The 114111-nt window shown below is 61.0% G+C and carries 104 protein-coding genes (1 of these 104 only partly in view); 53 read left to right on the forward strand and 51 right to left on the reverse strand.

Going from position 1 to position 114111, the window contains the following annotated elements:
- The first annotated feature begins 93 nt into the window (after positions 1-93).
- Positions 94-471, forward strand: a complete 378-nt coding sequence (locus ACKJSM_RS18410) for a hypothetical protein (RefSeq protein WP_410238504.1) — start codon at positions 94-96, stop codon at positions 469-471.
- An 81-nt stretch (positions 472-552) separates the two neighbouring features.
- Here the strand turns inward: ACKJSM_RS18410 and ACKJSM_RS18415 are convergent, their stop codons facing one another.
- The 13 genes from ACKJSM_RS18415 to yaaA all read right to left on the reverse strand — a co-directional run bounded on the left by ACKJSM_RS18415 (position 553) and on the right by yaaA (position 18503).
- On the reverse strand, positions 553-2004 hold the full coding sequence (locus ACKJSM_RS18415; RefSeq protein ID WP_011332549.1) for a mannose-1-phosphate guanylyltransferase/mannose-6-phosphate isomerase: 1452 nt from the start codon (positions 2002-2004) through the stop codon (positions 553-555).
- A gap of 105 nt (positions 2005-2109) precedes the next feature.
- Positions 2110-2766: an alginate O-acetyltransferase AlgF gene (locus ACKJSM_RS18420; RefSeq protein ID WP_236178217.1), complete on the reverse strand. Its 657-nt coding sequence runs from the start codon at positions 2764-2766 to the stop codon at positions 2110-2112.
- Positions 2767-2781: 15 nt separating this feature from the next.
- Positions 2782-3954, reverse strand: coding sequence for an alginate O-acetyltransferase (locus ACKJSM_RS18425; protein WP_410238505.1), 1173 nt, complete (start codon positions 3952-3954; stop codon positions 2782-2784).
- Positions 3955-3964: 10 nt separating this feature from the next.
- Entirely contained in the window at positions 3965-5530 is a 1566-nt protein-coding gene (locus tag ACKJSM_RS18430; protein WP_064593528.1) for an MBOAT family O-acyltransferase, read from the reverse strand.
- A gap of 204 nt (positions 5531-5734) precedes the next feature.
- Positions 5735-6859 (reverse strand): mannuronate-specific alginate lyase, encoded by a 1125-nt coding sequence (locus ACKJSM_RS18435; protein ID WP_339485799.1) that lies wholly within the window; start codon positions 6857-6859, stop codon positions 5735-5737.
- 8 nt (positions 6860-6867) lie between these two features.
- A complete protein-coding gene (locus tag ACKJSM_RS18440; RefSeq protein ID WP_236178220.1) occupies positions 6868-8319 on the reverse strand; it encodes an alginate O-acetyltransferase in 1452 nt (483 codons plus the stop codon).
- A 10-nt stretch (positions 8320-8329) separates the two neighbouring features.
- A complete protein-coding gene (gene algG / locus ACKJSM_RS18445) occupies positions 8330-9901 on the reverse strand; it encodes a mannuronan 5-epimerase AlgG (RefSeq protein ID WP_410238506.1) in 1572 nt (523 codons plus the stop codon).
- Positions 9902-9927: 26 nt separating this feature from the next.
- Complete coding sequence (locus tag ACKJSM_RS18450; RefSeq protein WP_339485796.1) at positions 9928-11415, reverse strand: alginate export family protein; 1488 nt, start codon at positions 11413-11415, stop codon at positions 9928-9930.
- Positions 11412-12818: an alginate biosynthesis TPR repeat lipoprotein AlgK gene (algK, locus tag ACKJSM_RS18455; RefSeq protein WP_410238507.1), complete on the reverse strand. Its 1407-nt coding sequence runs from the start codon at positions 12816-12818 to the stop codon at positions 11412-11414. Before algK ends, ACKJSM_RS18450 begins: the two co-directional genes overlap by 4 nt.
- A gap of 9 nt (positions 12819-12827) precedes the next feature.
- Positions 12828-13997, reverse strand: a complete 1170-nt coding sequence (locus ACKJSM_RS18460) for an alginate biosynthesis protein Alg44 (protein WP_236178224.1) — start codon at positions 13995-13997, stop codon at positions 12828-12830.
- A 35-nt stretch (positions 13998-14032) separates the two neighbouring features.
- Positions 14033-15514, reverse strand: coding sequence for a mannuronan synthase (gene alg8, locus ACKJSM_RS18465; protein ID WP_236178225.1), 1482 nt, complete (start codon positions 15512-15514; stop codon positions 14033-14035).
- A gap of 83 nt (positions 15515-15597) precedes the next feature.
- Positions 15598-16914: a nucleotide sugar dehydrogenase gene (locus ACKJSM_RS18470; protein WP_230735577.1), complete on the reverse strand. Its 1317-nt coding sequence runs from the start codon at positions 16912-16914 to the stop codon at positions 15598-15600.
- Between the two features lie 809 nt (positions 16915-17723).
- Positions 17724-18503, reverse strand: coding sequence for a peroxide stress protein YaaA (gene yaaA / locus ACKJSM_RS18475; RefSeq protein WP_410238508.1), 780 nt, complete (start codon positions 18501-18503; stop codon positions 17724-17726).
- 138 nt (positions 18504-18641) lie between these two features.
- Here yaaA and ACKJSM_RS18480 point away from each other — a divergent pair, with 138 nt between their 5' ends.
- The 6 genes from ACKJSM_RS18480 to ACKJSM_RS18505 all read left to right on the forward strand — a co-directional run bounded on the left by ACKJSM_RS18480 (position 18642) and on the right by ACKJSM_RS18505 (position 23791).
- Positions 18642-19766 carry a polysaccharide deacetylase family protein gene (locus ACKJSM_RS18480; protein WP_410238509.1) on the forward strand — a complete coding sequence of 375 codons (1125 nt, stop codon included), beginning with the start codon at positions 18642-18644 and terminating at the stop codon, positions 19764-19766.
- Positions 19767-20115: 349 nt separating this feature from the next.
- On the forward strand, positions 20116-21510 hold the full coding sequence (locus ACKJSM_RS18485) for a PhoH family protein (protein WP_011332563.1): 1395 nt from the start codon (positions 20116-20118) through the stop codon (positions 21508-21510).
- Positions 21511-21611: 101 nt separating this feature from the next.
- Positions 21612-22085, forward strand: coding sequence for a cyclic pyranopterin monophosphate synthase MoaC (gene moaC, locus ACKJSM_RS18490; RefSeq protein WP_339485778.1), 474 nt, complete (start codon positions 21612-21614; stop codon positions 22083-22085).
- Positions 22082-22324: a MoaD/ThiS family protein gene (locus tag ACKJSM_RS18495; RefSeq protein WP_085608143.1), complete on the forward strand. Its 243-nt coding sequence runs from the start codon at positions 22082-22084 to the stop codon at positions 22322-22324. Before moaC ends, ACKJSM_RS18495 begins: the two co-directional genes overlap by 4 nt.
- Before the next feature lie 3 nt (positions 22325-22327).
- On the forward strand, positions 22328-22780 hold the full coding sequence (gene moaE / locus ACKJSM_RS18500; protein ID WP_410238510.1) for a molybdopterin synthase catalytic subunit MoaE: 453 nt from the start codon (positions 22328-22330) through the stop codon (positions 22778-22780).
- Between the two features lie 234 nt (positions 22781-23014).
- Positions 23015-23791 (forward strand): ABC transporter substrate-binding protein, encoded by a 777-nt coding sequence (locus tag ACKJSM_RS18505; protein WP_236178230.1) that lies wholly within the window; start codon positions 23015-23017, stop codon positions 23789-23791.
- Between the two features lie 37 nt (positions 23792-23828).
- On the opposite strand, the gene ACKJSM_RS18510 is transcribed toward ACKJSM_RS18505, so the two are convergent.
- The 5 genes from ACKJSM_RS18510 to ACKJSM_RS18530 all read right to left on the reverse strand — a co-directional run bounded on the left by ACKJSM_RS18510 (position 23829) and on the right by ACKJSM_RS18530 (position 28993).
- On the reverse strand, positions 23829-24470 hold the full coding sequence (locus ACKJSM_RS18510) for a transcriptional regulator (protein WP_236178231.1): 642 nt from the start codon (positions 24468-24470) through the stop codon (positions 23829-23831).
- 93 nt (positions 24471-24563) lie between these two features.
- On the reverse strand, positions 24564-25691 hold the full coding sequence (locus ACKJSM_RS18515; protein ID WP_410238511.1) for an NAD(P)/FAD-dependent oxidoreductase: 1128 nt from the start codon (positions 25689-25691) through the stop codon (positions 24564-24566).
- Positions 25692-25705: 14 nt separating this feature from the next.
- On the reverse strand, positions 25706-26650 hold the full coding sequence (locus ACKJSM_RS18520; protein ID WP_410238512.1) for an ornithine cyclodeaminase family protein: 945 nt from the start codon (positions 26648-26650) through the stop codon (positions 25706-25708).
- A 123-nt stretch (positions 26651-26773) separates the two neighbouring features.
- Positions 26774-28240, reverse strand: coding sequence for an ATP-dependent RNA helicase RhlB (gene rhlB, locus ACKJSM_RS18525; protein ID WP_410238513.1), 1467 nt, complete (start codon positions 28238-28240; stop codon positions 26774-26776).
- A gap of 96 nt (positions 28241-28336) precedes the next feature.
- Positions 28337-28993, reverse strand: coding sequence for an alpha/beta hydrolase (locus ACKJSM_RS18530; protein ID WP_410238514.1), 657 nt, complete (start codon positions 28991-28993; stop codon positions 28337-28339).
- Positions 28994-29460: 467 nt separating this feature from the next.
- On the opposite strand from ACKJSM_RS18530, the gene ACKJSM_RS18535 reads away from it, so the two are divergent.
- The 9 genes from ACKJSM_RS18535 (at position 29461) to ACKJSM_RS18575 (ending at position 37844) form a co-directional block, all read left to right on the forward strand.
- Positions 29461-30492 (forward strand): amino acid ABC transporter substrate-binding protein, encoded by a 1032-nt coding sequence (locus ACKJSM_RS18535; RefSeq protein ID WP_236178236.1) that lies wholly within the window; start codon positions 29461-29463, stop codon positions 30490-30492.
- Between the two features lie 65 nt (positions 30493-30557).
- A complete protein-coding gene (locus ACKJSM_RS18540) occupies positions 30558-31739 on the forward strand; it encodes an amino acid ABC transporter permease (RefSeq protein ID WP_236178237.1) in 1182 nt (393 codons plus the stop codon).
- Positions 31740-31749: 10 nt separating this feature from the next.
- A complete protein-coding gene (locus ACKJSM_RS18545; RefSeq protein ID WP_236178238.1) occupies positions 31750-32847 on the forward strand; it encodes an amino acid ABC transporter permease in 1098 nt (365 codons plus the stop codon).
- 11 nt (positions 32848-32858) lie between these two features.
- Positions 32859-33623 carry an amino acid ABC transporter ATP-binding protein gene (locus ACKJSM_RS18550; protein WP_007957337.1) on the forward strand — a complete coding sequence of 255 codons (765 nt, stop codon included), beginning with the start codon at positions 32859-32861 and terminating at the stop codon, positions 33621-33623.
- 137 nt (positions 33624-33760) lie between these two features.
- Positions 33761-34420, forward strand: coding sequence for a FadR/GntR family transcriptional regulator (locus ACKJSM_RS18555; protein WP_236178239.1), 660 nt, complete (start codon positions 33761-33763; stop codon positions 34418-34420).
- Entirely contained in the window at positions 34410-35714 is a 1305-nt protein-coding gene (locus tag ACKJSM_RS18560) for a CynX/NimT family MFS transporter (RefSeq protein WP_410238515.1), read from the forward strand. The genes ACKJSM_RS18555 and ACKJSM_RS18560 overlap by 11 nt, the downstream gene beginning before the upstream one ends.
- Before the next feature lie 100 nt (positions 35715-35814).
- Positions 35815-36288, forward strand: coding sequence for a nuclear transport factor 2 family protein (locus tag ACKJSM_RS18565; protein ID WP_236178241.1), 474 nt, complete (start codon positions 35815-35817; stop codon positions 36286-36288).
- Between the two features lie 40 nt (positions 36289-36328).
- Positions 36329-36631, forward strand: a complete 303-nt coding sequence (locus ACKJSM_RS18570) for a GIY-YIG nuclease family protein (protein WP_064593561.1) — start codon at positions 36329-36331, stop codon at positions 36629-36631.
- Between the two features lie 277 nt (positions 36632-36908).
- Positions 36909-37844, forward strand: a complete 936-nt coding sequence (locus tag ACKJSM_RS18575; protein ID WP_410238516.1) for a glutathione S-transferase family protein — start codon at positions 36909-36911, stop codon at positions 37842-37844.
- A gap of 31 nt (positions 37845-37875) precedes the next feature.
- Here ACKJSM_RS18575 and ACKJSM_RS18580 read toward each other — a convergent pair whose 3' ends face one another.
- Both ACKJSM_RS18580 and yejK read right to left on the reverse strand, forming a co-directional pair.
- Complete coding sequence (locus ACKJSM_RS18580) at positions 37876-38226, reverse strand: glutaredoxin family protein (protein ID WP_410238517.1); 351 nt, start codon at positions 38224-38226, stop codon at positions 37876-37878.
- A complete protein-coding gene (gene yejK, locus ACKJSM_RS18585; RefSeq protein ID WP_236178243.1) occupies positions 38226-39230 on the reverse strand; it encodes a nucleoid-associated protein YejK in 1005 nt (334 codons plus the stop codon). The genes ACKJSM_RS18580 and yejK overlap by 1 nt, the downstream gene beginning before the upstream one ends.
- Positions 39231-39626: 396 nt before the next feature.
- Between yejK and ACKJSM_RS18590 the strand changes: the two genes are divergently transcribed.
- The gene (locus tag ACKJSM_RS18590; RefSeq protein ID WP_410238518.1) at positions 39627-39908 is read left to right on the forward strand and encodes an HU family DNA-binding protein; all 282 of its coding nucleotides are present in this window, start codon (positions 39627-39629) and stop codon (positions 39906-39908) included.
- A 92-nt stretch (positions 39909-40000) separates the two neighbouring features.
- Here the strand turns inward: ACKJSM_RS18590 and rlmF are convergent, their stop codons facing one another.
- The 5 genes from rlmF to ACKJSM_RS18615 form a co-directional block, all read right to left on the reverse strand.
- Positions 40001-41026 carry a 23S rRNA (adenine(1618)-N(6))-methyltransferase RlmF gene (gene rlmF / locus ACKJSM_RS18595; protein WP_410238519.1) on the reverse strand — a complete coding sequence of 342 codons (1026 nt, stop codon included), beginning with the start codon at positions 41024-41026 and terminating at the stop codon, positions 40001-40003.
- Between the two features lie 133 nt (positions 41027-41159).
- Positions 41160-44006: a valine--tRNA ligase gene (locus ACKJSM_RS18600; protein WP_236178245.1), complete on the reverse strand. Its 2847-nt coding sequence runs from the start codon at positions 44004-44006 to the stop codon at positions 41160-41162.
- Positions 44007-44205: 199 nt separating this feature from the next.
- Positions 44206-44592, reverse strand: coding sequence for a DNA polymerase III subunit chi (locus ACKJSM_RS18605; protein ID WP_236178246.1), 387 nt, complete (start codon positions 44590-44592; stop codon positions 44206-44208).
- An 8-nt stretch (positions 44593-44600) separates the two neighbouring features.
- Positions 44601-45029, reverse strand: a complete 429-nt coding sequence (locus ACKJSM_RS18610) for a DNA polymerase III subunit chi (protein ID WP_236178247.1) — start codon at positions 45027-45029, stop codon at positions 44601-44603.
- 60 nt (positions 45030-45089) lie between these two features.
- On the reverse strand, positions 45090-46580 hold the full coding sequence (locus ACKJSM_RS18615; RefSeq protein ID WP_410238520.1) for a leucyl aminopeptidase: 1491 nt from the start codon (positions 46578-46580) through the stop codon (positions 45090-45092).
- Between the two features lie 307 nt (positions 46581-46887).
- On the opposite strand from ACKJSM_RS18615, the gene lptF reads away from it, so the two are divergent.
- The 8 genes from lptF (at position 46888) to pdxJ (ending at position 55287) form a co-directional block, all read left to right on the forward strand.
- Entirely contained in the window at positions 46888-48009 is a 1122-nt protein-coding gene (lptF, locus tag ACKJSM_RS18620) for an LPS export ABC transporter permease LptF (RefSeq protein ID WP_236178249.1), read from the forward strand.
- Positions 48002-49063, forward strand: coding sequence for an LPS export ABC transporter permease LptG (lptG, locus tag ACKJSM_RS18625; protein ID WP_236178250.1), 1062 nt, complete (start codon positions 48002-48004; stop codon positions 49061-49063). The genes lptF and lptG overlap by 8 nt, the downstream gene beginning before the upstream one ends.
- A gap of 172 nt (positions 49064-49235) precedes the next feature.
- Positions 49236-51032, forward strand: coding sequence for a translation elongation factor 4 (lepA, locus tag ACKJSM_RS18630; protein ID WP_039769508.1), 1797 nt, complete (start codon positions 49236-49238; stop codon positions 51030-51032).
- Between the two features lie 9 nt (positions 51033-51041).
- Positions 51042-51896 (forward strand): signal peptidase I, encoded by an 855-nt coding sequence (gene lepB / locus ACKJSM_RS18635; RefSeq protein WP_064382430.1) that lies wholly within the window; start codon positions 51042-51044, stop codon positions 51894-51896.
- A 182-nt stretch (positions 51897-52078) separates the two neighbouring features.
- The gene (gene rnc, locus ACKJSM_RS18640) at positions 52079-52768 is read left to right on the forward strand and encodes a ribonuclease III (protein WP_011332589.1); all 690 of its coding nucleotides are present in this window, start codon (positions 52079-52081) and stop codon (positions 52766-52768) included.
- Positions 52761-53663 (forward strand): GTPase Era, encoded by a 903-nt coding sequence (gene era / locus ACKJSM_RS18645; protein ID WP_011332590.1) that lies wholly within the window; start codon positions 52761-52763, stop codon positions 53661-53663. The genes rnc and era overlap by 8 nt, the downstream gene beginning before the upstream one ends.
- A gap of 154 nt (positions 53664-53817) precedes the next feature.
- Entirely contained in the window at positions 53818-54504 is a 687-nt protein-coding gene (recO, locus tag ACKJSM_RS18650; protein ID WP_410238521.1) for a DNA repair protein RecO, read from the forward strand.
- A gap of 39 nt (positions 54505-54543) precedes the next feature.
- The gene (pdxJ, locus tag ACKJSM_RS18655; protein ID WP_064593587.1) at positions 54544-55287 is read left to right on the forward strand and encodes a pyridoxine 5'-phosphate synthase; all 744 of its coding nucleotides are present in this window, start codon (positions 54544-54546) and stop codon (positions 55285-55287) included.
- A 53-nt stretch (positions 55288-55340) separates the two neighbouring features.
- On the opposite strand, the gene mltF is transcribed toward pdxJ, so the two are convergent.
- On the reverse strand, positions 55341-56801 hold the full coding sequence (gene mltF, locus ACKJSM_RS18660) for a membrane-bound lytic murein transglycosylase MltF (protein ID WP_410238522.1): 1461 nt from the start codon (positions 56799-56801) through the stop codon (positions 55341-55343).
- Between the two features lie 285 nt (positions 56802-57086).
- On the opposite strand from mltF, the gene purL reads away from it, so the two are divergent.
- Both purL and ACKJSM_RS18670 read left to right on the forward strand, forming a co-directional pair.
- Positions 57087-60983 carry a phosphoribosylformylglycinamidine synthase gene (gene purL / locus ACKJSM_RS18665; protein ID WP_339485701.1) on the forward strand — a complete coding sequence of 1299 codons (3897 nt, stop codon included), beginning with the start codon at positions 57087-57089 and terminating at the stop codon, positions 60981-60983.
- Positions 60984-60988: 5 nt separating this feature from the next.
- Complete coding sequence (locus ACKJSM_RS18670; protein ID WP_236178254.1) at positions 60989-61300, forward strand: YqfO family protein; 312 nt, start codon at positions 60989-60991, stop codon at positions 61298-61300.
- A 658-nt stretch (positions 61301-61958) separates the two neighbouring features.
- On the opposite strand, the gene nagE is transcribed toward ACKJSM_RS18670, so the two are convergent.
- The 7 genes from nagE to ACKJSM_RS18705 all read right to left on the reverse strand — a co-directional run bounded on the left by nagE (position 61959) and on the right by ACKJSM_RS18705 (position 70617).
- Positions 61959-63674, reverse strand: coding sequence for an N-acetylglucosamine-specific PTS transporter subunit IIBC (gene nagE / locus ACKJSM_RS18675; protein ID WP_410238523.1), 1716 nt, complete (start codon positions 63672-63674; stop codon positions 61959-61961).
- A gap of 23 nt (positions 63675-63697) precedes the next feature.
- Positions 63698-66211 (reverse strand): phosphoenolpyruvate--protein phosphotransferase, encoded by a 2514-nt coding sequence (gene ptsP, locus ACKJSM_RS18680; RefSeq protein WP_410238524.1) that lies wholly within the window; start codon positions 66209-66211, stop codon positions 63698-63700.
- A gap of 35 nt (positions 66212-66246) precedes the next feature.
- Positions 66247-67269 carry an SIS domain-containing protein gene (locus ACKJSM_RS18685; protein ID WP_236178257.1) on the reverse strand — a complete coding sequence of 341 codons (1023 nt, stop codon included), beginning with the start codon at positions 67267-67269 and terminating at the stop codon, positions 66247-66249.
- Positions 67250-68356, reverse strand: coding sequence for an N-acetylglucosamine-6-phosphate deacetylase (gene nagA / locus ACKJSM_RS18690; protein WP_236178258.1), 1107 nt, complete (start codon positions 68354-68356; stop codon positions 67250-67252). The genes ACKJSM_RS18685 and nagA overlap by 20 nt, the downstream gene beginning before the upstream one ends.
- 30 nt (positions 68357-68386) lie before the next feature.
- Positions 68387-69118 carry a GntR family transcriptional regulator gene (locus tag ACKJSM_RS18695; protein WP_039769530.1) on the reverse strand — a complete coding sequence of 244 codons (732 nt, stop codon included), beginning with the start codon at positions 69116-69118 and terminating at the stop codon, positions 68387-68389.
- Between the two features lie 330 nt (positions 69119-69448).
- Positions 69449-69964: a murein L,D-transpeptidase family protein gene (locus ACKJSM_RS18700; protein ID WP_339485690.1), complete on the reverse strand. Its 516-nt coding sequence runs from the start codon at positions 69962-69964 to the stop codon at positions 69449-69451.
- 101 nt (positions 69965-70065) lie between these two features.
- On the reverse strand, positions 70066-70617 hold the full coding sequence (locus ACKJSM_RS18705) for an NUDIX hydrolase (RefSeq protein ID WP_410238525.1): 552 nt from the start codon (positions 70615-70617) through the stop codon (positions 70066-70068).
- A gap of 148 nt (positions 70618-70765) precedes the next feature.
- Between ACKJSM_RS18705 and ACKJSM_RS18710 the strand changes: the two genes are divergently transcribed.
- The 5 genes from ACKJSM_RS18710 (at position 70766) to purT (ending at position 73963) form a co-directional block, all read left to right on the forward strand.
- The gene (locus ACKJSM_RS18710; protein ID WP_236178261.1) at positions 70766-71365 is read left to right on the forward strand and encodes a CoA pyrophosphatase; all 600 of its coding nucleotides are present in this window, start codon (positions 70766-70768) and stop codon (positions 71363-71365) included.
- A gap of 47 nt (positions 71366-71412) precedes the next feature.
- On the forward strand, positions 71413-71937 hold the full coding sequence (locus ACKJSM_RS18715) for a gamma carbonic anhydrase family protein (RefSeq protein WP_236178262.1): 525 nt from the start codon (positions 71413-71415) through the stop codon (positions 71935-71937).
- Entirely contained in the window at positions 71934-72149 is a 216-nt protein-coding gene (locus tag ACKJSM_RS18720; protein ID WP_236178263.1) for a DUF1289 domain-containing protein, read from the forward strand. The genes ACKJSM_RS18715 and ACKJSM_RS18720 overlap by 4 nt, the downstream gene beginning before the upstream one ends.
- Positions 72150-72213: 64 nt before the next feature.
- Positions 72214-72681 (forward strand): preQ0 transporter, encoded by a 468-nt coding sequence (locus ACKJSM_RS18725; RefSeq protein WP_410238526.1) that lies wholly within the window; start codon positions 72214-72216, stop codon positions 72679-72681.
- A gap of 100 nt (positions 72682-72781) precedes the next feature.
- A complete protein-coding gene (gene purT / locus ACKJSM_RS18730; RefSeq protein ID WP_039769540.1) occupies positions 72782-73963 on the forward strand; it encodes a formate-dependent phosphoribosylglycinamide formyltransferase in 1182 nt (393 codons plus the stop codon).
- Between the two features lie 46 nt (positions 73964-74009).
- Here the strand turns inward: purT and ACKJSM_RS18735 are convergent, their stop codons facing one another.
- The 3 genes from ACKJSM_RS18735 to ACKJSM_RS18745 form a co-directional block, all read right to left on the reverse strand.
- A complete protein-coding gene (locus ACKJSM_RS18735) occupies positions 74010-75326 on the reverse strand; it encodes an MFS transporter (RefSeq protein ID WP_339485682.1) in 1317 nt (438 codons plus the stop codon).
- A 235-nt stretch (positions 75327-75561) separates the two neighbouring features.
- Complete coding sequence (locus ACKJSM_RS18740; RefSeq protein ID WP_410238527.1) at positions 75562-76803, reverse strand: transporter associated domain-containing protein; 1242 nt, start codon at positions 76801-76803, stop codon at positions 75562-75564.
- Positions 76804-76815: 12 nt separating this feature from the next.
- Positions 76816-77628 (reverse strand): inner membrane protein YpjD, encoded by an 813-nt coding sequence (locus ACKJSM_RS18745; protein ID WP_007954625.1) that lies wholly within the window; start codon positions 77626-77628, stop codon positions 76816-76818.
- A 209-nt stretch (positions 77629-77837) separates the two neighbouring features.
- Here ACKJSM_RS18745 and ffh point away from each other — a divergent pair, with 209 nt between their 5' ends.
- The 6 genes from ffh to ACKJSM_RS18775 all read left to right on the forward strand — a co-directional run bounded on the left by ffh (position 77838) and on the right by ACKJSM_RS18775 (position 81914).
- Complete coding sequence (gene ffh / locus ACKJSM_RS18750) at positions 77838-79214, forward strand: signal recognition particle protein (protein ID WP_236178268.1); 1377 nt, start codon at positions 77838-77840, stop codon at positions 79212-79214.
- Positions 79215-79464: 250 nt separating this feature from the next.
- Entirely contained in the window at positions 79465-79716 is a 252-nt protein-coding gene (gene rpsP, locus ACKJSM_RS18755) for a 30S ribosomal protein S16 (RefSeq protein WP_003185073.1), read from the forward strand.
- Positions 79717-79721: 5 nt separating this feature from the next.
- A complete protein-coding gene (rimM, locus tag ACKJSM_RS18760; protein WP_011332613.1) occupies positions 79722-80258 on the forward strand; it encodes a ribosome maturation factor RimM in 537 nt (178 codons plus the stop codon).
- A gap of 3 nt (positions 80259-80261) precedes the next feature.
- Positions 80262-81014, forward strand: coding sequence for a tRNA (guanosine(37)-N1)-methyltransferase TrmD (trmD, locus tag ACKJSM_RS18765; protein ID WP_003221981.1), 753 nt, complete (start codon positions 80262-80264; stop codon positions 81012-81014).
- A 45-nt stretch (positions 81015-81059) separates the two neighbouring features.
- Positions 81060-81410, forward strand: a complete 351-nt coding sequence (gene rplS, locus ACKJSM_RS18770; protein ID WP_003175895.1) for a 50S ribosomal protein L19 — start codon at positions 81060-81062, stop codon at positions 81408-81410.
- A 90-nt stretch (positions 81411-81500) separates the two neighbouring features.
- The gene (locus ACKJSM_RS18775) at positions 81501-81914 is read left to right on the forward strand and encodes an acyl-CoA thioesterase (RefSeq protein WP_011332614.1); all 414 of its coding nucleotides are present in this window, start codon (positions 81501-81503) and stop codon (positions 81912-81914) included.
- Positions 81915-82023: 109 nt separating this feature from the next.
- On the opposite strand, the gene ACKJSM_RS18780 is transcribed toward ACKJSM_RS18775, so the two are convergent.
- A complete protein-coding gene (locus ACKJSM_RS18780) occupies positions 82024-83835 on the reverse strand; it encodes a cation:proton antiporter (protein WP_410238528.1) in 1812 nt (603 codons plus the stop codon).
- Positions 83836-83942: 107 nt separating this feature from the next.
- Between ACKJSM_RS18780 and xerD the strand changes: the two genes are divergently transcribed.
- The 7 genes from xerD (at position 83943) to ACKJSM_RS18815 (ending at position 91089) form a co-directional block, all read left to right on the forward strand.
- Positions 83943-84839, forward strand: coding sequence for a site-specific tyrosine recombinase XerD (xerD, locus tag ACKJSM_RS18785; RefSeq protein ID WP_339485673.1), 897 nt, complete (start codon positions 83943-83945; stop codon positions 84837-84839).
- Between the two features lie 143 nt (positions 84840-84982).
- Entirely contained in the window at positions 84983-85714 is a 732-nt protein-coding gene (gene dsbC / locus ACKJSM_RS18790) for a bifunctional protein-disulfide isomerase/oxidoreductase DsbC (RefSeq protein ID WP_236178272.1), read from the forward strand.
- Positions 85715-85846: 132 nt separating this feature from the next.
- Positions 85847-87151: a homoserine dehydrogenase gene (locus ACKJSM_RS18795; protein ID WP_236178273.1), complete on the forward strand. Its 1305-nt coding sequence runs from the start codon at positions 85847-85849 to the stop codon at positions 87149-87151.
- Between the two features lie 66 nt (positions 87152-87217).
- Complete coding sequence (gene thrC / locus ACKJSM_RS18800; protein WP_410238529.1) at positions 87218-88627, forward strand: threonine synthase; 1410 nt, start codon at positions 87218-87220, stop codon at positions 88625-88627.
- Positions 88628-88746: 119 nt separating this feature from the next.
- Positions 88747-90117, forward strand: a complete 1371-nt coding sequence (locus ACKJSM_RS18805) for a transporter substrate-binding domain-containing protein (protein WP_236178420.1) — start codon at positions 88747-88749, stop codon at positions 90115-90117.
- A 118-nt stretch (positions 90118-90235) separates the two neighbouring features.
- The gene (locus tag ACKJSM_RS18810; protein ID WP_339485668.1) at positions 90236-90643 is read left to right on the forward strand and encodes a DNA-binding protein; all 408 of its coding nucleotides are present in this window, start codon (positions 90236-90238) and stop codon (positions 90641-90643) included.
- A 164-nt stretch (positions 90644-90807) separates the two neighbouring features.
- Positions 90808-91089 (forward strand): DUF3509 domain-containing protein, encoded by a 282-nt coding sequence (locus ACKJSM_RS18815; RefSeq protein ID WP_410238530.1) that lies wholly within the window; start codon positions 90808-90810, stop codon positions 91087-91089.
- A 174-nt stretch (positions 91090-91263) separates the two neighbouring features.
- On the opposite strand, the gene ACKJSM_RS18820 is transcribed toward ACKJSM_RS18815, so the two are convergent.
- Together ACKJSM_RS18820 and ACKJSM_RS18825 are read right to left on the reverse strand one after the other, a co-directional pair.
- Positions 91264-92244, reverse strand: coding sequence for a TIGR02285 family protein (locus ACKJSM_RS18820; protein WP_236178276.1), 981 nt, complete (start codon positions 92242-92244; stop codon positions 91264-91266).
- A complete protein-coding gene (locus tag ACKJSM_RS18825) occupies positions 92171-93370 on the reverse strand; it encodes a CaiB/BaiF CoA transferase family protein (RefSeq protein ID WP_236178277.1) in 1200 nt (399 codons plus the stop codon). The genes ACKJSM_RS18820 and ACKJSM_RS18825 overlap by 74 nt, the downstream gene beginning before the upstream one ends.
- Before the next feature lie 146 nt (positions 93371-93516).
- Here ACKJSM_RS18825 and ACKJSM_RS18830 point away from each other — a divergent pair, with 146 nt between their 5' ends.
- The 4 genes from ACKJSM_RS18830 to ACKJSM_RS18845 all read left to right on the forward strand — a co-directional run bounded on the left by ACKJSM_RS18830 (position 93517) and on the right by ACKJSM_RS18845 (position 97778).
- Positions 93517-94059 carry a YaeQ family protein gene (locus tag ACKJSM_RS18830; protein ID WP_064593644.1) on the forward strand — a complete coding sequence of 181 codons (543 nt, stop codon included), beginning with the start codon at positions 93517-93519 and terminating at the stop codon, positions 94057-94059.
- Between the two features lie 54 nt (positions 94060-94113).
- Entirely contained in the window at positions 94114-95823 is a 1710-nt protein-coding gene (gene recJ / locus ACKJSM_RS18835; protein ID WP_339485661.1) for a single-stranded-DNA-specific exonuclease RecJ, read from the forward strand.
- A gap of 224 nt (positions 95824-96047) precedes the next feature.
- Positions 96048-97154 (forward strand): NADH:flavin oxidoreductase/NADH oxidase, encoded by a 1107-nt coding sequence (locus ACKJSM_RS18840; protein WP_236178279.1) that lies wholly within the window; start codon positions 96048-96050, stop codon positions 97152-97154.
- Between the two features lie 90 nt (positions 97155-97244).
- The gene (locus tag ACKJSM_RS18845) at positions 97245-97778 is read left to right on the forward strand and encodes a GNAT family N-acetyltransferase (RefSeq protein ID WP_410238531.1); all 534 of its coding nucleotides are present in this window, start codon (positions 97245-97247) and stop codon (positions 97776-97778) included.
- Positions 97779-97790: 12 nt separating this feature from the next.
- Here ACKJSM_RS18845 and ACKJSM_RS18850 read toward each other — a convergent pair whose 3' ends face one another.
- A complete protein-coding gene (locus tag ACKJSM_RS18850; RefSeq protein WP_410238532.1) occupies positions 97791-99419 on the reverse strand; it encodes a glucan biosynthesis protein D in 1629 nt (542 codons plus the stop codon).
- Between the two features lie 404 nt (positions 99420-99823).
- On the opposite strand from ACKJSM_RS18850, the gene ACKJSM_RS18855 reads away from it, so the two are divergent.
- Positions 99824-100009, forward strand: coding sequence for a hypothetical protein (locus ACKJSM_RS18855; protein ID WP_007954656.1), 186 nt, complete (start codon positions 99824-99826; stop codon positions 100007-100009).
- 36 nt (positions 100010-100045) lie between these two features.
- Here ACKJSM_RS18855 and ACKJSM_RS18860 read toward each other — a convergent pair whose 3' ends face one another.
- The 3 genes from ACKJSM_RS18860 to ACKJSM_RS18870 all read right to left on the reverse strand — a co-directional run bounded on the left by ACKJSM_RS18860 (position 100046) and on the right by ACKJSM_RS18870 (position 101273).
- Complete coding sequence (locus tag ACKJSM_RS18860; RefSeq protein ID WP_236178282.1) at positions 100046-100336, reverse strand: type II toxin-antitoxin system RelE/ParE family toxin; 291 nt, start codon at positions 100334-100336, stop codon at positions 100046-100048.
- Entirely contained in the window at positions 100314-100562 is a 249-nt protein-coding gene (locus ACKJSM_RS18865; RefSeq protein WP_236178283.1) for a CopG family ribbon-helix-helix protein, read from the reverse strand. Before ACKJSM_RS18865 ends, ACKJSM_RS18860 begins: the two co-directional genes overlap by 23 nt.
- A gap of 204 nt (positions 100563-100766) precedes the next feature.
- The gene (locus tag ACKJSM_RS18870) at positions 100767-101273 is read right to left on the reverse strand and encodes a Bro-N domain-containing protein (protein ID WP_410238533.1); all 507 of its coding nucleotides are present in this window, start codon (positions 101271-101273) and stop codon (positions 100767-100769) included.
- A 500-nt stretch (positions 101274-101773) separates the two neighbouring features.
- On the opposite strand from ACKJSM_RS18870, the gene ACKJSM_RS18875 reads away from it, so the two are divergent.
- Positions 101774-102331, forward strand: coding sequence for a hypothetical protein (locus tag ACKJSM_RS18875; protein ID WP_085609157.1), 558 nt, complete (start codon positions 101774-101776; stop codon positions 102329-102331).
- Positions 102332-102389: 58 nt separating this feature from the next.
- Here the strand turns inward: ACKJSM_RS18875 and ACKJSM_RS18880 are convergent, their stop codons facing one another.
- The 8 genes from ACKJSM_RS18880 to ACKJSM_RS18915 all read right to left on the reverse strand — a co-directional run bounded on the left by ACKJSM_RS18880 (position 102390) and on the right by ACKJSM_RS18915 (position 112233).
- A complete protein-coding gene (locus ACKJSM_RS18880; protein ID WP_410238534.1) occupies positions 102390-103874 on the reverse strand; it encodes an APC family permease in 1485 nt (494 codons plus the stop codon).
- Between the two features lie 168 nt (positions 103875-104042).
- Positions 104043-105467, reverse strand: coding sequence for a gamma-aminobutyraldehyde dehydrogenase (locus ACKJSM_RS18885; protein ID WP_236178286.1), 1425 nt, complete (start codon positions 105465-105467; stop codon positions 104043-104045).
- Positions 105468-105517: 50 nt separating this feature from the next.
- Entirely contained in the window at positions 105518-106327 is an 810-nt protein-coding gene (locus ACKJSM_RS18890) for an ABC transporter permease (protein ID WP_236178287.1), read from the reverse strand.
- Positions 106317-107252 (reverse strand): ABC transporter permease, encoded by a 936-nt coding sequence (locus ACKJSM_RS18895; RefSeq protein WP_236178288.1) that lies wholly within the window; start codon positions 107250-107252, stop codon positions 106317-106319. The genes ACKJSM_RS18890 and ACKJSM_RS18895 overlap by 11 nt, the downstream gene beginning before the upstream one ends.
- Position 107253: 1 nt before the next feature.
- Positions 107254-108291, reverse strand: coding sequence for an ABC transporter ATP-binding protein (locus ACKJSM_RS18900; protein ID WP_236178289.1), 1038 nt, complete (start codon positions 108289-108291; stop codon positions 107254-107256).
- Between the two features lie 206 nt (positions 108292-108497).
- Positions 108498-109649, reverse strand: coding sequence for a putative ABC transporter substrate-binding protein YdcS (gene ydcS, locus ACKJSM_RS18905; protein WP_410238535.1), 1152 nt, complete (start codon positions 109647-109649; stop codon positions 108498-108500).
- A gap of 82 nt (positions 109650-109731) precedes the next feature.
- Complete coding sequence (locus tag ACKJSM_RS18910; protein ID WP_410238536.1) at positions 109732-111219, reverse strand: gamma-aminobutyraldehyde dehydrogenase; 1488 nt, start codon at positions 111217-111219, stop codon at positions 109732-109734.
- Between the two features lie 99 nt (positions 111220-111318).
- Positions 111319-112233 (reverse strand): LysR family transcriptional regulator, encoded by a 915-nt coding sequence (locus tag ACKJSM_RS18915; protein WP_007954670.1) that lies wholly within the window; start codon positions 112231-112233, stop codon positions 111319-111321.
- A gap of 176 nt (positions 112234-112409) precedes the next feature.
- Here ACKJSM_RS18915 and ACKJSM_RS18920 point away from each other — a divergent pair, with 176 nt between their 5' ends.
- Both ACKJSM_RS18920 and ACKJSM_RS18925 read left to right on the forward strand, forming a co-directional pair.
- A complete protein-coding gene (locus tag ACKJSM_RS18920) occupies positions 112410-113132 on the forward strand; it encodes a tellurite resistance TerB family protein (RefSeq protein WP_410238537.1) in 723 nt (240 codons plus the stop codon).
- Positions 113133-113438: 306 nt separating this feature from the next.
- Positions 113439-114111, forward strand: partial view of a methyl-accepting chemotaxis protein gene (locus ACKJSM_RS18925; protein WP_410238538.1) — the beginning only. 950 nt of this gene lie beyond the right edge of the window; the window shows 673 of its 1623 coding nt (coding positions 1-673); its start codon is at positions 113439-113441; its stop codon lies off the right edge, out of view.

Raw genomic sequence — 114111 nt, forward strand, 5'->3', positions numbered from 1 at the left:
GTTGAAATACAAAACGCCCGATGCGATGCATCGGGCGTTGGGGTGAAACAGGTGTAAACCTATTTCAGGACTAGACAATCCATAAACGGAGAAGTGAACGAGCGCAGATTTCTAGCGGGCATGACGCATTTTGCAGAGTATGACCTTGAGGACGACAATGCACTCAGGAGCGCCTTAGGTGACAGCTACGACAGCCTGGAGTTTTTTGCTTCTCCGGATGTACTAGATCCGAAGCACTCATCCGACTTGAGCGCAGTTCCGATGATCAGAGGCCGATTGAAAGAGTTGAAGGCATTGCTGATAGGCAATTCGGGAATCAGTCCGGTGCAGGTGGGAAGAATGAATGCACGGACAATGTTGGACAGTCTCGACAAGTCATTCCACGGAACGCTTGAAATCAAAATTCCCGGATCGGTAAAAGTCAGTACCTGGCATAAAAAAGTACAGGCCGGGGCTTCCCGGGCTGCATGAGCGTCAGCAAAAAGCCCCCGCCCAACCCGCTGCGGATAGGGGACGCAGCGGGTTGCACGGGGGCTTCTTGTTACGAAACGCTTACTGCGCGATGGTTTTCACCGAGACGCCGCGTTCGATCGGGGTGGAGCGACCGTAGATATCTTCGAAGCGCTCGATATCGTCTTCGCCCAGGTACGAGCCCGACTGCACTTCGATGATCTCCAGCGGAATCTTGCCCGGGTTGCGCAGGCGATGGACCGAGGCGATCGGGATGTAGGTCGACTGGTTTTCAGTGAGCAGAAACACGTTCTCGTCGCAGGTCACTTCGGCGGTGCCGCTGACCACGATCCAGTGCTCGGCGCGGTGGTGGTGCATCTGCAGCGACAGGCACGCGCCCGGCTTGACCGAGATGTGCTTGACCTGGAAGCGCCCGCCCATGTCCACCGAGTCGTAGGAGCCCCACGGACGGTAGACCTCGCAGTGGTTCTGGGTTTCGCTGCGGCCCTGAGCGTTGAGGGTGTTGACCATCTGCTTGACGCCTTGGACCTTGTCCTTGTGGGCGATCATCATGGCGTCCTTGGTTTCGACCACGACGATGTTTTCCAGGCCGATCACCGACACCAGTTTGCCGTTGCCGTGGATCATGCAGTTCTTGCTGTCCTGGATCACCACGTCGCCCTTGCTGACGTTGCCGTTGGCGTCCTTCTCGTTGACCTCCCACAGTGACGACCAGCAACCGACATCGCTCCAGCCGGCGGTCAGCGGCACCACGCAGGCGCGCTGGGTCTTTTCCATCACGGAGTAGTCGATGGAGTTATCCGGGCAGCAGGCGAAGGTGGCTTCGTCCAGGGTGACGGTGTCGGCATCCTGCTGGCTGCGCTCGAGGGTCAGCAGGCAGGTGTCGTAGATGTCCGGATCATGCTTTTTCAGCTCTTCGAGGAAACGGCTGGCGCGGAACAGGAACATGCCGCTGTTCCAGTAGTAACCGCCGGACTCGACGTACTCGGTGGCGCGTTTGACGTCGGGTTTTTCCACGAAGTGCGAGACGCGGCTGACGCCTTCCGGCAGCAGCGAATCACCGGTGGACTTGATGTAGCCGTAACCGGTTTCCGGTTTGGTGGCCGGCACGCCGAACAGCACCATCTCGCCGTTTTCAGCAGCGACGGTGGCCAGGGCCAGCGCACGTTGCAGGGCTTTCTGGTCTTCGAGAACGTGGTCGGCCGGGAGCACCAGCATCAGTTCGTCGCGACCCTCATTGACCAGCATCATCGCGGTCAGGGCCACGGCCGGCGCGGTGTTGCGACCGAAGGGTTCCATCAGGATCCGCTGGCATTCCAGATTGCGGCTGGCCAACTGCTCGTTGACGATGAAGCGGTGATCCTTGTTGCAGACCACGATCGGGGTGTCCATGCCTTCGAACACCAGGCGCTCGAGGGTTTGCTGGAACAATGTGTGTTCGCCGGTCAGGGCGAGGAATTGCTTGGGAAACTGCTTGCGCGAAAGCGGCCAAAGACGTGAGCCGCTACCACCTGACAAGATCACCGGAATCATATTGTTTACTCCATAAAATCGATTGGTTAGAGGCACGAACGCTGTGTCGTTTCACTCTTGTTGTTATTCCGTACCGGGCAGCGACGGCTGCCCGGTTTCATGTGCTTAGCGGGTCGACACCGGGCGTTTCACCCAGACTGGCGACAGGTTGCTGCCATTGCCGGTGACGTACAGCACGGCTGCCTCACCACGCTCCAGGGCCACCGGTTTCACGTCGCCGACTTTCTTGTCGCCTTCGTACAGGGCCAGGCTGACTTTCACCGGGTTGATTTCACGCTCGCCACGGCCCTTGGCGGCCACGTTCGGCACCACGTCGGTCTTGCCGTCGGCGGTCTTCAGGGTCAGCGACTTGTCGCTGAGGTTCTGCACGCGCACCAGGGATTTCTGCTTGTTCTTGAACGGCGGTTCTTCGATCAGTTGCGGCGCGCCGGAAGCGTTGTTGACCAGGGTGTAGTAGTGATCGCCGGCGAGTTTCACCGGCAGGGTCTGGCTGCCGACCTTGGCGCTGTAGTCGCCGCCCGGCATGAAGCTGAAGTCGCTGCTGGCCAGCGGCGCGACGTCGCTCAGATGGGTGCTGCCGACGGTGGCGCTGACTTCAGCGTTACTGGCGTTGTAGACGCGCACGAAGGTCGAGCCTTTCGGTGCGGTCGGGCCGTACAGCGCAGCGTCGCCACCGGCGAACGCCTGGACCGACAGCACGCTCAGACCCGCAACCAGAGCAATGCGTTTGGCGAGACGACGAGGAGTTGTAGTGAAAGTCATGGTGTTACCTCTCTTTCAGTTTTGCGCCCGATCGGGCGTCTCGGATTTAGTGTTGATGGCTACGTTTTGTTGGCGAGCACCGGCTTGTTTGAGCTCTGCGACCCACTGTGGGTCGGCGTCGCCGATTTCGTTGTTCACAGGCAGATATCGTTCAGGAAACTCCCAGATCAGCACCTGTGGCGGGCTGTTCTTGAAGTCATCGCTTTTCAGGTAGCTGAGCATCGGCAGGATCGGGCCGTGGCCATCTTCGGCGTAATTGACCACGTCGCTGTGCAGCGCTTGCTTGAGCGCCCCGACGAAGTTCCAGTTCGGGTTGGCGCTGTAGCTGGTGCCGATCAGGGCCACCGGCACTTCGCTGTTGGCGAACAGGGCGTCGTCCCCGGCAGGCTGCTCGACGGCTACGGTGTTGCGCTTTTGCAGCGGTTCCTTGGCCGGCATCAGGTTTTCGAACAGCGGATCCAGCGGCAGGAACAGACGCAGGTCGCCCTTGTGCGTGACTTTCTCCGCCGGTGTGGTGACGAAGTTTTGCGGCTCGCCGCTGAGCGGGAACTTGTCGGCGATGGTCCTGGCCAGGGTGTTGGCGGCGATTTCCGCGCCTTCAGGCGTCCAGTGGGTGTCGGTGCGCAGGAACACTTGCTGACCGTTCTGCTTGGCCTTTTGCAGCGGGCCGAGCAGGTCGGGGGCGAGGATCTTGTCCGCCGCGACACGGGCGTGGAAGTCCTGATAGAGGTTGGCGTGGATGCTCGCCGGTTTCACTTCACCCAGGTGTTCCGGGTACAGGCGGGCCTTGGCCGGTACGATCGCCATCACCAGTTTCACGCCTTTCTCTTTCAGGGTCTGGCGCACGCCTTCGACCAGCGCGTAGTTGCCTTGCAGGTTCAGCTCTTCGTTGACGATCGGGTTGAATTCCTCATCGCTATACAGCCACTGATCGCGACCGAGCACCACGCCCGGACGACCTTCGTTGAACAGTTTAAAATCCAGCGCGGCCCAGAGGTTGGTGCCCAGACGCTTGATCGGGAATTCATCGTCGTAGTGGGTTTCCACGGCTTTGGTCCAGCGGCCGTTGAGCACCGTCGCATCGGCGTTGGTGCTGAAGCCGAAGAAGCTGCGCACCGACCACAGACCGAGCACCAGCAGGGTCACCAGAAACAGTGCGATGTAGAAGATGCGTAATGAGCGGGTCATGTCAGATCCCTCAGAACTGGAAGTAAAGGAACGGCGAGAAGCTTTGCGCCGAGAGTTTGAGAATCGAGGCGATGAACAGCAGCAGGATCAGCCCGCGCATTACGTAGCGCGACCAGTCCGCGGTCCAGTAGGCCGGTTGCACCTGGGCTTCGACGCCGACGGTGTAGCCAGGCTCGTGGATGCTCGCCGGGTTTTCGCCCGGGGCTGCCTTGATCATTCCCGGCGTCGCTGTGGCCGGGCCATTGGCCTCGACGTTGACCTCAGGTTTGGTCTTGGCTGGCGGCTGGTTGGTGTACAGATCACGCAGGCCGAAGAACGCCAGGGTCACGTAAGCCACCACCAGGGTCGCCACTTGCAGGCCGGTGAGGCTGGCCTGATTGAGTTCCGACAGCGACCAGTCGCCGAAGCTGAACATCGCGCCGTACATGCGGCCGGCAACGTGCAGGTTCTCGGCGCGGAAGATCACCCAGCCCATGACCACCAGCAGGAACGTCAGCGCCCAGCGGATCGGATTGAGGCTGCGCGGCGCGGTGTTGAGGCCGAGCATTTTTTCGATCGCCAGCCACATGCCGTGCCACGCACCCCAGACGATGTAGGTGATGTTCGCGCCGTGCCACAGACCACCGAGCAGCATGGTCAGAAACAGGTTGCGATAGGTCATCAGCGTGCCTTTGCGGTTGCCGCCAAGCGTGATGTACAGGTAGTCACGCAGCCAGGTCGACAGGCTGATGTGCCAGCGGCGCCAGAACTCGGTGATCGACTGGCTGATGTACGGCTGCTTGAAGTTTTCCATGAAGCGGAAACCCATCATCAGGCCCAGGCCGATGGCCATGTCGCTGTAACCGGAGAAGTCGAAATACAGCTGCGCGGTGTAGGCCAGCGCGCCGAGCCAGGCATCGCCGGTGGTCGGGTTTTGCAGGGCGAAGCAATGGTCGGCCACCACGGCGAGGGTGTCGGCGATGAAGACCTTCTTGATGAAACCCTGCATGAACCGCGTGCAGCCCTCGGAGAACTTGTCGAGGGTGTGGGTGCGGTTGTTGAACTGGTCGGCCAGGTCACGGAAGCGCAGCACCGGGCCGGCAATCAGGTGCGGGAAGATCGCCACGAACGCCGCGAAGTCGATCAGGTTGCGGGTGGCCGGGGTGTCGCCGCGATAGACGTCAATGATGTAGCTGATCGACTCGAAGATGTAGAACGAGATACCGATCGGCAGCAGTACGTGGGTCAGGATGAACGGCTCAAGTCCCATGGAGGTCATGATCGCGTTGATGCTGTCGACCCCGAAGTTGGCGTACTTGAAGTAGCCGAGGATGCACAGGTCCACCGCCACGCCGAGCAGCAGCCAGCGCTGGGCCGGTTTGGTGCGCACGCCGGCGGCGCCGACTTTCAGGCCGATCCAGTAGTTCCACAGGGTGACGCCGGCGAACAGCGCCAGGAAGTCCACCCGCCACCACGCGTAGAACACGTAGCTGGCGATCAGCAGCAGCAGGTTGCGATAGCGTTGCCCGCTCAGGTAGTACAAGCCGAGAAAGATCGGCAAGAACAGAAACAGGAACACGTTGGATGAAAATACCATCCCGATCTCTCCATGTTTGAACCAACAGTCAAGGGCCAAAGCCCCCCCAAACCCCCCACTGAAAACTGGAGAGCTACGATCGTTCCCACGTCGAACCGTCTGCGTGGGAATGCCTCTTGTGACGCTCTGCGTCACGCTTTGGGACGCGGAGCGTCCCGGGCTGCATTCCCACGCGGAGCGTGGGAACGATCAGCCGATCAGCGACTAACTGCCTTTGTTGCCCTTTTCATGGGACGGGTCGTAGACCTTGGTCAGGTCGCCGCCGAGGCGGAAAGTCTTGAACGGCTGCATGCCGTGCTTCTTCTCCAGCACATCCGGCGGGCAGGTGTAGAGGGTGCAGAACGGTTCGAGCCAGGCGAATTTCATGTCCTCTTTCAGGTCGGTCATGTCCTGCTCTTTGCCGTTCTTCTTCTCGAACTGATCCGGATCCTTCACCCCGGCCAGTACCCGGTCCCCCAGGCGTTTGAGCGCGCCATTGTTTTCCTGGCGCAGATCGACACCGTTGACCTGGGCGAAACTGGCGATCATCGCCAGCGGTGGCAGGGCGTAGTTGTGATAGGCGAGGGCGCGTTGCTGGCGCTTGAGTTCGTTCGGCAGGAAGCCGTCGGCATCGACTTGATTGGCGCCGACCTTGTATTCCTTGACCGCCCAATCGAACAGATCGCGGCGGTTGGTCGCAACCGACGTCGCCATCACCGACCACGCGGCCCAGTACGAGTGGTTGTTGGTTTTTTCCAGCGGCAGGTTGTCCCAGTCGCTGACCACCTGATCGGCCATCTTGCTGAACCAGGCTTCGATCACCTGCGCTTCCTGCTGATGCTGGGCCAGCGGATGGGAGTCGGAGAACTTCAGGCGAATGTACGAAGAGGCCATGCTGCCCAGCGCCCATTTGCGCATCGACTTACCGGTGTGGTTGAAGTCTTTCGACATCAATGCGTCGGCCTTGGCCCACGCCGTCAACCAGTTCAGCGTGCATTCCAGCTGTTCCGGGCGTCCGTCGCGCATGAACTGCATCACTCGCTTGGCGGTGCCGCGCTCCAGGGTGGTGATGTCTTTGGTGGTGTCGCGAAAAGCTTTTTCCGATTGCACGTTCAGCGTCGCGCGGGCCTTGTCCGAGCCTTCGTACTTGCTGCGAAATTGCAGCGGGCCGGTGTAGGGCGTCGGCATCGCATCACAGCCTTCGCTCTTGTCGCCGGTCTTGAATTTATCCACAGGTGCAAAGTAGCCCTGAGGAGGACGCAGCGGCGCGGCGGCCTGCGCAGTGCCGGCGAAGATCGCCAGCCCCAGCAGTGTCGGCGCCAGAAGAGTGTTCAGTTTCGGATTTCGCATAGCAGACCTCATTGCCCGACCTGAGCGGTTTGTTGCCCAGCGCCCGGGAATACGTTGCGTTTGCAGATTTTCGCTTCGACTTTCTGTGGCGCGGTGCCCGCTTCCGGGCCCTGGACTTCGACCGCCAGCAGGTTTTGCGAGGCCCAGTCTTCGTCCGTGCGCAGCTCAAAGGCGAAACGACCGTCGGTTTCGGAGGTTTCCGGTTTCTCGATCTTGATGTCCTCGTGGCGACCGTTCATGTACCAGAGGGTGGCTTGCAGGGTTTTCACCGAGGTGTCGGCGAAGCGGATGTCGACCTGATGGTTGCTGTTCTGCAGGTTCAGGTTCTTGCTGTTGACCAGCAGTTCTTGTTTGCCGCCCGGCTTGAGCGTGGTGCTGGCGGACATTTGCGCCTCTTTGCCTTCGCAGCCGTTGTCGAGCAGCGCCATCATCTGGCGATAGATGGTTTCCTGGTCGAGGCGGTACAGCGGCGAGAATTCCCAGATAAGGATTTTCGGCGGAGTCTTCTGGAATTCGTCGCTGCCCAGGTACTGCAGCATCGAACCTTCCAGACCGCCGCCGGGGAAGGCGACGTTGAGGATGTCGGCACCGATGGCTTCTTGGAGGAAGCCGGCGAAGTTGTAGTTCTTGCCGCTGTGCGAAGTGCCGACCAGGGTGATTTGCGGATTGCCGGAGTCACCGAACAGGTCGCCGTCACCGGCTTCGCCTTTCGGCTCGGTGGTGAATTGGTCCATGTACTGGATCGCGTAACTGGTGCCGCACAATTGCCCGGCCATGTTGTGCAGGGTGCCGGTCTTGCCCATGCGTCCGGAGCGTTTGGTTTCGAACTCACGCTTGGGAATGTCGGCGAAGGCCGGGATCTGCTTGACCTTCTCAGCGACGATTTTTGCCGTGCGCTGGGCGCCGTATGGGGTCCAGTGCTGGTCGCCGCGGAAGTAGAAGTCGTGGGCGGGCAGGGTCTCCGGCAGCGATTCGTTGGTCAGCGGCGACAGGTCCGGCACTACATAGCCCATCTTGGCGAAACGGCCGAGCATGGTTTTGTAGTTGCCCAGCGCTTTCTCGTAATCGAACGCGGCTTTTTCCGCCGGGTTGAGCTTGTTGCGGTTCACCAGGCCTCGGGTCGGCTGGTAGACGATCACCAGTTCGACGCCTTTGGCCTTGAACGCATCGTGCAGCTGTTGCAGGCGTTTGTAGCCGGACGGGGTGGTATTGAACTCGGTGCGCAGGTCTTCCTGGGTCCGGAACAGCCAGTCGCCCTGGGCCTGCACCAGGGTGGTGAAGTTCTGCTGATAACGCGTGGTGTAGTTCTTCGCGTCATGGGCGGCCGGGCACAGGTTGCAGCACGGTTCAGCGGTGAACGTTGGCGCTTTCACTTCGTCCGCGCGGGCGCCGTTGCTGGCCGCCAGGATGCCCACGGTCAGGGCCGACAGGCTGAGTAATTTGATCAAGTGTGGGTGCATAAAAGTATCCTCAGTCCTGCAATTCGGTCTGGCGTTCGACAGGGTCGATCAGCACGGCTTTCTGCTGGCGCACCAGCAGGTCGAGAATTTCATCCTGGCGTTCGCCGAGGATGCCGTTGAAGCTGATGCCGCTGGATTTGGTCGGCGCCAGCATCGACACGCGATACAGCTCGACACTCAAGGGCGAATCGATCGACAGCGGACCGCTGCCGTTGGCCGCCAGTTCACCGCCGACCACGATCAGCGAAACCTGGGCGTCGAACGGGTCGAGCTTGATGTCACGGTCGGTGTCGGTCAGGTCCTTGATGTGCCCGTAGACGCCGGTCAGGCCGTTGGCCATGGCGACGTTTTCGTAGAGGCGGATGTTCACGCTGTTACGAATGCGGATGCCGTGGCGCTTGTTGCTGATGACCTTGTTGCCCCACAGTAGGTTGTCGGCGGACTCGTAGAGGGTGATGCCGTCGGTGTGGTTCTTGTAGATCTCGTTGTAGGCGATCAGGTTGTTCACGCTGTTACGGTCGATCACCAGCCCCGAGAGGTGGTTGTCGTAGCTTTTGTTGTTGAAGATGAAGCTGTCGTTCACCTCACGGGAAATGATGATCCCGTGCTTCTTCTTCGTGCCGTACACCGTGTTCTCGGCAATGATCAGACCGTGGGAGCGGTCATGCGGGTCGATGCCGTAGACGATGTTGTCCTTGTAGGTGTTGCCCTTGACCACGAAGTCGCGGGTCTCGTAGCAGTAGAAGCCGTACCACATGTCCGAGAACTCGGAGCCGACGATCCAGCCGGTCGGCTCGGGACGCTTGAGCACCTTGGCCATGTTTGGCGTGTACTGGGAAATACTCACGCCGTAGGACTTACTGTTGGCGTAGCCGAAGCTGGCCATCTTGCTGTTGACGATGTAGGTCTCGGTGCCACCCCAGGCCAGCAGGAACGGACGGAATTCCTTCGGCGAACGGAAGGTCGCCGGGCCGTTTTCCTTCTCGCGCCAGCCGGTGACCTTGGTGTCACGCACGAACAACTGACCGTCGTTGACCAGGAACGAACCGGCCTCCTGGGACAGGCGCAACTCCTGGGTCTGGCCGTCGATTTCGAGGATGCCTTTACGGCCGACCACGATCGGCAACTTGGCCAAGTAGACACCCGGCGAGGTTTCGCTGAAGTACTGCTTGGGCAGTTTCTGCGCCAGCTCTTTCAGGTTCATGTAGCCGTCGTCGACGAAGATCGCCTGCGGGATACCGTGCTGACGCACCACCCATTCGGCCATCTTGTTGTCGCCGCCGATGAAGTCCTTCAGGGCGTCTTCCTGCATCATCCGGCGCACGCTGATCTTGCCCGGTTTGCTGCGCACGATTTTCGCGGCGGCGGCTTCGGCGGTGTAGCCGGAGAGGTCGGGCAATGTCGGCTTGGCCAGTTCCAGCGCTTCGGTCGGCGCGCTGCTGACGGTGTAGGTCTTGGCCTGTTGCAGCTCTTTGGCAGTGGTCACCGGCTTGGTGGGTTCCACACTGGCGAAGGCGCCGGCCGAGGCCAGCAGCATCGCGCCGGCCAGCAGGCAGAGTGAGCCTTTGCGGGCACTGTTCATGTCGGGCACTCCCTTGGCGGTCAGCATCAGAAGCGCCAGATCACGTCGATGAACGCGCGGTGCATGTACGAATCGACCTGGCTGCCATAGGCGTCACCCGGCTTGAACACACCGCCACGAAAACGCACCAGCGCCGACGGCTCGTCGATCGACTGGCTCAGCGCTGCCGGCAGCAAGCCTTGCTTGAAGTACTTGGTGACCACCAGATCCATTTCCTGGCCCAGATCCTTGTTGCCGTCCTGCAGTGGCAGCGAGGTGCTGGAAAGGATCGCGCCGGTGACGTCGTCGGTGTTGTTTTCCACGGCGTTGATGCCATTGCTGCCCACCGGCTTGTTGCCGTCCACGCGCCAGAACTTGTGGTAGATCAGGCTGGCGTCGTACTGGTCGTTGAGCATCCAGGAACCGAACAGAGTGGCGGTTTGCATGTTGTTCATTTCGCCACGGAAGGCCTCGCCGAAACGGTGTACGCGCGAACGTGTACCGGTGTAGTTCGAGCGGTTGCTTTCCAGGCCGTTCTGTTCGTAATCGGCGCTGGCACGGGCATACGCCGCACCGACCTGCCATTGCGGATCGAGGCGCAGGCGCACACCGATGTCGGTGGCCCAGCCGTCGACGTTGTCGCTGCGCTTGGCCTGGGCCGGGCGGGTGCCATCGGCGTTGAGGGCGTTGACCGTGTCGCGGTCGCCGCTCATGCCGGTGATGCTGCCCCAGTAGTTGACGGTGTTGGTGTTGCGCCAGTTGTAGGCGTCGCTGTCGGCGGTCAGGCCGAGCCAGCTGAGGTCGCCGTTCTGGGTTTTATCCAGCGAGTCGCGCGGTACGCCTGGTTCGGCGTAATCGAGTTTGCCGTCGTCGTGGGTGTGGTGACCACGAATCCCGACCCATTGCCCCGGCGTCCACTGGTAAGCGGCATCGGCATAGGCATGCAGGCGATCCTTGTCTTTCGGTGCCAGCTCTTTCAAGTCGGTGCGGTATTCGCTGAAGCGTTCGGCGACACCGGCGTTGGCGCGCAGCAGGGTGGTGTCGAAGGTCCAGTTCAGGGCTTCGATGTTGGTGTCGCGCCACTGGCCGTCGTCATTGCGCAGACGCTGGCGACCGAACTTGAGGATCTCGCCGGGGTAGGGCGTCAGGCCGCTGTAGCCGACCCAGAACTCGCGCATCGCCAGGTAGTTTTTCTTGGTCTTGCGGTCGCCGTTGTCGGTGGTCTGGGTGCCTTCGCTGTCGGACTGCTGCAGGGTGTCGGTCTCGATGATGTCGGTCGAGGTCACGGCCTGGCCCATGGCGTAGGCGCTCCACGCGCCGCTTTCGCCGTAGACCCACGGGCGCAGGTCGAGGCCGAGGCCGTTGACGTCGCCGCCGCTGGCGGTGCCGAGGTCGCGGTCGTCTTCGGATTGGCCGGTGATTTTCACTTCGAGGCCGAAGTTCTTCGATTCCGTCATCGCGGCCAGGGTCGGGCAAGACCAGATCAGCGCGAACGTGAGGCCAATACCGGCCTTCACAAAGGGATTCAATTTCATAGTTTTTCCTCGCCGTCTTCTTCTTGCAGGGCGTGCAGTTGCAGCGTGTTCTGGTTCAGGGCGCCACGGGCCGCCTGCTCCTGTTGCAGCAGGCGCCGGGCTTCGGCCAGACGCTCGGGCGGCAGTTGCGCGGCGAGGGTGGTCGCCAGCTCATCGGCTTGCGGGGTGTTTTGCGCCTTGGCCAACTGGCTGAACACGTAGGCGTTGACTGGGTCGGGCTTGGTGCCCTTGCCTTGGGAAAACAGCTGGGCGATGGCGAAGTCGGCGCTGTTCTGGCCGTTGCGCGCAGCGGTCAGCAGATGGTCGAGGGCCTTCTGCGGATAGACCTTGCCCAGGTAGCCACGGCGGTAGATCTGGCCGAGGTAGTAATCGGCGGCGACTTCACGGCCGAGGGCTTTCTGGAAATGTTCCTCGGCGACTTTGGCGTCGGCCGGGACCAGTTTGCCTTCGTAGTAGAGCTTGCCCAGCAACAGTTCGGCGCGCGGCTGGTCGGCGGCGCGGCCGTTGTCCAGGTACTTCATCATCTGGTCGACGTCGCCCAGTTCCGGGAAGTCGTAGAGCAGTTGCGCAAGGGTGACCCACGACGCCGGGTAGCCCGGAGCGATGGGCTCGAGCAGCGACTGCGCGGTTTTTTCGTCGGTCTTGCCCAGGGTCGAATCGGCCAGCACACGGGCCACCGAATCCATCCGTTGAGCGCTGACGGTGCCGCGGCTGTAACCGGCCTGCAGTTGTTTGATCAGCTCGGCCTGTTGCTCCGGCGCGCCACGTTTCTGATAGACCGTGGCCAGCTCGACGTAGCAGATGTCGGTGGTGTTGAGCGCGGCCTTGCAGATCTTTTCCACGTCATCCAGGTGCTGGTCGTAAGTGCCCTGGGTGCGATACAGCAACACTTGGGCCAGACCCGCTTCCGGGTAACCGGATTTGCGCCACTGATCGATCTGTTGCTGCGCGTTGATGTTCGGGAAGCTGTGCGGGTATTGCAGGTACAGCATCGCGAGCGGGATCAGCGTGTTGCCTTCGCCACTGGCGGCGGCCTTTTTCAGCAGGCTTTCGGCTTCCTGATGCTCGGCTTCGGTGGAGCCGGGCTTGGCCACCAGCAAACGGCCGAGTCGGGCCTGGGCACGCGGCGAAACACTGGCGGCGGCGCGGTAGGTGGCTTCGGCCTGTTTCATTTGTTCCGGGTCGCGGCTGTCGACCTGGATATCGGCAAGGCCCACCTGGGCTTCGCTGTAACCCAGGTCGGCCAGCGCACGGTAGTTCTGCGCGGCGGTCGCGGTGTCACCGCGCTTGAGCGCTTCGTTGGCCAGACGCTGGTCGGGCAGGCCGGCGCAACCGGCCAGGGCGATTGCCATGGCCAGCGTCAGCGGGACCGGCAGGATTCTGATAGGGCTCGTCACGGGCATGTCCTCGACTTAAAGACCGGCAGCCATGGCTTTGTCGATCAGCCAGTTCAGGTTCGGACCACGGTCGCTGTTGACTTCCACCGGGCGGCCGGCAAAGCGGCTGTCCAGCGGCTCGTCCGGCTGGATCTGCACGCGGATGTCGGAGGACAGGTCGGCGCTTTTCAGGCTGGTGCTGCTGACGATCTTGCCGGTGCGGGTCTTGTCTTCGCCGGCGATCTGGAAGCTCACCGGGGTGCCCGGACGCACGTCGCCGAACTGGCGATAGGAGAAGCGCGCATCGACGGTGGCCTGGGTGTTGCGCGGCACCAGTTGGAAGATCACGTCGCCCTTGCTGGCGTACTGACCGTCAGCCACCAGTTGCTGGGCCACGGTGCAATCGCAAGGGGAGGTCAGGGTGCCGGTCATCTGTTTGCCGAACAGTTCTTCAACCTTGGCCGGGGACAGTTGATCTTCTTCCAGGTGACCTTTGAGTACGTCGAGCATGCTGGTGCTGAAAGTCGCCAGTGGGGCGCCCTTGGCGGCAATGCCGTCGGATTTGACCAGGCTCTGTACGGTGCCGTCGCGCGGCATGGTGATGTTCATCCCCGGCACGCTGACCAGACCGGCCTGCGCATGGCTGACGAAGTACATGCTGTACACCGATTTGAAAATGAACCCCGCCGCCACCAGGCCGACCGCGAAGATACCGGCGCTGAACGTCACCGCTTTCAGACGCCCGAACGGGGTCATGCCGGAGTCGCCGTCCTTGACCTTGCGGGCCTTGGTGAAGTTGTCGCGCTGCAGGGTTGCCAACACTTCGCCGATGCTGACGATGTCGCCGGCCAGGTGCGAAGTGATCAGGTGGCGCAGGGTGGAAATGTCCTGCGGCTCGAGGTTCTGGAACTGGCAGCCAGCACGACCCGTCTGGCGGTCGTAGGAACGCACTTGCAGTTCAACGTCCATGGCCAGGCCGAGGTTGTCGATGACGAATTGCAGACGCGCCTTGTACACCTCGCCGACGGTCAGCGGCAGTTGTCCGGCGTTGAACGCCAGACCACCGGCGGACAGGTCAAGGACCCGCGCTTCAACCGGAGTCCGGTCGGGGCCGAAGAAACGCAGCTTGGCCGGGATTTTCACCCGGGCGTGCTGGCGCTGGGCTTCGGATTCATGCACTACGTTGGCGTTGACGGCGGTATTCATGGGGGCGATTTCCTTGTTAATTCAATAGGGGCAGGTCAGACCATCAGCAGCAGCACGGCGACGAAAATGCTGCCGGCGGAGAAGGTCATGGTCCGAGACGACCAGGTGTTGAACCAACGTTGAAAGCTGGCGAGATCACGGGTCAGGGAAGTGGGTTGGCGAGTCCAGGATTGTTGGTCGAGGCGGAAGAACACGTAGATCTTCACCAGCGCACCGACGATCTGGTTGTAATAGAGAATCGCCGGGTAGGCCGGACCGATCCGGTGACCTGAGCACGACAACAGCAACGTCAGGATCAGACGGGTGATGCCGATCCACAGCAGGTAAACCAGGATGAACGCGGTGCCGTACTTGAAGCTGGCGATGATCGCCACGGTCAGGCCGAGCAAGGATGTCCACATCGATACGCGCTGGTCGAACAGCACCACCGAGGTGAAGGCGCCGAGGCGTTTCACGCCCAGGCCCAGCGCTCGGGAGTTCTGGCGCAGGTTGTTGCCGTACCAGCGGAACATCAGTTTGCGGCTGGCCTTGATGAAGCTCTTTTCCGGCGGGTGTTCAACGGTGTTGATCGCGGCGTCCGGCACGTAGAAGGTGTCGTAGCCCAGACGCATCAGGCTGAACCAGCTCGACTTGTCGTCGCCGGTCAAAAACTTGAAACGGCCCAGGCGCCAGTGTTGCAGCGAGTCGCTTTCGACGTCGGCGATGAATTCCGGGTTGGTGACCACGGTGGCGCGAAACACCGACATGCGCCCGGTCATGGTCAGCACGCGTTTGGACAGGGCCATCGAGCACATGTTGATGTGGCGCTGGGCGAAACGCAGCTTGTGCCATTCGCTCATGATGTAGCCGCCGCGCACTTCGCAGAACTCGTTGGTGGTCAGGCCGCCGACGTTGCCGAACATCTGGAACCACGGCACGGTTTTGCGCACCACGCCTTCGCCGAGCACGGTGTCGCCGTCGATCACGGCCACCACGGCGCGGTCGTCCGGCAGGTGACGGGAGATTGCGCGGAAACCATAAGCCAGGCCATCACGTTTGCCGGTGCCGGGGATGCGCACGAAGTCGAGTTTCACGCGGTCTGGCGGATTCATCCGCGCCCACAGCGCCTTGACCAGCAGCTCATCGGACATTTCGACGATGGAGCAGACCACGGTGGTCGGCAGTTCGCAGTCGATGGCTTCGCGGATCACCGAGCTGTAAACCTGCGCGGTGGTCAACGCGTCGATGCGAAAACTGGTGACCATCAGAAACACATGGGACGGGTCCGCCGCCTTACCCAGCTTGCGAACCTTGCGGCGCAGATGCGGGTAGACGATGTAGAGAAAAATCATGCCGCGCACAAAGTGCGTGGCACCCATCGAGTAGCGCCAGATACCCACGGCGCCAATCAGGAAAATGAAGTCCTTCGACTCGGAGTCGAACGTGGACGTGGGCAGCATCAGGGCCAGGCCCATCAGCAGGCTCAGAAACAAAAGCCAGCCGGCGGATTGCAGAAAAAAATGTTTGAGCTTGGACATGACCGTCATCCGAAGGTGATGGGGGCTTCAGGCCGCCCGCCGATTCACGGCGTGCGGCTTGAAGCTCGAGGCTTGCTGCTGTGTTACCAGCAGATCCCTTCGGTACGGCTACCGGCGCTGGTGGCCTTGGACATGAAGCCCACCAGGTCGATCACCTGCTTGCCCTGCGGCGCTTCTTCGGCCAGGGCGCGGAACTTCTCGTCGCGGTTGCCGAGGATGATCACGTCGGAGTTGTCGATCACCGAATCGAAGTCCGCGTTGAGCAGGGACGATACGTGCGGGATCTTCGACTCGATGTAGTCCTTGTTCGCGCCGTGGACACGGGCGTACTGGACGTTGCTGTCGTAGATGCTCAGGTCGTAACCCTTGCCGATCAGCATCTCGGCCAGTTCCACCAGCGGACTTTCGCGCAGGTCGTCGGTGCCGGCCTTGAAGCTCAGGCCCAGCAGGGCGACTTTGCGTTTGTCGTGGCTTTCAACGATGTCGAAGGCGTTCTGCACTTGCGATTCGTTGCTGCGCATCAGCGAGTTGAGCAGCGGCGCTTCGACGTCCAGGGAGCCGGCGCGGTAGGTCAGGGCGCGCACGTCTTTGGGCAGGCACGAACCGCCGAAGGCGAAGCCCGGGCGCATGTAGTACTGGGACAGGTTGAGGGTCTTGTCCTGGCAGACCACGTCCATCACTTCGCGGCCATCGACGCCCACCGCTTTGGCGATGTTGCCGATCTCGTTGGCGAAGGTCACTTTGGTGGCGTGCCAGACGTTGCAGGTGTACTTGATCATCTCGGCGACGGCGATGTCCTTGCGGATGATCGGTGCGTCGAGTTCTTCGTACAGCGATTGCAGAACGTCACCCGAAGCCTTGTCGAACTCGCCGATGACGGTCATCGGTGGCAGGTCGTAGTCGGCGATCGCGGTGGACTCACGCAGGAACTCAGGGTTGACTGCCACGCCGAAATCGACGCCGGCCTTCTTGCCGGAGCAGTCTTCGAGGATCGGGATGACAACGTTTGCCACGGTGCCCGGCAATACGGTGCTGCGCACCACGATGGTGTGGCGGGTGGACTTTTCACGCAGGACAAAACCGATCTCGCGGCATACCGCTTCGATGTAATTCAGTTCCAGGTCACCGTTCTTCTTGCTCGGCGTACCGACGCAGATCATCGACAGGTCGGTGTCGCGAATCGCCTCGGCGAAGTTGGTCGTACCGCGCAGACGACCGGTCTGGATACCTTGCGCCAGCAACTCACCCAGCCCCGGTTCGACAATGGGAGATTTGCCAGCGTTGATCATGTCGATCTTGTCTTTGGCAACATCGACGCCCACCACGTCGTGGCCCCGAGCAGACAGGCAACCGGCACATACTGCGCCAACGTAACCCAAACCAAATATGCTGATGCGCATCGCAATTACCTCTGTATATATCAGGCCTTAGAGGGCCGGAGTTAATGGTGTTCAGCGTTTTTAGTGCACTCGAAAGTGTGACTTACAGGCGTCACAATGCCGTGTGCAGGCATACTTAAGTTCCGAGTGTCTAAATAAGTGCACTCAAGATGTGCGCAACCAGGCCTTGTTGTTATGACGTGCCCTGTTATGCAGCCGATCTTCTTTGGAGAAGACGCTTGTGCAATCGTCTTGCGCGCTCGATGTCAGGACGAAAGTCCAGTAAATCAAGCGGTTGGGTGCTCATGCGAGCACGTTTATAAGGGCGCGGCCATGGCCTTTGTAGGGGATATTAATGGTGCGTATCTCCTGTCCATCGTCTGTTTTGAGACTAGTTAGTCATCTAGGCAAGTTGCTGTGACAACTTGGTTACATGGCCATCTGCTCCGCGTAAGTTATCTCGTACAAACTCGGCGAGAATCGTTACCGGTGGTATGAGCTATGCATTCTGACGAAGTTCCTGTCCGCTCATCGCGAAATCTGAAATTTCTTGAAATATTGTCAGAGATGGCACCAGTATCAATTTGATAGCAGTTTCGTTTTCGACCTTTAATAACAGGCGGAAAATCACGTTAGATAGTTTTATGCCACTACGGTGAAAAAATTTAGGTGCCACTACTGAAAAAAATGATCAGTGTCGAGTGAAACTAATCTTAGAAAAGACAGGGAGGTTTTTCTGGCGCCAGTAAAATGGCGAATGGGGCGAGGGTTTTTTGACATCGTGCGAGCTGCACGACTCTTCATATAAAGAGTCGTGCATTAGGCATGCTTTATTCGGGGGCGTGATCGCGTAGAAACACCAGATTATCCGGTTTCGATTGCTCGGCGCTGTAGCGATAACCCTGCACATCGAACTGTTTGAGCAGGGTCGGATCGTTGATTTTTTCCTGGATCACGAAGCGGCTCATCAGGCCCCGCGCCTTCTTGGCGTAGAAGCTGATGATCTTGTACTGGCCGTTCTTCAGGTCCTTGAACTCGGTGTTGATGATCCGCGCGTTCAACGCCGTGCGTTTGACTGCCGAGAAATATTCGTTGGACGCCAGGTTCAGCAGCAGGTCATCGCCTTGATCGGCCAGCGCTTGGTTCAGCCATTCGCTGATGCGCGTGCCCCAGAATGCGTACAGGTCCTTGCCGCGGGCATTGGCCAGTTTGGTGCCCATTTCCAGACGATACGGTTGCATCAGGTCGAGTGGACGCAGCAAACCATAGAGACCGGAGAGCATGCGCAGGTGCTGTTGCGCGTAGTCGAAATCGGCTTCGCTGAAGCTCTGGGCGTCGAGTCCGGTGTAGACGTCGCCCTTGAAGGCCAGCAGCGCCTGCTTGGCGTTTTCCGGGGTGAAAGCCGGTGTCCAGTTGCCGAAACGCGCGGCGTTGAGGCCGCCGATCTTGTCGGACACGTGCATCAGTTCGCTGATCTGCGCCGGGCTCAGCTCGCGCAGTTGCTGGATCAGTTCCTGAGAGTGGTCGAGGTATTGCGGCTGAGTGAAGCGCTGGGTCGCCGGCGGTGTTTCGTAATCGAGGGTCTTGGCGGGGGAAATCACCATCAGCATGAAGTCGTCTCCTTTAATCGTGGGGGCGATTCTAGGGGGTTGGGGCGGATGACTCCAGCTATCGCGTCCATAGGTGATCGGCGGTTTGCCAGCCGGATCGGCTATAGTGCGGCGCGGGTTTTGTAACGGAGACACCCTTTGCGCATTGTTCTTTTTTTCACCGCGTGGCTGTTGAGCGTCGGTGCCGTTGCGGCGCCGGGCGACATCACGACGCTGGATCGCAGTACCTGGCCGGAAAAACTCGACAATCCGACCCTGTTCGACGTCGCCTCGCGGGCGGAAATCCTGATGTTCGCCCGAGGCCTGCTCGGTACCGAAGCGCTGGATGAGGCGGCGCTGGCCCAGCGCCTGGGGCTGCGCACGGTCAATCTGGACGCCATCAACAGCCTGCGCGAGCGCCTGTGGCAGCGCCTGCTCGCCAATTACAACTTCGCCCAGCAAAGCTGCGATCAGGACGCTTCGTTCTGCTTCCTCGTCGAAGACTTGCCGACCCTGCGCGAGCAGGCCGCCAAATTCGTGGTCAGCGACGAAAGTTATTACACCAGGTGGGCCGAACCGAGCCGGGTCTTCCACCTGCAATACCTCGATGAGCTGATGCGCAAGGCTGCGCTGTCGCCGCAGACCAGCAGCGAACTCGATCATTTCGGAGACTACGAGCGCAACGGCGACGACATGCACGATCGCCTGTTTCTGCTGAGTTTCGACAGCGCCGCCAACCTGCAACCGGACAACACCGACTGGCTCACCGAGTACCTGCGCAAGTCGAACCTCAGTGGCACGTTCTTCATGTTGGGCAAGGATGTTCAGGCGCGGCTGGCTGACCGCTCCGTCAGCAGCCTGCAAGCGGCGTTTTCGCAGCAGTGCGTCGGCGTGCAAGGCTGGGAGTTCCGCTCGCACAGCCACTGGCAGGACTGGCAGGATTCGGTGCGGCGCAGTGCCGATCTGGTCAGGAACAAGCTGCCGGAAAACTACGTGCCGCTGTTCCGTCCACCGGAAGGCCAACGTCGCAGCGATGCCCGCAGCTTCTTCAACAGTCAGGGCCTGCAAGTGGCGCTGTGGGACATCGATGCCCAGGACGGTGCCGGCAAGCTCAAGGGCAGCCAGAGTGCGCAGCGGGTGCTGACCCTGATGCTGCTGTGGCGGCATGGGGTGATCAATTTCAACATGAAGCAGGATGCGGTGAAGACCGCGTTGCCGTGGCTGATCACGCAAACCGCGCAAAGCGGCATCGGCTGGGAAGACTGTCAGGACGCGTTTCGCTGAAAAACGGCAAGAGCCCGGAAACATTGGGCTTGGGATGAATTTTTTGAGGAATTCGATGCAGGCGGACTTCCGACTCTAACGGGGGCAGGGCGGTCCGCCAAGGGCTTTTCGTCACTTTGCAAAATAAACTTCAAAAAAGCGTCAAAGTGCTTTTTTCTGTCACGGGTTTTGGAGTATTACGAAGTCAGACCGCCGAAACCTGCAACACAGGTGGCGTCTTCCAAGACCCAGTTTGTGTGCGGTTCACCTGCTATCCCGACAAAAGCTGTGCAGGTGGATTCGGCAGTCACTTCGAGGCGCAGCACCGCCGAGGTATTGCGTCGAATGGCTCCCACAAAGGTGACCGAGTATGGATGATCACGGACGTAGCCCTTCCTCCAACCAGCCAATCCTTTATGTACTCGATACCAACGTACTGATTCACGATCCGAATGCCCTGCTGAATTTCGAAGAACACCACGTCGCGATCCCGATGACCGTGCTTGAAGAGCTGGACAAGCTCAAGAGCGGGCATCACAGCGTGGCCGCCGAATGCCGTCAGGCGATCCGGCTGATCGACAAGACCCTGGGCGATGCCTCACCCGATGACGTCGAACAGGGCGTGCCGATCCAGCGCGGCAAGGGCGGCCCGAAGGGCTTGCTGTCGATTCTGATGAGCAAGCAGGCCGAATCGAACCTGATTCTGCCCGAGCATCTGAACGACAACAAAATCATCAACCAACTGATCGACCTGCACACCCGCGAACCGAGCAAACCGGTGGTGCTGGTCACCAAAGACATCAACATGCGCCTCAAGGCGCGCGCCTGCGGGATCGACGCCGAGGACTACAGCACCGACCAACTGGTCGACGACGTGTCCCTGCTGCCCAACGGCTATCACAACATGACCGGCTCCTTCTGGGACCGCGTGAGCAAGGTCGAAACCCGTCAGGACCACGGCCGCACCTGGCATCAGGTGCAATTGATCGACAACCTGCCAGCCGTGCACATCAACGAGTTCATCATTGATGAGCAAGGCTTCGTCGGCTGGATCAAGGAGATCGAAGAGGACAAGCTGCTGATCCTCGACCTGCACCAGGAACCGCTGCTGCACCAGGAAGCCTGGGGCCTCAAGCCGCGGGACATCTATCAGAGCCTGGCGTTGTATGCGCTGCTGGATCCGGACATTCACCTGGTCAACCTGTCCGGCGCCGCCGGCTCGGGTAAAACCATTCTGGCGCTGGCCGCGGCGATCGAGCAGACCATGGTCAGCAAGCGCTATCGGCGCATCATCGCCACCCGCAGCGTGCAGGGCCTGGACCAGGAAATCGGCTTCCTGCCCGGCACCGAGGCGGAAAAGATGGAGCCTTGGCTGGGCGCGATCACCGACAACCTCGAAGCCTTGCACATGGATGACGAAAACACCCATGGCAGCGTCGACTACATCCTCAGCAAAGTGCCGTTGCAGTTCAAATCGCTCAACTACATTCGCGGTCGCAGCTTCCAGCAGAGCCTGATCCTGATCGACGAATGCCAGAACCTCACGCCGCACCAGATGAAAACCATCATCACCCGGGCCGGCGCCGGTTCCAAAGTGGTGTGCCTGGGCAACCTGGCACAGATCGACACCCCTTACCTGTCCGCGACCAGCTCCGGGCTGACCTACCTGACCGAACGTTTCAAGGATTTCCCCAACGGTGTGCACATCACCCTGCAAGGGGTGCCTCGCTCGATTCTGGCCGAATACGCCGAATCGCATCTGTAACCGCCAAACCGAACCGGGCGACTGCAACGTCGCCCGGTTTTTTATGTGCGCAATTCTGACCCTCGGGTTTACAATCGGCGCTCCTGATCAGGAGTAATCCCGTGCTGACCCATCTCGATTCCCAAGGTCGCGCCCACATGGTCGACGTCACCGAAAAAGCCGTGACGTTCCGTGAAGCGACGGCCCAAGCGCTGGTGCGCATGCTGCCCGACACCCTGCAGATGATCGTCAGCGGCGGCCATCCCAAGGGCGACGTGTTCGCCGTGGCGCGCATTGCCGGCATTCAGGCGGCGAAGAAAACCAGTGATCTGATTCCCCTGTGCCATCCGCTGATGCTGACCGGCGTCAAGGTTGAACTCAGTGCCGAAGGCGACGACGCGGTACGCATCGTGGCGCGCTGCAAATTGTCCGGGCAGACCGGCGTCGAAATGGAAGCGCTGACCGCCGCCAGTGTCGCGGCCCTGACCATCTACGACATGTGCAAGGCCGTGGACCGTGGCATGACCATCGAAAGCGTGCGTCTGCTGGAAAAGGTCGGCGGCAAGAGCGGGCATTTCCAGGCGGAGCAGCCATGAACCTGACCGTGAAGTTTTTTGCCCGTTACCGCGAGGCGCTGGGCGTGGATTCGGTGAAGGTCGAGGGTGACTTTGCCACCGTCGATGACGTTCGTGCGCTGTTGGCGCAACGTGAGGGCGCCGAGGTATTGAGCGAACAGAACCTGATGTGCGCGCGCAACGAAGACCTTTGCCAGCTCGACGAGCCGGTGGTCGATGGCGACGAAGTGGCGTTTTTCCCTACTGTGACCGGAGGCTGAGCCATGCGCATTCGGGTGCAGTCCGAACCGTTCGATCCGGGCGCCGAAGTCAACGCGATGCACGCGGCCAATGTCGGCGTCGGCGCGGTGGTGAGTTTTGTCGGCTACGTGCGCGACTTCAACGATGGCCTCGATGTCGCCGGGATGTTCCTCGAACACTATCCGGGCATGACCGAAAAAGCCCTCGGCAAGATCGCCATCGAGGCGGAGCAGCGCTGGCCGCTGTTGAAGCTGGAAGTGCTGCACCGCATCGGCGCGCTGGAACCGGGCGAGCCGATCGTGTTTGTCGCCGCCGCCAGCGCCCACCGCCAGGCGGCGTTCGACGCCTGCGCGTTCGTCATGGATTACCTGAAAACCCGCGCACCGTTCTGGAAGAAAGAGCACACCAGCGACGGCCCGCGCTGGGTTGAGGGTCGTGACAGCGATCATGCGGCGGCGGATCGCTGGAAGCAGTAATTGCTCTGTCGACCCAGAGCCAGTCTTCGCGAGCTGGCTCGCGAAGAGGCCAGCCGAATCACCAACTCCCTCAAGTTCACTTCCCCGACCATCGGCCGGAAATGACCGGTCTCGCCCAATTGACGATTTGTACGTAAAAGTCCAGTATGGATTTACAAGTACAAAAAAAGGTCTTTCCCCGTTTCTGCTTTTTTCTTTCTTGCCAAACCAACAACAACCCGCGAGAGAACGAACATGAAGAAATTCCCCCTCATCACCGGTCTGGCACTGAGCCTGTTGGCGTGCAGCAGCGCGTTCGCCGCCGAGAAAACCCTGCGCATCGGTATCGAAGCGGCGTATCCGCCCTTCGCCTCGAAAACCGACAAGGGTGAAATCGTCGGTTTCGACTACGACATCGGCAATGCCCTGTGCGCGCAGATGCAGGTCAAGTGCGTGTGGGTCGAGGGCGAGTTCGACGGTCTGATCCCTTCCCTGAAAGTGAAGAAAATCGACATGGCGCTGTCGTCCATGACCATCAACGAAGACCGCAAGAAATCGGTGGACTTCACCCACAAGTACTATTTCACCTCGTCGCGGCTGGTGATGAAGGAAGGCGCCACGGTTGACGACCAGTACGCCAGCCTCAAGGGCAAGACCGTCGGCGTGCAGCGTGCAACCACCACCGACCGTTACGCCACCGAGGTGTTCGAGCCCAAGGGCATCAACGTCAAGCGCTACGGCAACAACGAAGAAATCTACATGGACCTGGCGGCCGGGCGTCTCGACGCGATCTTCGCCGACACCATCCCGCTGAACGACTTTCTGTCGATGCCGCGCGGCAAGGGTTACGCCTTTGTCGGGCCTGAGTTGAAGGATCCTAAGTACGTGGGCGAGGGCGCGGGGATTGCGGTACGCAAGGGCAACACCGAACTGGTCAGCCAGTTGAATACCGCCATCGACGGCATTCGTGCCAGTGGCGAATACCAGAAGATTTCCGAGAAGTACTTCAAGTCGGACATCTACGGCGACTGAATCTGAAAACCGTGCAGCCTTCGCAGGCTGCACGGTTTCAGCCCTTCAATTCCTTCAAATGCTTGTACACCGTCGCCCGCCCCATGTTCAGCACATTGGCCACATAGTTCGAGGCGCTCTTGCCCTTGAACGCCCCCTCGGCGTGCAGCGCCAGCACCAGTTCGCGTTTGTGATCGCGGGTCAGCAGGTTCAGGCTCAGTTGCCGTTCCCGCAGCCAGGCGTGCAGGAAGGTGTTGATCCGCTCCTGCCAGTCATCGCGAAACAGCGAGTCCGGTTGCGGGATCAGTTTGCTCGGCGAGAGGAACAGGTCCAGCGCAGCCTTGGCATTCTCGAACAGTGAAATATTCAGGTTGATGCACAACACTGCCAGCGGATGACCTTCGCTGTCGCGCAGCACGGTGCTCACGCTGCGAATCTTCTGGCCGTCCCAGTTGAGCTTTTCGTACGGACCGATGTTCCGTTCGTTGACGTCGTCGCTGAGCATGTCTTCCAGCGACGATTCATCGCCGATCACCCGTTTTGACAGGTTGTTGGCGATGTAGTCGACCTTCTGCGTGCGCAGGTCATGCAACACCACTTCGGCATGGGGAAAGAACAGCGTGGCAATGGCGTCGGCGATGGCGTGGTAGTTATCCAGCGCGGCGTCATGCAGCTCGGGCGTGTGTTCGGGGGCGGTCATAACTGTGGAGCTCCAGGCAACGTCAACGCCCCCGTGATCCGGGGGCGTTGCGAGTGTGCCGCAATCCGTCGGGCGAGTCATCCGGGCGGACGGTCAGGCCAGGCGGGCAGGGGCGAGCATGGCGGCGGTCAGGCCGAATTGCTGAAGGTGTTCGGGTAACGATTCGCCACGCACCAGCGCCGCGCTGGCCTGGCCCATGGCCGGGGAGGTCTGGATGCCATAACCGCCCTGGGCCGCGACCCAGAACAGCCCCGGCACTTGCGGATCGAACCCGGACAGCAAATCGCCGTCAGCCACGAAACTGCGCAGGCCGGCCCAGGTGCGGGTCGGGCGGCGGATGGTCAGGGTCGTCGCTTCTTCGATCTGGTAGATACCCATGGCAATGTCCAGCTCGTCGGGCTGAACGTCGTGGGGTTCGACCGGGTCGGCGTTGGCCGGCGAGCCGAGGAACATGCCGGCGTCGGGCTTCATATAGAAGGATTCGTCGAGGCTGACCAGCATCGGCCAATGGTGGATGTCGACGCCTTCGGGGCCGGCGAAAATGAACGCGGCGCGGCGTTTCGGTTGCAGGCCCAGCGGCCGGGCGCCGGCCAGGGCACCGATCTTGTCGGCCCAGGCGCCCGCGGCATTGATGACAACGCGGGCGCTGAAGGTCTGACCGTTGGTCTGCACTTGCCAGACGCCGTCGGTGTCGCGGCTCAGGCCGAGCACTTCGCAATCGGTCTGCACCTGGCCGTTGTTGCGACGGATACCGCGCAGATAGCCCTGATGCAGGGCGTCGGTGTCGATGTCGCTGGCGGTCGGGTCGTAGATTGCACCATGGACTTTCTCCCGGCGCAGGATCGGCAGCCGCGCGCAGGCTTCATCTGCGCTGAGCAACTGCATCTGCGGCACCGTGGCCTTGGCGCTCAGGTATTGATTGTTCAGCTCGGCGGCGTCGCCGGTGAAGTCCACGGTCATTTCCCCGCGTGGGGTCAGCAGCGGATGCTCGCAGAAGCCGCTGGGCGGATGGTCGAAGAATTCGCGGCTGGCCTGGGTCAACGCCCGGACCTGCGGTGTGCCGTAAGCCGCAGTGAACAGCGCAGCCGAGCGCCCGGTGGAGTGATAGGCCGGGTGCGACTCACGCTCCAGCACCACAACCTTGCCGTGCTGCGACAGCCAGAAACCGGTGGAAGCGCCGGCGATACCGCCGCCGATGATGATGAAATCTGCATGACTCATGAGAATCTCCGGTGTCAGCGCTGCAATTGATAGACGGCGTTGGCCAGGGCGATGTCCTCCAGGCCCAGACCGATGGAGCGGAAAAACACGTGACGGTGGTAATCGGGGCGCTGCACGTTTTCGCTGAGCAGATCCGCGAGGTCACCGAGGATCGCGCTGTGGTCCCAGCCATGCTGTTCGCTGGCGATCAGCATCTCGCCGGCCGAGCCCGGGGTGGTCAGACGATAGTCGCAGAACACCTGCATGTCGTTGAGGCTTTGCGGCGGCACTTCGTGGGCGCGTGGTGCGTTGGTGCTGATCGAGGTGATCAGCGCCGGTTTGCTCAGGGTGGCCGGGTCGATCACCGGGCCTGCGGACGAGGTGCAGAGCATGATCACGTCGGCCTCGGCGATGGCGGTTTCGCGGCTGGCGGCGATGTTCACCCGTGAATCGAGGGTTTGCAGTTGGCGGATGGTTGTCGGGTCTTCGCTCAAGGTGGGCGAGAACACGCTGATGCTCTGCCAGTCGCGCAACGTCTTGACGTAATGCAGGTGCGCCTGGGCAACCTTGCCGCTGCCGATGATGGCCAGACGTGCGGCTTTCAAGGGGGCGAGGGCATCGACGGCGACGGCGGTGGTCGCCGCGGTGCGGGCAGTGGTCAGTTCGCCGGCATCGCAGAGCAGCAGCGGCAGGCCGGTCTGCATCGACATCAGCAGCGTCCACGCCGTCACCAGCGGGCCTTGTTCGCGAACGATGTACGGCGAGGTCTTGACCCCGTACACGCCGTCTTCGGCCAATACGCCCAGATAGTTGATGAAGTCCCCGGCGCCCCGGGGGAATTCCACCAGTTGCTGCGCCGGTTGCACCGCATGCCCGGCCGCGAGATCGCGGAACAGCTTGCGCAGGATCTGCGGCACATCGATCCGGGCCAACAGCTCACGGGCCTGGGTTTGGTCGATCACGTAAGGTGTACTGGACATGTCGGACTCCGGAGACTTTTATAAACTAATTTGTCCATTATGGACTTTTAGTTTTATTGAACAATATCCGGGCGAAAAAAAAGCGCAGTCCGTTGCCGGCTGCGCTTCTCTTTATAACGTCGCTTACTGTGGACGCTTGCGCTCAACTGCGCGCAACAGATGGGTCGGCGGCGTTTCGCAGCTGATCTTGCGACCGAGTTTTTCTTCGATGGACGGCAACTGATAGGAGTCGTCTTCACCGGCAAAGCTGATCGACACGCCGTCGGCGCCAGCGCGACCGGTACGGCCGATGCGGTGCACGTAGTCGTCCGGGACTTCCGGCAGGGTGAAGTTGATCACGTGGCTGATGCCGTCGATGTGGATGCCGCGCCCGGCCACGTCAGTGGCGACCAGCACCCGGATCTTGCCTTCGCGAAAGCCTTCCAGCGTTTTGATTCGCTTGTGCTGCGGCACGTCGCCGGACAGTTGCGCGGCGTTGATGCCGTCACGCACCAGACGTTCTTCGATGCGTCGCACTTCGTCCTTGCGGTTGGCGAACACGATGACCCGCTCCCAGCCGTTGTCGTTGACCAGGTTGAAGAGCAGTTTGTATTTGTCGGCACCGGCCACCGCGTAGATGTGCTGCTCGACGTTTTCGTTGGCCACGTTGGTGACCTCGATTTCGACGATTGCAGGATCGGTGGTCCACTGCTTGGCGAGGTTCATCACGTCATCGGTGAAGGTCGCAGAGAACAGCAGGGTCTGGCGTTCGCTTTTGGGTGGGGTCTGGCGAATGATCTGCCGGACCTGCGGGATGAAGCCCATGTCGAGCATGCGGTCGGCTTCGTCCAGCACCATGACTTCGACCATGTCCAGATGCACGTCGCCGCGCTGGTTGAAGTCGAGCAGACGGCCCGGGGTCGCGACGAGGATGTCGCAATGGCGCGCTTCGAGGTGCTTGAGCTGCTTGTCGAAGTCCATCCCGCCGACGAACGTCATGACGTTGAGGCCGGTGTACTTGGTCAGGTCGGCGGCGTCCTTGGCGATCTGCACCACCAGCTCGCGGGTCGGCGCGATGATCAGCGCCCGTGGCTCGCCCATGTAGCGCTCTTTCGGCGGCGGGGTCTGCAATAGCTGGGTGATGATCGAGATCAGGAACGCGGCGGTCTTGCCGGTGCCGGTCTGGGCGCGGCCGATGGCGTCTTTGCCGGCGAGGGTGTAACCCAGCACCTGAGCCTGGATCGGCGTGCAATACGGAAACCCCAGGTCGTGGATGGCGTGCATCAGTTCCGGGGCGAGTTTGAAATCGTGGAAGCGGGTCTTGCCTTCCTGCGGCTCGACGACGAAGTCTTCGAGTTTCCAGGGAATCACCGGTGCCTTGGGCTTGGGTTCGCGGCGTGGTTTGGAAGGTTTCGGTGCTTCGCTGCGGGCCGGCTTGGTGGCGGGCGCGGCAGCTGGAGCGGGTTTCGGTTCGCGTTGGGGCGTCTGGCGGTCGGCCTGGCTGGCATCGTTGCGATGACCGGTGGCGTGCGACGGCGCAGTGGGGACTGGCGCGAGCTGCTCAGCCTCGCTTTTACCGAACATTTTCTTGAGTGCTTTGAGCACGGTCATCTCATCAATTGGTTAAGGAATGTACGCCGGCCAGTGTAATGCAAGAAACGGGCGCGGCGTAGTGGGATGATCAAAGGGCGACCTTCGTCGCAATTGTCAGCGCAGGCGTTCGCTCAACCACACCGCGATGTCGCGAATTTCTTCGGGTAACACTTCGTGCTCCATTGGGTATTCCTGCCATGTCACGGTGACACCATGGACCTTGAGATACTCATAAGCCGTGCGTCCCATCGAGTTCTGCACCACGTTGTCGAACTGGCCGTGCAGCGCCAGCACCGGAACCCGCTGCTGGCTGGCGGACAACGCCAGTTCATCGCTGAAGGTCGGTGCGTATGTCGATAGTGCCAGCACCCCGCCCAACGGCCCCTGCCATTTCAGAAACGCGGTGTGATAGACCACGGCGCCACCCTGGGAAAAACCGGCGAGGAAAATCCGCGAAGCGTCTATTCCGCTGCTTCGCTGTTCTTCGATCAATTCGATGATGCGGTCGGCGGAGGCTTCCAGCTCGTCGCGGTCGATCGCCCTGGCCGGGCTCATGGCTTTGATGTCGTACCAGCTCGGCATGGCATAACCGCCATTTATCGTCACCGGACGGGTCGGCGCCTGGGGCAGGACGAAACGTGTGCTCAGCAGGCTTTCCTGAAGCGCTTCGGCCACCGGCAGAAAGTCGTAGCGGTCGGCGCCGAGGCCGTGCAGCCAGATCACGCAGGCGTCTGCGGGCTTAACAGGCTGAAGAATCAAGGGCTCGGTCATGGCTGCTCCAATTGTGTGCGGGCGCTCTCATTGAGTGCGTGATTCGAGTGCGCGCCTGGTTGATCCGTTAAGAAGATGTCGCAAGGGTGCAAGTTTTGCTATTGACCTGTCACTCAGTCGCTTCAGCAGCCGGTGTGGTACGGGCTTTGCTATGAGGTAGTCGTGCAATCGATCTCGCGCCTGGCGGTAACACTATCAGTGAACGCCCGGCGACGGGATAGCAAAGAATCCGGTGATGGATGTTCGCCAATGGCCGCAACGGGCTTAGCGAACGTGAAAGGGCTACCGCCCGTTCGGCCGACTGGTGAGAAGTGAGTTGTCCATGATGTGGATTGTCTCCTACTAGACTCATAGCGAAGGTCCTGCGTCGGTTGACCCCCAAAAAAGCCAACACGGGTCAACAACGCCTCAAAAGGGTGCGACTGGACTCAAGCTCCGACACAACAAGAGCAAAACTGGAGGTTTGAATGAAGATGTTGAAATCCACTCTGGCGATCGTGACTGCTGCTGCAGTACTGGGTGTCAGCGGGTTCGCTCAGGCGGGTGCAACCCTGGATGCAGTACAGAAGAAAGGTTTTGTGCAGTGTGGTGTAAGCGATGGTCTGCCGGGATTCTCGGTTCCAGACTCCACAGGCAAAATCATTGGTATCGATGCTGATGTCTGCCGCGCCGTGGCCGCTGCCGTGTTCGGCGACGCGACCAAGGTCAAGTTCAGTCAGTTGAACGCAAAAGAGCGCTTCACCGCGCTGCAGTCGGGCGAGATCGACATCCTGTCGCGTAACACCACCATGACCAGCTCCCGTGACGCGGGCATGGGCCTGAAATTCCCGGGCTTCATTACCTACTACGACGGCATCGGCTTCCTGGTAAACAACAAGCTGGGCGTGAAGAGTGCCAAAGAGCTGGACGGTGCAACCATCTGCATCCAGGCCGGTACCACCACCGAGCTGAACGTTTCCGACTACTTCCGCGGCAACGGCCTGAAATACACCCCAATCACTTTCGACACCTCCGATGAAAGCGCCAAATCGCTGGAATCCGGTCGTTGCGACGTGCTGACCTCCGACAAGTCCCAGCTGTTCGCCCAGCGCAGCAAGCTGGCTTCGCCGAAGGACTATGTAGTTCTGCCGGAAACCATTTCCAAGGAACCTCTGGGCCCGGTCGTGCGTAACGGCGACGACGAGTGGCTGGCCATCGTGCGTTGGGTTGGCTACGCGCTGCTGAACACCGAAGAAGCCGGCATCACTTCGAAGAACGTCGAAGCTGAAGCCAAGGCGACCAAGAACCCGGATGTCGCTCGTATGCTCGGCGCAGACGGCGAATACGGCAAAGACCTGAAACTGCCGAAGGACTGGGTCGTACAGATCGTCAAGCAAGTCGGCAACTACGGCGAAATCTTCGAGAAAAACCTCGGCAAGAGCACTCCGCTGGAAATCGACCGCGGCCTGAACGCGCTGTGGACCAACGGCGGCATTCAATACGCACCACCAGTGCGCTGATGGTTCTGTCACCCGGCAGGCCAACTGCCGGGTGATGTTCTGTTCCATTATTTCCGGGGCACTTCATGCAAAATTCAATCGGCGCACCAAAGCAGAGGCTCAGCCTCAGCGATCCACGAGTGCGTGCGTGGGTATTTCAGATCATCACCATCGTGGCGGTGGTCTCCCTGGGCTGGTATCTGTTCGATAACACCCAGACCAACCTGCAACACCGGGGTATCACTTCGGGGTTCGACTTTCTCGAGCGCAGTGCCGGGTTCGGCATCGCTCAACACCTGATCTCCTACACCGAAGCGGACAGCTATGCCCGGGTGTTTGTCATCGGCCTGCTCAACACGCTGCTGGTGACCATCATCGGCGTGATCCTGGCCACGATCCTCGGCTTCATCGTCGGTGTGGCGCGCCTGTCGAAGAACTGGATCATCGCCAAACTGGCAACCGTGTACGTGGAGGTTTTCCGTAACATCCCGCCACTGCTGCAGATCCTGTTCTGGTACTTCGCGGTGTTCCTGACCATGCCGGGGCCGCGCAACGCCCACAACTTCGGCGATACCTTCTTCGTCAGCAGCCGTGGCCTGAACATGCCGGCTGCGTTGATGGCCGACGGTTTCTGGGCATTCGTGGTCAGTATCGTGGTGGCCATCGTCGCGATCGTGCTGATGAGCCGCTGGGCCAATAAACGCTTTGAGGCCACCGGCGAGCCGTTTCACAAGTTCTGGGTCGGCCTCGCGCTGTTCCTGGTGATCCCGGCGCTCTGCATGCTGATCTTCGGCGCACCTGTGCACTGGGAAATGCCGAAGCTGCAGGGCTTCAACTTCGTCGACGGCTGGGTGCTGATTCCGGAACTGCTGGCCTTGACCCTGGCGCTGACGGTGTACACCGCAGCGTTCATCGCCGAGATCGTGCGTTCGGGCATCAAGTCGGTCAGTCACGGCCAGACCGAGGCGGCGCATTCGCTCGGTCTGCGTAACGGCCCGACCCTGCGCAAGGTGATCATTCCGCAAGCGCTGCGGGTCATCATCCCGCCGCTGACCAGCCAATACCTGAACCTGGCGAAGAACTCCTCGCTGGCGGCCGGTATCGGTTATCCGGAGATGGTTTCGCTGTTCGCCGGCACTGTGCTGAACCAGACCGGTCAGGCGATCGAAGTCATTGCCATCACCATGAGCGTGTACCTGGCGATCAGTATCAGCATTTCCCTGCTGATGAACTGGTACAACAAGCGCATCGCGCTGATCGAGCGGTAAGGAATAGCGCATGAGTACTCATACTTTCAAACCCGACATGCCACCGCCGGCCAAGGTCTTCGGCCCGATGGCGTGGATCCGCGCGAACATGTTCTCCAGCTGGCTCAACACCCTGCTGACTCTGTTCGCGTTCTACCTGATCTACCTGGTGGTACCACCGATCCTCAGCTGGGCGATCCTCGATGCCAACTGGGTCGGCACCACCCGCGCCGACTGCACCAAGGACGGCGCCTGCTGGGTGTTCATCCAGCAGCGTTTCGGCCAGTTCATGTACGGCTACTACCCGGCGGAACTGCGCTGGCGCGTGGACCTGACCGTGTGGCTGGCAGTCATCGGCGTGGCGCCACTGTTCATCAAGCGCGTGGCGCACAAGGCGGTGTACGGCCTGAGCTTCCTGGTGGTCTACCCGATCGTTGCCTGGTGCCTGCTGCATGGCGGCGTCTTCGGCCTCGACGCCGTGCCGACCAGCCGGTGGGGCGGTCTGATGCTGACCCTGGTGATCGCCACTGTCGGCATCGCCGGTGCGTTGCCGCTGGGGATTGTCCTGGCGCTGGGCCGGCGCTCGAACATGCCGGCGATCCGTGTGGTCTGCGTGACCTTCATCGAGTTCTGGCGCGGCGTGCCATTGATCACGGTGCTGTTCATGTCCTCGGTGATGCTGCCGCTGTTCCTGCCCGAAGGCATGAACTTCGACAAGCTGCTGCGGGCGCTGATCGGCGTGATCCTGTTCCAGTCGGCGTACGTCGCCGAAGTGGTGCGCGGCGGTCTGCAAGCGATCCCCAAAGGCCAGTACGAAGCCGCGGCCGCGATGGGCCTCGGTTACTGGCGCGCCATGGGCCTGGTGATTCTGCCGCAAGCCCTGAAACTGGTGATTCCCGGCATCGTCAACACCTTCATCGCGCTGTTCAAGGACACCAGCCTTGTGATCATCATCGGCCTCTTTGACCTGCTCAACAGCGTCAAGCAAGCCGCTGCCGATCCGAAATGGCTGGGCATGGCCACCGAAGGCTACGTGTTCGCCGCCCTGGTGTTCTGGATTTTCTGTTTTGGCATGTCGCGCTATTCCATGCACCTGGAACGCAAGCTCGACACTGGCCACAAGCGTTAGGAGTTTTTTCGATGAGCGAAGCAATCAAAAAGCCAGTGGGCCCTGAAGGCATCATTCAGATGCAGGGCGTGAACAAGTGGTACGGCCAGTTCCACGTGCTGAAAGACATCAACCTCAATGTGCGTCAGGGCGAGCGTATCGTGCTGTGCGGCCCGTCGGGTTCCGGCAAGTCCACCACCATCCGCTGTCTCAACCGTCTGGAAGAGCACCAGCAGGGCCGCATCGTGGTCGATGGCGTGGAACTGACCAACGACCTCAAGCAGATCGAAGCGATCCGTCGTGAAGTCGGCATGGTGTTCCAGCATTTCAACCTGTTCCCGCACCTGACCATCCTGCAGAACTGCACCCTGGCGCCGATGTGGGTGCGCAAGATGCCCAAGCGCAAGGCCGAGGAAATCGCCATGCATTACCTGGAGCGCGTACGCATTCCGGAGCAGGCGCACAAGTACCCGGGGCAACTGTCCGGCGGTCAGCAGCAACGTGTGGCGATCGCCCGCGCGCTGTGCATGAAACCGAAAATCATGCTGTTCGACGAACCGACCTCGGCGCTCGACCCGGAGATGGTGAAAGAAGTACTCGACACCATGATCGGCCTGGCTGAAGACGGCATGACCATGCTTTGCGTAACCCACGAAATGGGCTTCGCCCGCACCGTGGCCAACCGCGTGATCTTCATGGACAAGGGCGAAATCGTTGAGCAGGCGGCACCGAACGACTTCTTCGACAATCCGCAGAATGATCGGACGAAGCTGTTCCTGAGTCAGATCCTGCATTGATCCTGATTGGGCGTTGAAATAAACCCGGACTGCGTTCCGGGTTTATTTTTGCCCGGATTTTGTCGGTTGCCCCGGCTGAAAAATCTGACTACCCTGTCAACAAATTCATCCCATGATTGGATGACAGGGCGAATTCCATGTCAGAAAACTCATTATTGATCAAACGATCCTTGGTCGATCAGGCCCTGGATCAATTGCGCCAGCGCATCACCGATGGCACCTGGCAGGTCGGTCAGCGTCTGCCGACCGAGCCCGAGCTGTGCGCAGAACTCGGTATCAGCCGTAACACCGTGCGCGAGGCGATGCGGGTACTGGCGTTCTCTGGGTTGATCGAGATCCGTCAGGGCGACGGCAGTTACCTGCGGGCGGTGGTCGATCCGATGGACACGCTCAAGGCGCTGTCCAGATGCTCGCTGGATCAGGCCCGGGAAACCCGGCACATCCTAGAAGTCGAGGCCATCGGCCTGGCCGCATTGCGTCGGACCGACGACGACCTCGTGGCTCTGCGCGAGGCACTGGGGCACGCCGGCAGTCACTACCACGGCGACCTCGACAGCTACATCGCCTGCGATCTGGTGTTTCACCGCCGTCTGGTGGACGCCGCGCACAATCCGACCCTCAGCGAGCTGTATCGCTATTTTTCCAGCATCGTCGGCGCGCAATTGCGCCAGACCCTGAACATCGTCCCCCGTCGACAGGAAGTCTTCGATTTGCACGTCGCCTTGCTGGAGGCCGTCGAGCAACGCGACCCGGAGCGGGCCAAAGCCCTGTCGAGGCAGTTGATCAATGAACCTTGAAACCGAGAAAACCATGTCCCGCCCAGAAGCCTCCCCGGCTGCCGTTCGCAAGGCCGAGCTCGAAGAATTACTGATCGACGCAGAAGCCGATGACGATCAGGTGCAGCAAAGCCATCCGCTGGTGCGACGTCCGTGGCTGTTGCTGCTGGGGCTGATTCTGGTGGCTCTGAACTTGCGTCCGGCGCTGTCGAGCCTGGCGCCGCTGCTCAGTGAGGTTTCCAAAAGACTTGGCTTGTCCGCCGCTCAGGCGGGGTTGCTGACGACGTTGCCGGTGCTGTGCCTCGGTCTGTTTGCCCCGCTGGCCCCGGTACTCGCGCGACGTTTCGGCGCCGAGCGGGTGGTGCTGGGGATTCTTCTGACACTGGCCGGCGGCATCATCCTGCGCAGCAACTTCGGCGAAACCGGTCTGTTCGCCGGCAGCGTACTGGGTGGCGCGAGCATCGGCATCATCGGCGTGTTGCTGCCGGGCATCGTCAAACGCGACTTCGCCAAACACGCCGGCACCATGACCGGTGTCTACACCATGGCCCTGTGCCTGGGCGCGGCGATGGCGGCGGGTTCCACCGTGCCATTGAGCGAACACTTCGACCACAGCTGGGCCATGGGCCTGGGCTTCTGGGTGATTCCGGCACTGCTCGCGGCAGTGTTCTGGCTGCCGCAAGTCGGCCAAAAGCACGGCGCGCACAACGTTGCCTACCGGGTGCGCGGCCTGCTGCGGGATCCGCTGGCCTGGCAGGTGACCTTGTACATGGGCCTGCAATCGTCGCTGGCCTACATCGTGTTCGGCTGGTTGCCGTCGATCCTCATTGGTCGCGGGCTGACGCCGACCCAGGCTGGCCTTGTGCTGTCCGGTTCGGTGATCATCCAGCTCGCCAGCTCCCTGGCGGCACCGTGGCTGGCCACGCGCGGCAAGGATCAGCGGCTGGCGATCGTGGTGGTCATGGCGCTGACCCTCGGCGGCCTGTTCGGTTGCCTCTACGCGCCGATCGAAGGGCTGTGGGGCTGGGCGATCCTGCTGGGCCTGGGGCAGGGCGGTACGTTCAGCCTGGCGCTGACCCTGATCGTGTTGCGCTCGCGCGATTCCCATGTCGCGGCCAACCTGTCGAGCATGTCCCAGGGTTTCGGCTACACCCTCGCGTCCATGGGGCCGTTCGCAGTCGGCGTGGTGCACGACTGGACCGGCGGCTGGAACGCCGTGGGCTGGATCTTCGGCATCATCGGTGCGGGTGCGATCCTCGCCGGCCTCGGTGCCGGTCGCGCGCTGTACGTGCAGGTGACAAGCGAAAAGGTCTGACACGCACACACTGTCGGTATTCGGAATGCGAATGCCGATAGTGTTTCGGGCGTTTGCGGATTATCGTGCTGGCAATCTGTACATTTCCTGGAGATTGCCCATGAGTGAAGAAGCCCACAGCGCCCTGATCACCCGTTTCTACCAGGCTTTCCAGCGCCTCGACGCCGAGGCCATGGCCGCCTGCTACACCGACGACGTAGTGTTCAGCGATCCGGCCTTCGGTGAGTTGCGCGGGCCCGATGCCGGCGACATGTGGCGCATGCTCACCACCCGCGCCAAGGACTTTTCCCTGACCTTCGACAACGTCCGTGCCGACGAACGCAGTGGCGGTGCCCATTGGGTGGCGACCTACCTGTTCAGCCAGACCGGGAACATCGTGATCAACGATATCCAGGCGCGTTTCGTCTTTCGCGACGGCAAGATCTGCGAACATCACGACCACTTCGACCTGTGGCGCTGGTCCCGTCAGGCGCTGGGCTTCAAAGGCCTGCTGCTGGGCTGGACGCCGCTGGTGCGCAACGCCGTCCGCGCCCAAGCGCTGAAAGGGCTGAAGGCATTTCAGGCGAGTCGCTGATAAGATCGCGACCTGTTTTCCTTAACGCCTGAATTGCCCCGTGACCAGCCTCAGCGAAAATCCTCTCGATGCCGACGTTCCAGTGAGCAAATCCTGGTTCGTCTACCTCGTACGCGCCGCCAACGGTTCGCTGTACTGCGGGATCAGCGATGATCCGGTGCGCCGTTTTGCCAAGCACCAGAGCGGCAAGGGCGCGCGGTTCTTTCTCTCAAGCCCGGCGATGGCGCTGGTCTACACCGAGCGTTGCCGCGACAAGGGCGATGCGTTGCGTCAGGAGCGGTTGATCAAGAAGCTCAGGAAGAGTGCGAAGGAGTGTCTGGTGGCGTCTTATCGGCCTGATTGATCAGGTATTGGCAAACGGTAGAAATCCCCGCGTCGACGCGGTGCCCTCCGGCAAACGACAGGCGAAAAAAAACCGCCTTTGCGGGGCGGTTTCTTCTGTAAACGCCGGTTTGCGGCCGGGTTTACTGATCTCACAGGAGACATTGACGTAGGCGGAGAGTATTCCTCTTTGCATGCCTTATAAACCTGACTGATCAGTTCCCATCAGCCGGATCCGTAGGCTGCGAACGAATTGCGCGCTAAGCTGCTGGCTCACTTTCTGTGCGGCGGAGCCGAGCATGCCCGAGTTGATTCTGCATCATTACCCGACCTCTCCATTCGCCGAAAAAGCCCGGCTGCTGCTGGGGTTCAAGGGCTTGTCCTGGCGTTCGGTGCACATTTCGCCGGTAATGCCCAAGCCTGACCTGACCGCCCTGACCGGTGGCTACCGCAAGACCCCGGTGCTGCAGATCGGTGCCGATATCTATTGCGACACCGCGTTGATCGCCCGCCGCCTCGAACAGGAAAAGGCCCAGCCTTCGTTCTTCCCGGACGGTCAGGAAATGATCGCCGCCAGTTTCGCCGCCTGGGCCGATTCGGTGGTGTTCCAGCATGCGGTGAGCCTGGTGTTCCAGCCGGAATCGGTGGCGGTGCGTTTCGGCAAGCTGCCGCCGGAGGCGATCAAGGCGTTTCTCGCCGATCGTGCCGGGCTGTTCAGCGGTGGCAGCGCGACCAGACTGTCGGCCGAGCAGGCCAGGCACAATTGGCCGACCCTCATGGCGCGTCTGGAGCAGCAGTTGCAGCGTGAAGACGGTGACTACCTGTTCGGTGAGCCGTCGATTGCCGACTTCGCCATGGCCCATCCACTGTGGTTCCTAAAGGCCACGCACGTGACGGCGCCCTTGGTGGATGTTTATCCGGCGGTGTCGGCGTGGCTGGGGCGTGTGCTCGGTTTTGGCCATGGCGCTGCCAGCGAGATGAGTTCGGAGGAAGCACTGGAGATCGCGCGCGGTTCGAAGCCAGCGGCGTTGCCGGACGAAGAGTTCACTGATCCAAACGGGTTCGTGGCCGGTCAGCAGGTGCTGATCGCAGCGACAGACTACGGCGTTGATCCGGTGGCCGGTGAGCTGGTGTTTGCCGGTCGCGAAGAGTTGATCCTGCGCCGTGAAGACGAGCGTGGCGGGTTGGTGCATGTGCACTTCCCGCGTTTCGGTTTCCGAATCGAGAAACGCTGAAACAACTGAGGGAGCCGATTGGCTCCCTCGTTCATTTCAGTGCCGCGAGAATCTCGTCCGGATCAAACCCGCGAATCAACGTGCCATTGATGTCGATCAGCGGAATCCCGCGTCCGCCCAGCGCTTCGTACGCCTTGCGTGCCTCGGCATCCTTCTCGATATCGAATTCCTTGAAGGGAATGCCTTTCTGATCGAGAAAACGCTTGGTCTGCTTGCAGTACCCGCACCAATCCGTGGCGTACAGCACGACATTGGCGTTGGCCCGGACCTGCTCCGACGCCATCTGCGACGGGTTGAACACCCGCTCGATCTTGCCCCAGTTCTGATAGACCACAACCACCAGCAGAACCAGTGCAACCTTTTTCAGCACATTGCCGAGCATCAGGTGCGACGCTTCAACTGATCGGTGAGTGAGGTCGGCAGGCCTTTGATGACCAGGGTCCCGGCTTCTTCGTCGTATTCGATCTTGGAGCCCAGCAGGTGCGCTTCGAAGCTGATCGACAGGCCTTCGGCGCGGCCGGTGAAGCGACGGAACTGGTTGAGCGTGCGCTTATCCGCCGGGATCTCCGGCGACAGGCCGTAATCCTTGTTGCGGATGTGATCGTAGAAGGCTTTCGGGCGCTCTTCGTCAATCAGCTCCGACAGTTCTTCCAGACCCATCGGTTCACCGAGCTTGGCCTGGCTGCTGGCGTAGTCGACCAGGGTCTTGGTCTTCTCGCGGGCGGAATCTTCTGGCAGGTCTTCGCTTTCGACGAAGTCGCTGAAGGCCTTGAGCAGGGTGCGGGTCTCGCCCGGGCCATCGACGCCTTCCTGGCAACCGATGAAGTCGCGGAAGTACTCCGAAACCTTCTTGCCATTCTTGCCCTTGATGAACGAGATGTACTGCTTGGACTGCTTGTTGTTCTGCCACTCGGAAACGTTGATCCGCGCCGCCAGGTGCAGTTGGCCGAGGTCGAGGTGGCGCGACGGGGTCACGTCCAGTTCATCGGTCACAGCCACGCCTTCGCTGTGGTGCAGCAGAGCGATGGCCAGGTAGTCCGTCATGCCTTGCTGATAGTGGGCGAACAGCACGTGGCCGCCGACCGACAGGTTCGATTCTTCCATCAGCTTTTGCAGGTGCTCGACCGCGACTTTGCTGAACGCAGTGAAGTCCTTGCCGCCCTCCATGTATTCCTTCAGCCAGCCGCTGAACGGGAACGCACCGGACTCCGGATGAAACAACCCCCAGGCTTTGCCCTGTTTGGCGTTATAGCTCTCGTTGAGATCGGCGAGCATGTTCTCGATGGCTGCGGACTCAGCCAGTTCGGAGTCACGGGCGTGCAGAACTGCGGGTGTGCCGTCGGGTTTTTTGTCGATCAAATGGACGATGCAATGACGGATCGGCATAGGCTTCTCGGCTGGTGGAAGGGAGGAGGGCGAGCTCCCCCGAAAAAGCGCTCAGTGTACCGCAACCACTGGATTTGGCGCGGGGTGAAGGGCAAATCCGGGTCACCCGACGGGCCTTATGCATTTATTTACCGATTTAGCGCAATAAACCTGACCATTTGGCTAGCTAGAGGCGGATATTTCCTTGTCTCTGTGCTAGTTTTGCCCGGTCTTGTGCGAAGTCACCGCGACAAGCATGCATTCAGCTTTTGTCAGGTCGAACCAAACCTTGATTTCGGCATCTATAACCCCGACTCGTCGTGGTTATCGCCGAGGGTGCCAGATCCAGAAGATCGGGCTCGATGGCTGACACTGCACTCTGCAATCCATATGAATTTGATAGGGAAGGAACACTACATGGCTCTTACTAAAGACCAACTGATCGCCGACATCGCCGAAGCTATCGACGCGCCGAAAACCACCGCGCGTGCCGCTCTGGACCAACTGGGCCAAATCGTTGCCGATCAGCTGGAAAACGGTGCCGAAATCACTTTGCCAGGTATCGGCAAGCTGAAAGTGACCGAGCGTCCTGCCCGCACTGGCCGTAACCCATCGACTGGCGCTGCCATCGAAATCCCTGCCAAGAAAGTGATCAAGCTGGTTGTGGCCAAAAGCCTGAACGACGCTGTGAACAAGTAAGACGCAGCAATATAAAAAGCCGTGCACCGGAGCGATCCGGGCACGGTTTTTTTTGTCTGCGATTCAGTGATTACTGAATCACGCGTACGAATTCAGCTCTTGCGAACCCAGCGTTCACGACGCCAGATCTGCTGCTCGGACTTGGTCTGGAACGTCCAGGCGACGAAGCGGCTCTGCTTCTGCCCCTGGGACATCTCCACCACCTGGCTTTCCAGCGCCCCCGCCTTTTTCAGCGCGGTTTCGATGGCCGGCAGGTTCGAGGCTTTCGAGACCAGGGTACTGAACCACAGCACCTTGTGTGCAAAGTTCGCGCTTTCGGCAATCAGTTGCGTCACGAAACGCGCTTCGCCGCCTTCACACCACAGTTCGGCCGACTGACCGCCGAAGTTCAGTACCGGCAATTTGCGCTTCGGATCGGCCTTGCCCAAGGCTCGCCATTTACGCTCACTGCCCTTGGTGGCCTCTTCCATCGAGGCATGGAATGGCGGGTTGCACATGGTCAGGTCGAAGCGTTCGCCAGGCTCCAGCAGGCCGATCAGGATGTGCTTGCGGTTCTCCTGCTGGCGCAGCTGGATAACCTTGGTCAGGTCGTTGGACTGGACGATGGCCTTGGCGGCGGCCACGGCGGTCGGGTCGATTTCCGAGCCGAGGAAATGCCAGCGGTATTCGCTGTTACCGATCAGCGGATACACGCAGTTGGCGCCCATGCCGATATCCAGCACGTTGACGATGGCGCCGCGCGGAACCACGCCATCGTTGTTGCTGGCCAGCAGGTCAGCCAGGAAGTGGATGTAGTCGGCACGGCCCGGCACCGGCGGGCACAGGTAATCGGCCGGGATGTCCCAATGCTGGATGCCGTAGAACGACTTGAGCAGCGCCCGGTTGAACACACGCACCGCATCGGGACTGGCGAAGTCGATGCTTTCCTTGCCGTACGGGTTGGTGATCACGAACTTCGCCAGTTCCGGCGTGGTCTTGATCAGCGCCGGGAAGTCGTAACGACCCTGATGGCGATTGCGCGGATGAAGGCTGGCTTCTTTACGCGGTCCCGCGGGCTTGGCCGGGGTGGCGGAGTCAGGCTTCTTGCGCGCAGGTTTTGGTGTACGTGGGGCGTTCATGGGCGTGATCGATTCGGGTAGGGCTGAAAGTGGCGGCCATTGTCCCACAGGGAGCCGTGTTGTTGGCCGGAAAAGTGCCGGGCACAAAAAAGGGAGGCCGTTGCGGGCCTCCCTTTTTCAATGCGATTTGCCGTTACAGGCTGGCAATCCGCGCGTGCTGCTCGGCCAGCTTGGCCAGAGCCTGTTCGGCTTCGGCCAGTTTGGCGCGTTCCTTCTCGATGACTTCAGCCGGGGCCTTGTCAACGAAACCGGCATTGGACAGCTTGCCGCCAACGCGCTGAACTTCGCCCTGCAGACGCAGGATTTCCTTGTCCAGACGTGCCAGCTCGGCGCCCTTGTCGATCAGGCCGGCCATCGGCACCAGCACTTCCATCTCGCCAACCAGTGCGGTCGCGGACAGCGGAGCTTCTTCGCCAGCCGCCAGCACGGTGATCGATTCCAGACGCGCCAGCTTCTTCAGCAGCGCTTCGTTCTCGGTCAGGCGGCGCTGGTCTTCAGCGCTGACGTTCTTCAGGTAGATCGGCAGTGGCTTGCCCGGGCCGATGTTCATTTCGCCACGGATGTTACGCGTGCCGAGCATCAGGCCCTTGAGCCATTCGATGTCGTCTTCGGCCGCCGGATCGATGCGCTCTTCGTTGGCCACCGGCCACGCTTGCAACATGATCGTCTTGCCTTGAATGCCGGCCAGCGGCGCGATGCGCTGCCAGATTTCTTCAGTGATGAACGGCATGAACGGATGCGCCAGACGCAGCGCCACTTCCAGTACGCGAACCAGCGTGCGGCGTGTGCCACGCTGACGTTCAACCGGTGCGTTCTCGTCCCACAGCACAGGCTTGGACAATTCCAGGTACCAGTCGCAGTACTGGTTCCAGATGAACTCGTACAGCGCTTGTGCCGCCAGGTCGAAACGGAACTGATCCAGTTGGCGGGTCACTTCGGCTTCGGTGCGTTGCAGCTGCGAGATGATCCAGCGGTCGGCCAGCGACAGTTCGTAGGCTTCGCCGTTCTGGCCGCAGTCCTCGCCCTTGTCCAGAACATACCGTGCGGCGTTCCAGATCTTGTTGCAGAAGTTGCGATAGCCTTCGACGCGGCCCATGTCGAACTTGATGTCGCGACCGGTGGAGGCCAGCGAACAGAAGGTGAAACGCAGGGCGTCGGTGCCGTAGCTGGCGATGCCGTCGGCGAACTCGTCGCGGGTCTGCTTCTCGATCTTCTTCGCCAGTTTCGGCTGCATCAGACCGGAAGTGCGTTTCTGCACCAGGGTTTCGAGCTCGATACCGTCGATGATGTCCAGCGGGTCCAGGACGTTGCCCTTGGACTTGGACATCTTCTGGCCCTGGCCATCACGCACCAGGCCGTGCACGTAAACGGTCTTGAACGGAACCTGCGGCGTGCCGTCCTCGTTCTTGATCAGGTGCATGGTCAGCATGATCATCCGGGCAACCCAGAAGAAAATGATGTCGAAACCGGTGACCAGCACGTCGGTGGAGTGGAATTTCTTCAGGAACTCGGTCTTTTCCGGCCAGCCCAGGGTGGAGAAGGTCCACAGGCCCGAACTGAACCAGGTGTCGAGAACGTCGTTGTCCTGTTGCAGCGCAACGTCCGGGCCAAGGTTGTGCTTGGCGCGCACTTCGGCTTCGTCGCGACCGACGTAGACCTTGCCCGACTCGTCGTACCAGGCCGGGATGCGGTGGCCCCACCACAGCTGACGGCTGATGCACCAGTCCTGGATGTCGCGCATCCACGAGAAGTACATGTTTTCGTACTGCTTCGGCACGAACTGGATGCGACCGTCTTCAACGGCAGCAATCGCAGGCTCGGCCAGCGGCTTGGTGGACACGTACCACTGGTCGGTCAGCCACGGCTCGATGACGGTGCCGGAGCGGTCGCCTTTCGGCACTTTCAGGTTGTGGTCGTCGACGCTGACCAGCAGGCCGGCAGCGTCGAACGCGGCAACGATCTGCTTGCGCGCTTCGAAACGCTCGAGACCGGCGTACTCGGCCGGAATCTTGCCGTCGATGCTGTCGTTCAGCGTGCCGTCGAGGTTGAACACCTGGGCCGCAGGCAGCACGTTGGCGTTCTTGTCGAAGATGTTCAGCAGCGGCAGGTTGTGGCGCTTGCCGACTTCGTAGTCGTTGAAATCGTGGGCCGGGGTGATTTTCACGCAGCCGGTGCCGAATTCAGGATCGCAGTAATCGTCGGCGATGATCGGGATGCGGCGGCCAACCAGCGGCAGCTCGACAAACTTGCCGATCAGGGCTTTGTAGCGCTCGTCGTTCGGGTTCACCGCGACGGCGGAATCGCCGAGCATGGTTTCCGGACGGGTGGTCGCGACGATCAGGAAATCGTTGCCTTCAGCGGTTTTTGCGCCGTCGGCCAGCGGGTACTTCAGGTTCCACAGAAAACCTTTCTCGTCGTGGTTTTCCACTTCGAGGTCGGAAATCGCCGTGTGCAGTTTGGTGTCCCAGTTGACCAGACGCTTGCCGCGATAGATCAGACCGTCTTCGTGCAGACGCACGAACGCTTCCTTAACGGCTTCCGAGAGGCCGTCGTCCATGGTGAAGCGCTCGCGGCTCCAGTCCACGGACGAGCCGAGGCGGCGGATCTGACGGCTGATGTTGCCACCGGACTGGTCCTTCCACTCCCAGACTTTCTCGAGGAATTTTTCCCGGCCCAGATCGTGACGGTTCTGGCCCTGGGCTTCGAGTTGACGCTCCACCAGCATCTGCGTGGCGATACCGGCGTGGTCGGTGCCCGGCTGCCACAGGGTGTTGCGGCCCTGCATGCGGCGGAAACGGATCAGGGCGTCCATGATCGCGTTGTTGAAACCATGACCCATGTGCAGGCTGCCGGTGACGTTCGGCGGCGGGATCATGATGGTGTAGGAGTCGCCCGCGCCTTGCGGGGCGAAGTAGTTCTCGGACTCCCAAGTGTTGTACCAGGAAGTTTCAATGGCGTGCGGCTGGTAGGTCTTATCCATGCGCGGCGGGACCCTATTGGCATTTATTCAGGAAAAGCCGGGAAGTATAGCGGGGCATGGGGCGCAGGGCGAGCGGGGCAGGTCGGGTGGAGGCTTAAATGTGGGAGCTGGCCTGCCAGCGATGCAGGCGCCGCGGTTTTTCAGGAAAGTCGCGTTGATGCAATCGCTGGCAGGCTAGCTCCCCCAGGAGATTGGGGGGCTATTCGTACTGGCCGAGAAGCCGTTCCATCCGCGCCTCGAGGCGACGTTTGATTTCGGTTTCGATGTGCGGGGCGAAGTCGTCGATCACGTCCTGCATGATCAGTTGGGCGGCAGCGCGCAGTTCGCTGTCCAGGTGCAGCAGGGCGTCGGGGCCTTTATCCACAGCGGCAGGCTGCGCGGCAGGCGTCGGCGCGGGGGCAACCTCGACGGCTTGCGGTGGGTTGTCGACCGGGTCGAACAACATCGGAATCTGTTCCTGTTCGCCATCATCGACCGTATCGGTCAACAGCGGCGGTTGCAGGTTGTCATCGCCGAGCAGCTGGCGGATCGACTCAAGGTCATCCAGCAGGTGTGCGGGTTTTTGCAGCGGTTTTGGAGTGTCCATCGGCGTACTCAGAGTCGCTGTAAACGGTGGTCTTGCAGAGGATAGCCCTGTTCGCGGTAGAAACGGAAACTCTCCCGCGCCGCAGTGCGGATCGCCGGATCTTCCACGACAACCTCCGCCACGCGGGCGAATTTGTTGGCGAAAACCGGGACTTTCAGGTCGAGGTTGACCAGCAAGTCCGCGTGCTCGCCGCAGTCGTTGCCCAGTCCCAGCACGATCAAACCTTGCGGTTCGCTTTCGGCAAGGCCGTGAGGCACGAAGGTTTCACCCTTGAATGCCCACAGTCGCGCATCGAGAGCGTCACGCTGGGCAGCATCGCTGCAATGCAGGTAAATGCGGTGGCCCATGCGCCAGGCTTTGTCGGTGAGCTTGCAGGCGAAATCCAGGCGCGCCAAGGGATCGGCGCTGGGCAGGATATAAAAGTCGACTTTGGTCATTGCGGTTCCTGAGCCTTGAACGGCGCCACCCGAAGGCAGCGCCGCCCAGGTTCATCGGTTTCAGGCTTTGGCGCGATCCAGCAGGTATTGAGTCAGCAACGGAACCGGACGGCCGGTGGCGCCCTTGTCCTTGCCGCCGCTGGTCCAGGCGGTGCCCGCGATGTCCAGGTGCGCCCAGTTCAGGTTCTTGGTGAAGCGCGACAGGAAGCACGCGGCAGTGATGGTGCCGGCTTTCGGGCCGCCGATGTTGGCGATGTCGGCGAACGGACTGTCCAGTTGCTCTTGGTACTCATCGAACAGCGGCAGTTGCCAGGCACGGTCGTCGGCAGCCTTGCCGGCGCTCAGCAGTTGCTCGATCAGTTCGTCGTTGTTGCCCAGCAGGCCCGAAGTGTGGGCGCCCAGCGCAACGACGCAGGCACCGGTCAGGGTGGCGATGTCGATGACCGCTTGCGGCTTGAAGCGCTCGGAATAAGTCAGGGCGTCGCACAGCACCAGACGGCCTTCGGCGTCGGTGTTGAGGATTTCCACGGTCTGGCCGCTCATGGTGGTGACGATGTCGCCCGGGCGCGAAGCGGTGCCGCTCGGCATGTTTTCGGCGCAGGCCAGGATGCACACCAGGTTGATCGGCAGTTTCAGTTCCAGCACGGCGCGCAGGGTACCGAACACGCTGGCGGCGCCACCCATGTCGTACTTCATCTCGTCCATGCCGGCGCCCGGCTTCAGGCTGATGCCGCCAGTGTCGAAGGTGATGCCTTTGCCGACCAGCGCGTACGGCTTCTCGGATTTCTTGCCGCCGTTGTATTGCATGACGATCAGGCGCGGCGGCTGGGCGCTGCCCTGGCCGACGGCGTAGAACGAACCCATGCCCAGCGACTTGATCTTCTTCTCGTCGAGGACTTCGACTTTCAGATCCTTGAACTCCTTGCCGAGGTTCTTGGCTTGTTCGCCGAGGAACGTCGGGTGGCAGATGTTCGGCGGCAGGTTGCCCAGGTTGCGGGTGAACGCCATGCCGTTGGCGATCGCGGTGGCGTGGTTCACGGCGCGCTGCACTTCGGCCTGAGCGGCCTTGATGGTCAGCAGGGTGATTTTCTTCAGGGCGCGCGGTTCGGCTTTCTGGCTCTTGAACGGGTCGAAGGTGTATTCGCCATCGACCAGGGTTTCGGCCAGCAGACGGGTCTTGCCGTAGCTGTCGCGGTTTTTGACGATGATTTCATCGAGTGCCAGCACGGCGTCGCTGCCGCCCAGGCCTTTGAGGGTGTTGAGGATGCCGGCGACGATCTTGCGGAACGGACGGTCGCCCAGTTCTTCATCCTTGCCCACGCCGACCAGCAGCACGCGTTCGGCTTTCAGGTTCGGCAGGCTGTGCAGCAGCAGGCTCTGGCCGACCTTGCCGGCCAGATCGCCACGCTTGAGCACGGCGCTGATGGCGCCGCCGCTCAGTTCGTCGACCTGTCTGGCGGCGACGCCGAGTTTGCGGCCTTCGCCAACGGCAACCACCAGGGTGGCGGTTTTCAACGTTTCTGGGCTAACGCTTTTTACAACCAGTTCCATGTCCGGATCCCTGAATGAATGGTCAACACGCAGGCGTTCGACGTGTCCGCCGTCGCCTGCTTATAGAGAGAAGAGGCGCAGGCCAGTGCCTGCGACAGAGGCGGCAGTTTGAACCTCGCTCACCGCGCCTGACAACCCTCGGTTGTACGATCTTCAACGGATTGCACGCTTGCGTGAGTGTGCGCAGTGACAGGCGCCCTCAATCACAGGATAATGCCGCATCTTTTTTCGACGGCTCTGCCTTGCGGGCCCGTCGATACGTTTGCTTGTTTGGCCGCCTTAGCCTGACAACCCTGGAGTGTCTGGTTTGATCGTCTTCCGTTATCTGTCCCGCGAAGTCCTGTTGACCCTGAGTGCGGTAAGTGCCGTGCTGCTGGTCATCATCATGAGCGGTCGCTTCATCAAATACCTTGCCCAGGCCGCAGCAGGCCAGCTCGATCCGGGATCGCTGTTCCTGATCATGGGCTACCGTCTGCCGGGCTTCATGCAGTTGATCCTGCCGCTGGGGCTGTTCCTCGGGATCCTGCTGGCGTACGGCCGGTTGTACCTGGAAAGCGAGATGACCGTGCTCTCGGCCACTGGCATGAGTCAGCAGCGGCTGTTTCGCATGACCCTGTTCCCGGCCACCCTGGTTGCCCTGGTGGTGGCGTGGCTGAGCCTGGGTCTGGCTCCACAAGGCGCCAACCAGTTCCAGCTGCTGCTGAACAAGCAGGATGCGCTGACCGAGTTCGACACGCTTGAGCCAGGTCGTTTCCAGGCTCTGCGCGACGGTACACGGGTGACTTACACCGAAACCCTTAGCGATGACCGGGTCAATCTCGGCAGCGTGTTCATCTCGCAGAAGAACCTCGGGGCCAACCAGAAGGATCGCGGGATTTCTGTGCTAGTGGCGGAGAAAGGCCGTCAGGAAGTGCGTCCCGACGGCAACCGTTATCTGATCCTCGACAACGGTTACCGCTACGACGGCAGCCCGGGTCAGGCCAACTATCGCGCCATCCACTACGAAACCTACGGCGTGCTGCTGCCCAAGCCGGATGTCAGCGAGGAAGTCACCGATCGTGACGCCATGCCGACCTCGTCCCTGCTGGGCAGTGATGACATCCGCTCGAAAACCGAACTGCAGTGGCGCCTGTCGCTGCCGCTGCTGGTGTTCATCGTGACCCTGATGGCGGTGCCGCTGTCGCGGGTCAACCCGCGCCAGGGGCGTTTCCTCAAGCTGCTGCCGGCGATTCTTCTTTATATGGCTTACCTGACCATCCTGATTGCCGCCCGCGGCGCCCTCGAGAAAGGCAAGATTCCACCGGCGCTCGGCTTGTGGTGGGTGCATGCGATCTTCCTGGCGATCGGTCTCGGCCTGCTGTACTGGGAACCTTTGCGCCTGAAGCTGGCCAGCCGTCGCAGCGCAGCGCTGGAGGTGGCCCGTGGTTAAACTCGACCGCTACATCGGCAGCAGCGTGTTCATCGCCATCATCGCGGTGCTGGCGATCATTCTCGGCCTGGCCACCTTGTTTGCGTTCATCGACGAGATGGGCGACGTCAGTGATACCTACACCCTGGTCGATGTCCTGAGCTTCGTGCTCCTGACCGCGCCGCGCCGGCTCTACGACATGCTGCCGATGGCGGCGCTGATCGGTTGCCTGATCGGCCTTGGCAGTCTGGCGAGCAGCAGTGAGCTGACTGTGATGCGCGCCGCCGGCGTGTCCATCGGGCGCATCGTCTGGGCAGTGATGAAGCCGATGCTGGTGCTGATGCTGGCCGGCGTGCTGATCGGCGAATACGTGGCCCCGGCCACCGAAAGCATGGCCCAGGCCAACCGTTCGCTGGCGCAGGGCAGCGGCGACGCGCAAAGCGCCAAGCACGGCATGTGGCACCGTCAGGGTGACGAGTTCATTCACATCAACTCCGTCCAGCCCAATGGTCGTCTGTATGGTGTGACCCGCTATCACTTCGACAAGGAGCGCCATCTGCTCAGTTCGAGCTTCGCCAAGCGCGCCGAGTTCGACACCGATCACTGGCAGCTCAGCGACGTTACAACCACGCGTTTCAAGGAGCGCAGCACCGAAGTGGTCAATACGCCAGTCGAGCGCTGGGACGTTTCCCTGAGTCCGCAATTGCTGAGCACCGTGGTAATGGCGCCGGAATCGCTGTCGATCACCGGCCTGTGGGGTTACATCCACTACCTGGCCGAGCAGGGTCTGAGCAACGGTCGTTACTGGCTGGCATTTTGGGTCAAGGTGTTGCAACCGCTGGTGACCGCCGCGCTGGTGCTGATGGCGATCTCGTTCATCTTTGGTCCATTGCGTTCGGTGACCCTCGGTCAGCGAGTGTTCACCGGCGTACTGGTGGGCTTCACCTTCCGCATCGTTCAGGATCTGCTGGGCCCATCCAGTCTGGTGTTCGGCTTCTCGCCGCTGTTCGCGGTGCTGGTTCCGGCCGGCGTGTGTGCGCTGGCGGGCGTCTGGCTGTTGCGTCGAGCCGGTTGATGAACAAGGTTTCACCCACGCTTTAGCCTTGAAAACGCCTCGGTCGCCAGACCGGGGCGTTTTTGCATGCAATCCGGGTGACAGGCGAACGTGACGCTTGCGCCGTGTATCAGGTACAATTCCCGGCTATTTTTCGGCGGGCCAAGCCTGCAGCCTTTTTGAGTGTTGATCCGTGAGTGATTTGAGTCATATCCGCAATTTCTCCATCATCGCCCACATTGACCATGGCAAGTCGACGCTGGCTGACCGTTTCATCCAGATGTGCGGCGGCCTGGCCGAGCGTGAAATGGAAGCCCAGGTACTGGATTCCATGGATCTTGAGCGCGAACGCGGGATCACCATCAAGGCCCACAGCGTCACCCTCTATTACAAGGCCAAAGACGGCGTCACCTACCAGCTGAACTTCATTGACACCCCGGGCCACGTCGACTTCACCTACGAAGTCAGCCGTTCCCTGGCGGCCTGTGAAGGTGCGTTGCTGGTGGTCGATGCGGGGCAGGGCGTTGAAGCCCAGTCCGTGGCCAACTGCTACACCGCCATCGAGCAGGGCCTGGAGGTCATGCCGGTCCTGAACAAGATCGACCTGCCGCAGGCCGAGCCTGATCGTGTCAAGGACGAGATCGAGAAGATCATCGGCATCGACGCCACCGACGCCGTCACCTGCAGCGCCAAGACCGGCCTGGGTGTCGACGAAGTGCTCGAGCGTCTGGTCGCCACCATCCCTGCGCCGACCGGCAATATCGAAGATCCGCTGCAAGCGTTGATCATCGACTCCTGGTTCGACAACTACCTGGGCGTTGTCTCCCTGGTGCGTGTGCGTCACGGCCGGGTGAAGAAGGGCGACAAGATCCTGGTGAAGTCCACCGGCAAAGTGCATCTGGTCGACAGCGTCGGCGTGTTCAACCCGAAACACACTGCCACCGCTGACCTGAAGGCCGGCGAAGTGGGCTTCATCATCGCCAGCATCAAGGACATTCACGGTGCACCGGTCGGTGACACCCTGACCCTGAGCTCCACGCCGGACGTTCCGGTGCTGCCAGGTTTCAAACGCATCCAGCCGCAGGTTTACGCCGGTCTGTTCCCGGTCAGCTCCGACGACTTCGAGGATTTCCGCGAAGCGCTGCAGAAACTGACCCTGAACGACTCGTCGCTGCAATACACCCCGGAAAGCTCCGACGCACTGGGCTTCGGCTTCCGTTGCGGCTTCCTCGGCATGCTGCACATGGAGATCATTCAGGAGCGCCTGGAGCGCGAATACGACCTGGACCTGATCACCACGGCGCCGACGGTGATCTTCGAACTGGTGCTGAAAACCGGTGAAACGATTTACGTCGACAACCCGTCGAAGCTGCCGGACGTCTCGTCGATCGAAGACATGCGTGAGCCGATCGTGCGTGCCAACATCCTGGTACCGCAGGAACACTTGGGCAACGTCATCACCCTGTGCATCGAAAAACGCGGTGTGCAGGTCGACATGCTGTTCCTCGGCAATCAGGTGCAAGTGACCTACGACCTGCCGATGAACGAAGTGGTCCTGGACTTCTTCGACCGTCTGAAATCCACCAGCCGCGGCTATGCTTCGCTGGACTACCATTTCGATCGTTACCAATCGGCTAATCTGGTGAAACTGGACGTGCTGATCAACGGCGACAAGGTCGACGCTCTGGCGTTGATCGTGCACCGTGACAATTCGCACTTCAAAGGTCGCCAGTTGACCGAGAAGATGAAAGAACTGATTCCTCGTCAGATGTTCGACGTGGCCATCCAGGCTGCCATTGGCGGTCAGATCGTCGCCCGGACAACCGTCAAGGCACTCAGAAAGAACGTATTGGCCAAGTGCTACGGCGGCGACGTCAGCCGTAAGAAAAAACTGCTTGAGAAGCAGAAGGCCGGTAAGAAACGCATGAAACAGGTCGGCAACGTGGAAATCCCGCAAGAAGCCTTCCTCGCCGTGCTCAGGTTGGAATAGTCAGGTCCTATGTCACTAAATTTCCCGCTGTTGCTGGTCATTGCCGTGTTTGTCTGCGGTCTGTTGGCGTTGCTCGATCTGTTGATCCTGGCACCGCGTCGGCGTGCCGCCATCGCCTCCTATCAGGGCAGCGTCAGCCAGCCTGACGTGGTGGTGGTCGAGAAGCTGAACAAGGAACCGCTGCTGGTCGAGTACGGCAAGTCGTTCTTTCCGGTGCTGTTCATCGTGCTGGTGCTGCGTTCGTTCCTGGTGGAACCGTTCCAGATTCCGTCCGGCTCGATGAAACCGACCCTGGACGTCGGCGACTTCATTCTGGTGAACAAGTTTTCCTACGGGATCCGTTTGCCGGTGATCGACAAGAAGATCATCGAAGTCGGTGACCCGCAGCGCGGCGATGTGATGGTGTTCCGCTACCCGAGTGACCCGAACGTCAACTACATCAAGCGTGTGGTCGGCCTGCCGGGCGACACCGTGCGGTACACCGCCGACAAGCGTCTGTTCGTCAATGGCGAGTCGATTGCCGAGCAACTGGTCGGCTCCGAGCCGGGCACGCTGGGCAGCGCGGAGCTCTACAAGGAAAAACTCGGCGCCGCCGAGCACCTGATCCGCAAGGAAATGAGCCGCTACCGCGCCACGCCGGACCATACCTGGACCGTGCCGGCCGGCCACTACTTCATGATGGGCGACAACCGCGACAACTCGAACGACAGTCGCTACTGGGATGATCCGAACATTCCCAAGGATCTGCTGGGCATGGTTCCCGACCAGAACATCGTCGGCAAGGCCTTCGCGGTCTGGATGAGCTGGCCGGAACCGAAACTCAGCCACCTGCCGAACTTCTCGCGGGTCGGCCTGATCAAGTAAACAAACACGGCGCTGTTGACCACAGCGCCGAATGCATTTCTGGCGTCGGCACAACCGGCTCCGGGGCATGAAGCCACGATATTCAGGACGTCATTTTTGAACACAGCGTTAATTGTCCCAGGCCTGCGCCGTATCCCGGCGATGGCAGTGGAATCCAGCCACGAACTCAGCGTGGGTAAACCGTGAGCGTTTCTCTAAGCCGTCTCGAGCGTCAGCTCGGTTACACCTTCAAGGACCAGGAACTGATGGTCCTGGCCCTTACGCACCGCAGCTTTGCCGGACGCAACAACGAGCGTCTGGAATTCCTCGGCGATGCGATCCTCAACTTTGTTGCCGGCGAAGCCCTGTTCGACCGCTTCCCGCTGGCTCGTGAAGGCCAGTTGTCGCGTTTGCGCGCACGGCTGGTAAAAGGTGAGACGCTGGCGGTGCTGGCCCGCGGTTTCGATCTGGGCGATTACCTGCGTCTGGGGTCCGGCGAGTTGAAGAGCGGCGGTTTCCGACGCGAGTCGATTCTGGCCGATGCCCTTGAAGCACTGATCGGTGCGATCTACCTCGACGCCGGCATGGAAGTCGCCCGCGAACGTGTACTGGCCTGGCTGGCCGGTGAGTTCGAAGGCCTGACGCTGGTCGACACCAACAAGGATCCGAAGACCCGGCTGCAGGAATTCCTGCAATCGCGCGGCTGCGAATTGCCGCGTTATGAAGTGGTGGATATCCAGGGCGAACCGCACTGCCGTACCTTCTTCGTCGAGTGCGAAGTTGTCCTATTGAATGAAAAAAGCCGGGGTCAGGGTGTGAGCCGTCGCATTGCCGAACAGGTAGCGGCCGCCGCAGCACTGATTGCCCTGGGTGTGGAGAATGGCAATGACTGATACAAACGCAACGCGCTGTGGCTATGTTGCCATCGTCGGCCGTCCCAACGTGGGCAAGTCCACGCTGCTGAACCACATCCTCGGCCAGAAGCTGGCGATCACCTCGCGCAAGCCGCAGACCACTCGCCACAACATGCTCGGGATCAAGACCGAGGGCGATGTGCAGGCGATCTACGTCGACACCCCCGGCATGCACAAGGGTGGCGAAAAGGCCCTGAACCGCTACATGAACAAGACCGCTTCGGCGGCGTTGAAAGACGTCGACGTGGTGATCTTCGTGGTCGACCGCACCAAGTGGACTGAAGAAGACCAGATGGTCCTGGAGCGCGTGCAGTACGTGACCGGCCCGCTGATCGTCGCGCTGAACAAGACCGACCGCATCGAGGACAAGGCCGAGCTGATGCCGCACCTGTCGTGGTTGCAGGAACAGTTGCCGAACGCGCAGATCATTCCGATTTCGGCGCAGCAGGGGCATAACCTCGACGCGCTGGAAAAGGTCATCGCCGACCATCTGCCGGAGAACGATCACTTCTTCCCGGAAGACCAGATCACCGACCGCAGCAGCCGTTTCCTCGCCGCCGAACTGGTGCGCGAGAAGATCATGCGCCAGCTCGGCGCCGAGCTGCCGTACCAGATCACCGTGGAAATCGAAGAGTTCAAGCAGCAGGGTGCGACGCTGCACATCCATGCGCTGATCCTCGTCGAGCGTGACGGCCAGAAGAAAATCATCATTGGCGACAAGGGCGAGCGCATCAAGCGCATCGGCACCGAGGCGCGCAAGGACATGGAGCTGCTGTTCGACTCCAAGATCATGCTCAACCTGTGGGTCAAGGTGAAGGGCGGCTGGTCCGACGACGAGCGTGCGCTGCGTTCGCTGGGTTACGGCGACCTGTAAAGCAATACATCGATCCATTGTGGGAGCGAGCTTGCTCGCGAAGACGATGTAACATTCAGCATTGATGTTGACTGTTGCACCGCTTTCGCGAGCAAGCTCGCTCCCACATTGGTTTTGGGTGATGAGTAAACCGCGTTCCCTCAACGAGAAATCCATGTCTCAAGCGCCTCCCGCCCAACCCGCCTACGTCCTCCACTCCCGCGCCTATCGTGAAACCAGCGCGCTGGTGGACTTCCTCACGCCGCACGGTCGGCTGCGGGCAGTGTTGCGCAGTGCGCGGGGCAAGGCCGGGACGCTGGCGCGGCCATTCGTGCCACTGGAAGTGGAGTTTCGCGGCAAGGGTGAGTTGAAGAATGTCGGGCGCATGGAAAGTGTCGGCAACGCAACGTGGATGGTCGGCGAGGCGCTGTTCAGCGGCCTGTATCTCAATGAGCTGCTGATTCGCCTGTTGCCCGCCGAAGACCCGCATCCTGCGGTGTTCGATCATTACGCTGCCACGTTGCTGGCATTGGCCGAGGGGCGGCCACTGGAGCCGCTGCTGCGCTCCTTCGAATGGCGGCTGCTCGATGATCTCGGTTACGGTTTTTCCCTGAACACCGACATCAACGACGAACCCATCGCTGCGGATGGCCTCTACCGTTTGCAGGTGGATGCCGGGCTCGAACGGGTCTACCTGCTGCAACCCGGTTTGTTCAACGGCACCGAACTGCTGGCCATGGCCGAAGCCGACTGGTCGGCACCGGGCGCGTTGTCCGCCGCCAAGCGCTTGATGCGCCAAGCCTTGGCCGTGCATCTGGGCGGTCGTCCGCTCGTCAGTCGCGAGCTGTTTCGCAAGCCCTGATATGCTGTGCGCCGAATCTTTCCATTCAGGAGCGCATCCGTGACCACCAGCAATCGCATTCTTCTTGGCGTGAACATCGACCACGTCGCCACCCTGCGTCAGGCCCGTGGCACGCGCTATCCGGATCCGGTCAAGGCAGCGCTGGACGCAGAAGAGGCGGGCGCCGACGGCATCACCGTGCACCTGCGCGAAGACCGTCGGCACATTCAGGAACGCGACGTGCTGCTGCTCAAGGATGTGCTGCAGACCCGCATGAACTTCGAAATGGGCGTCACCGAAGAAATGATGGCGTTCGCCGAGCGTATTCGTCCGGCGCACATCTGTCTGGTACCGGAGACCCGTCAGGAACTGACCACCGAAGGCGGTCTGGATGTGGCGGGGCAGGAAGAGCGGATCCGGGCTGCGGTCGAACGTCTGTCGAAGATCGGCAGTGAAGTGTCACTGTTCATCGACGCCGACGAGCGGCAGATCGCTGCGTCGAAGCGCGTCGGCGCACCGGCCATCGAACTGCACACAGGGCGTTATGCCGATGCCGAAACGCCTGCCGAAGTGGCTGAAGAACTCAAGCGTGTCGCGGACGGCGTGGCGTTCGGTCTGGCACAGGGCCTGATCGTCAATGCCGGCCATGGCCTGCATTATCACAACGTCGAGGCGGTGGCGGCGATCAAGGGCATCAACGAGTTGAACATCGGTCATGCGCTGGTGGCGCATGCGTTGTTCGTGGGCTTCAAGTCGGCGGTGTCGGAGATGAAGGCGTTGATTCTGGCGGCTGCCAAACACTAAGTTTCAACATCCTGTGGGAGCAAACTTGCTCCCACATTTGTTTTGGGGATGGGTTAAAGCGGGGCGGGCTCTTGAGCGGGCTTCGATTTGTCGATCCCCGGCACATGCAGATTGCCTTCGGCCACCTGATCGCCCTCAAGCTGCGGCTGGGTCACCCACGTCAGGATGTCGTAGTAGCGACGGATGTTCGCCACGAAGTGCACCGGTTCGCCGCCCCGGGCGTAGCCGTAGCGAGTCTTGCTGTACCACTGTTTCTGCGACAGGCGCGGCAGCATTTTCTTCACGTCCAGCCACTTGTCCGGGTTCAGACCTTCCTTCGACGCCAGTTTGCGCGCGTCATCCAGATGGCCGCTGCCGACGTTGTAGGCCGCCAGGGCGAACCAGGTACGGTCCGGCTCCTGGATCGACTCGTCGAGCTGATCCTTTATGTAAGCCAGGTACTTGGCGCCGCCCATGATGCTCTGCTTCGGATCGAGGCGGTTGGACACGCCCATGGCCTGGGCGGTGTTCTGGGTCAGCATCATCAGCCCGCGCACGCCGGTCTTCGAGGTAACCGTCGGTTGCCACAGCGATTCCTGATAACCGATGGCCGCCAGCAGGCGCCAGTCGACTTTCTCTTTCTTGGCGTAGGTCTTGAAGTGCTGTTCGTATTTGGGCAGCCGTTGCTGCAAATGCTGGGCGAAGGTGGTGGCGCCCATGTAGCCGAGCACGTCGACGTGACCGTAATACCGGTCCTTCAGGCGTTGCAAAGTGCCGTTCTTCTGCACCTTGTCCAGATAACTGTTGATCTCGTTGAGCAGGCTGTTGTCTTCGCCGGCGGCCACCGCCCAGCTCTGGCTGCGGGCGTCGCCGAGGTCGAAGGCCACGCGGATGTTGGTGAAGTACACCTGGTTCATCGCCACTTCGTTGGAATCGACCAGCGTCAGGTCGATCTGGCCTTCGTCAACCATGCGCAGCAGGTCGACCACTTCAACGGCGTCGGACTCTTCGTACTGGATGCCGGGATATTTCTGTTTCAGCTCCGCCAGTTGTTCGGCGTGGGTGCTGCCCTTGAGCACCATGATCTTCTTGCCCACCAGATCGCCGGCGTCGGTGGGGCGTGACTGGCCGTTGCGATAGATGATCTGTGGGGTGACTTCGAGGTAGGAGCGGGAGAAACGCACCTGCTTCTTGCGCTGTTCGCTGCTGACCAGGCCGGCGGCCGCCAGTACCGGGCCGTTTGGCTTGCCGACCTGGTTGAACAGGTCATCGAGGTTGTCGGCGGTTTCGATCTTCAGCTCGACCCCCAAATCGTCGGCGAAGCGCTTCACCAGCTCGTATTCGAAGCCGGTTTCACCGCTGCGATCCTGAAAGTAGGTGGCGGGGCTGTTTCGGGTGACCACCCGCAGCACGCCATCCTCCTTTACGCGCTCGAGTGTGTTGGGTTTATCAACACAGCCACTGAGCATCAGGAAGAGTCCGGTAGCGATCAGCCATTTGGCGTACCGCGGACGCAAAGCCGTTGGGGAAAACATGTGCGCAGTATACGCAAAGGACAACGGGCGCCATATCTCGACAGTCGAGGGGTTGTCTGCTAGGCATCACAAAACCGCGCGAAACCCAGCAGAAACGGGCCCGAAAGGCATTTTGTGACAGAAAAAATAACCCGCCTTCCAACACCTCATAAAATTGACCCTCAAGGCAGGAACACCACTCGACATCCGGGTGCAACCGTGCGTAGCGTTTCGGGTGATGTTGAGGGCGGTTTAGGCTAGAATGCACGGCCTCAAAGCACACCCCTTCCCGAGGCTGTCCCGAAGATGTTGATCCTGCGCGGCGCTCCTGCCCTTTCTGCCTTTCGCCACAGCAAACTCCTTGAGCAACTGAGCCAGAAGGTTCCGGCTGTCAGTGGCTTGTATGCTGAATTCGCTCACTTCGCCGAAGTCACCGGCGTCCTGACCGGCGACGAACAGCAGGTGCTTGCGCGCCTTCTGAAGTACGGTCCAAGTGTTCCGGTTCAAGAGCCGACCGGTCGTCTGTTCCTGGTGTTGCCGCGTTTCGGCACCATCTCGCCATGGTCGAGCAAGGCCAGCGACATCGCCCGCAACTGCGGCCTGAGCAAGATCCAGCGCCTGGAGCGCGGCATCGCGTTCTACGTGGCCGGTCAGTTCAGCGAAACCGAAGCGCAGCAGATTGCAGACGTACTGCATGACCGCATGACTCAGATCGTTCTGGCCAACCTCGAGCAGGCCGCCGGTCTGTTCAGCCACGCCGAACCGAAGCCGCTGACCGCCATCGACATCCTCGGCGGTGGTCGCGCCGCACTGGAAAAGGCCAACGTCGAACTGGGCCTGGCCCTGGCCGAAGACGAGATCGACTACCTGGTCAACGCCTTCAACGGTCTCAAGCGCAACCCGCACGACATCGAACTGATGATGTTCGCCCAGGCCAACTCCGAGCACTGCCGCCACAAGATCTTCAACGCCAGTTGGGATATTGATGGCGAGAGCCAGGAAAAAAGCCTGTTCGGCATGATCAAGAACACCTATCAGATGCACAGCGAAGGCGTGCTGTCCGCTTATAAGGACAACGCTTCGGTGATCGTCGGCAACGTCGCCGGCCGCTTCTTCCCGGATCCGGAAACCCGCCAGTACGGCGCGGTGCAGGAGCCGGTGCACATCCTGATGAAGGTTGAAACCCACAACCACCCGACCGCGATCGCTCCATTCCCGGGCGCGTCCACCGGTTCCGGTGGCGAGATCCGCGACGAAGGCGCAACCGGTCGTGGCGCCAAGCCGAAAGCCGGCCTGACCGGTTTCACCGTGTCGAACCTGCAGATCCCGGGCTTCGAACAGCCGTGGGAAGTGCCGTACGGCAAGCCTGAGCGGATCGTCAACGCGCTGGACATCATGATCGAAGGCCCGCTGGGCGGCGCCGCGTTCAACAACGAATTCGGTCGTCCGGCCCTGACTGGCTACTTCCGTACCTTCGAACAATCGATCACTACCCCGCACGGTGACGAAGTTCGCGGTTACCACAAGCCGATCATGCTCGCTGGCGGCATGGGCAACATCCGTGAAGAGCACGTCAAGAAAGGCGAGATCGTGGTCGGCTCCAAGCTGATCGTCCTCGGCGGCCCGGCGATGCTGATCGGTCTGGGTGGCGGCGCTGCTTCCTCCATGGCCACCGGTACCAGCTCGGCGGATCTGGACTTCGCTTCCGTTCAGCGTGAAAACCCTGAAATGGAGCGTCGCTGCCAGGAAGTCATCGACCGTTGCTGGCAACTGGGCGACAAGAACCCGATCAGCTTCATCCACGACGTGGGTGCGGGCGGTCTGTCCAACGCCTTCCCGGAACTGGTCAACGACGGCGACCGCGGTGGCCGTTTCGAACTGCGCAACATTCCAAACGACGAGCCGGGCATGGCCCCGCACGAAATCTGGTCCAACGAATCCCAGGAACGTTACGTTCTGGCAGTCGGCCCGGCCGACTTCGAGCGCTTCAAAGCGATCTGCGAACGTGAGCGTTGCCCGTTTGCCGTTGTCGGTGAAGCTACTGCCGAACCACAACTGACCGTGACCGACAGCCACTTCGGCAACAACCCCGTGGACATGCCACTGGAAGTGTTGCTGGGCAAGGCGCCGCGCATGCACCGTTCGGTGGTTCGCGAAGCCGAGCTGGGCGATGACTTCGATCCGTCGAACCTCGACATCGGCGAAAGCATCGAACGCGTTCTGCACCACCCGGCCGTGGCGAGCAAAAGCTTCCTGATCACCATCGGCGACCGCACCATCACCGGCCTCGTGGCCCGTGACCAGATGGTCGGTCCATGGCAGGTTCCGGTGGCCGACGTGGCCGTCACCGCCACCAGCTTCGACGTCTACACCGGTGAAGCGATGGCGATGGGCGAGCGCACTCCGCTGGCGCTGCTGGACGCACCGGCGTCGGGCCGCATGGCCATCGGCGAAACCATCACCAACATTGCCGCTTCGCGCATCAACAAGCTCTCCGACATCAAGCTGTCGGCGAACTGGATGTCCGCTGCCGGCCACCCGGGCGAAGACGCGCGTCTGTACGACACCGTGAAAGCGGTCGGCATGGAACTGTGCCCTGAGCTGGGCCTGACCATTCCGGTGGGCAAGGACTCGATGTCCATGGCCACTCGCTGGAACGACAACGGCGAAGACAAGACCGTCACCTCGCCGATGTCCCTGATCGTGACCGGTTTCGCGCCAGTGGCTGACATCCGTCAGACCCTGACCCCGGAACTGCGCATGGACAAGGGCACCACCGACCTGATCCTGATCGACCTCGGTCGCGGCCAGAACCGCATGGGCGCCTCGATCCTCGCGCAGGTTCACGGCAAGCTCGGCAAGCAGGCGCCGGACGTCGACGACGCCGAGGACCTGAAGGCCTTCTTCGCGGTGATCCAGGGCCTCAACGCCGACGGCCACCTGCTGGCTTACCACGACCGTTCCGACGGTGGTCTGCTGACCTCCGTGGTGGAAATGGCCTTCGCCGGTCACTGCGGCCTGAGCCTGAACCTCGACAGCGTTGCTGAATCCTCGGCAGAAATCGCCGCGATCCTGTTCAACGAAGAACTGGGGGCCGTGATCCAGGTTCGCCAGGACGCCACCCCGGACATCCTCGCGCAGTTCAGCGCTGCCGGTCTGGGCGACTGCGTGTCGGTGATCGGTCAGCCGATCAACAATGGCCAGATCAACATCACCTTCAACGGTGACACCGTGTTCGAAGGCCAGCGTCGTCTGCTGCAACGTCAGTGGGCCGAGACCAGCTACCAGATCCAGCGTCTGCGCGACAACGCTGACTGCGCCGAGCAAGAGTTCGATGCGCTGCTGGAAGAAGACAATCCAGGCCTGAGCGTCAAGCTGAGCTACGACGTCAACCAGGACATCGCTGCGCCTTACATCAAGAAAGGCATCCGCCCTCAGGTTGCGGTACTGCGTGAGCAGGGCGTCAACGGTCAGGTGGAAATGGCGGCGGCCTTCGACCGCGCCGGTTTCAATGCGATCGATGTGCACATGAGCGACATTCTGGCCGGCCGTGTCGACTTGAACGAGTTCAAAGGTCTGGTGGCCTGCGGTGGTTTCTCCTACGGCGACGTTCTCGGCGCCGGTGAAGGCTGGGCCAAGTCTGCGCTGTTCAACAGCCGTGCCCGCGATGCGTTCCAGGGTTTCTTCGAGCGTAACGACAGCTTCACCCTCGGCGTGTGCAACGGTTGCCAGATGATGTCCAACCTGCACGAGTTGATCCCGGGCAGCGAATTCTGGCCGCACTTCGTGCGCAACCGCTCCGAGCAGTTCGAAGCGCGCGTGGCGATGGTGCAGATCCAGGAATCGAACTCGATCTTCCTGCAGGGCATGGCCGGTTCGCGCATGCCGATCGCCATCGCTCACGGTGAAGGCCATGCCGAATTCGAAAGCGAAGAGGCACTGCTCGAAGCCGATCTGTCCGGTTGCGTGGCAATGCGCTTCGTCGACAACCACGGCAAGGTCACCGAAGCCTACCCGGCCAACCCGAACGGCTCGCCGCGCGGGATCACCGGCCTCACCAGCCGCGACGGTCGTGTAACGATCATGATGCCGCACCCGGAACGTGTGTTCCGTGCCGTGCAGAACTCTTGGCGTTCGGAAGACTGGAACGAAGACGCGCCTTGGATGCGTATGTTCCGTAACGCTCGTGTGTGGGTGAACTAAGCGCTGTGTACAAGCTCGCGTTTTTTGTTCCCGACAGCCATGTCGAGGTGGTCAAGGAGGCTGTATTCGCTGCCGGTGGCGGGCGGATCGGTGACTATGACCACTGTGCGTGGCAGGTGCTTGGATCTGGTCAGTTTCGGCCTTTGGACGGTAGTCAGCCGTTCATTGGTGAGGCGGGGCGGGTTGAGCGGGTCGAGGAGTGGAAGGTTGAGCTTGTTGTTGGCGATGAGTTGATTCGCGCGGTAGTGGCGGCTCTTAAGTTGAGCCATCCCTACGAGACGCCGGCTTATGAAGTGTGGCGGTTGGAGGATTTTTGATCTTCCTTGGCTGCTGAAATGGAAAGCCCGCTGAGAGTGATTTCAGCGGGTTTTTTGGTTTTTTGGGTTTGGGTTTGGGATTGAGTGAATATCCGTTGCTGCGGTAACGGCTTCTTATGGTTTCGCCCTTACGGCGAGTCACTTTTTTCAAACGCCAAAAAAGTAACCAAAAACGCTGGGCCCCGGCGTTCGGCACCTCGCTGTGGCTCGGTGTTCCTTCGTTCCGGGATTCATCCGGGGGCATCGCCTACGGTTTGCTTCGCTGCACCTCCTCTCGATGCATGCGGCTGCGCCGCACGGTCGCTGCGCTCCCACCCCCGGATGAATCCCTCCACTCAGCCTTCCGATGGGGCCGGCACGTCAAAAGCTTTACTCGAGCTAACGCTCATCGTGTTGAGTGGTGGGGAGCGAAAGCAGAAGCGGAAGTTGAAGCAGGAGCAGGAGCAGAAGAAGGGGAGGAAGCAAAGGAGGCAGAGGAAGCACGAGTCGAGTTGCATGTGTTTCAAACCCGAGTTCACCTCGGTTTTTCACGTCGGCGCACCTCTCCCAAACAACGCGGTCAGTCTCCTCTCCCTCCGGGAGAGGGTTAGGGTGAGGGGACTTCTGCGACCGTACAAAGATGCATCGAATCCCCCCACCCATCGATTCAGAGGTCGCCCTAAACCTTGGCACTCACCTCACTCCGATTGACCAACCCCTCAAGCGCCGCACTCAAGCTCTGCGCCCGTTCGCCCACCAGCAAGTGCCACACGCCGTCTTCCAGTGCGCTCACACCCAGACATCCAAGTTCTTTCAATCGGCTTTCCGACAGCGCTTTGCCATCGGCCAGTTGCAGGCGGATCCGGCTCATCGCGATGCAGTCCAGTTGCAGCACATTGTCGCTGCCGCCCACTGCAGTCAGCCATTGCTGTGCCAGCGGAGTGGCGACTGCGATGGGCTCGCTGGTTTCGACGACGTCGGCAGGAGCAGCCACTACGGTTCGGCCCAATGCGGGCATCGCCAGGCGGATTTCGTCGGCAATGCTGTCGGCCATCGGCCCGACGACCACCTGCAAACTGCCGCCCTTGCCCGGACGTACCACGGCCATTGCACCCAGTGCTTTCAAATCGGCATCGGAGGCTTTGTTGCGATCGACCATTTCCAGTCGCAGGCGCGTGGTGCACGCGCCGACGGTGACCAGATTCTCGGCACCTCCCAAGGCTTTGATGTACGCAGCGGCGCGCTCGTTTTCTGTCAGCACGGATCTCTCGGCAGCGGCCACGTCTTCGCGCCCCGGGGTTTTCAGGTTGAAGCGGCGGATGCAGAAATCGAACACCGCGTAGTAGATGACGGCATACGCCAGGCCCACCGGCACCACCCGCCAGCCATTGGTCGAGCGTCCCCAACCCAGCACCATGTCGATGAAACCGCCGGAGAAGGTGAAGCCCAGATGGATGTTCAAGGCGTTGGTGATTGCCATCGACAGGCCGGTCAGCAGCGCATGCAGCAGGAACAGCAGCGGTGCGAGGAACATGAAGGCGAACTCGATGGGTTCGGTGACGCCGGTGAGGAACGCGGTCAAGGCCATCGACAGGAAAATCCCGCCCATGACTTTGCGCCGCTCCGGCAGGGCGTTGCGGTACATCGCCAGGCAAGCGGCGGGGAGGCCGAAGATCATCACCGGGAACATGCCGGTCATGAACTGGCCGCCCTTCGGGTCGCCGGCGAAGTAGCGTGAAAGGTCACCGGTGACCAGTGCGCCGGTGGTCGGGTCGGTGAAGTTGCCGAACACGAACCACGCCATGTTGTTGAGGATGTGGTGCAGGCCGGTGACGATCAACAAGCGATTGAACACCCCAAAGACGAAGGCACCGAAGCTGCCGCTTTCCATCAGCAGGGTGCCGAAGCTGTTGATGCCGTGCTGGATCGGCGGCCAGATGTAGCCGAACAGCACGCCCAGGCCAACCGCGCTGAAACCGGTGACGATGGGGACGAAGCGCCGGCCGCCGAAGAACGCCAGGTAGTCCGGCAGCTTGATGTCCTTGAAGCGGTTGTACAGCGCGCCGGCCATCAGGCCGCTGACGATCCCGGCGAGCATGCCCATGTTGATGCCGGCATCGAGCACCTTCAGTGTGGAGATCATCACCAGGTAACCGATCACCCCGGCGAGGCCGGCGGTGCCGTTGTTGTCCCGGGCGAAACCGACCGCGATGCCGATGGCGAAGATCATCGCCAGGTTGGCGAAGATCACCTGGCCGGCGTCGTGGATGATCGCGATGTTCAGCAGGTCGGTGTCGCCCAGGCGCAGCAGCAGGCCGGCGATCGGCAGGATCGCGATCGGCAGCATCAGCGCGCGGCCGAGGCGTTGCAGGCCTTCGATGAAGAGTTGGTACATGGCGTTTGTCCTTGTTGTTTTTGTTAGCGCAGTGGCCAATGTTGATGACAGGCATGACGCACCGCCGCGGCGCTGCTCAGCTTGAGCAGATCCCGGGCGAGGCGTTGGCATTCGGCTTCGTGCAGTTGGCGCACGCGATCCTTGATTTCGCCGATCTGCACCGGGCTCACCGACAGTTCGGTCACGCCCAGGCCGATCAACACCGGCGTCGCCAGCGGATCGGACGCCAGGGCACCGCACACGCCGACCCAACGTTTATGCACTGCTGCACCTTCGCAAGTCATGGCGATCAGGCGCAGCAACGCCGGGTGCAAGGCATCGACCCGTGCGGCAAGGCCGGCGTGGTCGCGATCCATGGCCAGGGTGTATTGCGAAAGGTCGTTGGTGCCGATGGACAGAAAGTCCGCGTGTTCGGCCAGTTGCTCGGCTTGCAGGGCGGCGGCCGGGACTTCGATCATCACGCCGATTTCCGGTCGTTGATTGACGCCCAGTTCCAGGCACAGGGCATCGACCCTTTGGCGGATGGACAGCAGTTCGTCGACTTCGGTGACCATCGGCAGCAGGATCCGGCAGCGCTGCAGCGGGCTGACCTGCAGCAGTGCGCGCAGTTGCTGATCGAGGATTTCCGGGCGGGCCTGGGCCAGGCGAATGCCGCGCAGGCCGAGCACCGGGTTGGCCTCGACCGGCAGCGGCAGGTAATCGAGTTGTTTGTCGCCGCCGACGTCGATGGTGCGGATGATCACTGACTTGTCGCCCATGGCATCGATCACGGCTTGATAGGCAGCTCGTTGCTCTTCGACGTCCGGCGCAGTCTGGCGATCGACGAACAGAAACTCGGTGCGCAACAGGCCGACGCCGTCGGCGCCATTGGCAAACGCATCGGCCGCTTCATGGCTGGAGGCGACGTTGGCGACCACTTCGATGGCCACGCCGTTGCGGGTTTCGGCCGGCAGGTGGGCCTGGGCTTGCTGGGCGTCGCGCCGTTGTTGGCGGTCGATCTGCGCCTGCCGGACTTCGGCCAGGCGCTCGGCATTCGGCGTCAGCTCGAGGCGACCGCCGTCGGCGTCGAGGACCACCGACAGGCCTGGCGCTTGATCGAGCAGCGCCGCGCCCAATGCGACCATGCACGGCAAGCCTTTGCCCCGGGCCAGAATCGCTACGTGGGACGTCGCGCCCCCTTCGGCCATGCACAAACCGGCGACACCTTGGGCGCTCAGTTGCAGCAGGTCCGAGGGTGTCAGTTCGTGGGCGGCGACGATGGCGCCGGCCGGCACGTCGTAGTGCCAGGCTTCGCCGAGCAGGGCGCGCAGCACTCGCTGCTTGAGGTCACGAAGATCATTGGCGCGCTCGGCCAGCAGCGGGCTACCGGTGTTTTGCAGCACTTGGCATTGCGCGTCGATGGACTGACTCCAGGCGTGGGTCGCCGCCGTGCCGGTTTCGATCGATTGCTGCGCGGTGTCGAGCAGGGCCGGGTCTTCCAGCAGGGCCAGGTGCGCGGCGAAGATGGCTTCTTCGTCGGTATTGCGCTGTTTTTTCGCCTGGGCGAGGGTGCCGGCGATTTCGCTGCGAACCTGATTCAGCGCCGTGTCGAGAATCTGCAATTGCTGCTCGGGCTGATGATCGCCAGCGTCCGCCGGCAGACTGATCGCGTTCAAGCGAAACAGCGGCCCACCGACCAGACCCGGCGCGGCGCACACACCGTGCAACACGCCAGCCTCGGCCGGGCGATTGCGTGGGGCGGCAGCAACCGGTGCGGCGGCGTGATGGTCTTCGGGCAGGGCGGTGGCCAGGGCGGCGAGCAAGGCTTGCAGCGCAGCCTGTGCGTCCGGGCCCTGGCAACTGACTTGTACTTCGTCCTGTTCGCCAATCGCCAGGCCCATCAAACCGATGAGGCTGTTGCACGGCGCCGACTTGCCGGCGAAATGCAGCTGCGAATGGCTCTTGAACCCTTGCGCCGTCTGACGGATCAACGCCGCCGGGCGCGCATGCAGACCGCCGCGATGGGCGACCTGCACGTTACCGAGCACTTCCGTGCCGCCGAGTTCTTCTGCATTCGCCGCTGTGCTGTGACGAGCGATGATGTGCAGCAGCGGCTCGCCGACCTTCACCGTTTTCAGGGTGATGGGGCGCGCCTGGAAATCCTGGCTGTTGGTCAGGATCAGCAGGCTGACCAGGCTTTTGCACTGGCGGCCGACCTTGTCCAGGTCATAGCGCAGCAGCGGCTGGCCATGGCTGACCCGCGCGCCTTCCTTGACCAGCATCGAGAAGCCTTCGCCCTGCAACTCCACCGTGTCCAGGCCCAGGTGCAGCAACAGCTCGGCGCCGTTGTCGGCGCGTACGGTCAGTGCATGGCCGGTGCGGGCGACGTGGATCACCACGCCGGCGCAGGGCGAATACAGGGTGTCGTTCAGCGGATCGATGGCAATGCCGTCGCCCATCGCGCCGCTGGCGAACACCGCGTCCGGGACTTTGGCAAGCGTGAGCACCGGGCCGCTGAGCGGGGCGCTTAAAGTCAGCTCTTTATTGTTGTTGTGCATGGCTCGGTCTCATCAGGAAAACGTTCGGTTCGGATTCAGTGCGTACGGGTGACTTTGCTCAGGTGTCGCGGCTGATCCGGGTCCATGCCACGGGCCACGGCCAGACCGGCCGCCATCACGTAGAAACTCTGGATCGCCAGGATCGGATCGAGGGCCGGGTGCTCGGCACGGCTGAGGGTCAGGTCGCGTTCGCTCACGTCATCCGGCGCGGCCAGCAGCACGCGGGCGCCGCGTTGACGCATCTCGGCCGCCAGGCTCAGCAGGCCGGCCTGCTCGGCACCGCGCGGGGCGAACACCAGCAACGGGTAGTGCTCGTCGATCAGGGCCATCGGACCGTGACGGACTTCGGCGCTGCTGAAAGCTTCGGCCTGGATCGCCGAGGTTTCCTTGAATTTCAGTGCGGCTTCCTGGGCGATGGCGAAACCGGCGCCACGGCCGATCACCATCAAGCGCTCGCAATCACGCAGGGCGTCGATGGCCAGGCTCCAGTCCTGTTGCGCAGCTTCGCGCAGACCTTCGGGCAGGGCGTTGTGCGCCTCCAGCAATTCGGCGTCTTCTTTCCAGTGGGCGATCAGGCGGGCGCTGGCGCTGAGGGTGGCGATGAAACTCTTGGTTGCGGCGACGCTGCTTTCGGTGCCGGCCAGCAACGGCAGGCTGAATTCACAGGCAGCTTCCAGCGGCGAATCGGCGGCGTTGACCATCGACACGCTCAAGGCGCCGCGCTTGCGCAGCAGGCGCAGGCTGTTGACCAGATCCGGGCTCTGGCCCGACTGGGAAAACGCGAACGCGACCTGACCGCTGACCTTCAAAGGCGCCTGTTGCATGGTCACCACGGACATCGGCAACGACGCCACCGGAATCCCCAGTTGCTGCATGGTCAGGTAGGCGAAGTAGCTCGCCGCATGATCGGAGCTGCCACGGGCGACGGTCATTGCCACTTGCGGCGGCTGACGGCGCAGACGCCCGGCGATCTCGATCATTGAAGGGTCGAGTTGTTGCAGTTGGGCTTGCACGGCCTCGAACGAGGACAGCGCCTCCTCAAGCATTTTTGAAGTCAATGTCTTCTCCTTCGACCATGACGGCGGTCAGTGTGAGTGAGCGATCCAGCCGCACGCAGTCGGCCCAGGCGCCAGGTGCAAGGCGCCCGCGTTCGGTGATGCCGAGGTAGTCGGCGGGGAATTGCGAAAGACGTTGCGAGGCCTCGGCGACCGGCAGGCCGATCTTCACCAGATTGCGCAGGGCCTGATCCATGGTCAGGGTGCTGCCGGCCAGGGTGCCGTCCGCCAGCCGCACGCCGCCCAGGCATTTGGTGACGGTGTGGCTGCCGAGCTTGTACTCACCGTCGGGCATGCCGGCGGCGGCGGTGGAATCGGTGACGCAGTACAGGCACGGAATCGAGCGCAGGGCCACGCGGATCGCGCCGGGGTGCACGTGCAGCAAGTCCGGGATCAGCTCGGCGAATCTGGCGTGGGCGAGTGCGGCGCCGACGATGCCCGGCTCGCGGTGATGCAGCGGGCTCATGGCGTTGTACAAATGGGTGAAGCTGGTGGCGCCGGCTTCGAGGGCGGCGACACCTTCCTCGTAACTGCCGAGGGTATGGCCGATCTGCATGCGGATGCCACGGCGGCTCAGCTCACGAATCAAACCGTCATGGCCGGCGATTTCCGGGGCGATGGTGATCACCCGGATCGGAGCCAGTGCCAGATAGGCTTCGACCTCGGCCATCAACGCGGTGTGGGCGAAGTTTGGCTGGGCGCCGAGTTTGCCGGGATTGATGTACGGGCCTTCGAGGTGCACGCCGAGGACCCGGGCGGAACCTCTCGGACGCTGTTCGCAGAACTCGCCTACATCCTTGAGCACGCTGGCAATCTCGGCACTCGGCGCGGTCATGGTGGTGGCGAGCAGCGAGGTGGTGCCGAAGCGCACATGGGTTTTGGTGATGGTCTCGAAGGCGCTGGCGCCTTCCATGATGTCCTTGCCGCCACCGCCGTGGACGTGCAGGTCGATGAAACCCGGCAGCAGATAAGGCAGATCATTGGTTGCCGGATCGCAAGGCACACCTTCGATCGACACGACTCTGCCGTGTTCGTGGATCAGCCGGCCGCGAACCCAGCCGTCAGCGGTGAGGATGTTGTCTTCGGACATTTCGCTTCTCTCGTTTGGCCTGGCTGCTGATCAGCGGCGAAGCTCTGCAACAAAGTCGTAGTAGTCGTTGCGGCAATAGGTGTCGGTGACTTCGATCGGCGTGTTGTCTTCCAGGTAGCCGACCCGGGTCATCAGCAGCATCGCGGTGCCGGGGGCGATGCCGACCAGTGCGGCGAACTCGTCCGAAGCGTTGATCGCCTGGATGTGCTGCAAGGCGCGCACGATCGGTTTGCCGATGCTGTCGAGGTGTTCGTAGAGGGAATCGCCCACCACTTGCGGCTTGGGCATGATCGAGGCGGGCAGGGTGCTCATCTCGATGGCCATCACGGTGTCGTCGGCCTTGCGCAGGCGCTTCATGCGCGCAACCTTGTCGTTCGGCGACAGGCCGAGGCGGATCAGTTCTTCGTGGGTGGGCAGGGTGATTTCCCGCTCCAGCCATTGCGAGCTGGGCACAAAGCCCTTGAGGCGCAGCATTTCGCTGAAGCCCGACAGGCGCGACAGCGGTTGTTCCAGGCGTGGGGTGATGAAGGTGCCGGAACCTTGCAGGCGGCGGATCAAGCCTTGATCGAGCAGGACTTCCAGCGCCTTGCGCGCGGTCACCCGGGAAATCCCCAGCAGTTCGCTGAGGTTGCGCTCCGATGGCATCGCCTGTTCGGCTTTCCACTGGCCGGCATGGATCGCCGCCTCCAGGTTGCGCGCCAGTTGCAGGTACAGCGGCGTCGGCTGGGAGTCGTCAGGGCGCAGGGCGTGGAGATCGTTCATGCAGGGCACTTCCGGAGCTGATATTGGATTGTTTTCGCTCGCTGTTTCGGCGAAAACTAATACCACTTGAATACCATGTCAACGCAGTGGAAAAGCCTGTAGTCCTTTGGGTTTGGGTGTTTGGGGGCGGGTGGTTCTAAGTGGTATTAGAGGTGGGCTCGGCAAAGCAAAAAATCGCAGTCTGCGGCAGTTCTTCCGGGTGAAAGTGGTATCACCGTTGAACAAGTGCCGCAGGTTGCGATTTATTTGAATTTATTTGTGGCGGGCGACCAATGGTCGAGAAAAAGGGCCACTTTGTGGCCCCGTAGAGCGTGTAGCCTTGTTACTGAATCAAGGGCGGATTTCGATCATCGTGCCATCCGGCACCAGGTTCCAGACTTCGCGCATGTCGACGTTGCGCATGGCGATGCAGCCGTCGGTCCAGTCCAGGGTGTGAAACAGTTGTTCGGGCGTTTCCTCGGAGTCCGGCGTGCCGTGAATCATGATCATCCCGCCCGGCTCGACGCCTTCACGGCGGGCACGGGCAGAGTCGCTGATGTTCGGGTAGGAGATGTGCATCGACAGGTTGAATTTTTCACTGGTCTTGCGCCAGTCGATCCAATAGAAACCTTCCGGTGTACGTTTGTCGCCTTCAATCAGTTTCGGGCCCTTTTTCGCGCCTTTGCCCAAGGAAATACGGTAGCTCTTGAGTGGCTTGCCGTCGGCGATCAACTGCAGTTGATGAGCCGATTTGAGCACCAGTACTTTTTCGATGAACGGGGTGTTCGAAGGTGTCACGGTGGTCACGAATGACGCTTGGGAAACGGTGACGAACGACAGGCAAAACAGGGCAAGCAACCAGCGCATTGAAACGTTCCCCAGCAATGAAGCAGATACTTTATTTATAGATAGTGTGCAGGCGCTGTCGCGGGCTGCGTTAGCCGGTTATCGGCCGGTCGCCGTCGAAATCAAGTGATGGCCGGTTGAGCCAGTGGCGGGATCGATTCGGAGCGAACCGGATAGACCTCGACGCGCCGGTCAGCAAAGAAGCATTCCAGAGTACGGCCCACCGTGCGAAAAGCCAGCTCGTCCCAGGGAATGTCCGCTTCGTCGAACAATTGCACTTCCAGGCTCTCGGGGCCAGCGGCAAAGTCCAGATCCGCCAGCTCGGCGCGGAAAAACACATGCACCTGACTGATGTGCGGTACGTCGATCAGGGTGTAGATGCTCAGATTGCGCACCCGGGCGCAGGCTTCTTCGGCGGTTTCGCGGATAGCGGCCTGTTCGATGGTCTCGCCGTTCTCCATGAAGCCGGCAGGCAGTGTCCAGTAGCCCAGGCGTGGCTCGATGGCGCGGCGACACAGCAGGACCTTGGTGCCCCAGGTCGGTATACAACCGGCCACGATATTGGGGTTCTGGTAGTGAATCGTCTGACAGCTGTCGCAGACGAATCGCAGCCGCGAGTCGCCTTCGGGAATGCGCTGGGTCACCGGGTTGCCGCACTGGCTGCAAAATTTCATGCTGGGGTTCCTGAATGCTGCGCCTATCTTGGCGTGCAGCGGTGTCGGTCGGCAAGTTGTCGTTTCGCGACATGTCCCCCGTTCGGGGGCTTGGGCGGTCGCAATGATTGGTGCATGATGCAGGGCAAGGCACCGATCGAGAACACTTATGCTGGACGAGCTACTGCACCGGGTAAGCAATCACACGCCGCGTACGCTGGAGACCGACACGCGTTTCCCCGAGGCCGCTGTCCTGGTGCCGATTACTCGCAGTGACGAACCCGAACTTGTCCTTACCCTGCGCGCCAGCGGGCTCTCGACCCACGGCGGCGAAGTCGCCTTCCCCGGTGGACGACGGGATCCGGAAGACCCGGACCTGGTGTTTACCGCCCTGCGCGAAGCCGAAGAGGAAATCGGCCTGCCGCCGGGACTGGTCGAAGTGATCGGCCCGCTCAGTCCGCTGATTTCCCTGCATGGCATCAAGGTCACGCCGTATGTCGGGGTGATTCCCGATTTTGTCGAATACCAGGCCAATGATGCCGAGATCGCTGCGGTGTTCAGTGTGCCGCTGGAGTTCTTCCGCAAGGATCCGCGCGAACACACCCATCGCATCGACTATCAGGGTCGCAGTTGGTACGTGCCGAGCTATCGTTACGGCGAATACAAGATCTGGGGGCTGACGGCGATCATGATCGTCGAGTTGATCAACCTGCTCTATGACGCCAAAATCAGCCTTCATGAGCCGCCGAAAAGCTTTATCAGTACCTGAAGCCATCGCTCGAATGGCCAGCCATCGTGAGCCCTGAGGAAATCAAGATGAAATACCGCCTGGGCGACGCCCGTGTCGAAACCCATCCGCAGAGCTGGGTCGCCCCCAACGCTGTGCTGGTGGGCAAGGTCAGACTGGAGGAGGGCGCCAACGTCTGGTTCAACGCCGTGTTGCGCGGCGACAACGAATTGATCCTGATCGGCAAGAACAGCAATGTGCAGGACGGCACGGTGATGCACACCGACATGGGCTATCCGCTGACCATTGGCACCGGCGTGACCATCGGCCACAACGCCATGCTCCACGGCTGCACGGTCGGCGACTACAGCCTGATCGGCATCAACGCGGTCATCCTCAACGGCGCAAAGATCGGCAAGAACTGCATCATCGGCGCCAATTCGCTGATCGGCGAAGGCAAGGAAATTCCTGACGGTTCGCTGGTGATGGGCTCGCCGGGCAAGGTGGTGCGTGAACTGACCGAGCCGCAGAAGAAAATGCTCGAAGCCAGTGCCGCGCACTATGTGCATAACGCCCAGCGCTATGCGCGCGATCTGATCGAGCAGGAAGAATGACAGCCCCCGAAAGACCCGTCGCCTCGCCGTGTGTGAGCATTTGCGCGCTGGATGAAGACGACATTTGCACCGGTTGCCAGCGCACGGTCGAGGAGATCACTCGCTGGAGCCGCATGACCAATGATGAACGCCGGGTTGTGCTAGGCCTGTGTCATGAGCGGGCGAAAGCCAGTGGCCTGGTCTGGATGATCGGCAAAACGCCAGGGCAATAGCCGATTTGATTGGCGTCATCGAAGGGCTGAAGTAACCTGTGCGCCAAATTGACAGGTCACGCCCATGATTTTCCTCATCGCTTACATCAGCAGCGTCGTGCTGATCAACTTCGCCTTCTCCACCGCGCCGCACCTGGACATCATCTGGTCGGCCTGGGGCGGGCTGGTGTTCGTGCTGCGTGACATGGTGCAGACCCGTTTCGGTCATGGCGCGATCGTGGCGATGCTGGCGGCGCTGGTGCTGTCCTATGTCACGTCAGATCCGTCGATTGCGCTGGCCAGCGCCACGGCGTTCGCGGTCTCCGAGTGCATCGACTGGCTGGTGTTCACCCTCACCAGGCGCCCGTTGCGCGATCGGTTGTGGATCAGTTCGGCGCTGAGTATCCCCCTCGATACCTTCATCTTCTTCGGCATGATCGACCTGCTGACGCCGCCGGTGCTTATAACTGCGCTGGCCTCGAAGTTCGCCGGCGTCACTGCGGTCTGGATGATCATGGCCTGGCGCGAACGCAAACAGGCTGTCGCCGGCTGAAGCCAAACCCTCAGGTTCATGTAAAATGCCGCGCTTTCTCCCCATGGAAAGCGCGTCTGGCGTTGCTTTCCTCGATGATCCGCTTCTTTGAGGACCTGAGATGACCCGTATCGGAACTCCATTGTCGCCGACCGCGACCCGCGTATTGCTGTGTGGCTGTGGTGAGTTGGGCAAGGAAGTGGTGATCGAACTGCAACGCCTGGGCGTTGAAGTGATCGCCGTTGATCGCTACGCCAATGCGCCGGCCATGCAGGTTGCCCATCGCAGCCACGTGATCAATATGCTAGATGGCGCCGCCCTGCGGGCCGTGATCGAAGCCGAGAAGCCGCACTTCATCGTGCCGGAAATCGAAGCCATCGCCACCGCCACGCTGGTCGAACTGGAAGCCGAAGGCTTCACCGTGATCCCGACCGCTCGCGCCGCTCAACTGACCATGAACCGCGAAGGCATCCGTCGTCTGGCTGCCGAAGAGCTGGACCTGCCGACCTCGCCGTATCACTTCGCCGACACCTTCGAGGACTACAGCAAGGCTGTTCAGGACCTCGGCTTCCCGTGTGTCGTCAAACCGGTGATGAGTTCGTCGGGCAAAGGCCAGAGCCTGCTGCGCAGCGCCGATGACGTGCAGAAAGCCTGGGACTACGCCCAAGAGGGCGGTCGTGCCGGCAAAGGTCGGGTGATCATTGAAGGCTTCATCGATTTCGATTATGAGATCACTCTGCTGACCGTGCGCCATGTTGGCGGCACTACCTTCTGTGCGCCGGTCGGCCACCGTCAGGAGAAGGGCGACTATCAGGAATCCTGGCAGCCACAGGCCATGAGCCCGGTGGCGCTGGCCGAATCCGAGCGTGTTGCCAAAGCGGTGACCGAAGCGTTGGGCGGTCGTGGCCTGTTCGGTGTCGAGCTGTTCATCAAAGGCGATCAGGTGTGGTTCAGCGAAGTGTCGCCTCGCCCGCACGATACCGGTCTGGTGACGCTGATTTCCCAGGATCTTTCGCAGTTCGCGCTGCACGCCCGAGCCATCCTCGGATTGCCGGTGCCGCTGATCCGCCAGTTCGGTCCATCGGCTTCGGCGGTGATTCTGGTGGAAGGCCAGTCGACCCAGACTGCTTTCGCCAACCTCGGTGCTGCACTGAGCGAACCGGATACCGCGCTGCGTCTGTTCGGCAAGCCTGAAGTCAACGGCCAGCGCCGCATGGGCGTGGCACTGGCCCGCGACGAGTCGATTGAAGCGGCTCGCGCCAAGGCGACCCGTGCTTCCCAGGCTGTTGTTGTAGAGCTGTAATCCCGCCATCTGATCGCTCCCGCCTATGCGGGAGCGATCAGGGCCCTTACGACACCTGATTCAAATCGTTATTGCGCGTCTCCTTCAGGCACAGCACAGCGATCAAGCTGAGCACCGCCGCCCCCGACACATACCCGCCGACGTAACTCAAACCACCCATCGCCACCAGTTTCTGCGCGAAGAACGGCGCCGCCGAGGCCCCGACAATCCCGCCGAGGTTGTAGGCTGCCGATGCGCCGGTATACCGCACGTGTGTCGGGAACAGTTCCGGCAGCAGAGCGCCCATCGGGGCGAATGTCACGCCCATCAGAAACAGTTCGATGCACAGGAAGAGCGCTACGCCCCAGGTCGATCCCTGTGTCAGCAACGGCTCCATCAGAAATCCGGAAAGAATCGCCAGCACACCGCCGACGATCAGCACCGGCTTGCGTCCGTAACGGTCACTGGCCCACGCCGACAGCGGCGTCGCGGCCGCCATGAACAGCACCGCGAAACACAGCAGTCCGAGGAAAGTCTCGCGGCTGTAACCCAGTGTGGATACGCCATAGCTCAGGGAAAACACGGTCGAGATGTAAAACAGCGCGTAGCACACCACCATGGCGGCGGCGCCCAGCAGCGTCGGTGCCCAGTATTGGCTGAACAGCTCGACCAGCGGCACTTTCACCCGCTCCTGGCGGGCGATGGCGTTGGCGAACACCGGGGTCTCGTGAAGCTTGAGACGCACATACAAGCCGACCATCACCAGCACCGCACTGAGCAGGAACGGAATCCGCCAGCCCCAGCTGCGGAATTGATCGTCGCTCAGGCTCATGGCCAAAGTCAGGAACAGACCGTTGGCGGCCAGAAAGCCAATCGACGGGCCAAGTTGCGGGAACATGCCGAACCACGCCCGTTTGCCTTTCGGGGCGTTTTCGGTCGCCAGCAGCGCCGCGCCACCCCATTCGCCACCCAATCCCAGACCCTGGCCGAAGCGCAGCACGCAGAGCAGGATCGGCGCCCACGCCCCGATGCTGTCATAGCCCGGCAGCACGCCAATCAGTGTGGTGCAGACCCCCATCAGCAGCAGCGAAGCCACCAGCGTCGATTTGCGCCCGATCCGGTCGCCGAAGTGGCCAAACAGCGCCGAGCCCAACGGTCGGGCGAGGAAGGCGATACCGAAGGTCAGGAATGCCGAGAGCATCTGCGCCGTGCCGGAGGTCTGCGGGAAAAATACCGGCCCGATCACCAGCGCAGCGGCGGTGGCATAAACGTAGAAATCGTAGAACTCGATGGCCGTGCCGATGAAGCTCGCCGTGGCCACGCGGGTGGCGGAGTTGGTCGGTTGGGCAGGCGTGGTGTCGCTGTAAGCGGTACTGGTCGTCATGCGGTGATCCCTGACAGTCATGAGCTCCGTTGGAGCGAATTATTATGGTCGAACACCCAGGGATGTGGGATGAGGCGCGATCGCTGCTTCAGGTAGGAACAGTCGTCGGTGTGATGCGGATATTGCCGATGAACCGGCCGGAACCAGTCGGGTGCAGGGTAAGCACGCAGTTCGGCGGGGCTTGGGTAAGCTCCGCGATTATAGGAAGGTGGCTAACGATTGAACAAGGGGCTTTCTAGCGGGCAGCGGCCAGTGCCGGGGCCAAGGAGGTGTGCCAGATCAGGACCTTGCTCACCCGGTTCTCTTCGGTTTCGAGAATCTCCAGCCGATAGCGGCCGATCTTCAGGCAGACCGCGCTTTCCGGGATGGTTTCCAGCGCTTCGGTCACCAGGCCATTGAGGGTCCGGGGGCCGTCGCTGGGCAGGTGCCAGCCCAGGCATTTGTTCAGTTCGCGGATCGACGCCGCGCCATCGATCACCATCCGGCCATCGGCTTGCGGGTGGATGTGCGGGTTGTCGAGGCTGTGCTCGCTTTCGAATTCGCCGACGATTTCTTCGAGAATGTCTTCCAGGGTGACGATCCCCAGCACCTCGCCATATTCGTCCACCACCATGCCCAGACGCCGCTGCTGCTTGTGGAAGTTCAGCAGTTGCAGTTGCAGCGGGGTGCTTTCAGGGACGAAATACGGCTCGTAACTGGCCGCCAGCAGCGCTTCGCGGGTCAGGCTGCCGTTGTCGAGCAGGTGACGAATCTGCCGGGTATTGAGCACCGCTTCGACCTGATTGATATCGCTGTGGAACACCGGCAGGCGAGTGCGCCGGTTCTTGCGCAATTGTTCGGTGATTTCTTCGATCGGATCGTCGAGGTTGATGCCGTCGACATCGCTGCGTGGCACCAGAATGTCGTTGACCGTGATGTTGTCCAGCGCATGGATGCCTGAAACCGGATGCGGGCGCACCGGATGCTCCGGGTCGTCATGACGCTCCGCCGGCATATCGTCTTCGCTCTGTTGCACCACCTGGGCCTTGCGGATGAACGGTCGCATCAGTAATCCACTGACGCGGCTGAGCAGCCAGGCAAACGGGTAAACGACCTTCAGCGGTACGGCCAGCAGCGTATTGCCGAACGACAACACCGCATCCGGATACCGCTGGGCGAGGGCGCGGGGGAAATAGTCGGCAAAAACCAGCAGCAGGACGCCGGCGCCGAGGCAAGCCGCCCAGGGGCCGTTTTCTTCACAGAGAAAGATTGCCAGCAGCGTGGCCAGAATGACGGCGAGGGCGCGGCACAGGGTATTGCAGAGGATCAGGCTGTCGAGCGAGAAGCTGAGTTTCGCCAGGGGCTTGTCGCTGGCGCGGGATGCGGTGCGTTGCGCCAGCAGGTGCTGTTGCGCCGCTTCGACGGCGGTAAACAGCCCAGACCAGAGAATCAGCAGGACAAATACCGCGAGCATCGGCCCTATGGGCAAACCGTCCATTTATGCCGCCCGTCAGATGTGCAGGATGTATTCACGAACCAGTTTGCTGCCGAAATACGCGAGCATCAGCAGGCAGAAACCGGCGAGGGTCCAGCGGATTGCCTTGTGGCCGCGCCAGCCAAGGCGGTTACGCCCCCACAGCAGGACGCTGAACACGATCCAGGCCAGGCAGGCCAACAGGGTTTTATGCACCAGGTGCTGGGCAAACAGGTTCTCGACGAACAGCCAGCCGGAGATCAGCGACAGCGACAGCAGCGTCCAGCCGGCCCAGAGGAAACCGAACAGCAGGCTTTCCATGGTTTGCAGTGGCGGGAAGTTCTTGATCAGTCCGGACGGATGCTTGTGCTTGAGCTGGTGATCCTGCACCAGCAGCAACAAGGCCTGGAACACCGCGATGGTGAACATGCCGTAGGCGAGGATCGACAGCAGGATGTGCGCGAGAATGCCCGGTTCTTCATCGATGACCTGCACCGTGCCGGTCGGTGCGAACTGCGCCAGCAGCACTGTGATCGCACCCAGCGGGAACAACAGCACCAGCAGGTTTTCCACCGGGATCCGCGAGCAGGCCAGCAGGGTCAGGGCGATGACGGCCGCAGCAATCAGGCTTGAGGCGCTGAAGAAGTCCAGGCCCAGGCCGATCGGCGTCAATAAATGGGTGAGCAGGCTGGCACTGTGGGCCAGCACGGCGAGGACGCCGAGCGAGACCAGCAGGCGCTTGTTGGCCTTGGCGCCAGTGGCCAGGCGGGTGCCCTGATAGAGGGTCGCAGCGGCGTAGAGAAGGGCGGCGGCGAGGGTGGTCAGCAAACTCGGTGACAAGGGGAGCATAAATCCTGTTAGGCAAGCCCGAAAGGGGCTGAGTTTGGCATAGAACCGCCGTTGCACGAAAGACCGGCAAGCTGACAGCGAGGTGTCCGCCAGCTGCAGTCTTCGCTATAATCCGCGACCTGCCCACGCCGCAGGCTCGCCGAGCACATGTTGATTCCGGTCTGGGCCGCCATTATCCCGGTCTACACAGGGCCTGAAAGGATCGCGCAATGTTTGAAAACTTAACCGACCGTCTCTCGCAGACGCTGCGCCATGTCACCGGCAAGGCGAAGCTGACCGAGGACAACATCAAAGATACCCTGCGCGAAGTGCGCATGGCGTTGCTCGAAGCCGACGTCGCCCTGCCGGTGGTCAAGGACTTCGTCAATTCGGTCAGGGAACGCGCTGTCGGCACCGAGGTGTCGCGCAGCCTGACCCCGGGTCAGGCGTTCGTGAAGATCGTTCAGGCCGAACTCGAAAGCCTGATGGGTGCGGCCAACGAAGATTTGAACCTGAGCGCCGTGCCGCCCGCCGTCATTTTGATGGCCGGTCTGCAGGGTGCCGGTAAAACCACCACCGCCGGCAAACTCGCGCGCTTCCTTAAAGAGCGCAAGAAGAAGTCGGTCATGGTCGTGTCGGCGGACATCTACCGTCCGGCGGCGATCAAGCAGCTGGAAACCCTGGCCAACGACATTGGCGTGACGTTCTTCCCGTCCGACCTGAGCCAGAAGCCGGTCGACATCGCCAACGCGGCTATTAAAGAAGCCAAACTGAAATTCATCGACGTGGTCATCGTCGACACCGCCGGTCGTCTGCACATCGACGAAGAGATGATGGGCGAGATCAAGGCGCTGCACGCCGCGATCAACCCGGTCGAAACCCTGTTCGTGGTCGACGCCATGACCGGTCAGGACGCGGCCAATACGGCCAAGGCCTTCGGTGATGCGCTGCCGCTGACCGGCGTGATCCTGACCAAGGTCGACGGTGATGCCCGTGGTGGTGCCGCGCTGTCCGTTCGCGCGATCACCGGCAAGCCGATCAAGTTCATCGGTATGGGCGAGAAGAGCGAAGCGCTCGATCCGTTCCACCCCGAGCGGATTGCTTCGCGGATCCTCGGCATGGGCGACGTGCTCAGCCTGATCGAACAGGCTGAAGCGACCCTCGACAAGGAAAAGGCCGACAAACTGGCCAAGAAGCTGAAGAAGGGCAAGGGCTTCGACCTCGAAGACTTCCGCGATCAGCTGCAACAAATGAAGAACATGGGCGGCCTTGGCGGGCTCATGGACAAACTGCCGAGCATCGGCGGCGTCAATCTCTCGCAAATGGGTAACGCCCAGAACGCCGCAGAGAAGCAGTTCAAACAGATGGAAGCCATCATCAACTCCATGACCCCGGCCGAGCGCCGCGACCCTGAGCTGATCAGCGGTTCGCGCAAACGCCGGATCGCCATGGGTTCCGGCACCCAGGTGCAGGACATCGGTCGCTTGATCAAGCAGCACAAGCAGATGCAGAAAATGATGAAGAAATTCTCCGCCAAGGGCGGAATGGCGAAAATGATGCGCGGCATGGGCGGAATGTTGCCCGGCGGCGGCATGCCGAAAATGTAAAGAATCCGCGCCGGTCGTCGCACCGGCGCAGACCCCGCAAGGAAGCGGGATCAACAGCAAACCCGCACTCGGCGGGAGCTGACCGGCCGTTTTCATCGACGGCTCTATCGCAAATCTGCACGGCCTGCCACAGGCGCCGGAAAAAGTCATTTGCAAAAGTCCGGATATTCCTTAGAATATGCGGCCTTTCGGGCACCCATGCCCGCTGTGCATTTAGATTTGCAGCACCGACTACAGGAACGATGTTCACATGCTAACAATCCGTCTTGCCCTTGGCGGCTCCAAAAAGCGCCCGTTTTACCACCTGACCGTAACCGACTCCCGCAACCCGCGTGACGGTTCCCACAAAGAACAGGTTGGCTTCTTCAACCCTGTTGCCCGTGGTCAGGAAATCCGTCTGTCCGTGAACCAAGAGCGCGTTGCCTACTGGCTGAGCGTTGGTGCACAGCCTTCTGAGCGTGTTGCTCAGTTGCTGAAGGAATCTGCCAAGGCTGCAGCCTGAGCAGTATGAGCGCGACGCCAGAAAAAGCTGATGACCTGATCGTTGTCGGCAAGATTTTTTCGGTTCACGGCGTTCGCGGCGAGGTGAAGGTCTTTTCCTTTACCGATCCGATTGAAAACCTGTTGGGCTATCGCAACTGGACGCTTCGGCGCGAAGGCGTGGTGAAACAGGTCGAGCTGGTCAGCGGCCGATCCACTCAAAAGGATCTGGTTGTCAAGCTCAAAGGCCTCGACGATCGCGATGAAGCCCGTCTTCTGAGCGGTTACGAGATTTGCATCCCGCGAAGCCTTTTGCCCGACCTGACTGCCGACGAGTACTACTGGTACCAGTTGGAAGGTCTGAGCGTCATCAACCAGGACGAACAATTGTTCGGCAAGGTTGATCACCTGTTGGAGACCGGCGCGAACGATGTATTGGTGGTCAAGCCCTGCGTTGGCAGCCTGGATGATCGCGAGCGGTTGTTGCCCTATACGGAGCAATGCGTGCTGGCAATCGACCTGGAAGCAGGCGTGATGAGGGTGGAATGGGACGCGGACTTCTAAGCAATGGCCAGCCTGCGCGTAGACGTCATTACGCTGTTCCCCGAGATGTTCTCGGCCATCAGTGAGTACGGCATTACCAGTCGTGCGGTCAAACAGGGGCTCTTGCAGCTGACCTGTTGGAATCCGCGGGATTACACGACGGATCGGCATCACACTGTGGACGATCGCCCGTTTGGCGGTGGTCCGGGCATGGTGATGAAGATCAAACCCCTGGAAGATGCTCTGGTTCAGGCCAAGGCAGCAGCCGGGGAGGCGGCGAAGGTGATTTACCTGTCCCCCCAAGGCCGTCAACTGACTCAGTCGGCGGTACGCGAACTGGCGAAATCGGATGCATTGATCCTGATTGCCGGTCGCTATGAAGGCATTGACGAGCGTTTTATTGAGGCTCATGTCGATGAAGAGTGGTCGATTGGTGACTATGTGTTGTCTGGCGGCGAGCTGCCGGCCATGGTCATGATCGATGCGGTTACACGACTGCTGCCCGGAGCTTTAGGGCATGCGGATTCCGCTGAGGAAGATTCCTTTACGGATGGTCTGCTGGATTGCCCGCACTACACCCGACCTGAGGTGTATGCGGATCAGCGTGTTCCCGACGTGTTGCTGAGTGGCAATCACGCGCATATCCGGCGTTGGCGTTTACAGCAGTCCCTTGGTAGGACCTATGAACGACGCGCCGATCTTCTGGAAAGCCGCTCGCTTTCTGGAGAAGAGAAGAAGCTGCTCGAGGAATACATCCGCGAGCGGGACGATAGTTAACAACGTATCGATGGTAGATCAGACGATTTACCTTAGGAGCACAGCATGACCAACAAAATCATCCTTGCACTCGAAGCAGAGCAGATGACCAAAGAAATCCCTACCTTTGCCCCGGGCGACACCATCGTCGTTCAGGTGAAAGTGAAGGAAGGCGATCGTTCCCGTCTGCAAGCGTTCGAAGGCGTTGTCATCGCCAAGCGTAACCGCGGCGTGAACAGTGCGTTCACCGTTCGTAAAATCTCCAACGGTGTTGGCGTAGAACGTACTTTCCAGACCTACTCCCCGCAGATCGACAGCATGGCTGTTAAACGTCGCGGTGACGTACGCAAAGCCAAGCTGTACTACCTGCGCGACCTGTCGGGTAAAGCAGCTCGCATCAAGGAAAAACTGGCTTAAGTCCAGCTTCCGATGCAGAAAAAAGCAGCCTACGGGCTGCTTTTTTGTTGCCCGCAATTTATCCACAGCATTCCGTTTCAGGCCTGACCCATGACCCCTCGCGAGCAAGAAATCGAACGCCGCACCGAGCTCTCGGTGACCCGCGTGACCAAGGCGGTATTCCCGCCGACCACCAACCACCACAACACGCTCTTCGGCGGCACTGCGCTGGCCTGGATGGACGAAGTGTCGTTCATCACCGCCACGCGGTTTTGCCGTTTGCCGTTGGTGACGGTGTCGACCGATCGCATCGACTTCAATCACGCGATCCCGGCAGGCTCCATCGTCGAACTGGTCGGGCGAGTGATTAAGGTCGGCAACACCAGTCTCAAGGTCGAGGTGGAGGTGTTCGTTGAAAGCATGAGCTGCGACGGCCGTGAGAAAGCCATTCACGGGCAGTTCAGCTTTGTTGCGATCGATGATGACAAGCGTCCGGTGCCCGTGCTGCCGGGTTTTGCTGCTTGACCTGAAATCGCATCGCGGCTATCGCTGGCAAGCCAGCTCCGACAGTGTCTGTGTCGAGCATGAAGATTGTGCACGACATGAAACCTGTGGGGCTTGCCCGCGATTCCATTTATTCGGCGGCGCTGGGCTCAGGCTGAATCAGCGCCAGCAACGTCCACCCCGGTCCCGGCTTCAACACGGTTTCCGGCGAGACCACATGCACCCAGCCACTGTCGTCGCGCATGAACAGCAGCGTCGCGCGGTTGCCATGCAGCGCACGGTAATCGTCCCAGCCAAACCCGTCCGTGAGCGTCGTGCTGTACAGATCGGCACCCTGACTCAGTTGGCTGGCGAATCTGGCGTAAGTCAGCGCCTCGCTCCCCAATTGATTGCCGCGATGTTCGAGGCTGGCGCGGTGTTTGTCGCTGCGACGGCTTTCCTGACCGCTGGCCAGTCCGAACAGGCGTTGATGACCAAAGTCATGTCGAAAGCGCATGGCGGCCAGCGTGTTGAGTTCGCCCGACGGTGACAGCGCCAGCAAATGCCCCAGTCCGACCAGGTCCAGGTGCGCATCGGCATGCTGCGAGGCCGGATTGCCGAAGTAAGTCGGCAAGCCATCCATGCGCGCGAGCCGGATATTTTCCCAGCTTGAATCCGTCAGCAGCACGCGGCTGCCCAGCTGTTGCAGCGCCTTGCCAAGCAGGCGCGCCGGCCCGTTCGCCCCGACGATCAGGAAACCGCTGGGTGCAGGCTCCGCAACCTTCAAGAGGCGCGCCAGTGGTCGGGCAGTCGCACTTTGCAGCACGACGGTGCCGATGATCACCGCGAAAGTGAGCGGCACCAGTAACAGCGCGCCTTCATGGCCCGCTGCATCCAGGCGAATCGCAAAGATCGCCGAAACCGCCGCCGCGACGATCCCGCGCGGGGCAATCCAGCATAACAATGCACGTTCACGCCAACTCAAGCTGGAACCCGCAGTACTCAGCACCACGTTCAGCGGTCGGGCGATCAGCTGAATCACCAGCAGCAGAATCAGTACCAGCGGCCCGAGACCGATCAGCGCGTCAAGATCCAGTCGCGCCGCCAGCAGGATGAACAGCCCGGAAATCAGCAGTACGCTGAGGTTTTCCTTGAAGTGCAGGATGTGCCGCACATCCACCCCCTTCATGTTCGCCAGCCACATACCCATCAGCGTCACCGCCAGCAGACCGGATTCGTGCACGGCCTGGTTGGCGGCGATGAATATCCCCAGCACCGCGGCCAGCGACGCGAGGTTGTGCAGGTATTCCGGCAGCCACTGACGACGGATGATCGTGCCCAGCAGCCAGCCGCCGGCCACACCGAACAGACTTCCGCACAGAATCACTCCGCCGAAGGTCAGCAGGCTTTGCTTGAGACCGTGGCCCTCGGCGCTGGCGATGATGAAGCTGTAGACCACCACCGCGAGCAACGCGCCGATCGGGTCGATCACAATCCCTTCCCAGCGCAGGATGTTGGCGATCGAAGCCTTCGGCCGCACCACGCGCAGCATCGGCACGATCACGGTCGGCCCGGTGACCAGGGTCAGGCTGCCGAACAGGATGGCGAGCAGCCAGTCGAAGCCCAGCAGCCAGTGGGTCGCGACTGCAATCACAACCCAGGTCGAGAGTGCGCCGACTGTGACCAGCCGATGCACGACGCTGCCGATCTCGCGCCATTCCGACAGGTGCAGGGTCAGGCTGCCTTCAAACAGAATCAGTGCCACCGCCAGCGACACCAATGGCATCAACAGCGGGCCGAACATTTCCTGCGGATCGAGCCAGCCCAGCACAGGGCCCGCCAGAATGCCGGTCAGCAGCAGAAACAGAATCGCCGGCAGCTTCAGGCGCCAGGCGAGCCATTGGCAGCCCAGCGCAGCAGCGCCGATACCGCCGAAAGCCAACAGAATTTGCTGCTCGTTCATTGAGGCTCCCTGTTCCTTGAAATAGCGGGCTATGAAAGACTAGCGGCCTTTTCAACCGTTCACTCTTTATTTGCGCGCAGTGCCAAACCTGCGTGTCTTGAGCGCCCATGCCTGCCATCGACCACCCACTCATCGACCAGTTTCTCGACGCCCTCTGGCTGGAGAAAGGTCTCTCCGACAACACTCGCAACGCCTACCGCAGTGATCTCGCGCTGTTCAACGGCTGGTTGCAGGAGAAAGGTCTCGAACTGATCAATGCCGGTCGCGAACTGATCCTCGATCACCTGGCCTGGCGTCTGGAACAGAACTACAAACCGCGCTCTACCGCGCGATTTCTCTCCGGCGTACGTGGTTTTTATCGCTACCTGCTGCGGGAAAAACTGATTTCGGTTGATCCGACTTTGCGTGTTGATATGCCCCAGCTCGGTCGGCCGTTGCCCAAATCCCTGTCGGAAGCCGACGTTGAAGCGCTGCTCAAGGCGCCGGATCTGAGCGAAGCCATCGGCCAGCGCGACCGCGCCATGCTCGAAGTGCTTTATGCCTGTGGGCTGCGTGTCACCGAGCTGATCAGCCTGACCCTGGAGCAGGTCAACCTGCGTCAGGGTGTGTTGAGGGTGATGGGCAAGGGCAGCAAGGAACGGCTGGTACCGATGGGGGAGGAAGCGATTGTCTGGGTCGAGCGCTACCTGCGCGACGGTCGCAGCGAGTTGCTGGGCGGGCGTCCCAGCGATGTGTTGTTTCCCAGTCAGCGCGGCGAGCAGATGACTCGCCAGACCTTCTGGCACCGTATCAAACATCAGGCCAAGGTCGCCGGGATCGGCAAGTCGCTGTCGCCGCACACCTTGCGTCACGCGTTTGCCACACACCTGCTCAACCATGGCGCCGACTTGCGGGTAGTGCAGATGCTGTTGGGCCACAGCGACCTGTCGACCACGCAGATCTACACTCACGTCGCCCGGGCGCGTTTGCAGGATCTGCATGCCAAGCATCACCCGCGCGGCTGAGCGCATTCTGTCTTGCGACAGGCGCATTCGGCCACGCCAGCCTTATGTGGTAGGCTTTGCCGGTTTGCACGATGGGCGGTTATGACCCGGTGTTCCGGCACGGGCGTTCTGATCGTTCCATTTGTCCGCCTTCAGGAGTTCTCATGCGTCTGACCCAGATTTTCGCCGCCGCAGCCATTGCGTTGGTCAGCACCTTTGCCGTCGCCGATGACGCGGCCGACAAAGCGATTCGCCAAAGCCTGGAAAACCTCCAGCTCGACGTGCCGGTGGACACCATCACCGCCAGCCCGCTGCCGGGCCTGTACGAAGTCAAGCTCAAGGGCAGCCGCGTGCTCTACGCCAGCGCCGACGGCCAGTACATCGTTCAGGGCTACATGTTCCAGCTCAAGGATGGCAAACCGGTCAACCTGACCGAGAAGACCGAGCGCCTGGGCATTTCCAAACTGATCAATGCGATCCCGGTGGCCGAGACCGTGGTTTACCCGGCCGTGGGCGAAACCAAGTCGCACATCACCGTGTTCACCGACACCACCTGCCCGTATTGCCACAAGCTGCACGCCGAAGTGCCCGAGCTGAACAAGCGCGGCATCGAAGTGCGCTACGTGGCGTTCCCGCGCCAAGGCCTGGGCTCGCCGGGTGACGAACAGCTGCAAGCCGTGTGGTGCTCCAAGGACAAGAAAGCCGCCATGGACAAAATGGTCGATGGCAAGGAAATCAAGGCCGCCAAGTGCGATAACCCGGTTTCCAAACAGTTCGCCCTCGGTCAGTCGATCGGCGTGAACGGCACACCGGCCATCGTTTTGGCCGACGGACAAGTCATTCCGGGCTACCAGCCTGCGCCACAAGTCGCCAAACTGGCGCTGGGCGCGAAGTAATTCGCATCGTCACGTTCAGGCGTTGACGAGCGTGGTCCGGCGGCTGGATTGCCGGGCCATCAACAGAGAGCCGCGAACCTGCGGTTGTTTTCACGGCCGGCCTCGTGTCGGCCGTTTTATGGGGAGTTCACAGTGAAACCGGTCAAAGTAGGCATCTGTGGGTTAGGGACCGTCGGTGGCGGAACCTTCAACGTACTTCAGCGCAACGCCGAGGAAATTGCTCGTCGTGCCGGGCGTGGAATCGAAGTGGCACAAATTGCCATGCGCACGCCAAAGCCTCAGTTCCAGACGACCGGTATTGCGATTACCAACGATGTCTTCGAAGTGGCCACGAACCCTGAGATCGACATCGTCATAGAGCTGATGGGCGGCTACACCGTTGCCCGCGAGCTGGTACTCAAGGCCATCGAGAATGGCAAGCATGTGGTCACCGCGAACAAGGCTCTGATTGCCGTTCACGGTAATGAAATCTTCGCCAAGGCACGCGAGAAAGGCGTGATCGTGGCATTCGAAGCGGCGGTAGCCGGCGGCATTCCGGTGATCAAGGCGATCCGTGAAGGCCTGTCCGCCAACCGTATCAACTGGGTCGCCGGGATCATCAACGGCACCGGTAACTTCATCCTCACCGAAATGCGCGAGAAGGGTCGCACCTTCGAAGACGTGCTGGCCGAGGCCCAAGCACTGGGCTATGCCGAAGCCGATCCGACCTTCGACGTCGAAGGCATCGATGCCGCGCACAAGCTGACCATCCTGGCATCGATCGCATTCGGTATTCCGCTGCAGTTCGACAAGGCTTACACCGAAGGCATCACCCAGCTGACCACCGCCGACGTGAACTACGCCGAAGCGCTGGGCTACCGCATCAAGCACCTGGGCGTGGCACGCAGCACCGCCGCCGGTATCGAGCTGCGCGTACATCCGACGCTGATCCCGGCCGATCGTCTGATCGCCAACGTCAACGGCGTGATGAACGCGGTGATGGTCAACGGCGACGCGGCTGGTTCGACTCTGTTCTACGGTGCCGGCGCCGGCATGGAGCCAACCGCTTCGTCGGTCATCGCGGATCTGGTGGATGTGGTTCGCGCCATGACCTCCGATCCGGAAAATCGCGTGCCGCACCTGGCCTTCCAGCCGGACTCGCTGTCGGCCCACCCGATCCTGCCGATCGAAGCCTGCGAAAGCGCCTACTACCTGCGCATTCAGGCCAAGGATCATCCGGGCGTACTCGCTCAGGTGGCGAGCATCCTCTCGGAGCGCGGCATCAACATCGAGTCGATCATGCAGAAGGAAGTCGAGGAGCACGACGGCCTGGTGCCGATGATCCTGCTGACCCACCGTGTGCTGGAACAGCACATCAACGATGCGATCGCCGCCCTTGAAGCGCTGGCGGGCGTGGTCGGTCCGGTTGTGCGGATCCGTGTCGAGCACTTGAACTAAGCCGATCTCCTTCACCGGTCCCGCCAGTGGGGCCGGTGTCGTGAACACTGTCCATTGGAGTCAGTCATGCGTTACATCAGTACCCGCGGCCAGGCACCGGCCCTGAATTTCGAAGACGTCCTGCTGGCCGGTCTCGCGACCGACGGCGGTCTGTATGTCCCGGAAAACCTGCCACGCTTCACCCAGGAAGAGATCGCTTCCTGGGCCGGCCTGCCGTATCACGAGCTGGCCTTCCGCGTCATGCGCCCGTTCGTCACCGGCAGCATTCCGGATGCCGATTTCAAAAAGATTCTTGAAGAAACCTACGGTGTGTTCGCCCACAACGCCGTTGCGCCGCTGCGTCAGCTGAACGGCAACGAATGGGTGCTGGAGCTGTTTCACGGCCCAACCCTGGCGTTCAAGGACTTCGCCCTGCAACTGCTCGGCCGTTTGCTCGACTACGTGCTGGAAAAGCGCGGCGAGCGCGTGGTGATCGTCGGCGCCACCTCCGGTGACACCGGTTCGGCGGCCATCGAAGGCTGCAAGCATTGTGAAAACGTCGACATCTTCATCCTGCACCCGCACAACCGTGTGTCAGAGGTTCAGCGTCGGCAGATGACCACCATCCTCGGTGAGAACATCCACAACATCGCCATCGAAGGCAACTTCGATGACTGCCAGGAAATGGTCAAGGCCAGCTTCGCCGACCAGAGTTTCCTCAAGGGCACCCGTCTGGTTGCAGTGAACTCGATCAACTGGGCGCGGATCATGGCCCAGATCGTTTACTACTTCCACGCGGCCCTGCAATTGGGTGGTCCGGCGCGTTCGGTGTCGTTCTCGGTGCCGACCGGCAACTTCGGCGACATCTTCGCCGGCTACCTGGCGCGCAACATGGGCCTGCCGATCAATCAGTTGATCGTCGCCACCAACCGCAACGACATCCTGCACCGCTTCATGAGCGGCAACCAGTACGTCAAGGAAACCCTGCACGCCACGCTGTCGCCGTCGATGGACATCATGGTGTCTTCGAACTTCGAACGCCTGCTGTTCGACCTGCACGGTCGCAATGGCGCGGTAATTGCCGGGCTGATGGACTCGTTCAAACAGGGCGGCGGCTTCAGCGTCGAACAGGAACGCTGGACCGAAGCGCGCAAACTGTTCGACTCGCTGGCCGTGGACGATGCGCAAACCTGCGAAACCATCGCCGAGGTCTTTGAACAGACCGGTGAAGTGCTGGATCCGCACACCGCCATCGGCGTCAAAGCTGCACGCGAATGCCGTCGCAGCCTGGATATCCCGATGGTGATTCTGGGTACGGCGCATCCGGTCAAGTTCCCGGACGCGGTGGAGAAAGCCGGCGTAGGAAAAGCTCTCGAACTACCTGCACATCTTTCTGATTTGTTTGAGAGAGAAGAGCGCTGCACCGTTCTGCCAAACGAGCTGAAAGCCGTGCAGGCCTTTGTCAGTCAGCATGGCAACCGCGGCAAGCCTCTTTAAGCCCGCAAAGCTGTCACATTTTGAAGCCCGTCTCCTGACGGGCTTTCTTGTTTTTGCATGCCACACTGCGCGCGTTTCGCCCACGAAGGACGGGCGAGTCGATGACGAAGGATGTGGCAATGCGGTTTTTTTCAGGATTGAGAGCAGCTCTGTGCTGGTTGTTTTTATTGGGGGGCTTCGAAGTGTCGCCGTTGACCGAAGCCGCCCATCTGGCGAAGCATTCCGAAGAGGGGAGGAGCGTTCAGCCCATCGAGCTGGATGAAAATGAGCGTCAGTGGATTCGGGACAATCCCCGGGTGACGGTCGCATCGGTGCAATACCCGTTGTATCTGTTTCAGGACGAACATGGTCAGTGGAGCGGCTTGAACAACGATGTGCTCACGCACATCAGCGCCATGACCGGCTTGCAGTTCGTCCATCAGGAGTCGTTTTCCACCGATCACATGCTGGAGCGGCTCCAGAGTGGCGTGGCCGACATCAGCACGACGTTGGCAATGAATGACGAGCGCAAGGCATTCCTGGACTTCAGTCACGCGTTCGGCGGTGCCGGCTGGGTATTCGTCGGGCATTCGGGCGAGCCGGCGATACAGTCGCTCGAAACGCTGGCCAGCCGGGTGTTGGTTCTGCCGGCCAGGCATGCGCTGGAGGACAGTATTCGACGCGACTACCCCTCGATCCAGATCCGCTCGGTCAAGACCTATGCCGAGGCTCGGGCGCTGGTCGAGAGTGGGGAGGCCTACGCCACTATCGAAAACGAGATCGGCGCTCAGCTGTTTCCCTCCGGCCTGCTCAAGGTCGGTGGTCTCGTGGAGGGCAAGTGGGAGGCCGATCATCTGGCGGTACGCAAAGGCCTGCCCGAGCTTGTGAGCATCCTCAACAAGGCGCTGGGCGCTTTCTCGGCGGCCGAACTGCGTGCCATGCGCCTGAAATGGCTGGATGGCATTTCTCCTGCTCCGGAACCCTCGATCAGCTCGCTCCTGATCAAGTGGGGGTGCTGGGCGATGGGCGGGCTCGGCGTGTTCGGGCTATTGCCCTTGCTGTGGAACCGTCGATTGGCGGCCGAAGTCAAACAGCGGCGTGCGGCCGAAAAGGATCTGGGTGATCAACTGGCCTTTCAACATGCTCTGATCGATGCGATGCCCGACCCCGTATTCGTTCGCGATCTGCAGGGGCGGTTGATCATGTGCAACCGCAGTTATGAAGATGCACTGTCGGTTCGGCTGGAGCAGGTCCAGGGCCGGATGCTGTTCGAGATCGATGCGCTTCCACAGGCCACGGCATTGATGCTGCATGAGGAATTCATGGCGCAGCTGGGCACTCGTAAAACACGTTTCAGCAAACGGCAGTTGGTGTTCAAGAGCGGTCCCCGTCAGATCTATCAGTGGACAGTGCCGTTTTACAGTGCCGATGGAAAACTGCGTGGCCTGCTTGGAGGGTGGACGGACATCACCGAGCGGCGGAAGGAGAGTGGGTGTCAATGTCTGCATTGAAGATGGGAAAAGTCCTATAAACCGCGATTCCTTTTCTGATGGGAGGCTTAGGACGACTGCCCTAGAGTGACAGACCACTGCGGCGTGAATCCGCGATTGTCGCTCCAGAGGTCGTCCCATGCGCTCGCTCAAGATTCTGATTCTAGAACCCAATCCGTTCCAGCTGATGGCGTTGCACCAGATGCTCAACGCCATCGGTATCTACGATGTTCTGACCGCACCGTCGCTGGGCTCGGCAAAGCGCTCACTGGAACGTCGCGGAGCCGTCGACATTACCCTGTGCAATCCACAATTGCAGAACGGTGACGGGTTGGCGCTGATCCGGCATCTGGCCGACCGACAGCAAGCGCGGGCGATGATTCTGTTGGGGGCCGTGGCACCCAGCCTGCTGGACGATCTGGAAACCTTGCTGGGCGCTCACCGGATCACCTTGCTGGGCCGGCTGCACACGCCGGTCTCGGCGGTGTTGATGAGGGCGCTGCTGGATGCCTACATGACCCTCCCCAGGCATTCCGTCGACGCCTGAGCCGCCACGGTTGTTTTTCTGTCATCTTCCCCATGCATGCTCCGATAGCCGGTGACGCTCCGGGAGAGGCCGGCGACAAGCAGAACTTTCCTCTCGGGCCGGTGGTCATTTACTGTGAACACGCCCCAGACACTGTGTTTTCGGACTATTGAGTGGAGATCGAGATGGAAAGTATCAGTCTATTGCTCGGTGAGGCTCTGAGCCCGTATCAGGTGACGTTGACCCCTCGTGGTCGCCATGGCGAATGCCTGGTGACCTTGAAGAATGGCAGCGGCGCGATCGTGGTGGAGCGCGAATTCAATCAGGCGCAATTGAGCGACAAGCGCCAGCTGACGGATGTGGTTGACGGCCTGCACCGTGACATCCTGATTGCCGAAGGCCGGCTGGAACCCTGTGTGATCGCCGCGTTGCGAAACGCAGCGCTCGATAAGTACCCGGCCCTTTGAGACTGATTTTTCATTTGTGGGAACCTTCCTGCACCTGGATCAGTCAGACCCCGTAACAGCAGGATCAAGCATTGTGCTCCTGTGCTTGTCGCTTGCTGCTACGGGTCTTTGATACAGACCACGTTTAACCCTGAGTCGTCTCCCCACTTCTCGGGGTTTCTTTTTGCCCGGATTTCACTGCGTGGCTTGTTGCTGAAAGAAAATTCGCGCCTGTTCCAGATAATCCGGACGCCTCTCGGGGTCGAGCCAGTCGGCATAGAGCTGGTTCAGATGGTCGTGGGGCAGGGTGCGCAACAGCTGATTGATCTCAGTGATCGCCTGTCGACCCGCCGTGGTATCGGTGCAGCCGACATGACCCGACAGGTACCTGCCCGTGCCGCGAATCGGGAAGAACAGCAACTCCTCCTCGGCGATCTCGGCCTGCTGCGCCTGATAACGGATTTCCGGCCAGTAACCCAGCACCACCTGTAAACGCCCCAGGCGCTGCATCGACAGCAGGCTGCTGAGCGCATCGTTGCCGTAATGCGGCGTCAGCGCGCCGCTCGGTGCCTGATGCAGCAATGTATCGATGTACTCGCCGTAACTGCGTTCTGCGACCACGCCGACTTTTCGCTCGCCGTTGGCCAGATAGGCCGACAGGTCGACTTCGCCCTCGATCAGAAACGGCTCCAGCACCTCGCGATCTCTCCGACGTACCACCAGACCATTGCTGACCGCACGAAACGCGGGGATGGAGAACGCGATCCATTGCGCCCGTTCCTTGTTCCGGATCAGCGACGGATCGCAGGCGAACGGATGTTCATGCAACATTTGATTGCCGCGGGCGCGATTGACCCGCATCAGGGTGTGTTCGTATTGCGGCATGCCGGCAATCAGCATCGGCATCAATTGATCGATTACGCCCTGGCCCTTTTTCGGGCCTTCGAAGATCGTCAGCGGCGGCAGGTCGCGCAGCAGCCAGATCAACGTCGGTTTGGCCTGCACCCACGCTGGCACTACCAGCAGGAATAACAGGCCAAACAACCGCCAGGTCCACCAATGGTGGGCGCGGTTCGAGGCCGAGGGCGGCAGGCGCTTCAGCTCAGATGGCTCCGTCTTCGCGCAACCGGGCGATCTGCTTCTCGTCGTAGCCAAGATCGTGGAGTACCTGCGCATTGTGTTCACCGAGCTGCGGTCCGACCCATTCGGACGTGCCGGGTGTCTCAGAGAGTTTCGGCACAATGCCCGGCATCTTGAAGGGCTTGCCGTCCGGCAGCTTGGCGTGGAGGAACATTTCCCGGGCCAGATACTGCGGATCGTTGAACATGTCTTCGGCGCTGAAGATCCGGCTGGCCGGCACTTCGGCCTGATTCAGCAGATCCAGCACGGTTTGCAGCGGCAGCGAATTGACCCAGCGGTCGATCACGCCGTACAACTCGTCGCGGCGGCTGTCGCGCCCGTCATTGCTGGCCAGTGTCGGATCGTTCGCCAGATCTTCGCGGCCGATGATCAGCATGAAGCGCTTGAAGATCGCATCGCCATTGGCGCCGATCTGCACATGTTTGCCGTCGGCGCTGGTATGGATCGACGACGGCGTGATGCCCGGCATGATGTTGCCGGTGCGCTCACGAATGAAGCCGAACACATCGAACTCCGGCACCATGCTTTCCATCATGGCGAAGATCGCTTCGTAGAGCGCCACATCAACCACTTGACCGACGCCACCGTTGACCTCGCGATGACGCAGGGCCATCAATGCGCCAATCACGCCCCACAGGGCGGCAATCGAGTCGCCGATGGAAATCCCGGTGCGTACCGGCGGGCGGTCTTCGAAACCGGTGATGTAGCGCAGGCCGCCCATGGATTCGCCGACCGCACCGAAACCTGGTTGATCCTTCATCGGCCCGGTCTGGCCGAAACCGGACAGGCGCACCATTACCAGTTTCGGGTTCAGTGCGTGCAGGGTTTCCCAGCTCAGGCCGAGTTTTTCCAGGACGCCGGGGCGAAAGTTCTCGATCAGGATGTCGGCTTCACCCAGCAGTTTTTTCAGGATCGCCAGGCCATCGGGGTGTTTCAGGTTCAGCGTCAGGGACTTTTTGTTGCGTGCCTGGACGAACCACCACAGTGATGTGCCTTCGTACAACTTGCGCCATTTGCGCAACGGATCACCGCCGTCCGGCGACTCGATCTTGATCACTTCGGCGCCGAACTCGCCGCAAATGCGCGAGGCAAACGGCCCGGCAATCAAAGTACCCAATTCAATGACTTTCAGACCGCTGAGCGGTTTGTTGGCGAACGGCATGCGAGATCCTGTAGGACAAGGCTGAGCAGATACAGCGTTTTAACATAGCCGGCTGTCAGTCGCGCAAGGTTGATCGCCATCAATTCGTGGATTGCCAACAGCATCGGTTAGACTTGCCGACTTTCCTCGTATCAAGAAGCCCGTTCATGGCCCAGCCGTCCACTACCTACAAATTTGAACTGAACCTCACCGACCTCGACCGCAGCGTCTACGAGAACGTGAAGCAGACCATCGCCCGCCACCCTTCGGAAACCGAAGAACGCATGACCGTGCGTCTGCTGGCCTACGCGCTCTGGTACAACGAGCAACTGTCGTTCGGTCGTGGTCTGTCGGACGTGGATGAACCTGCTTTGTGGGAAAAGAGCCTGGATGATCGTGTCCTGCACTGGATTGAAGTCGGCCAGCCGGACGCCGATCGCCTGACCTGGTGCTCGCGCCGCACCGAACGCACCAGCCTGCTGGCCTACGGCAGCCTGCGCGTCTGGGAAGGCAAAGTGATTCCGGCGATCAAAAACCTGAAGAACGTCAACATTGCCGCTGTCCCGCAGGAGGTGCTCGAAACCCTGGCCAAGGACATGCCTCGCGTCATCAAGTGGGACGTGATGATCAGCGAAGGCACGATCTTCGTCACCGACGACCGTGGCCAGCACGAAGTCCAGCTCAGCTGGCTGCAAGGCGAGCGCGGTTAAGTCCGCGTTACTCCCGAAAAATCCCACGTATTCAAGAGAAGCTCCTGTCACCCCATGCGTATCGATCCTCGCCCGTTGCCCGCCACTCTGCCGTTTCTCGGTGACCTGCCACCCCTGCTGACCCGCCTGTACGCGGCGCGGGGCGTGCAGTCCGAGGCGGAGCTGGACAAGAGCCTGGCGCGGCTGATTCCGTTCCAGCAGCTCAAAGGGATCGATGCGGCGGTTGACCTGCTGGTGACAGCGCTGGAGCAGCGTCAGCGGATCCTGATCGTTGGTGACTTCGATGCCGACGGCGCGACGGCCAGCACCGTGGGCGTGCTCGGTTTGCGCCTGCTGGGCGCGGCGCACGTCGATTATCTGGTGCCCAACCGCTTCGAATACGGCTACGGCCTGACCCCGGAGATCGTCGAAGTCGCGATGACCCGCGAGCCGCAACTGTTGATCACCGTCGACAACGGTATTTCCAGCGTTGAAGGCGTTGCGGCAGCGAAGCGTCACGGTTTGAAGGTCTTGATCACCGATCACCACTTGCCCGGCGATGAACTGCCGCAGGCCGATGCGCTGGTCAATCCGAACCAGCCTGGTTGCGCGTTTCCGAGCAAGGCGCTGGCCGGGGTCGGGGTGATCTTCTATGTGTTGATGGCCTTGCGCGCACGCCTGCGCAGCCTCGGCTGGTACGAGAGCAAGCCGCAGCCGAACATCGGCGAACTGCTGGATCTGGTGGCGCTGGGCAGCGTTGCCGACGTAGTGCCGCTGGATGCCAACAACCGGATTCTGGTGCACCAGGGCCTGGAGCGGATTCGCGCCGGGCGGGCGCGGCCGGGGATCAAGGCGATCCTGGAGGTGGCCAAGCGTGAAGCCTCGCGTATTACCTCAACCGACCTCGGTTTCATCGTCGGCCCGCGCCTGAACGCGGCGGGGCGTCTGGATGACATGAGCCTGGGCATCGAGTGCCTGCTGACCCACGACGCTGCGCTGGCCCGGGAAATGGCCGCGCAACTGGACGGCATGAATCAGGATCGAAAATCCATCGAGCAGGGCATGCAGCGTGAAGCGTTGGCTCAGCTCAAGGACTTGCCGGTCGATTCGATGCCGTTCGGTCTTTGCCTGTTCGACCCGGAATGGCACCAGGGTGTCATCGGTATTCTGGCGTCGCGAATGAAGGAGCGTTATTTCCGCCCGACCATCGCCTTCGCCGATGCCGGTGACGGTTTGCTCAAGGGCTCAGGGCGTTCGGTGCAGGGTTTTCATATTCGCGATGCATTGAGCGTGGTGGCAGCGCAGCATCCGGACCTGATCACGAAGTACGGCGGCCACGCGATGGCCGCAGGGCTGACCTTGCCGCAGGAGCATTTTCCGTTGTTCGCCGAGGCCTTCGACGCCGAAGTGCGCAGGCAGCTTCGTGAAGAAGACCTGACCGGGCGCCTGTTGTCGGATGGCACACTGGCGGTCGAGGAGTTTCATCTGGAACTGGCTCGGGCCCTGCGTCACGCCGGGCCGTGGGGCCAGCATTTCCCCGAGCCGCTGTTCCACGGCGTGTTCCAGTTGGTCGAGCAGCGGGTGGTCGGGGAGCGGCACCTGAAAGTGGTGCTGAAGACTGAATGCGGCTCGGTGAAGCTCGATGGCATTGCCTTCGGTATTGATCGCGATATCTGGCCGAACCCGACGATCAAATGGGTCGAACTGGCGTACAAACTCGACCTCAACGAGTTTCGCGGCAATGAAACCGTGCAACTGATGATCGCCCACATCGAACCGCGTTGACCCCTTCGCGAGCTTGCTCGCGAACGCGGACTCACACACACAGAATCACTCTGAACCCTCCCTCATCCCCGGATGTCGACTAGGCTCTAAGCACTGCTTGATTGGCCTTGTGACGTCTTGTCGATTTTTTTGCCCGCGGGGGCGGGTGCTGTACCTTTTTCCTGTCACTCGTCGACTTTTCAAACAGAACCCTGGAGCCTGCCCACTGATTTGAGAGGTGCCCCATGAGTCTGCTGCTGGAACCCTTTACCGTTCGCCAACTGACCCTGCCCAACCGCATCGCCGTGTCGCCCATGTGCCAGTACTCCAGCGTCGATGGCCTGGCCAACGACTGGCATCTGGTGCACCTCGGCAGCCGTGCCGTGGGGGGCGCCGGTCTGGTATTCACTGAAGCCACGGCGATCACGGCCGACGGGCGGATCACCGCCGAAGACCTGGGCCTGTGGAACGACGAACAGATCGCACCGCTGCAACGCATCACCCGTTTCATCAATGCGCAGGGTGCAGTGGCCGGCATTCAACTGGCCCACGCTGGGCGCAAGGCCAGCACCCATCGGCCGTGGATCGGCAAGCACGGTAGCGTCAAACCGGAGGACGGTGGCTGGACGCCGGTCGGGCCGTCACCGATTGCCTTTGACCCGCAACACACCCAACCCAAACAACTGGATGAAGGGCAGATCGCCCAGGTCATTCAGGATTTCGTAGCCGCCGCCAAACGTGCGCTGACCGCCGGTTTCAGTGTGGTCGAGGTGCACGCGGCACACGGTTATCTGCTGCACCAGTTTCTTTCGCCGCTGAGCAATCAGCGCCGCGACCAGTACGGTGGTTCGTTCGAAAACCGTATTCGTCTGGTGCTGCAAGTGACCGAGGCGGTACGCGCCGTATGGCCGGAAGAGTTGCCGGTGTTCGTGCGCCTGTCGGCCACCGATTGGGTTGAGGACGGCTGGAACCCGGATGAAACCGTGGAACTGGCGCGCCGCCTGAAAGCCTTGGGGGCTGACCTGATCGATGTGTCCTCGGGCGGCACGGCAGCCAACGCCGAAATCCCCGTGGGGCCGGGTTATCAGACGCGCTTTGCCGAGCGGGTGCGCAAGGAGTCAGGCATCGCCACCGGCACCGTGGGAATGATTACCGAGCCTGCGCAAGCCGAGCACATCCTGCGAACCTGCCAGGCCGACATCATCTTCCTCGCCCGCGAGCTGTTGCGTGATCCGTACTGGCCGCTGCATGCCGACGATGACCTGGGCGGCCGCAAAGCGGTGTGGCCGGCGCAGTATCAACGTGCGACCCATCGGGATCAGCCGATTCACGAGTCTGATCTGCGGGATTGATTCCGACCGGTCGCAACGCCTATAAAACCCGCCGTTGAACTGGCGGGTTTTTTCTTGCCTGTCGTTTGGAATTGCAAAGGAATGGATCGCATGTTGATCGAACGAGAACTGACGGAATCCGACTTGCCGCTGCTGGCGCTGATCGACCGCAGCGAGTTGGTCGAGGAGTGCTATCGCGTGGAAGACGGTGAGTTGATTCTGTATCCGGCGCGTTTCGACATGCGCGGCTGGCCCGAAGGGGAGGCGGAGGAAAATGCGCGGGTATTGGAAAAATGCTGGCGCAGCGGCGGATGGCTACACGGGCTTTTCGATGGCGAGACACTGGTGGCGGCAGTGGTTGTGGATAACCGGGTTATGCACCATCAGGGCCTGAACATGCGGCAGTTGAAGTTTCTGCACATCAGCCGTGCCTGGCGTGGCCAGGGGCTGGGCGGGCGGTTGTTTGCTTTGGCTTGCAAGCATGGCCGGGAGGTCGGCGCCGAGGCGTTGTACATCTCGGCGACCGAGTCGCGCAATACCGTGGAGTTCTATCAGCGCCAGGGTTGCCGGTTGCTGGAGCAACCGGACCCCGAGCTATTTGATCTGGAACCCCACGATATTCACCTGTACTGCCCGTTGGCCTGACGGCTCAAGGCATCAAGGATACTTGCGCTTGTCCGGCGCTGGCGGGAAGTACTGGTACAACCAGGTCTCGCTCAGCGTGCGATCGTTGGTGCGGATGAACAGTCGCAGCTCAACTGGCTCGACGCTGTCATTGGTTGGGTACCAGTCGAACAGGATCCGGTAGCCCTTGATGTCATCCAGCACCAGTACGCTGAAGTCCTGCACCTTGCCGTTGGAGCAGGTCACCACCGGTTCGATTCCGGTGCCCTGCGGCAGGCGATCCAGACCGCCACCGGTGAAATCCACAGCGAAACGGCGGGCCCAGACCGGCGGATAGTGCTCACCCGGTGCCCAGCCTTCAACGAATCCACCCATGCCCGAACGGGTCGCGTGCACTCGCGCCAGCGGCGTGCCGACCGGTGGCAGGGCGCTCCAGTAGAGCTTGTAGCCGTAGTTCAGCGAGTCGCCGGCGGCCACGGGTTTTTTCGGTGTCCAGAACGCGACGATGTTATCGAGGGTTTCGCCGGTTGTAGGAATTTCCAGCAGATCGATGGAGCCTTCGCCCCACGCGGTTGTAGGTTCTACCCACAGGCTCGGACGCTTGCTGTACCAGTCGACGGTGTCCTGGTAGTTGGCGAATTCGTGGTCGGTCTGCACCAGACCGAAACCTTTCGGATCGGTGTCGGCGAAGGCGTTGAATTGCAGGGTCGCCGGGTTGTTCAGCGGGCGGCAGATCCACTCGCCGTTGCCGCGCCACATGGCCAGACGATCCGAGTCATGGATTTGCGGGTGAATGGTGTCGCACATCCGGCGCTCGTGAGTACCGCAGCTGAACATGCTGGTCATCGGGGCGATGCCCAGTTGTTCGATGGCGGTACGGGCGTTGATGTGGGCATCGACCTCCATCACCACGCGCTCGGCCTGGCAATCGATGTCGAAGCGATAGGCACCGGTCGCGCTTGGCGAGTCGAGCAGGGCGTAGACCACGAAGCGGGTCGCGTTCTGATCCGGGGTCTCGAACCAGAACTTGGTGAAGTCAGGAAATTCTTCGCGCTTCTTGGCGTAGGTGTCGACGGCCAGGCCACGGGCGGAGAGGCCATATTGGCCAGTGGCATCCACCGCGCGGAAGTAGCTGGCGCCGAGGAACGACACCACGTCATGCCGATCCAGTTCCGGCGCCTTGAACAGCTTGAAGCCGGCAAAACCCAGGTCGCCCTTGAGCTGCTGGGTGTCGACCGAGGTGTTTTCATAGTTGAACAGCTGAGGGCGGAAATGCACCTCGCGGGCCGTGCGAGTCTTGGGATCGACGCTGTACATGCGCACCGGCTGACGGAACCCCATGCCAACGTGGAAAAACTGCACATCGAGCTGACCCTTGTTTTCCTTCCACAACGAATGTTCGCCGTCGTAGCGGATCGCGTTGAAGTTCTGCGGGGTCATGGTCGCCAGGGTCGGCGGCAGTACCTGTTTGGTGTCCTGATAGGCGCTGCCGGCCAGTTGTTTGGCCTGACGTTTCAGCGATTCGAAGTCGAAGGCCTGGGCTTCACCGTCGGCGGCACCGCCAGAGGCGGCCCAGGCGCGTGCGGCGAGCAGGCCGGAGGCGGAAAGGCCGGTATAAGCCGCAATGGCCATGGACGCTTTGAGCAAATTCCTGCGGTGCATAAATACAACCTGTCGTGGACAATCCCGCGCCGTTCCTGGCACGTACTGGATCAGAAATTACGGTTCGGACAAGCCTTCGGCCAAACGCTACGGACGAGTAACAGATGCCCGCTAGCTTAATCGGTTCGCCGATTTTGCAAAATTCATTGATAGCACGGCGACAGCGTCTCAATGAAACAAGACGTTACGGTTACTTATCCCACAGCCTTTTCTGATTTATAGGGCATATCTGCTTTTTTCGACTAATTACTCTAAAAACCACTTTTCAGCACCGATTTAATTTCTATTCTATGGGCATCGCCGGTCACGACCCATTCGACCGGCAGGGCTCAAATCGCTGCTTAAAGGAGCAGGGCGATGCGGTTTTCGAGAAATTTCTGACGTACTGGAAAAGGACATCGTCCATGACAAAAGGACAAGGCATCACCGAAATGTTGGGCATCTTTCCCTGCCTCACCAACGTCCGGCGAAGACGCCGGCTCAGTCCTGATGAGCTGAAGCTGGTGGAGCGTTACCGCGAGTTGTCGGAGAGCGACCGGATTGCGATGCGGTATCTGGTGGATGCGATGAGGAGTGTTTCGCGGTTCTAGTGAGGTGAACAGCCAGCCGTACTTGCTACGGCTGGTTTACCAATTTTCTGGTTGTTCTGCGCGCTGGTGCAGAATTCTCAAGACCTGGATCTGGCCATCCTCCAGGCGATATGGCGCAATGAATGGATAACGGGTCAGCACCAGTTCGCGTGTATCCGGCACGACTGAAGGCCGGCCTGAGCCCGGAAATTGCTTCAATTGATCAAACGCTCCAAGAATGGAGTTCACGACACCAAACGCTGGATCGGCACCCAAGATGCCTTGGTAATACTCAAAAATTGTTTCTAGATCGTTTTCAGCTCGTTCAGTTAGTACTACGTTCGGCACGTTTTGCCCACTTAGCCTTCACGGCATCCAGATCAGTAAGATTTCCAGCATCGGCATCAGCAATCCCCTCGCTGATGGCTTGCAGATGCCAAGACTCCGCTTCCACATATCTAACCAACGCACGCTTGAGATGGTACTGGCGGTCTCGGTCAGTGGCCGCGGCCAATTGATCCAACTGTTGAGCGAGCAATTCTTCGACGCGGAAGGATAAAACGGGCGAGGCCATGGAAGATCTCCTGCGTGTGTATACGCTGTAAACGACGTAGACACCCTAGGCCGCAATAACATCGGCGTCAACCAGTCAGAGTGCGAGGTTGAGGAAAACTCTAGTGGACTTGAACGCGTCTGGAAGACGGGATGTGTTGCGAAATGCTTGGTTGATGCCCCGGCGACCTAATCGCCGCCGGGGCAAACCCACTGACTTTCAGAGTCAGCCGCAAGAACGCGGCGCTGGATACGGCTGCTGTACTTGCACCAATTCAGGCATATCACGCCATTTCACCCAGGCCTGTTGTTGCCAGTGCAACAGCGGCACGGTGATGCCGGCCCAATGCACGGAGCTCAGGCTCGGGCAGTTTTCCGCTGTTGCTGAGCTGGTTTCTCGCAAAATGGGAATCACCTCATTGCTCAGCCATTGCCGCAGATTGCGGTTTTCCGGGATGAAATGGTGGACAAGCAGCGCGTACATGCCGGATTCGCAGACCATCGGCGTCTCGACAACTTTGCCGTACTTGCTCAGCCGGACGGTGCGGCGTTGGTCGGGGTCGAGTTTCAGGGTGACGCGTGGGTTCAACGGATGGCCCATCATGCGGCCGAGATCCTGAGCGCAGAACCAGGCTTGATGATCGAGCAGGAGGGCGTGGAGGAAGCGGTTGTGGCGGGTGAAGACGGTGGGAGTGAAATATTCAGTATTCGGATTGTGAGTAGGTGCTGGCATGAGATGACTTCCGTTTCGAGTAGGAAATTCGCCACCAACTCTTCGAAAAAGTTGGGTGGCGAACCGAGTGGCGTTCGAAGTCGGGTTACTTCCTGTCGAAACGGAAAAGCCGGAAGGCCCGCGCCACACGGCCCGCCATAACGCAGAACTGAAGTTGCAAAGCAGCTGCAGTTCAATGGGGGCACGCAAGCACCGTTTTGACAGATTTCCGGCTTCGACCCCGGGCCGCTGATGGGGCAGCGACGGGATAAAGCCTATCGGTCAGGCGCTAGCGGTGCCAAGTCTACGCTGTGGACGCGTAGCGTAGGAAATGTGGCTTCTTCTTGAAGCCTGCATCTGTAGGAAATGCCTGTTTTTGTATGGCGGTCAGCCAGACTGCACCTGAAGCGTGATTTTTCCTTTATGAATCTCCGGCATCCCCCAGGGTGGGCGGCAGCTCAAAGGATTCTTCCGAAGGTGGGGAAGATCTACGTAGCGGCGCTAACCTGGAAGTGAACTCAATGACGACTGTATTTATTGCTGGCTCTATCAATATCAAGAACCTTGATCCGAAGGTTAAGGAGCGTATCAGTAATATCGTTGCGTCTGAATTTGAGGTGGTCGTTGGTGATGCGGGTGGCGCCGATACCTCCATTCAGGAATATCTGCTGAGTCTTGAACGATCCAGAACCACTGTGTTCTGTAGCGGTCCAGCGCCGCGGAACAACCTCGGACAGTGGCCCGCCAGAACAGTGGACTCCAAACACTCCAAAGGATCGAGGGCCTTCTTCACCGAGAAAGACGTGGTGATGGCCGAAGCCGCTGACTACGGCTTGATGATATGGGATGCGAAGAGCACCGGAACGCTCAGCAACGTCATAGAACTGCTGTCGAGAAAGAAGAAGTCCCTTGTCTTCGTCAACAAGGAGAAGGAATTCAAAGTGGTGGGAGACGTCAATCAGCTCGAAGAGTTGATTGCATTCATGTCTGACCACGCCAAGCAAAAAGCCAACGAAAAAATCAAATTGTTCGATCGTATTTCCTCGCTGAAATACGATCAGTCCGAGCTTTTCTTTTGATGTTTTGCGTCGGCTTTCTTGAACCCCGGCACTCTATCGGTGCCGGGGCCAAACGCTTTTAGCGACCCACCTCGCACGCATCCCCAGCCGGTGCCTTCCCATGGTCATACGGCTTGCCAATCCACATGTAAATCAACCCCAGCCCAATCACGATCGCCGTGCTCAGCACCATCGCGTAGTTGATGTACCACGCGGCATCCGGTGTGCGGGGCCAGGCCATGTTGATGATTGCGCCGACGCCGTAGACCAGCGCGCCGATGTTCACCGGCCAGCCCCAGGCGCCGAGGGTGAATTTGCCGCTGGGTTTCCAGCCTTTGCTGCGGGCGTACAGGGCGGCGAGGACGATCATCTGGAACGCGAGGTAAATGCCGATGGCGGCGAAGCTGACGATGGTGGCCACGGCGTCTTGCAGGAAGAAGCCGAGGGCGATGATCAGGCCGGGCAGGACGCTGGACACGAACAGTGCAGCAACCGGCACCTGGGTCGTGGGAGAAATCTTTTTCAGCAGTCGGCTGCCGATGACCATTTCATCGCGAGCGTAGGAGTACAGCAGACGACTCGCCGCCGCTTGCAGGCTGATGACGCAGGAGATGAAGGAAATCATCACCACGCCCATCACCACTTTCGAACCGACCGGGCCGAAGGCGTTGTTGAGGATGGTGGTGACCGGGTCCTTATCGGTGCCGTTGATCACCGCTTGCATGTCCGGCACGGCGAGGATCAGCGCCAGGCAAGCGAACATCGCCGCGATGCCGCCGATGTAGATGGTCATGCGCATGGCCACCGGGATTTTTGCGCTCGGGTTCGGGGTTTCTTCGGCCACGTCGCCGCAGGCTTCGAAGCCGTAGTAGAGGAACATCCCCGCCAACGACGCGGTGAGGAACGCCGGCAGGTAAGAGCCGTCGACGCTGATATCGAAGGTGTTGAACAGCACGCTGATCGGCTGGTGACGCTCGAAGATCAGCAGGTACACGCCGACGATCACCGCGCCCACCAGTTCGCAGAGGAAGCCGAACATGGCGATCCGCGCCAGCACTTGGGTGCCGCTGAGATTCACCAGGGTGGCGAACAGCGTCAGCACCAGGGCAATGACGATGTTGGTGTTGTTGCTCGGCTCAAAACCGAGCATGGCCGCGAGGTACGGGCCCGCGCCGACCGCCACGGCAGCGATGGTCACGCACAGGGCGATGGAATAGATCCAGCCGACCATCCACGCCCATTTCTTGCCGACCAACCGCCGCGCCCACGGATAAACACCCCCGGAAATCGGGAACTGCGACACCACTTCGCCGAAAATCAGGCACACCAGCAATTGCCCGCAACCGACCAGCAAATAGGCCCAGAACATCGGTGGTCCGCCGGCGGCCAGGCACAGGCCGAACAGGGTATAAACCCCTACGACCGGTGACAGATAAGTGAAGCCCAATGCGAAGTTTTCCCACAGGCTCATGCTGCGGTTGAAGTTGGAGGTGTAGCCCAGTTGGCGCAGTTGTTCGGCATCGCTGTCGGCAACGGCGGCTGAGAGATCGGGTGATGCACTCATGTGTGTTTGCTCCGTGAAATCGGCAGATTTCGGATGGCCGAAGCCGCGGCGGGGCTTGGTGAGCGCCGCCCGGATCGGTAGTTGTTGTTTTGAATGCCTGGTGGTGCGTAATGCCGGTTTCCTTGCTGAAACCGAGGTGACGCCATCGCCAGCCTGCTGGCGATGCTTTTAGTGCTTGAACATCACATGCCGAACCGTGGTGTAGTCCTCCAGCCCGTACATGGACATGTCCTTGCCGTAACCGGACAGTTTCTGACCGCCGTGGGGCATTTCGCTGACAAGCATGAAGTGCGTGTTCACCCAGGTGCAGCCGTACTGCAAACGGGCGGACAGGCGATGGGCGCGCCCGACATCCGTCGTCCACACCGAGGACGCCAGACCGTAGTCCGAATCGTTGGCCCATTCCAGCGCCTGAGCCTCATCGGTGAATTTGGTCACCGACACCACCGGCCCGAACACTTCGCGACGGACGATTTCGTCATCCTGCTGCGCGTCGGCCAGCACCGTCGGTTCGAAGAAGAAACCATTGCCTTCGACAGCTTTACCGCCAGTGATCAAGCGAATGTGCGGTTGCGCCACGGCGCGTTCGACAAACCCGGCCACGCGGTCGCGATGCTGGGCGGTGATCAGCGGCCCGAGTTCGGTCGACGGATCATCCTGCAAGCCGTACTTGATGCTGCTGACCGCTGCGCCGAGCTTCTCGACGAACTGGTCGTAAATGCCTTGCTGGGCATAGATCCGGCACGCGGCGGTGCAGTCCTGACCGGCGTTGTAGAAGCCGAAGGTGCGAATGCCTTCGACCGCCGCGTCGATGTCGGCGTCGTCGAAGATGATCACCGGAGCCTTGCCGCCCAGTTCCATGTGCATGCGTTTGACGCTGTCAGCGGTGCTGGAAATGATGTTCGAACCGGTGGCGATGGAGCCGGTCAGCGAGACCATGCGCACTTTCGGGTGGGTCACCAGCGGACTGCCCACACTCGGCCCACGCCCGAACACCAGATTGAGTACACCGGCCGGGAAAATATCCGACGCCAGTTCGGCCAGACGCAACGCGGTCAGCGGGGTTTGCTCTGACGGCTTGAGCACCACGGTATTACCGGCGGCGAGGGCCGGGGCGATTTTCCAGGCGACCATCATCAGCGGGTAGTTCCACGGCGCAATGGAGGCGATCACGCCCACCGGGTCGCGGCGGATCATCGAGGTGTGGCCGGGCAGGTATTCGCCGCCGGCCGAACCGCTCATGCAACGGCTGGCGCCAGCGAAGAAACGGAACACGTCGGCGATCGCCGGAATCTCGTCGTTCAGCGCGGCGCTGTAGGGTTTGCCGCAGTTGTCCGATTCCAGTTTCGCCAGCTCTTCGCCGTGGGCTTCGATGGCGTCGGCGAGTTTGAGCAGCAACAGCGAACGATCCTTCGGCGTGGTCTGCGACCATTCGGCGAAGGCACTGTCGGCGGCGCGCACGGCGGCATCGACCTGGGCTTCGGTGGCTTCGTTGATTTCCACCAGCACTTCGCCCCGCGCCGGGTTGAGCACCGGTTGCGCCGGGCCTTCGCCGTTGACCAGTTGGCCGTTGATCAAGAGTTTGGTTTGCATGTTGTTGTCCTCTTTCTACTGCAAATTCAGGGTGGGAAAGATCAGGGAAATCATTTGCCGCCGCTGCCCGCGACGCTCTCGCCACCCCGGGTCAGGTAGTAGGCGCCAAGGATCGGCAGCATGGTCACGAACATCACCAGCATCGCCACGACGTTGGTCACTGGCACATCCCGTGGGCGGCTCAGTTGATTGAGCAACCACAGCGGCAAGGTGCGCTCATGGCCGGCGGTGAAAGTGGTGACGATGATTTCGTCGAACGACAGCGCAAACGCGAGCATGCCGCCGGCAAGCAAAGCCGAGCCAAGGTTGGGCAGGATGATGTAGCGGAAGGTCTGCCAGCCGTCGGCGCCGAGATCCATCGACGCCTCGATCAGGCTGTGCGAGGTACGGCGCAGACGGGCGATGACGTTGTTGTAGACGATCACCACACAGAAGGTCGCGTGGCCGACGATGATGGTGAACATTCCCGGCTCGATCCCCAGCGTCTTGAAGGTCGCCAGCAGCGCGATCCCGGTGATGATCCCCGGCAGTGCAATGGGCAGGATCAGCATCAGCGAAATGCCCTGTTTGCCGAAGAAGTCCCGACGGTACAGCGCCGCCGAAGCGAGGGTGCCGAGCACCATGGCAATCAGCGTGGCGATGGCCGCGATCTGCAACGACAGCTTGATCGCTTCCAGCACGTCCGGCCGCGAAAACGCCACGCTGAACCAGTGCAGCGTGAAGCCTTTCGGTGGAAAGCTGAACGCCGCGTCTTCGGTGTTGAAGGCGTAAAGGAAGATGATCAGGATCGGGAAGTGCAGAAACACCAACCCGCCCCAGGCTGCGATTTTCAGCCCTATGGATGCTTTGTCAGAGTGCATCGAAAGCCCCCAGTCGTTTGACGATGGACAGGTAGATGGCGATCAGCACGATCGGCACCAGCGTGAACGCCGCTGCCATTGGCATGTTGCCGATTGCGCCTTGCTGCGCGTAGACCATGCTGCCGACGAAGTAGCCCGGCGGGCCCACCAGTTGCGGCACGATGAAGTCGCCCAGGGTCAGCGAGAACGTGAAAATGGAACCGGCGGCAATCCCCGGCACCGACAGCGGCAGAATGACCTGCATGAAAGTCTGGCGCGGCTTGGCCCCGAGGTCGGCGGAGGCTTGCAGTAACGATGGCGGCAGGCGTTCCAGCGAGGCCTGGATCGGCAGGATCATGAACGGCAGCCAGATGTAGACGAACACCATGAACCGGCCCAGGTGCGAGGTCGACAAGGTGCTGCCGCCGACCCCGGGAATCCCCAGAATGAACTGCAGAACCGGCTCCAGCCCCAGGTGCTGAACGAACCACTGCGCCACGCCGCCCTTGGCCAGCAGCAGCGTCCAGGCGTAGGCCTTGACGATGTAGCTGGCCCACATCGGCATCATCACCGCGATGTAGAAAAACGCCTTGGTCTTGCCGGTGGTGTAGCGCGCCATGTAGTAGGCAATCGGGAACGCGACGATGGCGCTGGCAATCGACACCACGACGGCCATGCTCAGGGTGCGCAGAATGATGTCGAAGTTCGACGGCTGAAACAGCGCGGCGAAGTTGGCCAGGGTCAGGTCGGGCGTGACTGCCATGGTGAAGTCGTCGAAGGTGTAGAAACCTTGCCACAACAACATCAGCAGCGAGCCCAGATAGATCGCGCCAAACCACAAAAGCGGCGGCACCAGCAGCATCGACAGGTACAGGTTCGGCTTGCGATAGAGCAGGTTGGAAAACCTGCGCAACGGCGCCGAATGCGGGAGGGCGAGGGCGGTCATGTCACACCTCGCTCGCAACGGTGTCGTGCAACGCAATCATCGCTTCCCGCGCCCAGCGTGCGCTGATGCGCTGGCCGGTCTGGTGCTGTGCGCTGCTGTCGATCCACTGATTGTTGGCCTGGCTGATGCTCAGGGTCTGGCCGTTTTCCAGGGTCAGTTCATAGCGCGTGGCGCTGCCCTGATACTGGATGTCGTGGAGCAGGCCGCTGACTTCGATTTCATGGCTGGCCAGCGGGCCTTCGGCGAAACGCACGTGTTCCGGGCGGATCGAAAACGGCTGCGGATGGCCGCTGAGCTGACGCGCCAGATCGCCACGAATCACGTTCGAGGTGCCGACGAATTCGGCGACGAAGGTGGTTGTCGGTTTCATGTACAGGTTGCGCGGCGTGTCGACCTGTTCGATGCGGCCCTTGTTGAACACGGCTACGCGGTCGGACATCGACAGCGCTTCAGTCTGGTCGTGGGTGACGAAGATGAAGGTGATGCCGAGCTGGCGTTGCAGCTTCTTCAGTTCGCTCTGCATCTGTTCGCGCAGCTTCAGGTCAAGGGCACCCAAAGGCTCATCGAGCAACAGCACGCGCGGACGATTGACCAGCGCGCGGGCGAGGGCGACACGTTGGCGCTGACCGCCGGACAATTGCACCGGTTTGCGCGTGCCGTAGCCACCGAGTGCGACCATGTCCAAGGCTTCTTCGGCGCGCTTGTGGCGTTCGGTTTTGCTCACACCTTTGACTTTCAAACCGTAGGCGACGTTGTCCAGCACGTTCATGTGCGGGAACAGCGCGTAATCCTGAAACACCGTGTTGACGTCACGTTGATAGGGCGGCAGGCCGGCGGCTTCGGCGCCGTGAATGCGGATCGAGCCCGCACTCGGTTGCTCGAACCCGGCGATCAGGCGCAGGCACGTGGTCTTGCCGGAACCTGAGGGGCCGAGCATGGAAAAGAACTCGCCGTCCTGGATATCGATGGAAACCCGGTCAACGGCCTTCACCTCGCCGAACTGCCGGGAAACGTTGGTGAACTGGACTGCAAGGGTCATGGTGCGGTGCTCCAAAAAGGCGAAGGCCGTCGCAGCGGCCCTGCCTGGACTTCTGAAAAACTGGATCGTTTGGCGGTGTGTTGATCGTTCCCACGCTCTGCGTGGGCATGCATCACCGGACGCTCCGCGTCCATTCGCATGAGATGACGCAGAGCGGCACGGGCTACATTCCCACGCAGAGCGGGGGAACGATCGGTGTATGGGGATTACCTACCGCCCATAATCGCTATGTAATCCTGCGTCCAGCGGCTATACGGCACAAACTTCCCGCCCTCAGCCTGCGGTGTTTTCCAGAAGGCGATCTTGTCGAACTGATCGAACCCGTTGGTCTTGCAACCTTCAGCGCCGAGCAACTCACTGCCCTGGCAAGCCGCCGGAACCGCCGGCAACGAACCGAACCAGGCCGCCACATCACCCTGCACTTTCGGCTGCAGCGACCAGTCCATCCACTTGTAGGCGCAGTTCGGGTGCTTGGCCTCGGTGTGCAGCATGGTGGTGTCCGCCCAACCGGTGGCGCCTTCTTTCGGCACGGTCGAGGCAATGGGCTGTTTCTCGTTGATCAGGCCGTTGACCTGATACGGCCAGGCGCTGGACGCAACCACGCCTTCGTTCTTGAAGTCGCTCATCTGCACGGTGGTGTCGTGCCAGTAGCGGTGGATCAGCTTCTGCTGGGCGCGCAACAGTTCCAGCACGGCCTTGTACTGATCTTCAGTGAGTTGGTACGGATCCTTGATCCCCAGCTCAGGCTTGGTGGATTTCAGGTACAGCGCCGCGTCGGCGATGTAGATCGGGCCGTCGTAGGCCTGCACGCGACCCTTGTTCGGCTTGCCGTCGGGCAGGTTCTGTTCGGTGAACACCACGTTCCAGCTGGTTGGCGCGGTCTTGAACACGTTGGTGTTGTACATCAGCACGTTCGGCCCCCACTGGTACGGGGTGCCATAGGTCTGGTTGTTGACCACGTACCACGGCGCCTCTTTCAGGCGCGGGTCGAGGGATTTCCAGTTCGGGATCAACGCGGTGTTGATCGGTTGCACACGCTTGCCGACGATCAACCGCAGCGAGGCATCGCCCGACGCCGTCACCAGGTCGTAACCGCCCTTGGCCATCAGGCTGACCATTTCGTCAGAGGTGGCGGCGGTTTTCACATTGACCTTGCAGCCGGTCTCCTTCTCGAAACCGGTCACCCAGTCGTAGGCCTTGTCGCTTTCACCGCGTTCGATGTAGCCGGGCCAGGCGACGATATCCAGCTGGCCCTCGCCAGCGCCGACGGCTTTGAGCGGCTCGGCGGCCTGCAGGCTGGCGCTGGCCAGCAGGGCCGTGGTGATTGCACTGAGCAGTGCGGTCTTGTGCACGAACATGGTGAACCCTCTTCTTTAAATTATGGTCGGGGCAGTTGTGAACGCGGTGAAGCATGCCGTCAGCGGCTTGTTATTAGCGTAGTCAGAGATGCTGGCCGTGGCGGGCCATGATGTGCCGCACCACGCTGTAGTCCTGTAGCGAATCGCTGGATAAGTCTTTGCCGTAACCGGAGCGTTTCAGCCCGCCGTGAGGCATTTCGCTGACCAGCATGAAATGGCTGTTGATCCAGGTGCAGCCGTATTGCAGGCGTGCGGCGACCTGCATTGCTTTATCGAGATTCTGGGTCCAGACCGACGAAGCCAGGCCATATTCCGAGTCGTTGGCCCAGTCCACCGCTTGCGCCAGCTCATCGAAACGGGTCACGGTCACCACCGGGCCGAACACTTCGCGCTGGACGATTTCATCGCTCTGCTTGCAACCGGCCAGCAAGGTTGGCTGATAGAAGAACCCGGCGCCGGAATGCACCGCCGCGCCGGTCACCCGCTCGATGTGCGGCTGACCGAGGGCGCGTTCGACGAAACTGGCTACGCGGTCGCGCTGGCGGGTGCTGATCAGCGGGCCGATCTCGTTGTCGGCGTCACGCTTACCGGCGAAGCGCAGGCTGCTGACCGCCGCACCGAGTTCAGCCACCAATTTGTCGTGAATCCCGGCCTGGGCGTAGATCCGGCAAGCCGCCGTGCAATCCTGCCCGGCGTTGTAATAGCCATAAGTGCGCACGCCTTCGACCACGGCTTTGAGATCCGCATCGTTACAGACGATCACCGGGGCCTTGCCGCCGAGCTCGAGGTGGGTGCGCTTCAGGGTTTTGGCGGCGGCCTGGAGGATTTTCTGGCCGGTGACGATATCGCCGGTCAGCGACACCATGCGCACTTTCGGATGGCCAACCAGGTGGCTGCCGACGCCTTCGCCGCCACCGCAGACAATGTTGATCACCCCGCGCGGCAGGATTTCGGCCAACGCCGGAGCCAGTGCCAGAATCGACAGCGGCGTGTGCTCGGACGGCTTGAACACCAGCGTATTGCCGGCGGCGAGGGCCGGGGCGATTTTCCACGCGGCCATCATGATCGGGTAGTTCCATGGCGCAATCGAGGCGACGACACCAATCGGATCGCGGCGCACCATGCTGGTGTAGCCCGGCACGTATTCGCCGCTGAGCTGGCCGGTCTGGCAGCGCACGGCACCGGCGAAGAAGCGAAACACATCGACGGTCGCGGTCAAGTCGTCCTGCCGCGCCAGATGCAGCGGCTTGCCGCAGTTCAGGGCTTCGAGGCGAGCGAGGTGGTCGGCGTGCTTTTCGACGGCGCTGGCGATTTCCAGCAACAGGTTCGAGCGTTGTTGCGGGGTGGTGCGCGACCACTCGGCAAAGGCGCGGTGGGCGGCGAGGATCGCGGCTTCGACTTGTTCGGTGCTGGCTTCGGCGATCTGGGTCAGGACTTCGCCGGTGGCCGGGTTGAGGATCGGCTCGACAAAACCCAGGCCGGCGACCAGTTCGCCGTCGATCAGCAACGCGGTGTGCATGGGGGTCTGCGCGCCAGCCATTTTCCGGGATCTCTTTTCTTGTGTGGTCATATGGCTCCCTGTTCCGGGCGCCGACCGTCTTATTGATGCAGCAAGACTAGTGCGCGGCTCCGGGGTCGACAAATTCTAAATACTGAAGGTGGCATTCGATTAAATAGATGGCTTGCGTCCGCCGTGTGGCTGTTCGCGGGCCACGGTCAGGAACGGATCGACCAGCGCGGGGCGCGCAGTGCCACGGCGCCAGGCCAGACCGACGTCGAGGGTCTGGTTGAGGTCGGCAATCGGCCGCGCTTCGATGATGTCGCCTTCCAGCGACCATGGGCGGTAGGTCATGTCCGGCTGGATCGACACGCCCAATCCCGCCGCCACCAGACTTCGTACTGCTTCGGTGGAGGCGGTTCTGAGGGTGATCTTCGGTTGCAGTCCGGCACCACGCCAAAGACGTTGGGCGTTGCGATCCATCTCGTCGACGTTCAACTGAATCAACGGCTCCCGGGCGACATCGGCAAGGTTGATGCTGTCGTGTTCCAGCAGCGGATGCTGGGCCGGCAGCCACAAACGGTGCGGCGAGTGGGTCAGCACTTCGGTTTGCAAGGCGTGGCGGTCTTCGAGGTTGGAGAGGATCAACACCCCGACATCGATCTCGCCGCTGACCAGCAGATGCTCGATGTACGGGCGCTCGTCCTCCATCACCCGGATCTCGACATTGGGGTAGGCGCGCTGGAAACGAGTGAGCAAGTCTGCCAGGTAATAACCGGCTACCAGACTGGTCACGCCGACGATCAATTGTCCGGCGACCTGATCGGTACTCTGTTGCAGGCTGCGCTTGGCGTTGTCCACGGTCGCCAGAATCAGATGCGCCTGGCGCAGGAATTGGTGTCCCTGATGGGTAAGCGTCATGCCCTTGGCGTGGCGGTTGAACAGGCTGACGCCGATTTCTTCCTCCAGTTGCTGGATGGCCAGGGTCAGTGTCGACTGGGAAATGAACGCGGTTTGCGCGGCGGCAGAGATCGAGCCGGTCTCGGCCACGGCGATGAAATGGCGGATCTGACGCAAGGTCATCATGGACGGTTTACCCGGTGGGCGGTTTTTTTAGATTGCCTCGAGTGTATATCTATTTTCGCGAAGGGCTGCTGCGGGCCAGGCAACATCTGGAAGCACACTCGCACCCAAGTGACGGGCACTTTCGAACTAGGCTGAGGGCCTTATTGATCCGGATAACCCCTGTTTGGAGACGGAACATGAACACCCGTGGATTGCTCGATCAACTCCTCAAGTCCGGCCAGGATCTGTTGCAGAACAAGGCGGGCGGGGCGCAGAACAAACCGGCTGCCGGTGGTTTGGGCGGCTTGCTGGGCGGATCTTCCGGCGCCAACGGCCTCGGCAGTCTGCTCTCCGGTGCCGGCGGAGGTGCCCTGGCGGCCGGGGCCATGGGCCTGCTGCTGGGCAGTAAAAAGGCCCGCAAGGTTGGCGGTAAAGTCGCCATTTACGGCGGCCTCGCCGCACTGGGCGTGATCGCCTACAAAGCCTACGGCAACTGGAACGCCCAAAAAGGCACCGCCCCACAGAACGAACCGCAAACCCTCGACCGTCTGCCACCGGCGCAAGTCGAACAACACAGCCAGGCCATCCTCAAGGCCCTGGTCGCCGCCGCCAAGGCCGACGGCCACATCGACGACCGCGAACGCCAACTGATCGAGGGCGAATTCACCAAACTCGACAACGATCAGGAACTCACGCACTGGCTCCACGCCGAACTCAACAAACCCCTCGACCCCACCGACGTCGCCCGCGCGGCAAGCACACCGGAGATGGCCGCCGAAATGTACGTGGCAAGTGTGATGATGGTGGATGAGGAGAACTTCATGGAGAAGAGCTATCTGGATGAACTGGCGCGGCAGTTGAAGCTGGAGCCGGGGTTGAAGGTGGAGCTTGAGAAGCAGGTACGTGTAGCTACCCAGTAAAACCGCTGTCAGCGATTTCAGAACCCGCGATCCCGCACAGGATGGCGGGTTCTTTCGTTGTGGCTGAAAAAACGCCGGCGAGTGCGCGTTACGGTATCGCCAGATCGTCTGCAGCGGGAATGGCCAATCCACCGCCCCTTTTTGCCATTGCGTCACTGGCACGCCACCCTCCGATTCCTTGAAAGTCCCTGTCCAGAGCCCACCCCGTTTACCATCGGCAGGCCTGAGCGCGGCAAACCGTCTTATAAATGAAACACCGCCCTCAGCTATACTCCCCCGCATTTCGACCCGCCCCGAGGACTGACTGTGAAGAACTGGACGTTGCGCCAACGCATTTTGGCGAGCTTTGCGGTGATTATCGCCATCATGCTGCTGATGGTGGTCGTCTCGTATTCGCGGCTGCTGAATATCGAAGCCAGTGAAAACAGCGTCCGTGACGACGCGATTCCCGGCGTCTATTACAGCTCGATGATTCGTGGTGCGTGGGTCGACAGCTATCTGCAGACCCAGGAACTGCTGGGGCTCAAGGAAGGGCAGGGCATCAGCAGTGAAGATGCGGCCGATTACAAGGCTTTCGAATCCCGACTTCAGGAGCAGATGGCCAATTACCGTGGCACGGTGGTCACGGACGAGGACAAGCTCGAATTCGCGGCGTTCGAGAAGTATCACGACAACTACCTGAAAATTCAGGATGCGGTGCTCGACCTGCACAAGCGCAATCTCGAAGCCGATGCGGTCAAGCTGTTCAACGAGCAACTGACACCGGCCTGGTACTCGGGCCGGATGAAACTCAACGACATCATCGGCGAGAACAAGAAAGTCGCCGACAAGGCCATGGCCAACATCGACGAGGCCGTGGCGGCGGCCAAGGTCAGCATGTTCGTCTCGCTGCTGGTGGCGGTGCTGGCCGCCGGTTTCTGCGGTCTGCTGCTGATGCGCGCGATCATGGCGCCGATGAGCCGCATCGTGCAGATCCTCG

This window comes from Pseudomonas sp. PHC1 (genome assembly GCF_046487845.1).
GTDB lineage: Bacteria > Pseudomonadota > Gammaproteobacteria > Pseudomonadales > Pseudomonadaceae > Aquipseudomonas > Aquipseudomonas sputi.

What these genes read in the sequence shown, in the direction of transcription:
- ACKJSM_RS18810 (WP_339485668.1), top strand. Translation starts at nt 90,236, where the DNA reads ATGCGCTCGCTCAAGATTCTGATTCTAGAACCCAATCCGTTCCAGCTG.
- ACKJSM_RS18460 (WP_236178224.1), bottom strand. Translation starts at nt 13,997, where the DNA reads ATGAATACCGCCGTCAACGCCAACGTAGTGCATGAATCCGAAGCCCAG.
- ACKJSM_RS18745 (WP_007954625.1), bottom strand. Translation starts at nt 77,628, where the DNA reads ATGCTCCCCTTGTCACCGAGTTTGCTGACCACCCTCGCCGCCGCCCTT.
- ACKJSM_RS18470 (WP_230735577.1), bottom strand. Translation starts at nt 16,914, where the DNA reads ATGCGCATCAGCATATTTGGTTTGGGTTACGTTGGCGCAGTATGTGCC.
- ACKJSM_RS18735 (WP_339485682.1), bottom strand. Translation starts at nt 75,326, where the DNA reads ATGACGACCAGTACCGCTTACAGCGACACCACGCCTGCCCAACCGACC.
- purL (WP_339485701.1), top strand. Translation starts at nt 57,087, where the DNA reads ATGTTGATCCTGCGCGGCGCTCCTGCCCTTTCTGCCTTTCGCCACAGC.
- ACKJSM_RS18825 (WP_236178277.1), bottom strand. Translation starts at nt 93,370, where the DNA reads ATGCCGTTCGCCAACAAACCGCTCAGCGGTCTGAAAGTCATTGAATTG.
- ydcS (WP_410238535.1), bottom strand. Translation starts at nt 109,649, where the DNA reads ATGTTCGTGCACAAGACCGCACTGCTCAGTGCAATCACCACGGCCCTG.
- ACKJSM_RS18420 (WP_236178217.1), bottom strand. Translation starts at nt 2,766, where the DNA reads ATGACTTTCACTACAACTCCTCGTCGTCTCGCCAAACGCATTGCTCTG.
- ACKJSM_RS18820 (WP_236178276.1), bottom strand. Translation starts at nt 92,244, where the DNA reads ATGCGCAGGTACTCCACGATCTTGGCTACGACGAGAAGCAGATCGCCC.
- ACKJSM_RS18440 (WP_236178220.1), bottom strand. Translation starts at nt 8,319, where the DNA reads ATGCACCCACACTTGATCAAATTACTCAGCCTGTCGGCCCTGACCGTG.
- ACKJSM_RS18720 (WP_236178263.1), top strand. Translation starts at nt 71,934, where the DNA reads ATGACAGCCCCCGAAAGACCCGTCGCCTCGCCGTGTGTGAGCATTTGC.
- ACKJSM_RS18885 (WP_236178286.1), bottom strand. Translation starts at nt 105,467, where the DNA reads ATGCAAACCAAACTCTTGATCAACGGCCAACTGGTCAACGGCGAAGGC.
- ACKJSM_RS18865 (WP_236178283.1), bottom strand. Translation starts at nt 100,562, where the DNA reads ATGGCCTCGCCCGTTTTATCCTTCCGCGTCGAAGAATTGCTCGCTCAA.
- algG (WP_410238506.1), bottom strand. Translation starts at nt 9,901, where the DNA reads ATGAACAGTGCCCGCAAAGGCTCACTCTGCCTGCTGGCCGGCGCGATG.
- algK (WP_410238507.1), bottom strand. Translation starts at nt 12,818, where the DNA reads ATGCCCGTGACGAGCCCTATCAGAATCCTGCCGGTCCCGCTGACGCTG.
- ACKJSM_RS18560 (WP_410238515.1), top strand. Translation starts at nt 34,410, where the DNA reads ATGAACCTTGAAACCGAGAAAACCATGTCCCGCCCAGAAGCCTCCCCG.
- xerD (WP_339485673.1), top strand. Translation starts at nt 83,943, where the DNA reads ATGCCTGCCATCGACCACCCACTCATCGACCAGTTTCTCGACGCCCTC.
- ACKJSM_RS18715 (WP_236178262.1), top strand. Translation starts at nt 71,413, where the DNA reads ATGAAATACCGCCTGGGCGACGCCCGTGTCGAAACCCATCCGCAGAGC.
- ACKJSM_RS18540 (WP_236178237.1), top strand. Translation starts at nt 30,558, where the DNA reads ATGCAAAATTCAATCGGCGCACCAAAGCAGAGGCTCAGCCTCAGCGAT.
- ACKJSM_RS18895 (WP_236178288.1), bottom strand. Translation starts at nt 107,252, where the DNA reads ATGACCGCCCTCGCCCTCCCGCATTCGGCGCCGTTGCGCAGGTTTTCC.
- trmD (WP_003221981.1), top strand. Translation starts at nt 80,262, where the DNA reads ATGGCCAGCCTGCGCGTAGACGTCATTACGCTGTTCCCCGAGATGTTC.
- rlmF (WP_410238519.1), bottom strand. Translation starts at nt 41,026, where the DNA reads ATGAACGCCCCACGTACACCAAAACCTGCGCGCAAGAAGCCTGACTCC.
- ACKJSM_RS18450 (WP_339485796.1), bottom strand. Translation starts at nt 11,415, where the DNA reads ATGAAATTGAATCCCTTTGTGAAGGCCGGTATTGGCCTCACGTTCGCG.
- ACKJSM_RS18725 (WP_410238526.1), top strand. Translation starts at nt 72,214, where the DNA reads ATGATTTTCCTCATCGCTTACATCAGCAGCGTCGTGCTGATCAACTTC.
- rplS (WP_003175895.1), top strand. Translation starts at nt 81,060, where the DNA reads ATGACCAACAAAATCATCCTTGCACTCGAAGCAGAGCAGATGACCAAA.
- rhlB (WP_410238513.1), bottom strand. Translation starts at nt 28,240, where the DNA reads ATGACCGTGCTCAAAGCACTCAAGAAAATGTTCGGTAAAAGCGAGGCT.
- ACKJSM_RS18710 (WP_236178261.1), top strand. Translation starts at nt 70,766, where the DNA reads ATGCTGGACGAGCTACTGCACCGGGTAAGCAATCACACGCCGCGTACG.
- ACKJSM_RS18575 (WP_410238516.1), top strand. Translation starts at nt 36,909, where the DNA reads ATGCCCGAGTTGATTCTGCATCATTACCCGACCTCTCCATTCGCCGAA.
- rpsP (WP_003185073.1), top strand. Translation starts at nt 79,465, where the DNA reads ATGCTAACAATCCGTCTTGCCCTTGGCGGCTCCAAAAAGCGCCCGTTT.
- ACKJSM_RS18520 (WP_410238512.1), bottom strand. Translation starts at nt 26,650, where the DNA reads ATGTCCAGTACACCTTACGTGATCGACCAAACCCAGGCCCGTGAGCTG.
- dsbC (WP_236178272.1), top strand. Translation starts at nt 84,983, where the DNA reads ATGCGTCTGACCCAGATTTTCGCCGCCGCAGCCATTGCGTTGGTCAGC.
- ACKJSM_RS18840 (WP_236178279.1), top strand. Translation starts at nt 96,048, where the DNA reads ATGAGTCTGCTGCTGGAACCCTTTACCGTTCGCCAACTGACCCTGCCC.
- ACKJSM_RS18590 (WP_410238518.1), top strand. Translation starts at nt 39,627, where the DNA reads ATGGCTCTTACTAAAGACCAACTGATCGCCGACATCGCCGAAGCTATC.
- ACKJSM_RS18600 (WP_236178245.1), bottom strand. Translation starts at nt 44,006, where the DNA reads ATGGATAAGACCTACCAGCCGCACGCCATTGAAACTTCCTGGTACAAC.
- nagA (WP_236178258.1), bottom strand. Translation starts at nt 68,356, where the DNA reads ATGTCCGAAGACAACATCCTCACCGCTGACGGCTGGGTTCGCGGCCGG.
- ACKJSM_RS18605 (WP_236178246.1), bottom strand. Translation starts at nt 44,592, where the DNA reads ATGGACACTCCAAAACCGCTGCAAAAACCCGCACACCTGCTGGATGAC.
- ACKJSM_RS18535 (WP_236178236.1), top strand. Translation starts at nt 29,461, where the DNA reads ATGAAGATGTTGAAATCCACTCTGGCGATCGTGACTGCTGCTGCAGTA.
- ACKJSM_RS18815 (WP_410238530.1), top strand. Translation starts at nt 90,808, where the DNA reads ATGGAAAGTATCAGTCTATTGCTCGGTGAGGCTCTGAGCCCGTATCAG.
- ACKJSM_RS18870 (WP_410238533.1), bottom strand. Translation starts at nt 101,273, where the DNA reads ATGCCAGCACCTACTCACAATCCGAATACTGAATATTTCACTCCCACC.
- ACKJSM_RS18875 (WP_085609157.1), top strand. Translation starts at nt 101,774, where the DNA reads ATGACGACTGTATTTATTGCTGGCTCTATCAATATCAAGAACCTTGAT.
- era (WP_011332590.1), top strand. Translation starts at nt 52,761, where the DNA reads ATGACTGATACAAACGCAACGCGCTGTGGCTATGTTGCCATCGTCGGC.
- rimM (WP_011332613.1), top strand. Translation starts at nt 79,722, where the DNA reads ATGAGCGCGACGCCAGAAAAAGCTGATGACCTGATCGTTGTCGGCAAG.
- ACKJSM_RS18495 (WP_085608143.1), top strand. Translation starts at nt 22,082, where the DNA reads ATGAACCTGACCGTGAAGTTTTTTGCCCGTTACCGCGAGGCGCTGGGC.
- ACKJSM_RS18530 (WP_410238514.1), bottom strand. Translation starts at nt 28,993, where the DNA reads ATGACCGAGCCCTTGATTCTTCAGCCTGTTAAGCCCGCAGACGCCTGC.
- ptsP (WP_410238524.1), bottom strand. Translation starts at nt 66,211, where the DNA reads ATGCACAACAACAATAAAGAGCTGACTTTAAGCGCCCCGCTCAGCGGC.
- ACKJSM_RS18550 (WP_007957337.1), top strand. Translation starts at nt 32,859, where the DNA reads ATGAGCGAAGCAATCAAAAAGCCAGTGGGCCCTGAAGGCATCATTCAG.
- yejK (WP_236178243.1), bottom strand. Translation starts at nt 39,230, where the DNA reads ATGCCGATCCGTCATTGCATCGTCCATTTGATCGACAAAAAACCCGAC.
- mltF (WP_410238522.1), bottom strand. Translation starts at nt 56,801, where the DNA reads ATGTTTTCCCCAACGGCTTTGCGTCCGCGGTACGCCAAATGGCTGATC.
- ACKJSM_RS18775 (WP_011332614.1), top strand. Translation starts at nt 81,501, where the DNA reads ATGACCCCTCGCGAGCAAGAAATCGAACGCCGCACCGAGCTCTCGGTG.
- alg8 (WP_236178225.1), bottom strand. Translation starts at nt 15,514, where the DNA reads ATGTCCAAGCTCAAACATTTTTTTCTGCAATCCGCCGGCTGGCTTTTG.
- ACKJSM_RS18545 (WP_236178238.1), top strand. Translation starts at nt 31,750, where the DNA reads ATGAGTACTCATACTTTCAAACCCGACATGCCACCGCCGGCCAAGGTC.
- ACKJSM_RS18695 (WP_039769530.1), bottom strand. Translation starts at nt 69,118, where the DNA reads ATGAACGATCTCCACGCCCTGCGCCCTGACGACTCCCAGCCGACGCCG.
- ACKJSM_RS18855 (WP_007954656.1), top strand. Translation starts at nt 99,824, where the DNA reads ATGACAAAAGGACAAGGCATCACCGAAATGTTGGGCATCTTTCCCTGC.
- ACKJSM_RS18920 (WP_410238537.1), top strand. Translation starts at nt 112,410, where the DNA reads ATGAACACCCGTGGATTGCTCGATCAACTCCTCAAGTCCGGCCAGGAT.
- ACKJSM_RS18505 (WP_236178230.1), top strand. Translation starts at nt 23,015, where the DNA reads ATGAAGAAATTCCCCCTCATCACCGGTCTGGCACTGAGCCTGTTGGCG.
- ACKJSM_RS18515 (WP_410238511.1), bottom strand. Translation starts at nt 25,691, where the DNA reads ATGAGTCATGCAGATTTCATCATCATCGGCGGCGGTATCGCCGGCGCT.
- ACKJSM_RS18415 (WP_011332549.1), bottom strand. Translation starts at nt 2,004, where the DNA reads ATGATTCCGGTGATCTTGTCAGGTGGTAGCGGCTCACGTCTTTGGCCG.
- ACKJSM_RS18805 (WP_236178420.1), top strand. Translation starts at nt 88,747, where the DNA reads ATGCGGTTTTTTTCAGGATTGAGAGCAGCTCTGTGCTGGTTGTTTTTA.
- ACKJSM_RS18510 (WP_236178231.1), bottom strand. Translation starts at nt 24,470, where the DNA reads ATGACCGCCCCCGAACACACGCCCGAGCTGCATGACGCCGCGCTGGAT.
- ACKJSM_RS18900 (WP_236178289.1), bottom strand. Translation starts at nt 108,291, where the DNA reads ATGACCCTTGCAGTCCAGTTCACCAACGTTTCCCGGCAGTTCGGCGAG.
- ffh (WP_236178268.1), top strand. Translation starts at nt 77,838, where the DNA reads ATGTTTGAAAACTTAACCGACCGTCTCTCGCAGACGCTGCGCCATGTC.
- ACKJSM_RS18425 (WP_410238505.1), bottom strand. Translation starts at nt 3,954, where the DNA reads ATGACCCGCTCATTACGCATCTTCTACATCGCACTGTTTCTGGTGACC.
- ACKJSM_RS18435 (WP_339485799.1), bottom strand. Translation starts at nt 6,859, where the DNA reads ATGCGAAATCCGAAACTGAACACTCTTCTGGCGCCGACACTGCTGGGG.
- recO (WP_410238521.1), top strand. Translation starts at nt 53,818, where the DNA reads ATGTCTCAAGCGCCTCCCGCCCAACCCGCCTACGTCCTCCACTCCCGC.
- purT (WP_039769540.1), top strand. Translation starts at nt 72,782, where the DNA reads ATGACCCGTATCGGAACTCCATTGTCGCCGACCGCGACCCGCGTATTG.
- ACKJSM_RS18580 (WP_410238517.1), bottom strand. Translation starts at nt 38,226, where the DNA reads ATGCTCGGCAATGTGCTGAAAAAGGTTGCACTGGTTCTGCTGGTGGTT.
- ACKJSM_RS18740 (WP_410238527.1), bottom strand. Translation starts at nt 76,803, where the DNA reads ATGGACGGTTTGCCCATAGGGCCGATGCTCGCGGTATTTGTCCTGCTG.
- ACKJSM_RS18890 (WP_236178287.1), bottom strand. Translation starts at nt 106,327, where the DNA reads ATGCACTCTGACAAAGCATCCATAGGGCTGAAAATCGCAGCCTGGGGC.
- ACKJSM_RS18705 (WP_410238525.1), bottom strand. Translation starts at nt 70,617, where the DNA reads ATGAAATTTTGCAGCCAGTGCGGCAACCCGGTGACCCAGCGCATTCCC.
- ACKJSM_RS18700 (WP_339485690.1), bottom strand. Translation starts at nt 69,964, where the DNA reads ATGCGCTGGTTGCTTGCCCTGTTTTGCCTGTCGTTCGTCACCGTTTCC.
- moaE (WP_410238510.1), top strand. Translation starts at nt 22,328, where the DNA reads ATGCGCATTCGGGTGCAGTCCGAACCGTTCGATCCGGGCGCCGAAGTC.
- ACKJSM_RS18615 (WP_410238520.1), bottom strand. Translation starts at nt 46,580, where the DNA reads ATGGAACTGGTTGTAAAAAGCGTTAGCCCAGAAACGTTGAAAACCGCC.
- nagE (WP_410238523.1), bottom strand. Translation starts at nt 63,674, where the DNA reads ATGTACCAACTCTTCATCGAAGGCCTGCAACGCCTCGGCCGCGCGCTG.
- recJ (WP_339485661.1), top strand. Translation starts at nt 94,114, where the DNA reads ATGCGTATCGATCCTCGCCCGTTGCCCGCCACTCTGCCGTTTCTCGGT.
- ACKJSM_RS18555 (WP_236178239.1), top strand. Translation starts at nt 33,761, where the DNA reads ATGTCAGAAAACTCATTATTGATCAAACGATCCTTGGTCGATCAGGCC.
- ACKJSM_RS18430 (WP_064593528.1), bottom strand. Translation starts at nt 5,530, where the DNA reads ATGGTATTTTCATCCAACGTGTTCCTGTTTCTGTTCTTGCCGATCTTT.
- ACKJSM_RS18565 (WP_236178241.1), top strand. Translation starts at nt 35,815, where the DNA reads ATGAGTGAAGAAGCCCACAGCGCCCTGATCACCCGTTTCTACCAGGCT.
- ACKJSM_RS18910 (WP_410238536.1), bottom strand. Translation starts at nt 111,219, where the DNA reads ATGACCACACAAGAAAAGAGATCCCGGAAAATGGCTGGCGCGCAGACC.
- ACKJSM_RS18850 (WP_410238532.1), bottom strand. Translation starts at nt 99,419, where the DNA reads ATGCACCGCAGGAATTTGCTCAAAGCGTCCATGGCCATTGCGGCTTAT.
- ACKJSM_RS18845 (WP_410238531.1), top strand. Translation starts at nt 97,245, where the DNA reads ATGTTGATCGAACGAGAACTGACGGAATCCGACTTGCCGCTGCTGGCG.
- ACKJSM_RS18780 (WP_410238528.1), bottom strand. Translation starts at nt 83,835, where the DNA reads ATGAACGAGCAGCAAATTCTGTTGGCTTTCGGCGGTATCGGCGCTGCT.
- ACKJSM_RS18880 (WP_410238534.1), bottom strand. Translation starts at nt 103,874, where the DNA reads ATGAGTGCATCACCCGATCTCTCAGCCGCCGTTGCCGACAGCGATGCC.
- ACKJSM_RS18610 (WP_236178247.1), bottom strand. Translation starts at nt 45,029, where the DNA reads ATGACCAAAGTCGACTTTTATATCCTGCCCAGCGCCGATCCCTTGGCG.
- ACKJSM_RS18830 (WP_064593644.1), top strand. Translation starts at nt 93,517, where the DNA reads ATGGCCCAGCCGTCCACTACCTACAAATTTGAACTGAACCTCACCGAC.
- yaaA (WP_410238508.1), bottom strand. Translation starts at nt 18,503, where the DNA reads ATGCTGATGGTGATTTCCCCCGCCAAGACCCTCGATTACGAAACACCG.
- lepB (WP_064382430.1), top strand. Translation starts at nt 51,042, where the DNA reads ATGTCACTAAATTTCCCGCTGTTGCTGGTCATTGCCGTGTTTGTCTGC.
- ACKJSM_RS18485 (WP_011332563.1), top strand. Translation starts at nt 20,116, where the DNA reads ATGGATGATCACGGACGTAGCCCTTCCTCCAACCAGCCAATCCTTTAT.
- thrC (WP_410238529.1), top strand. Translation starts at nt 87,218, where the DNA reads ATGCGTTACATCAGTACCCGCGGCCAGGCACCGGCCCTGAATTTCGAA.
- ACKJSM_RS18915 (WP_007954670.1), bottom strand. Translation starts at nt 112,233, where the DNA reads ATGATGACCTTGCGTCAGATCCGCCATTTCATCGCCGTGGCCGAGACC.